This window comes from Streptomyces sp. NPDC047017 (assembly GCF_040644175.1).
Taxonomy (GTDB): Bacteria; Actinomycetota; Actinomycetes; order Streptomycetales; family Streptomycetaceae; genus Streptomyces.
This window is the reverse complement of the sequence record NZ_JBEYVW010000005.1, coordinates 169,840-262,844: the sequence shown is the minus strand read 5'-3', so window position 1 is coordinate 262,844 and position 93,005 is coordinate 169,840. Positions and strand designations below refer to the sequence as shown.

General features: G+C 73.6%; 86 protein-coding genes and 3 tRNA genes (1 of these 89 running past the window's edge). 34 read left to right on the top strand and 55 right to left on the bottom strand.

Annotated features, from left to right (window positions below; translation table 11 throughout):
• Positions 1–396: 396 nt before the first annotated feature.
• The 3 genes from ABZ858_RS11005 to ABZ858_RS10995 all read left to right on the top strand — a co-directional run bounded on the left by ABZ858_RS11005 (position 397) and on the right by ABZ858_RS10995 (position 4,258).
• Positions 397–1,479 (top strand): mechanosensitive ion channel family protein, encoded by a 1,083-nt coding sequence (locus tag ABZ858_RS11005; protein WP_361374981.1) that lies wholly within the window; start codon positions 397–399, stop codon positions 1,477–1,479.
• A 33-nt stretch (positions 1,480–1,512) separates the two neighbouring features.
• The gene (locus tag ABZ858_RS11000; RefSeq protein ID WP_361374979.1) at positions 1,513–1,911 is read left to right on the top strand and encodes a DUF4186 domain-containing protein; all 399 of its coding nucleotides are present in this window, start codon (positions 1,513–1,515) and stop codon (positions 1,909–1,911) included.
• Between the two features lie 127 nt (positions 1,912–2,038).
• On the top strand, positions 2,039–4,258 hold the full coding sequence (locus tag ABZ858_RS10995) for an NADP-dependent isocitrate dehydrogenase (protein ID WP_361374977.1): 2,220 nt from the start codon (positions 2,039–2,041) through the stop codon (positions 4,256–4,258).
• 129 nt (positions 4,259–4,387) lie between these two features.
• Here the strand turns inward: ABZ858_RS10995 and ABZ858_RS10990 are convergent, their stop codons facing one another.
• The gene (locus ABZ858_RS10990) at positions 4,388–4,729 is read right to left on the bottom strand and encodes a DUF5713 family protein (protein WP_361374975.1); all 342 of its coding nucleotides are present in this window, start codon (positions 4,727–4,729) and stop codon (positions 4,388–4,390) included.
• Positions 4,730–4,979: 250 nt separating this feature from the next.
• Here ABZ858_RS10990 and ABZ858_RS10985 point away from each other — a divergent pair, with 250 nt between their 5' ends.
• On the top strand, positions 4,980–5,729 hold the full coding sequence (locus ABZ858_RS10985) for an N-formylglutamate amidohydrolase (RefSeq protein ID WP_361374973.1): 750 nt from the start codon (positions 4,980–4,982) through the stop codon (positions 5,727–5,729).
• A gap of 58 nt (positions 5,730–5,787) precedes the next feature.
• Positions 5,788–7,068 carry a cytochrome P450 gene (locus ABZ858_RS10980; protein ID WP_361374971.1) on the top strand — a complete coding sequence of 427 codons (1,281 nt, stop codon included), beginning with the start codon at positions 5,788–5,790 and terminating at the stop codon, positions 7,066–7,068.
• Positions 7,069–7,095: 27 nt separating this feature from the next.
• On the opposite strand, the gene ABZ858_RS10975 is transcribed toward ABZ858_RS10980, so the two are convergent.
• From ABZ858_RS10975 to ABZ858_RS10965, 3 genes are read right to left on the bottom strand one after another with little or no spacing between them, the layout of a single operon-like run.
• Positions 7,096–7,596 carry a hypothetical protein gene (locus ABZ858_RS10975; RefSeq protein ID WP_361375329.1) on the bottom strand — a complete coding sequence of 167 codons (501 nt, stop codon included), beginning with the start codon at positions 7,594–7,596 and terminating at the stop codon, positions 7,096–7,098.
• Positions 7,596–8,231, bottom strand: a complete 636-nt coding sequence (locus ABZ858_RS10970) for a sigma-70 family RNA polymerase sigma factor (RefSeq protein WP_361374969.1) — start codon at positions 8,229–8,231, stop codon at positions 7,596–7,598. Before ABZ858_RS10970 ends, ABZ858_RS10975 begins: the two co-directional genes overlap by 1 nt.
• Positions 8,228–9,664 (bottom strand): S8/S53 family peptidase, encoded by a 1,437-nt coding sequence (locus tag ABZ858_RS10965; protein ID WP_361374967.1) that lies wholly within the window; start codon positions 9,662–9,664, stop codon positions 8,228–8,230. Before ABZ858_RS10965 ends, ABZ858_RS10970 begins: the two co-directional genes overlap by 4 nt.
• Before the next feature lie 172 nt (positions 9,665–9,836).
• Here ABZ858_RS10965 and ABZ858_RS10960 point away from each other — a divergent pair, with 172 nt between their 5' ends.
• Positions 9,837–12,401 carry a CHAT domain-containing protein gene (locus tag ABZ858_RS10960; RefSeq protein WP_361375327.1) on the top strand — a complete coding sequence of 855 codons (2,565 nt, stop codon included), beginning with the start codon at positions 9,837–9,839 and terminating at the stop codon, positions 12,399–12,401.
• 12 nt (positions 12,402–12,413) lie between these two features.
• Here ABZ858_RS10960 and ABZ858_RS10955 read toward each other — a convergent pair whose 3' ends face one another.
• The 11 genes from ABZ858_RS10955 to ABZ858_RS10905 all read right to left on the bottom strand — a co-directional run bounded on the left by ABZ858_RS10955 (position 12,414) and on the right by ABZ858_RS10905 (position 22,533).
• Entirely contained in the window at positions 12,414–13,553 is a 1,140-nt protein-coding gene (locus tag ABZ858_RS10955) for an LLM class flavin-dependent oxidoreductase (protein WP_361374965.1), read from the bottom strand.
• Positions 13,554–13,562: 9 nt separating this feature from the next.
• Positions 13,563–14,648 (bottom strand): LLM class flavin-dependent oxidoreductase, encoded by a 1,086-nt coding sequence (locus ABZ858_RS10950; protein WP_361374963.1) that lies wholly within the window; start codon positions 14,646–14,648, stop codon positions 13,563–13,565.
• A complete protein-coding gene (locus ABZ858_RS10945) occupies positions 14,645–16,018 on the bottom strand; it encodes an NtaA/DmoA family FMN-dependent monooxygenase (protein WP_361374961.1) in 1,374 nt (457 codons plus the stop codon). Before ABZ858_RS10945 ends, ABZ858_RS10950 begins: the two co-directional genes overlap by 4 nt.
• A 19-nt stretch (positions 16,019–16,037) precedes the next feature.
• Positions 16,038–17,249, bottom strand: a complete 1,212-nt coding sequence (locus ABZ858_RS10940; RefSeq protein ID WP_361374959.1) for an LLM class flavin-dependent oxidoreductase — start codon at positions 17,247–17,249, stop codon at positions 16,038–16,040.
• A 58-nt stretch (positions 17,250–17,307) separates the two neighbouring features.
• Positions 17,308–18,339, bottom strand: coding sequence for an ABC transporter substrate-binding protein (locus ABZ858_RS10935; protein WP_361374957.1), 1,032 nt, complete (start codon positions 18,337–18,339; stop codon positions 17,308–17,310).
• Positions 18,340–18,413: 74 nt separating this feature from the next.
• Positions 18,414–19,442 (bottom strand): amino acid ABC transporter permease, encoded by a 1,029-nt coding sequence (locus ABZ858_RS10930; RefSeq protein WP_361374955.1) that lies wholly within the window; start codon positions 19,440–19,442, stop codon positions 18,414–18,416.
• A 187-nt stretch (positions 19,443–19,629) separates the two neighbouring features.
• Positions 19,630–19,779, bottom strand: coding sequence for a hypothetical protein (locus ABZ858_RS10925; protein ID WP_361374953.1), 150 nt, complete (start codon positions 19,777–19,779; stop codon positions 19,630–19,632).
• 193 nt (positions 19,780–19,972) lie between these two features.
• A complete protein-coding gene (locus ABZ858_RS10920) occupies positions 19,973–20,869 on the bottom strand; it encodes a glutathione S-transferase C-terminal domain-containing protein (protein ID WP_361374951.1) in 897 nt (298 codons plus the stop codon).
• 233 nt (positions 20,870–21,102) lie between these two features.
• Positions 21,103–21,234 carry a putative leader peptide gene (locus tag ABZ858_RS10915; protein ID WP_361374949.1) on the bottom strand — a complete coding sequence of 44 codons (132 nt, stop codon included), beginning with the start codon at positions 21,232–21,234 and terminating at the stop codon, positions 21,103–21,105.
• 163 nt (positions 21,235–21,397) lie between these two features.
• Positions 21,398–22,078 (bottom strand): pyridoxamine 5'-phosphate oxidase family protein, encoded by a 681-nt coding sequence (locus ABZ858_RS10910; protein WP_361374947.1) that lies wholly within the window; start codon positions 22,076–22,078, stop codon positions 21,398–21,400.
• Between the two features lie 381 nt (positions 22,079–22,459).
• Positions 22,460–22,533, bottom strand: a tRNA-Pro gene (locus ABZ858_RS10905).
• A 210-nt stretch (positions 22,534–22,743) separates the two neighbouring features.
• Here ABZ858_RS10905 and ABZ858_RS10900 point away from each other — a divergent pair.
• Both ABZ858_RS10900 and ABZ858_RS10895 read left to right on the top strand, forming a co-directional pair.
• Positions 22,744–23,154: an SH3 domain-containing protein gene (locus ABZ858_RS10900; protein ID WP_361374945.1), complete on the top strand. Its 411-nt coding sequence runs from the start codon at positions 22,744–22,746 to the stop codon at positions 23,152–23,154.
• Between the two features lie 252 nt (positions 23,155–23,406).
• Complete coding sequence (locus ABZ858_RS10895) at positions 23,407–24,306, top strand: DUF2690 domain-containing protein (protein ID WP_361374943.1); 900 nt, start codon at positions 23,407–23,409, stop codon at positions 24,304–24,306.
• Between the two features lie 57 nt (positions 24,307–24,363).
• On the opposite strand, the gene ABZ858_RS10890 is transcribed toward ABZ858_RS10895, so the two are convergent.
• Entirely contained in the window at positions 24,364–24,876 is a 513-nt protein-coding gene (locus tag ABZ858_RS10890) for a hypothetical protein (protein WP_361374941.1), read from the bottom strand.
• Between the two features lie 213 nt (positions 24,877–25,089).
• On the opposite strand from ABZ858_RS10890, the gene ABZ858_RS10885 reads away from it, so the two are divergent.
• Entirely contained in the window at positions 25,090–25,443 is a 354-nt protein-coding gene (locus ABZ858_RS10885; protein WP_361374939.1) for a cupin domain-containing protein, read from the top strand.
• Between the two features lie 55 nt (positions 25,444–25,498).
• On the opposite strand, the gene ABZ858_RS10880 is transcribed toward ABZ858_RS10885, so the two are convergent.
• The 3 genes from ABZ858_RS10880 to ABZ858_RS10870 form a co-directional block, all read right to left on the bottom strand.
• Positions 25,499–26,776: a serine hydrolase domain-containing protein gene (locus tag ABZ858_RS10880; RefSeq protein ID WP_361374937.1), complete on the bottom strand. Its 1,278-nt coding sequence runs from the start codon at positions 26,774–26,776 to the stop codon at positions 25,499–25,501.
• Between the two features lie 189 nt (positions 26,777–26,965).
• On the bottom strand, positions 26,966–27,703 hold the full coding sequence (locus tag ABZ858_RS10875) for a GPP34 family phosphoprotein (protein ID WP_361374936.1): 738 nt from the start codon (positions 27,701–27,703) through the stop codon (positions 26,966–26,968).
• Positions 27,704–27,834: 131 nt separating this feature from the next.
• Entirely contained in the window at positions 27,835–28,767 is a 933-nt protein-coding gene (locus ABZ858_RS10870) for a sugar phosphate isomerase/epimerase (protein ID WP_361374934.1), read from the bottom strand.
• Between the two features lie 171 nt (positions 28,768–28,938).
• Here ABZ858_RS10870 and iolB point away from each other — a divergent pair, with 171 nt between their 5' ends.
• On the top strand, positions 28,939–29,838 hold the full coding sequence (iolB, locus tag ABZ858_RS10865) for a 5-deoxy-glucuronate isomerase (RefSeq protein WP_361374932.1): 900 nt from the start codon (positions 28,939–28,941) through the stop codon (positions 29,836–29,838).
• Positions 29,835–31,706, top strand: coding sequence for a 3D-(3,5/4)-trihydroxycyclohexane-1,2-dione acylhydrolase (decyclizing) (iolD, locus tag ABZ858_RS10860; RefSeq protein ID WP_361374930.1), 1,872 nt, complete (start codon positions 29,835–29,837; stop codon positions 31,704–31,706). The genes iolB and iolD overlap by 4 nt, the downstream gene beginning before the upstream one ends.
• 67 nt (positions 31,707–31,773) lie before the next feature.
• Here the strand turns inward: iolD and ABZ858_RS10855 are convergent, their stop codons facing one another.
• The gene (locus tag ABZ858_RS10855; RefSeq protein WP_361375325.1) at positions 31,774–33,102 is read right to left on the bottom strand and encodes an amidohydrolase family protein; all 1,329 of its coding nucleotides are present in this window, start codon (positions 33,100–33,102) and stop codon (positions 31,774–31,776) included.
• 717 nt (positions 33,103–33,819) lie between these two features.
• Here ABZ858_RS10855 and ABZ858_RS10850 point away from each other — a divergent pair.
• Both ABZ858_RS10850 and ABZ858_RS10845 read left to right on the top strand, forming a co-directional pair.
• The gene (locus ABZ858_RS10850) at positions 33,820–34,632 is read left to right on the top strand and encodes a GntR family transcriptional regulator (protein ID WP_361374928.1); all 813 of its coding nucleotides are present in this window, start codon (positions 33,820–33,822) and stop codon (positions 34,630–34,632) included.
• Positions 34,629–36,206, top strand: coding sequence for an MFS transporter (locus ABZ858_RS10845; protein ID WP_361374926.1), 1,578 nt, complete (start codon positions 34,629–34,631; stop codon positions 36,204–36,206). The genes ABZ858_RS10850 and ABZ858_RS10845 overlap by 4 nt, the downstream gene beginning before the upstream one ends.
• A gap of 179 nt (positions 36,207–36,385) precedes the next feature.
• On the opposite strand, the gene ABZ858_RS10840 is transcribed toward ABZ858_RS10845, so the two are convergent.
• From ABZ858_RS10840 to ABZ858_RS10820, 5 genes are all read right to left on the bottom strand, one after another.
• Positions 36,386–36,667 carry a hypothetical protein gene (locus ABZ858_RS10840; RefSeq protein WP_361374924.1) on the bottom strand — a complete coding sequence of 94 codons (282 nt, stop codon included), beginning with the start codon at positions 36,665–36,667 and terminating at the stop codon, positions 36,386–36,388.
• Between the two features lie 48 nt (positions 36,668–36,715).
• Positions 36,716–37,033, bottom strand: a complete 318-nt coding sequence (locus ABZ858_RS10835) for a hypothetical protein (protein WP_361374922.1) — start codon at positions 37,031–37,033, stop codon at positions 36,716–36,718.
• 143 nt (positions 37,034–37,176) lie between these two features.
• A complete protein-coding gene (locus ABZ858_RS10830; protein WP_361374920.1) occupies positions 37,177–37,479 on the bottom strand; it encodes an excalibur calcium-binding domain-containing protein in 303 nt (100 codons plus the stop codon).
• A gap of 88 nt (positions 37,480–37,567) precedes the next feature.
• A complete protein-coding gene (locus ABZ858_RS10825) occupies positions 37,568–39,145 on the bottom strand; it encodes a prepilin-type N-terminal cleavage/methylation domain-containing protein (protein ID WP_361374918.1) in 1,578 nt (525 codons plus the stop codon).
• A 68-nt stretch (positions 39,146–39,213) separates the two neighbouring features.
• Positions 39,214–39,858 carry a hypothetical protein gene (locus ABZ858_RS10820; RefSeq protein ID WP_361374916.1) on the bottom strand — a complete coding sequence of 215 codons (645 nt, stop codon included), beginning with the start codon at positions 39,856–39,858 and terminating at the stop codon, positions 39,214–39,216.
• A gap of 328 nt (positions 39,859–40,186) precedes the next feature.
• Between ABZ858_RS10820 and ABZ858_RS10815 the strand changes: the two genes are divergently transcribed.
• Positions 40,187–41,335 carry a hypothetical protein gene (locus ABZ858_RS10815; RefSeq protein ID WP_361374914.1) on the top strand — a complete coding sequence of 383 codons (1,149 nt, stop codon included), beginning with the start codon at positions 40,187–40,189 and terminating at the stop codon, positions 41,333–41,335.
• A gap of 169 nt (positions 41,336–41,504) precedes the next feature.
• Complete coding sequence (locus ABZ858_RS10810; RefSeq protein WP_361374912.1) at positions 41,505–43,496, top strand: FG-GAP-like repeat-containing protein; 1,992 nt, start codon at positions 41,505–41,507, stop codon at positions 43,494–43,496.
• Between the two features lie 187 nt (positions 43,497–43,683).
• Here ABZ858_RS10810 and ABZ858_RS10805 read toward each other — a convergent pair whose 3' ends face one another.
• From ABZ858_RS10805 to ABZ858_RS10795, 3 genes are all read right to left on the bottom strand, one after another.
• Complete coding sequence (locus ABZ858_RS10805) at positions 43,684–44,232, bottom strand: PadR family transcriptional regulator (protein ID WP_361374910.1); 549 nt, start codon at positions 44,230–44,232, stop codon at positions 43,684–43,686.
• 66 nt (positions 44,233–44,298) lie between these two features.
• The gene (locus ABZ858_RS10800) at positions 44,299–45,123 is read right to left on the bottom strand and encodes a prepilin peptidase (RefSeq protein ID WP_361374908.1); all 825 of its coding nucleotides are present in this window, start codon (positions 45,121–45,123) and stop codon (positions 44,299–44,301) included.
• A gap of 71 nt (positions 45,124–45,194) precedes the next feature.
• Positions 45,195–45,542 (bottom strand): prepilin-type N-terminal cleavage/methylation domain-containing protein, encoded by a 348-nt coding sequence (locus ABZ858_RS10795; protein ID WP_361374906.1) that lies wholly within the window; start codon positions 45,540–45,542, stop codon positions 45,195–45,197.
• A gap of 217 nt (positions 45,543–45,759) precedes the next feature.
• On the opposite strand from ABZ858_RS10795, the gene ABZ858_RS10790 reads away from it, so the two are divergent.
• The 6 genes from ABZ858_RS10790 to ABZ858_RS10765 all read left to right on the top strand — a co-directional run bounded on the left by ABZ858_RS10790 (position 45,760) and on the right by ABZ858_RS10765 (position 54,834).
• A complete protein-coding gene (locus ABZ858_RS10790; protein ID WP_361374904.1) occupies positions 45,760–47,625 on the top strand; it encodes a GspE/PulE family protein in 1,866 nt (621 codons plus the stop codon).
• Between the two features lie 76 nt (positions 47,626–47,701).
• Positions 47,702–48,913, top strand: coding sequence for a type II secretion system F family protein (locus ABZ858_RS10785; RefSeq protein WP_361374902.1), 1,212 nt, complete (start codon positions 47,702–47,704; stop codon positions 48,911–48,913).
• Entirely contained in the window at positions 48,910–49,353 is a 444-nt protein-coding gene (locus tag ABZ858_RS10780; RefSeq protein ID WP_361374900.1) for a type II secretion system protein, read from the top strand. The genes ABZ858_RS10785 and ABZ858_RS10780 overlap by 4 nt, the downstream gene beginning before the upstream one ends.
• The gene (locus tag ABZ858_RS10775) at positions 49,350–49,874 is read left to right on the top strand and encodes a prepilin-type N-terminal cleavage/methylation domain-containing protein (protein ID WP_361374898.1); all 525 of its coding nucleotides are present in this window, start codon (positions 49,350–49,352) and stop codon (positions 49,872–49,874) included. The genes ABZ858_RS10780 and ABZ858_RS10775 overlap by 4 nt, the downstream gene beginning before the upstream one ends.
• The gene (locus ABZ858_RS10770) at positions 49,871–53,698 is read left to right on the top strand and encodes a hypothetical protein (protein ID WP_361374896.1); all 3,828 of its coding nucleotides are present in this window, start codon (positions 49,871–49,873) and stop codon (positions 53,696–53,698) included. The genes ABZ858_RS10775 and ABZ858_RS10770 overlap by 4 nt, the downstream gene beginning before the upstream one ends.
• A complete protein-coding gene (locus tag ABZ858_RS10765; protein WP_361374894.1) occupies positions 53,695–54,834 on the top strand; it encodes a type IV pilus twitching motility protein PilT in 1,140 nt (379 codons plus the stop codon). Before ABZ858_RS10770 ends, ABZ858_RS10765 begins: the two co-directional genes overlap by 4 nt.
• Positions 54,835–54,925: 91 nt before the next feature.
• On the opposite strand, the gene ABZ858_RS10760 is transcribed toward ABZ858_RS10765, so the two are convergent.
• Positions 54,926–54,999, bottom strand: a tRNA-Pro gene (locus ABZ858_RS10760).
• 103 nt (positions 55,000–55,102) lie between these two features.
• Between ABZ858_RS10760 and ABZ858_RS10755 the strand changes: the two genes are divergently transcribed.
• Positions 55,103–55,663 carry a DUF309 domain-containing protein gene (locus ABZ858_RS10755; protein WP_361374892.1) on the top strand — a complete coding sequence of 187 codons (561 nt, stop codon included), beginning with the start codon at positions 55,103–55,105 and terminating at the stop codon, positions 55,661–55,663.
• Between the two features lie 77 nt (positions 55,664–55,740).
• Entirely contained in the window at positions 55,741–56,514 is a 774-nt protein-coding gene (gene cobF / locus ABZ858_RS10750; protein ID WP_361374890.1) for a precorrin-6A synthase (deacetylating), read from the top strand.
• Here the strand turns inward: cobF and ABZ858_RS10745 are convergent.
• On the bottom strand, positions 56,471–57,238 hold the full coding sequence (locus tag ABZ858_RS10745) for a polysaccharide deacetylase family protein (protein WP_361374888.1): 768 nt from the start codon (positions 57,236–57,238) through the stop codon (positions 56,471–56,473). The two genes, cobF and ABZ858_RS10745, sit on opposite strands and share 44 nt — an antisense overlap.
• Before the next feature lie 231 nt (positions 57,239–57,469).
• Complete coding sequence (locus ABZ858_RS10740) at positions 57,470–58,315, bottom strand: SDR family NAD(P)-dependent oxidoreductase (protein ID WP_361374886.1); 846 nt, start codon at positions 58,313–58,315, stop codon at positions 57,470–57,472.
• Positions 58,316–58,642: 327 nt separating this feature from the next.
• On the opposite strand from ABZ858_RS10740, the gene ABZ858_RS10735 reads away from it, so the two are divergent.
• Positions 58,643–59,707, top strand: coding sequence for a galactosyldiacylglycerol synthase (locus ABZ858_RS10735; protein ID WP_361375323.1), 1,065 nt, complete (start codon positions 58,643–58,645; stop codon positions 59,705–59,707).
• Positions 59,708–59,807: 100 nt separating this feature from the next.
• On the opposite strand, the gene ABZ858_RS10730 is transcribed toward ABZ858_RS10735, so the two are convergent.
• Together ABZ858_RS10730 and ABZ858_RS10725 are read right to left on the bottom strand one after the other, a co-directional pair.
• Complete coding sequence (locus ABZ858_RS10730; protein ID WP_361374884.1) at positions 59,808–60,263, bottom strand: RpiB/LacA/LacB family sugar-phosphate isomerase; 456 nt, start codon at positions 60,261–60,263, stop codon at positions 59,808–59,810.
• 38 nt (positions 60,264–60,301) lie between these two features.
• Positions 60,302–61,456: a serine/threonine-protein kinase gene (locus ABZ858_RS10725; protein ID WP_361374882.1), complete on the bottom strand. Its 1,155-nt coding sequence runs from the start codon at positions 61,454–61,456 to the stop codon at positions 60,302–60,304.
• 234 nt (positions 61,457–61,690) lie between these two features.
• Here ABZ858_RS10725 and ABZ858_RS10720 point away from each other — a divergent pair, with 234 nt between their 5' ends.
• Positions 61,691–61,864, top strand: coding sequence for a hypothetical protein (locus tag ABZ858_RS10720; protein WP_361374880.1), 174 nt, complete (start codon positions 61,691–61,693; stop codon positions 61,862–61,864).
• 97 nt (positions 61,865–61,961) lie between these two features.
• On the opposite strand, the gene ABZ858_RS10715 is transcribed toward ABZ858_RS10720, so the two are convergent.
• The 3 genes from ABZ858_RS10715 to ABZ858_RS10705 all read right to left on the bottom strand — a co-directional run bounded on the left by ABZ858_RS10715 (position 61,962) and on the right by ABZ858_RS10705 (position 65,683).
• Complete coding sequence (locus tag ABZ858_RS10715) at positions 61,962–62,744, bottom strand: sulfite exporter TauE/SafE family protein (RefSeq protein WP_361374878.1); 783 nt, start codon at positions 62,742–62,744, stop codon at positions 61,962–61,964.
• Positions 62,745–62,844: 100 nt separating this feature from the next.
• Positions 62,845–64,356 (bottom strand): long-chain fatty acid--CoA ligase, encoded by a 1,512-nt coding sequence (locus ABZ858_RS10710; RefSeq protein ID WP_361374876.1) that lies wholly within the window; start codon positions 64,354–64,356, stop codon positions 62,845–62,847.
• 133 nt (positions 64,357–64,489) lie between these two features.
• Positions 64,490–65,683, bottom strand: coding sequence for an acetyl-CoA C-acyltransferase (locus ABZ858_RS10705; RefSeq protein WP_361374875.1), 1,194 nt, complete (start codon positions 65,681–65,683; stop codon positions 64,490–64,492).
• Positions 65,684–65,798: 115 nt separating this feature from the next.
• On the opposite strand from ABZ858_RS10705, the gene ABZ858_RS10700 reads away from it, so the two are divergent.
• The 4 genes from ABZ858_RS10700 (at position 65,799) to ABZ858_RS10685 (ending at position 68,549) form a co-directional block, all read left to right on the top strand.
• Positions 65,799–66,761: an alpha/beta fold hydrolase gene (locus ABZ858_RS10700; RefSeq protein ID WP_361374873.1), complete on the top strand. Its 963-nt coding sequence runs from the start codon at positions 65,799–65,801 to the stop codon at positions 66,759–66,761.
• Between the two features lie 206 nt (positions 66,762–66,967).
• Entirely contained in the window at positions 66,968–67,450 is a 483-nt protein-coding gene (locus ABZ858_RS10695) for a DNA starvation/stationary phase protection protein (protein ID WP_361374871.1), read from the top strand.
• A gap of 110 nt (positions 67,451–67,560) precedes the next feature.
• On the top strand, positions 67,561–67,908 hold the full coding sequence (locus tag ABZ858_RS10690) for a DUF3140 domain-containing protein (RefSeq protein ID WP_361374869.1): 348 nt from the start codon (positions 67,561–67,563) through the stop codon (positions 67,906–67,908).
• On the top strand, positions 67,905–68,549 hold the full coding sequence (locus ABZ858_RS10685) for an endonuclease (protein ID WP_361374867.1): 645 nt from the start codon (positions 67,905–67,907) through the stop codon (positions 68,547–68,549). Before ABZ858_RS10690 ends, ABZ858_RS10685 begins: the two co-directional genes overlap by 4 nt.
• A gap of 93 nt (positions 68,550–68,642) precedes the next feature.
• Here the strand turns inward: ABZ858_RS10685 and ABZ858_RS10680 are convergent, their stop codons facing one another.
• On the bottom strand, positions 68,643–69,524 hold the full coding sequence (locus ABZ858_RS10680) for a Cof-type HAD-IIB family hydrolase (protein ID WP_361374865.1): 882 nt from the start codon (positions 69,522–69,524) through the stop codon (positions 68,643–68,645).
• A 229-nt stretch (positions 69,525–69,753) separates the two neighbouring features.
• Here ABZ858_RS10680 and ABZ858_RS10675 point away from each other — a divergent pair, with 229 nt between their 5' ends.
• From ABZ858_RS10675 to ABZ858_RS10665, 3 genes are read left to right on the top strand one after another with little or no spacing between them, the layout of a single operon-like run.
• Positions 69,754–71,232 carry a glutamine synthetase family protein gene (locus ABZ858_RS10675; RefSeq protein ID WP_361374863.1) on the top strand — a complete coding sequence of 493 codons (1,479 nt, stop codon included), beginning with the start codon at positions 69,754–69,756 and terminating at the stop codon, positions 71,230–71,232.
• Positions 71,232–72,413 (top strand): amidohydrolase family protein, encoded by a 1,182-nt coding sequence (locus tag ABZ858_RS10670; protein ID WP_361375322.1) that lies wholly within the window; start codon positions 71,232–71,234, stop codon positions 72,411–72,413. The genes ABZ858_RS10675 and ABZ858_RS10670 overlap by 1 nt, the downstream gene beginning before the upstream one ends.
• Before the next feature lie 16 nt (positions 72,414–72,429).
• A complete protein-coding gene (locus ABZ858_RS10665; RefSeq protein ID WP_361375320.1) occupies positions 72,430–72,957 on the top strand; it encodes an NUDIX hydrolase family protein in 528 nt (175 codons plus the stop codon).
• Between the two features lie 213 nt (positions 72,958–73,170).
• Here the strand turns inward: ABZ858_RS10665 and ABZ858_RS10660 are convergent, their stop codons facing one another.
• Together ABZ858_RS10660 and ABZ858_RS10655 are read right to left on the bottom strand one after the other, a co-directional pair.
• A complete protein-coding gene (locus ABZ858_RS10660) occupies positions 73,171–74,796 on the bottom strand; it encodes an amidohydrolase (RefSeq protein ID WP_361374861.1) in 1,626 nt (541 codons plus the stop codon).
• Between the two features lie 162 nt (positions 74,797–74,958).
• Positions 74,959–75,636 carry a TetR family transcriptional regulator C-terminal domain-containing protein gene (locus ABZ858_RS10655; RefSeq protein WP_361374859.1) on the bottom strand — a complete coding sequence of 226 codons (678 nt, stop codon included), beginning with the start codon at positions 75,634–75,636 and terminating at the stop codon, positions 74,959–74,961.
• Positions 75,637–75,700: 64 nt separating this feature from the next.
• On the opposite strand from ABZ858_RS10655, the gene ABZ858_RS10650 reads away from it, so the two are divergent.
• Complete coding sequence (locus ABZ858_RS10650) at positions 75,701–77,182, top strand: cytosine permease (RefSeq protein WP_361374857.1); 1,482 nt, start codon at positions 75,701–75,703, stop codon at positions 77,180–77,182.
• A gap of 82 nt (positions 77,183–77,264) precedes the next feature.
• On the opposite strand, the gene ABZ858_RS10645 is transcribed toward ABZ858_RS10650, so the two are convergent.
• The 5 genes from ABZ858_RS10645 to ABZ858_RS10625 all read right to left on the bottom strand — a co-directional run bounded on the left by ABZ858_RS10645 (position 77,265) and on the right by ABZ858_RS10625 (position 81,296).
• Positions 77,265–77,927 carry a response regulator transcription factor gene (locus tag ABZ858_RS10645; protein ID WP_361374855.1) on the bottom strand — a complete coding sequence of 221 codons (663 nt, stop codon included), beginning with the start codon at positions 77,925–77,927 and terminating at the stop codon, positions 77,265–77,267.
• Positions 77,924–79,273, bottom strand: coding sequence for a sensor histidine kinase (locus ABZ858_RS10640; protein WP_361374853.1), 1,350 nt, complete (start codon positions 79,271–79,273; stop codon positions 77,924–77,926). Before ABZ858_RS10640 ends, ABZ858_RS10645 begins: the two co-directional genes overlap by 4 nt.
• 218 nt (positions 79,274–79,491) lie before the next feature.
• Positions 79,492–79,992 (bottom strand): nucleoside deaminase, encoded by a 501-nt coding sequence (locus ABZ858_RS10635; RefSeq protein ID WP_361374851.1) that lies wholly within the window; start codon positions 79,990–79,992, stop codon positions 79,492–79,494.
• A gap of 104 nt (positions 79,993–80,096) precedes the next feature.
• Positions 80,097–80,567 (bottom strand): cyanase, encoded by a 471-nt coding sequence (gene cynS, locus ABZ858_RS10630; protein WP_361374849.1) that lies wholly within the window; start codon positions 80,565–80,567, stop codon positions 80,097–80,099.
• Between the two features lie 123 nt (positions 80,568–80,690).
• The gene (locus ABZ858_RS10625; protein WP_361374847.1) at positions 80,691–81,296 is read right to left on the bottom strand and encodes a carbonic anhydrase; all 606 of its coding nucleotides are present in this window, start codon (positions 81,294–81,296) and stop codon (positions 80,691–80,693) included.
• A gap of 146 nt (positions 81,297–81,442) precedes the next feature.
• On the opposite strand from ABZ858_RS10625, the gene cynR reads away from it, so the two are divergent.
• Complete coding sequence (gene cynR, locus ABZ858_RS10620; protein ID WP_361374845.1) at positions 81,443–82,411, top strand: transcriptional regulator CynR; 969 nt, start codon at positions 81,443–81,445, stop codon at positions 82,409–82,411.
• 125 nt (positions 82,412–82,536) lie between these two features.
• On the opposite strand, the gene ABZ858_RS10615 is transcribed toward cynR, so the two are convergent.
• The 11 genes from ABZ858_RS10615 to ABZ858_RS10565 form a co-directional block, all read right to left on the bottom strand.
• Positions 82,537–82,610, bottom strand: a tRNA-Pro gene (locus ABZ858_RS10615).
• Positions 82,611–82,740: 130 nt separating this feature from the next.
• Positions 82,741–84,102: an MFS transporter gene (locus ABZ858_RS10610; protein ID WP_361374843.1), complete on the bottom strand. Its 1,362-nt coding sequence runs from the start codon at positions 84,100–84,102 to the stop codon at positions 82,741–82,743.
• 539 nt (positions 84,103–84,641) lie between these two features.
• Positions 84,642–85,001: an MmcQ/YjbR family DNA-binding protein gene (locus ABZ858_RS10605; protein ID WP_361374841.1), complete on the bottom strand. Its 360-nt coding sequence runs from the start codon at positions 84,999–85,001 to the stop codon at positions 84,642–84,644.
• Between the two features lie 51 nt (positions 85,002–85,052).
• Positions 85,053–85,955 carry a LysR substrate-binding domain-containing protein gene (locus ABZ858_RS10600; protein WP_361374839.1) on the bottom strand — a complete coding sequence of 301 codons (903 nt, stop codon included), beginning with the start codon at positions 85,953–85,955 and terminating at the stop codon, positions 85,053–85,055.
• Between the two features lie 121 nt (positions 85,956–86,076).
• The gene (locus ABZ858_RS10595; protein ID WP_361374837.1) at positions 86,077–87,276 is read right to left on the bottom strand and encodes a glycine C-acetyltransferase; all 1,200 of its coding nucleotides are present in this window, start codon (positions 87,274–87,276) and stop codon (positions 86,077–86,079) included.
• A 43-nt stretch (positions 87,277–87,319) separates the two neighbouring features.
• On the bottom strand, positions 87,320–88,348 hold the full coding sequence (gene tdh / locus ABZ858_RS10590) for an L-threonine 3-dehydrogenase (RefSeq protein WP_361374835.1): 1,029 nt from the start codon (positions 88,346–88,348) through the stop codon (positions 87,320–87,322).
• Positions 88,349–88,539: 191 nt separating this feature from the next.
• Entirely contained in the window at positions 88,540–89,145 is a 606-nt protein-coding gene (locus ABZ858_RS10585; protein ID WP_361374833.1) for a GAF domain-containing protein, read from the bottom strand.
• 72 nt (positions 89,146–89,217) lie between these two features.
• Complete coding sequence (locus tag ABZ858_RS10580) at positions 89,218–89,874, bottom strand: ATP/GTP-binding protein (RefSeq protein WP_361374831.1); 657 nt, start codon at positions 89,872–89,874, stop codon at positions 89,218–89,220.
• Complete coding sequence (locus ABZ858_RS10575) at positions 89,852–90,229, bottom strand: DUF742 domain-containing protein (RefSeq protein ID WP_361374829.1); 378 nt, start codon at positions 90,227–90,229, stop codon at positions 89,852–89,854. Before ABZ858_RS10575 ends, ABZ858_RS10580 begins: the two co-directional genes overlap by 23 nt.
• Positions 90,226–90,660: a roadblock/LC7 domain-containing protein gene (locus tag ABZ858_RS10570; RefSeq protein ID WP_361374827.1), complete on the bottom strand. Its 435-nt coding sequence runs from the start codon at positions 90,658–90,660 to the stop codon at positions 90,226–90,228. The genes ABZ858_RS10575 and ABZ858_RS10570 overlap by 4 nt, the downstream gene beginning before the upstream one ends.
• Before the next feature lie 89 nt (positions 90,661–90,749).
• Positions 90,750–93,005, bottom strand: partial view of an ATP-binding protein gene (locus ABZ858_RS10565; RefSeq protein WP_361374825.1) — the 3' portion only. Its footprint extends 69 nt past the window's final position; 2,256 of the gene's 2,325 nt are visible here — the last part of the coding sequence; its start codon lies off the right edge, out of view; it ends in the stop codon at positions 90,750–90,752.

Sequence of the window (93,005 nt, the reverse complement as noted above, 5' to 3'; positions counted from 1 at the left end):
CCGGGCACGGCCGGTTGAGCCGGGCACGGGCGGGTGACTCGGAGCACGGGCGGGTGAGCCGGGCACAGCCAGGTGAGCCGGGCACGGCCGGTTGAGCCGGGCACGGGCGGGTGACTCGGAGCACGGGCGGGTGAGCCGGGCACAGCCAGGTGAGCCGGGCACGGCCGGTTGAGTCGTGGCTCGCCCCGGCCTGCCCCGGGCCGCCGCTCCCCGGCGCACGCGGTGCGAACTGCCGTACCGGATACGGCAGGATGAGCGATCGCGCCGCCCGCCCGTCCTCCGGAGCGGCCGGCGCGTTCGCACATCCCGGAATCGAGCAGGTGACATCGTGACGCAACTTCACATCGGGCCGCCGGCGGCCCCGCACGCCGCCGTCCGTCTTCCCGGAGGCGGCCGGTGAACCGCGCCATGACGCTGGACGATCTCATGCTGGCCGGGATCGCGCTGGTGGCGGGCCTGGCGGCGGCGTTCCTGTCGCGCACGGTGCTGCGCTGGCTGGCCAAGCACGCCAAGCGGACCAAGTGGAGCGGTGACGACGTCATCGTGGACGCGCTGCGCACGGTGGTGCCGTGGGCGGCCATCGCGGGCGGCGCGGCGGCCGGGGCCGCGGTGCTGCCGCTGACCCGGACCGTCCAGCACCATGTGAACCAGATCCTGACCGTGTGGCTGATCTTCGTGATCACCCTCTCCGCGGCCCGGGTGATCACCGGTCTGGTGCGGACGGTCACGCAGTCCCGTTCCGGGGTCGCCGGATCGGCCACGATCTTCGTCAACATCACCCGCATCCTGGTCCTGGCGATCGGCTTCCTGGTGGTCCTGCAGACCCTGGGCATCTCCATCGCGCCGCTGCTCACCGCCCTGGGCGTGGGCGGTCTCGCGGTCGCGCTGGCGCTGCAGGACACGCTCGCCAACCTCTTCGCCGGGGTGCACATCCTCGCCTCCAAGACCGTCCAGCCCGGCGACTGCATACGGCTGAGCAGCGGCGAGGAGGGCTATGTCGAGGACATCAACTGGCGCCAGACGACGGTCCGCCAGCTCTCCAACAACCTGGTCGTCATCCCCAACGGCCAGCTCGCCAAGACCAACATGACCAACTTCACCCGGCCCGAGCAGCGGCTGACGATCCTCGTGCAGGCGGGGGTGGGCTACGACAGCGATCTGGAGCACGTGGAGCGGGTGACGCTTGAGGTCGTCGCCGAGGTGATGCACGACACGGACGGCGCCCTGCCGGAACACGAGCCCGCCATCCGGTTCCACACCTTCGGCGACTCCCGGATCGGGTTCACGGTCATCCTGGGCGTCGGCGAGTTCAGCGACCAGTACCGGATCAAGCACGAGTTCATCAAGCGCCTGCACCGGCGCTACCGCGCGGAGGGCATCACCATCCCGGCACCCACCCGCTCGGTCACCCTCCAGCAGGACACGGTGGTGATCCCCCGGCCGCGCGACCGGGCCCCGGTGAACGACCGAAACAGCTGAAACACCCGAAACACCCCTATGCTCGGTCATGGCATGACCTACTCCCCCGATCCCCCAGCCCCCGACCCGGCCCCCCGGCCGCTCGACGCGCGCCTGGACGCGATCGGCCGGCACCCCTTCCGCGCCAAGTTCCACCTGCGTGGTCCGGACCGGGCGACCGCCGAGCTGCACGGGCCCGCCACCCTGCGGTGGCACGCCCGTGATCTGATCGCCAAGCGGCTGGCGCCCGCCGCGCCGTACAAGGACGGCAAGCAGACCCCTTACCGGGGCCATCCGGTCTTCGTCGCCCAGCACGCCACCGCGACCTGCTGCCGCACCTGCCTCCAGCGTGAGCACGGCATCCCGAAGGGCCGGGAGCTGAGCCGGGCGGAGCGCGCCTACGTGGTGGAGGTGATCTGCCGCTGGATCGAACGCGAGGTGGCGCACGGATGACGCGGGTGATCCACGACGGCCGGCGCGCGCCGCGCGGCGGGTTCCGGCACGGACCCCTGTCGAGCCGGGCCGGATCACGAGATATCTTGATGTCGAGCAATGTTGCAGACGTGGAGCGGAGCACCCGGTGACTGACTCGACCATCATCTACACACACACTGACGAGGCCCCGGCCCTGGCGACGTATTCCTTCCTGCCGGTGGTCCGGGCGTACGCCGCGCAGGCGGGTGTGGCTGTGGAGACCCGTGACATCTCGCTGGCCGGACGCATCATCGCGGTGTTCCCGGAGTACCTGGACGAGGACCGGCGGATCCCCGACGCGCTGTCCGAGCTGGGTGAGCTGGCCAAGACCCCCGAGGCCAACATCATCAAGCTGCCGAACATCTCGGCGTCCATCCCGCAGCTGAAGGCGGCCGTCGCCGAGCTGCAGGCCCAGGGCTACGCGCTGCCGGACTACCCGGACGACCCCAGGACCGACGAGGAGCGCGAGATCCGCGCCCGCTTCGACAAGATCAAGGGCTCCGCGGTGAACCCGGTGCTGCGCGAGGGCAACTCCGACCGCCGCGCCCCCGCCTCGGTCAAGAACTACGCCAAGTCCCACCCGCACCGCATGGGCGCCTGGACCTCCGAGTCCCGGACCAACGTGGCCACCATGGGCGTGGACGACTTCCGCTCCACCGAGAAGTCCGCCGTGATCGCCGAGGACGGCGCGCTGCGCATCGAGCTGGTCGGCGACGACGGCTCCACCACCGTGCTGCGCGAGTCCGTACCGGTCCTCAAGGACGAGGTCGTCGACGCCTCCGTGATGCACGTCGCGCCGCTGCGCGAGTTCCTCACGGCGCAGATCGCCCGCGCCAAGCAGGAGGGCGTCCTGTTCTCCGTGCACCTCAAGGCCACGATGATGAAGGTCTCCGACCCGATCGTCTTCGGCCACGTGGTGCGCGCCTTCTTCCCGAGGACGTTCGCGAAGTACGGTGAGACCCTCGCCGTGGCCGGCCTGACCCCGAACGACGGTCTGGGCGGCATCTACAAGGGCCTGGAGAGCCTGCCGGAGGGCGCCGAGATCAAGGCGTCCTTCGACGCCGAGCTGGCCGAGGGCCCGGAGCTGGCCATGGTCGACTCCGACAAGGGCATCACCAACCTGCACGTGCCCTCCGACGTGATCGTGGACGCCTCCATGCCGGCCATGATCCGCACCTCCGGTCACATGTGGGGCGCGGACGGCCAGGAGCACGACACCCTCGCGGTCCTCCCGGACTCCTCGTACGCCGGTGTCTACCAGGCCGTCATCGACGACTGCCGCGCCCACGGCGCCTACGACCCCGCCACCATGGGCTCGGTGCCCAACGTCGGCCTGATGGCGCAGAAGGCCGAGGAGTACGGCAGCCACGACAAGACCTTCGAGGTCCCGGTCACCGGCACGGTCCGCCTGGTCGACCAGGCCGGCCACGTCGTGATCGAGCAGACCGTCTCGGCCGGTGACATCTTCCGCGCCTGCCAGACCAAGGACGCCCCGGTCAAGGACTGGGTGAAGCTGGCCGTCACCCGCGCCCGCGCCACCGGCGACCCGGCCGTCTTCTGGCTGGACGAGACCCGCGCCCACGACGCCAACCTGATCGCCAAGGTGAAGCAGTACCTGGCGGAGCACGACACCGAGGGCCTGGACATCAAGGTCCTGTCCCCGGTGGAGGCCACCCAGCTGTCGGTGGAGCGCATCCGCCGCGGCGAGAACACCATCTCGGTCACCGGCAACGTGCTGCGCGACTACCTGACCGACCTGTTCCCGATCCTGGAGCTGGGCACCAGCGCCAAGATGCTGTCGGTGGTCCCGCTGATGGCGGGCGGCGGCCTGTTCGAGACGGGCGCCGGCGGCTCCGCGCCCAAGCACGTCCAGCAGCTGGTCAAGGAGAACTACCTGCGCTGGGACTCGCTGGGCGAGTTCTTCGCCCTGGTGCCGTCCCTGGAGCAGTACGCCGAGGCCACCGGCAACACCGGTGCCAAGGTCCTCGCCGACACCCTCGACCGGGCCACGGCGACCTTCCTCAACGAGGACAAGTCCCCGACCCGTCGCGTCGGCGGCATCGACAACCGCGGCAGCCACTTCTTCCTCTCCCTGTACTGGGCGCAGGAGCTGGCCCGGCAGACCGACGACGCCGACCTGGCCAAGGCGTTCGCGCCGCTCGCCGAGACGCTCGCCGGCAACGAGCAGAAGATCGTCGACGAGCTGAACGCCGTCCAGGGCAAGCCGGCCGACATCGGCGGCTACTACCAGCCCGACCCGGCCAAGGCCGCCGAGGTCATGCGCCCGTCGGCCACCTGGAACGACGCGCTGGCGTCGCTGAGCTGACCCGGCTGCCGTCCCGGACCCGCCGAGGGCCCGGAACGCCCCGGCTCCGCCCCGCCCGGCCCCGCGCCGGCCGGGGCGGAGCCGCCGTACCCGGAGCGGGCCGCGTCGGCCGTGGCCGTGCGGGTCCGTTCACCACTCCCGGGGGGCGATCAGCTCCTCCACGTCGGCGTCCTCGAAGCCGTAGGCCCGGGCCACGAACCAGAAGTCCTCGGCTATCTCCTCCCGGGCCACCGTCTCGATCTCGCTGCCGGCCGCCTCGAACGCGGACTCCAGGGCGTTGAACTCCTCGGTGGCCGCGTGGGTGAGGGCGTACAGCGCGGTCAGGTCCGCCGGGCGCTCGGCCTCGATGCGCTCGCACAGGCGCAGCAGGACCGCCCTGCCCAGGTCCACCACGTGGTCCGGGTAGTAGCCGTCCCGGTACAGGCCGGCCAGGAACGCGTGGTCGCGTACGCGCGCGTCGCCGATGGGCATGGTGCTCCTCCCCCGCTCCGCGGCTGGTGCGCGGAGATCCGTCGCCGTGACACATCGATTCCGTGTCATTCAGATCCGTGCCATCAAGATCCGTGTCACTCCGAAAGATCCGTGTCACTCCGATCCTGCCGTACACCACTGACAACACCCCCCGTCGCCCAGGAGGCAGCCCGTGCCCGGCGCCGTACCGCCCCTACCGTCTCCGTCCGTACCGTCGTTCGAGCTTCTGCCCGGTGATCCCGGGTCGCCGGTGATCCTGCATGTGCCGCACTCCGCGCGGGAGATACCGGCCGCCGTCCGGGCGGGCATCGTGCTGGACGACGTGGCGCTGGAGCGGGAGCTGGACCACATCACCGACGCGCACACCGCCCGGCTCGCCGAGCTGGCCGCCGGCCTCGCCGCCGTCGCGCCGTGGCGGTTCGTGAACCGGCTGTCGCGGCTCGTCGTGGACCCGGAGCGGTTCCCGGACGACCGGGAGGAGATGGCGGCCGTCGGGATGGGCGCGGTCTACACCCGCACCACGCACCGGGAGGTGCTGCGGCCCGCGGACGCCGATCCCGCGCCGCTGGTCGAACGCTGGTTCCACCCCTACGCCCGGGCCATGACCGAGGCCGTGGCCGGCCGGCTGGCCGCCACCGGCCGGGCCGTCGTCGTCGACGTGCACTCCTACCCCAGCGCCGCCCTGCCCTACGAACTGCACGGCGCAGGACCCCGGCCGCCGGTGTGCGTGGGCACGGACGCCTTCCACACGCCGCCCGGGGCGGCCCGGCTGGCCCGCGAGGCGTTCGCGCGCTGCGGGGAGACCGGGCTGGACAGCCCGTTCAGCGGCACCTACGTCCCGCTGGAGTTCTACGGCCGCGACACCCGGGTCACCGCCCTGATGGTGGAGATCCGCCGGGACACGTACATGAGCGAGCCCGGCGGACCCGCGGGCCCCGGCCTCGACCGGCTCGCCGAAGCGCTCGCCGCCCTCGTGGACGGCCTGACGGACCGGCCCTGACCCTCCGCCTGGAGCACTCCCGCGCGACAAGCGGGCCGGGCGCCGTGAGGGTTGATGTATGACGCAGGAGATCACCACACCCTCACCCGCCCGGATAACGCCGCCTGCTGCCGCCCGGGTCACACCACCGGCCGACGAGCAGCAGGCGCCCCCGCCCCCGGTACGGGACTGGCCCGCGCTCGACCTGGACGGCACCGAGTTCGACCCGGTCCTCACCGACCTGATGCGCGAAGGACCGATCACCCGCATCCGCCTGCCGCACGGCGCGGGCTGGGCCTGGCTGGCCACGCGCTACGACGACGTCAAGCTGGTCACCAACGACCCGCGGTTCTCCCGCGCGGAGGTGACCCGGCGGCAGGTGACCCGGCTGGCCCCGCACTTCAAGCCGCGTCCGGGCTCGCTGGCCTGGGCCGACCAGCCCGACCACAACCGGCTGCGCAAACCGGTCGCCGGGGCCTTCACGGTCGGCGCGATGAAGCGGCTGCGGCCCCGCGCGCAGGAGCTGCTCGACGAGCTGATGGACGCGGTGCTGGCCGAGGGGCCGCCCGCGGACCTCGTCGAACGGGTACTTGAGCCGTTCCCGATCGCGGTGGTCGCCGAGGTGATGGGCGTGCCGCCCGCCGAACGGGAGCAGGTGCACACCTGGACCCGGCAGATCATCTCCATGTGCGGCGGCGCCGAGGCCGCCGACCGTGCCAAGGAGGGCATGTACGGGTGGATCGCCGCCACCGTCCGGGCCCGCCGGGACAGCACCGGCGAGGACGTGCTGTCGCTGCTGGGCGCGGCCGTGGGCCGGGGCGAGATCAGCGAGGACGAGGCGGTGGGGCTGGCCGGGCCGCTGCAGATCGGCGGGGAGGCCGTCACCCACAACTGCGGCCAGATGCTGTACCTGCTGCTGACCCGGCCGGAGCTGATGGCGCGGACGCGCGAGCGGCCCGGGGCGCGCGGCGCGGTCCTGGACGAGCTGCTGCGGTACATACCGCACCGCAGCACCGTGGGCCTGGCCCGGATCGCCCTGGAGGACGTCGAGCTGCACGGCGTGCGCATCGCCGCCGGTGAGCCGGTCTACGTCTCCTACCTGGCCGCCAACCGCGACCCGGACGTCTTCCCGGACCCGGACGCCGTCGACCCCGACCGGGCGCCCCGGCCGCACCTGGCCTTCGGCAACGGCCCGCACTACTGCACGGGCGCGGTGCTGGCCCGGTTGCAGACGGAACTGCTGATCGACACGGTCCTGGACCGGCTGCCCGGGCTGCGGCTCGCGGTGGCGCCCGGCGAGGTCGCCTGGCGGCGCCGGACGATGATCCGCGGCCCGCAGAGCCTGCCGGTCACCTGGTGAGCGCGACCGCCGCCGCGGCGGGCGGTCTTACGTCCGCAGCCATTCGGTGACCACCAGCCGGCCGCCCGCGCGCAGCCGCAGCGCGAACGGGCCGGCGGGCGGCGCCTCGCCGGTGAAGCGGCCCAGGTCGTCGGCGGTGAGCGGGGCGCCGGGCCGCGGGCCGTGCAGCACCTCGATCCGGGCCGGCTGCGGCGGCATCACCTGGCCCAGCAGGCCGTCCCCGGAGACCTCCACGTCCACGGTCAGCTCGCCGGCCTGGAAGGTCAGCATCCGCGGTACGTCCGCGGCGCCGCGCACCGGGATGGCGTCCAGCAGCGAGTCGAAGGTCAGCTCGGCGATCCGGGCGTCCAGGTCGTGCAGGGCGTAGGCGTCGACGGCCAGTTGCCGCAGCGCGTCCGGGACCGGGTCCAGGACGGCGGCGGCCTGCCGCAGCTCCTCCTCCAGCAGCCGTTCGGCCGCCTCGTCGGCGGCGCCGTGCCCGCCGTCCCCGCCGTGGTCGTCGCCGAGGTCGTGGTCGCTGTCGTTCATCATGTCCCCCGTGCGTCGAGTCGTGCGCGCAGCCGCCGCAGACAGCGCTGGCGCAGAGGTCCGATACTGCCCACGGCGACGCCCAGCGCGGCGGACACCTCCTGGTAGCTGGGCGGCGGTGAGGCCATGAGCACGCGCAGCAGCCGGCGGCAGCGGTCGCCGAGCCGTTCGAACTCCTGCCACAGCCGGCGGACCCGCTCGCTCTGCGCGGCGGCCTCCTCGGCCTCCAGGAACGACTGTTCCGGTGTCTTCTCCTCGCTGACCCGGTCCAGGAGCTGCGGATCGTCCGTGACCGTCAGCCGGTTCAGGCTCCGCAGCGTGCGCAGGCATTCGTTGCGCGCGGTGCTGGCCAGCCAGCTGCCCGCCTTGTCGGGTTCCCGGATCCGGCCCAGGTGCTGGGCGAAGCGGAACCAGACGGTCTGGTACACCTCGTGCCCGTCGGCGTCCGACAGCCGGTGTGCGCGCACCACCGACCACACCAGCGGGCTGAGCCCCTCCACCAGCGCTTTCCAGGCCGCCGCGTCGCCGTCGACGGCGGACTGGACGAGCGTGCCGACCTCTGCACGGTCCACCGACTCACCCCTCGTGTACGGCCTGTCATCGTACGCCGTGGAGGGGATGGTTCCGCTCCTCATACCGAGGGAGCCAGTCGTACGACGGGTGCCGGACGCCAGGTGCGCGGGCGCAGCGCCGGTACGTGCGCCCCGCGCACCTCCGCGTACTCGGCGGCGGACGCGAGGAGTCCGCGCCGGGCCGCGCGCGGGTCGCGCTCCTGGTGGTCCGTCATGTGGGCGGCGACCATGGCGGCGGCCACCGGGGTGGCGAAGGAGGTCCCGCTCCAGTGCGCGTACCCCTCGAACATCACCTGGTCCGCCTTGCCCGCGCCGCTGTCCCGCTTCTCGCTCAGCACCCCGGTGTGGCGCGGGGACTGGCAGGTGCAGGCGTAGTGGAAGCCGAACCGGCAGGCGTCGTAGGTGGAGTGCTGGTAGACGTAGGGCACGGGCTTGTCGAAGCCGGTGAGGACGCTGGTGAGCCGCTCGCCGGGGGCGTACGCCTTCACCCAGTGGCCGTGGTTGCTGAAGCAGGCGCCGTGCTCCCCGTCGCCGCGCAGGGCGCCGACCGACAGCACGCAGTCGGCGTAGTCGGGCCGGTCGGCGTAGGCGGCGGGCCAGAACGGGGTGGCGCTGGCGTTGTTGCCGGCGGCGGCGACCAGCAGCGTGCCCCGCTCGCGCAGCGCGCGCATGAAGGCGTCCAGGCCGAGCAGTCCGTCGGTGCGGCCGTTGGAGGTGCCGGCGGAGAGGCTGATGATGTCGGGCCAGCCGTCCTGCTCGACGGCTTCGAAGAGCCGGTGCCCGAAGTCCGACTCCAGGACGGCGCCGGCGTCGTTGAGGGTGCCGCGCACGGTGATGTCGGTGTTGGGGGCGACGGCGGCGACGAGTCCGGCGATGAACGTGCCGTGGCCGACGTACTGCTGGAGTATGCCGTCCGCGTCGGTCTCCCGGGCCTGGCGGTCGCCCCGGACGTGGGCGAGCAGCGGGGCCAGGCCGTGGTCGTGCATGAGGCCGGTGTCGACGACGAGGACGCCGATCGCGGTGTCCTCGTCGTAGGGGGTGCGCGCGGGCGCCGGGTTGGGTCCTGCGGTGCGCGGGGCGGGCACCGGTTCGTCGCCTGGGCAGGCGTTGACCGCGATGGACACCACGTGGTTGCGGCTGACCAGCCGCCGTCCGGCGCGCTGTTCGTGGCCGCGCAGGGCGCGCAGGGCCTGGGCGACGGCGTGGTCCCCGGCGGGGTCGCCCTGCCCGGGGTCGCCGACCTGGATGCGGGTGACGCCGGTGCGGTTGGCCGGCGGGCCCGCCCGGCGCACCCGGTCGGCGGTCAGGTCGGGCGCCTCGGTGAAGTGGGTGCGCACGGTGTCCTCGACGAGCCGGGCCTCGTCGCCGTCGCGGGCGAGGACGACGCCCTTCTCGTAGAAGAACTCGGCGGAGTCGTCCGGGCCCATCGCCAGGGGGACATCGGGCATCGAGCGCTGGATCTGGGCGAACTGCTCGTGGAATCGCTGGGGTGCCATGGCGCGCCTGTCCTCCCGTCGGGACGATGGTCGTCAGTCAGAGCCGCGCGCGGCGCCGTTGATACAGCCGGGCGGCACCGGAGCCGGGGGACGCGGTTCCGGGGCCCCCTACGGTGCCACTACCATCCGGTGGGTGACAGCGGGAAGCGAATCGGTGCTCGACCTGCTGCCGATGGTCTTCGCCGACCCGGGCGAGGCGCTGGCGCGGGCCCGCGCGCTGCTGGACGCCGGTCCCCCGCCCTGGCACGCCTCGGTGGCGCATCAGGTGATCGGCATCTGGCAGCGGGACTTCGGTGATCTGCGGCTGGCCCTGCGGCATCTGCGGCGCGCCCGGGACCTGGCGGCGCGGGCGGACTCGGCCGAGCGGGAGGCCGACGTGCTGGCCACGCTCGGGGTGGCGCTGGTGCACGCGGGCCGTACCCGGCAGGGCCTGGCGGCCTTCGACCGGGGCGTGGCGCGCGGCAGCGGGCACACCCGGGCCCGGGTGCTGTACCGGCGGGCGTACGTGTGGTGGGTGCTGGGCCGGCACCGCGAGGCGCTGGAGGACGTACGCCGGGCGGTGCCGGTGCTGCGGCAGGCCGACGACGTGATCTGGACGGCGCGGGCGCTGACCCTGCGGGCCACCGTGCACCTGGCGCTGGGGGCGGTGGAGCGGGCGGACGCCGACTTCACGGCGGCCGAGGCGCTGTGGGACACCACGGGGCAGGAGCACGACAAGGCCGACGCGGTGGAGAGCCGGGGCCTGGCGGCGTACCGGCGGGGCGACATCCCGGCGGCGCTGCGGCTGCTCGACGAGGCGGAGGAGCGGTACGCGAAGCTGGGTACGCCGACGTTCATGCTGAGCATCCGGCGCTGCGAGGTGCTGATGGCGGCCGGGCTGGCCCCGGAGGCGCTGGCCGAGGCGGACGCGGCCAGCGCCGAACTCGACGGCCTGGGCGGGCAGTCGACGCGCAAGGCGGAACTGCTGCTGGTGGCGGCGCGGGCGGCGCGGCTGGCGGACGACCCGCACACGGCGATGGCGCGCGCGGCGGTGGCGGTGCGGCTGTTCGCCGGGCAGCGGCGCGCCTGGTGGGCGACGCATGCCCGGCTGGTGCTGATCGAGGCGCGGGCCGCCACCGGCCGGCGGTCGGGGCGGCTGGTCGCGGACGCCGCCGCGGTGGCCGGCCGGCTGGCCGCGTTCGGCTCCCCGGCGGCCCCGGAGGCGTCGCTGCTCGCGGGCCGGATCGCGCTCGCCCTGGGCCGCACCGCGGAGGCGGAACGGCATCTGGCGGTGGCCGCGCGCAGCCGGCACGGCGGGCCGCCGCTGGCCCGGATGACGGGCTGGGCCGCGCAGGCGCTGCGGGCGCGCGCGGCCGGTTCCGGCCGGGGTGTCCTGGAGGCGTGCCGGCGGGGGCTCGACGTGCTCGACGACCACCGGATGACGCTGGGCGCCGCGGAGCTGCGGGCCCGGGCCACCGCGCAGGGCGCCGAACTGGCCGCGCTGGCGCAGGCGGCGGCGCTCGCCTCGGGCGGGCCGCGGCGGCTGCTGGTGTGGAGCGAGCGGTGGCGGGCGACGGTGCTGTCCGCGCCGCCCACCCGGCCGCCCGCCGACCCGGCGCTGCTCTGCGGGCTGACCGCGTTCCGGGAGATCGCCGCCCGGGCCGAGGAGGCCCGCCAGGAGGGGCACCCGGTACCGGCCCTGGAGCGGGAGCAGCGGCGCCTGGAGCGGGAGATCCGGTCGCGCACCCTGCGGCTGCGGGGCCAAGCGCCGGGCGGCGGTGACCGGTTCGGGGCGGACCGGCTGCTGGCGCGGCTCGGCACCGACCGGCTGGTCGAACTGGCCGTCCTCGACGGGCGGGTGCAGGTGCTGCTGTGCGGCGAGGGCCGGGTGCGGCGCTTCGAGGCGGGGCGGCTCGCGGACGCGGTGACCGAGGCCGAGCATGTGCAGGCGGGGCTGCGGCGGCTGGCGCACCCGGGGGCGGCGGCCCGGCTGCCGCTGGTGGAGGCGGCGGGCCGGCGGCTGGAGGAGCTGCTGCTGGGTCCGGCCGCCCGGCAGCTCGGCTCCGGGCCGCTCGTGGTGGTGCCGCCGGGTTCGCTGCACCGGGTGCCGTGGGCGCTGCTGCCGTCGCTGCGGGAGCGGGTGGTGAGCGTGTCGCCGTCGGCGAGCAGCTGGCTGCGCGCCCGGGAGACCGAGCCGCCGCCCGAGAGCCGCCAGGTGCTGGTGCGCGGCCCGGGGCTGGCCACCGGCGGCGCGGAGGTGCCCGAGCTGGCCGGCCGGTACGCCGCGCCGACCGTGCTCGAGGACGGCGACGCGCATGTGGCGCGGGTGCTGCGGGAACTGGACGGTGCCGCGCTCGCGCACATCGCCGCGCACGGTACCTTCCGCGCCGACAGTCCCCTGTTCTCGTCGCTGACCATGGCCGACGGCCCGCTGATCGTGCACGACTTCGAACGCCTGGCCCGCAGCCCGTACCGGATCATCCTGTCCTGCTGCGACACCGCCCGGTTCGCCTCGGTGGGCGCCGACGAGCTGCTGGGCCTGGTGACGGCGCTGCTGCCGCTGGGCACGGCCGGGGTGGTGGCGTGCAGCGCGCCGGTCAACGACGAGGCGGTGGTGCCGCTGATGCTCGCCCTGCACAAGGGCCTGGGCGCCGGGCTGTCCCTGGCCGAGGCGCTGCGCGACGCCCGGGCCGCCGTACCGGGCGACGCGACGCATCAGGCGACGGGGTGGGCGTTCTCGGCGTTCGGCGCGGCCTGAGCCGCCTTCGCCTCACCCTGCCGATCTGCGCTGCCACTCCTGGGCCAGCAGCTCGTAGGACCGCACCCGCGCGGTGTGGTCGTGAGTGATGGTGGTGACGAGCAGTTCGTCGGCGCCGGTGGCGGCCCGGAGCTGTTCGAGCTGGTCGGCGACGCGTGCCGGGGAGCCCACGAACCGGGTGTCGACGCGGTCGCGGACCAGCTCGCGGTCCTCCTCGGTCCAGGTGTGCGCGCGGGCCTCGCCGGGCGTCGGGTAGGGGATGGCGCCCTCGGCGGTGCGGATGCCGCGGACCCACAGCCCGTAGCCGGTGGCGAGTTCCTCGGCGGTGGTGTCGTCTTCGGCGACGACGACGTCGGCGGAGACGGTGACGTACGGCTTGTCGAGGACGTCCGAGGGCTGGAAGTACGCCCGGTAGCCGTCCACCGCCTCCAGGACCGTGGCGGGGCTGACGTGGTAGTTCGCGGCGAAACGCAGGCCACGCTCACCGGCCGCCCGGGCGCTCGCCCCGCCGCTGCTGCCCAGGACCCACACGTCGAGGTCGGCGCCCTCGCCGGGCACGGCGTGCGCCTCGGCGCCCTCGGCGGAGCGGTAGGTGCCGGCCAGCAGGGCGAGGATGTCGTCGAGCTGTTCGGCGTAGTCCTGCGGTACGGCGCCCGGGAGCAGCAGCAGTTCGCGTTGCAGGGCGACGCGGGGCGAGCCGAGCAGCGACTCGAAGGAGAAGCGGGCCGGGATGAGCAGGCCGCCCGGGGCGCGGCCGTCGACGACCGGGGTGGCTGTCGGCAGGGGCGCGGCAGGTCCGGTGGGCGGGCGGCCGCCGGAGCGGCCGAGGCCCAGGTCGAGGCGGCCGGGGTGGAGGGCGTCGATCAGGCCGAACTCCTCCACGGTGGACAGCGCGGTGCGGTGGCCGAGCTGTACGGCGCCGGAGCCGAGCCGGATGGTGGAGGTGGCGGCGGCCGTCAGCGCCAGGACGACCGCCGGGGAGGTCCCGGCGACGCCCGGATTGAGGTGGTGCTCGGCGAACCAGTACCGGCGGTAGCCGAGCCGTTCGGCCCGCTGGGCCAGGTCGATGGAGTTGCGCAGGGCGTCGCCAGCCGTGGCCCCGGACGGGATCGGGACCAGATCGAGGATGCCGAGCGGGGTGGCGAAGGACACGGTGGCTCCTCAGTGGTGGGCGGGGGCGGACTCGGGCCGGGTGCGCACCGGGCCCCAGTCGAAGGGCGGGTCGGGGAGCGCGTCGCGCAGCGCGGGCGCGACCTCGCTCTGGAACAGTTCGAGGGAGCCGCGGTGCTGTGTGTCGGTGAGGCCGCTCGCGTCGGCCTGGACGTGCTGCACGGTGTGGCCGAATTGCTCGTGGTAGCGGTGCACCTTGTCGATCACCTGCTGGGGGCTGCCGATCAGCGCGGAGCTGCGTGCGGCGAAGTCCTCCAGCGTCTCGAAGACCACGGGCAGCCCGGCCTGCCGCTGGAAGGCGAGGCCGCTCTCGAACAGGGGCCGGTAGGCGGCCAGCGCCTCCTGCGAGGTGCGGGCGACGTACAGGCCCGCCGAGCCGGCGCCGACCGCGATGTCCGCCGGGTCGTGGCCGTGGTGCGCCCAGCGTTCCCGGTAGTACCGGATGAGTTCGGCGTACGGCTCGATCGGGTTGGTGACGTTGGCGGAGAACAGCGGGTCGCCGTAGCGGGCGGCCAGGTCGACGCTCTCCTTGCTGGTCGCGCTGCCGTGCCAGACCCGGACCGGCTGCTGGTAGGGGCGCGGCCACACCTCGGCGTCCTTGAGCGGGGGCCGGAAGCGAGTGTCGGCGGTCACCTTGTCCTGCCGCCACAGGGCGCGGAAGACCTCGTAGCCCTCGGCGTTGCGGTCCCACTGGTCCTCGGGGGTGACGTGGAACAGGTCGCGCTGGGCCGTGCCGTTGCCCTTGCCGATGATCAGGTCGAGCCGGCCGCCGGAGAGGTGGTCGAGGGTGGCGTAGTCCTCGTAGGCGCGGACCGGGTCGAGCAGGCTGAGGGTGGTGACGGCGGTGAACAGGCGGATGCGGCGGGTGAGCGCGGCGATGTGGCTGAGCACGACCGTCGGGGAGGAGGAGATGAACGGCCGCTCGTGCCGCTCCCCCACCCCGAAGCCGTCGAAGCCGAGTTCCTCGGCGAGCAGCGCGTTGCCGAGGACTTCGCGGAAGCGGTCCTGGGTGGACTTGAGTACGCCCGTGACCGGGTCCGGGCGGTGCACGATCAGGGTGATGGCGAGGAACTTCACGAGGCGGCCCGCTCCTGGCGTACGTCGTCGGGGTGGGCGAGGCCCAGGTGGTCGCGCAGGGTGGTGCCCTCGTAGTCGGTGCGGAAGACGCCCTGTTCCTGGAGGAGGGGGACGACCTGGTCGGCGAACGGGTCGAGGCCGCCGGGGGTGATGTGCGGGACGAGGATGAAGCCGTCGGAGGCGTCGGCCTGCACGAAGTCGTTGATGGTCCGCGCGACGGTGGCGGGGGTGCCGACGAAGGTCTGCCGGTTGCCGGTGTGGATGACCAGGTCGCGGATGGACCAGTGGTGCGCGGCGGCCAGCTCGCGCCATGCGCGGGCGGTGGCCAGCGGGTCGCGGTACATGCGGACCTGGGCGCGGCCGCGCGCCACATGGTGCTCGCTCGTGTCCGGGTCGATGTCGGGCAGCGGCCCTTCGGGGTCGTACGCGGACAGGTCCCGGTTCCAGACGAACTCCAGGTGCTTGATCGCGGTGGCGCCGCTGACCTGCCGGCGGCGCACCTCGCGGGCGAGTTCCTCGGCCTCGGCCTCGGTGTCGCCGAGCACGAAGGTGGCGGCGGGCAGGATGAGCAACTGGTCCTCGCGGCGGCCGTACTTGGCGAGGCGGCCCTTGACGTCCTGGTAGAAGTTCTGCCCCTCGGCCAGGGTCGCGTACCGGCTGAAGATGGCGTCGGCGCCGGCGGCGGCGAACTCGCGGCCCTCCTCGGAGTCGCCGGCCTGGAAGATCACCGGGCGGCCCTGCGGGGAGCGGGGCACGTTGAACCGGCCGTGGATGTCGAAGTGCTGCCCCTGGTGGACGAAGGCGCCGGCCTTGGCGTCCCGCAGGAAGGTGCCGGTGGCCTGGTCGGCGACGATCTCGTCGCCCTGCCAGGAGTCGAAGAGTTCGTGCGCGGTGGCCAGGAACTCCTTGGCGCGGGAGTAGCGCTCGTGCTGCGGCAGGAAGCCGCCGCGCCGGAAGTTCTCGCCGGTGAAGGCGTCCCAGGAGGTGACGACGTTCCACGCGGAGCGGCCCTCGGAGAGGTGGTCCAGGCTGGCGAACTGGCGGGCCACCTCGTAGGGCTCGTTGAAGGTGGAGTTGATGGTGCCGGTCAGGCCGAGGCGGTCGGTGACGGCGGCCAGCGCGGCGAGGACCGTGAAGGTGTCGGGGCGGCCGACGACGTCCAGGTCGTAGATCTTCCCGCCCTGTTCGCGCAGGCGCAGCCCCTCGGCGAGGAACAGGAAGTCGAACTTGGCGCGTTCGGCGGTCTGCGCGAAGTGCGCGAAGGACGCGAAGTCGATGTGGCTGCCGGCGGCCGGGTCGCTCCACACGGTGGTGTTGTTGACGCCCGGGAAGTGGGCGGCCAGATGGATCTGCTTCTGCGGCTTGCTCATGGTGTGCGGTCCCTCCGGCTCAGGCTGCGGCGTATCGGTTGGCGGGGCGGACCAGGCCCAGGAGTCCGCGCAGGGTGGTGGCCTCGTAGGCGCGCCGGAAGGCGTCGCGGCGCTGGAGTTCGGGGACCAGTTCCCGGGTGATGCGCGGCAGGTCGTGGCCGAGGACGGCCGGCCGCAGCCGGAACCCGGTCAGCCCCGCCTCCCTCAACTCCTGAATTAGATCGGCCAGTTGCCCGGCCGTCCCGGCGAAGACCCGGGCGTCGCCGGCGTACTCGGCTCCGTCGAGCGTGTCGAGGCGGTCCTTGCGGGCCGTGGCCCGCTCGGCGCTGTCGTCGAGCAGGACGAGGAGGTCGCCGAAGATGTGCAGCGGCTCGTCGGCGCGGCCGGCCGCCCGCTGTTCGGTACGGATCTCGGTGACGATCGCGCGGGCGTCGGCGGCGTCGCGCGGGGTGACGTAGCCGATGTCGGCCTGCCGGGCGACGAGCCGGTACGGGACCGTCTGGTGGGCGAGGGCGCTGACGACGGGCTGGCCCTGCGGCGGGCGCGGGGTGATGGAGGGGCCCTTGACGCTGAAGAACCGGCCCTCGAAGTCGATGTAGTGCAGCTTGTCGCGGTCGATGAACCGGCCGGTGGCCACGTCCCGGATCTCCGCGTCGTCCTCCCAGCTGTCCCACAGCCGCCGGACGACCTCGACGTGGTCGGCGGCCTCGTCGAACAGGTCGGAGATCCGCTCCTGCCCGGCCGGGCTGCGCAGGCTCTCCAGGGTGACCGGCGGGAAGGTGCGGCGGCCGAAGTGACCGGCCTCGTGCGGGCGCGGGGTGATCTGCACGCGCAGCCCGGCCCGGCCGCCGCTCACATGGTCGAGGGTGGCGATGGCCTTGGAGATGTGGAACGGCTCCGTGTGTGTGGCCACTACGGTCGGCACCAGACCTATGTGGCGGGTGACCGGGGCGACCCGGGACGCGGTCAGTACGGCGTCCAGCCGGCCGCGGATCTGGTCGGTGCGGTCGTCCGGCGCACCGAAGAGCGAGGACTGCGGGCCGAGGCCGTCCTCGAAGGTCACGAAGTCGAGCAGCCCGTGCTCGGCCTCGGTGACCAGATCGGCCCAGTAGCGGGCGGTGAACAGCTCGCGGGGCCGCGCCACCGGCTCGCGCCAGGAGGCGGGGTGCCAGCCGGTGCCGTCGAGGGCGACGGCGAGGTGGAGCGGGGAGGAGGGGGTGGTGGAGGGCATGAGGGGGGGGCACCTTCCTGGAGATCCTTGGGTGGGGTCCGTCTATCCGGTCTCTGGGTCAGGAGTTGTCGAGGGGCAGACCGGGCGGGTTGGTCCGCGCCTTGGTGACGGCCTCGTTGGAGAGGTTCCAGGCGGCCAGCCACTTGGCGTACTGCCCGTCCGCGATCAGGTGGTTGATGGCGTCGGTGAGCGGCTTGGCCAGTCCGCTGTCCTTCTTCGCCGTCGCCGCGATCAGCCCCTGCAAGGACTCCCCCGCACCGGAGAAGGTGCCCGCGTTGCGGGTGGCGCGGGGGGTGTTCGCCGTCTGCCGGACGTGGTAGGCGATGTTCGGGTTGGGGCCGAAGTAGGCGTCGATCTTGCCGCTCGACAGGGCCAGGTAGGTGCTGTTGAGGTCCTGGTAGTACTTGACGGTGAGCTGCTTGCCCTCCTTGGCGAGCCGGGCCTTCCACTCCAGGAGCAGCTTCTCCTGGTTGGTGCCGGAGCCGACGGCCACGGTCTTGCCCGCGAGGCTCCGGTAGTCGCCTCCGAAGTTCCAGGTGCTCTTCCCCGCCGCCTCGAAGGCGAGGTTGTCCTGCCGGTAGGAGGCGAACTCGTACTTCTTCTTGCGTTCCTCGGTGTCGGTGACGTTGGAGAAGGCCACGTCGACCTTGCCGCTGTCGATGCCGACGAACATGTTCTCCCAGGTGGAGTTCTTCACCTCGGGCTTGAGGCCGAGCACCGCGGCGACCAGCCGGGCGAGGTCGGGCTCGGAGCCGGTGAGGGTCTTCTGGTCGCTGCCCACGTACGACAGCGGCGGGAAGCCCGAGGGCAGCGCGCCGACGCCCACGACGAGGGTGCCTCTCTTGCGTACGGCGGCGGGCAGTTCGGCGTTGAGGGACTTGACCTCGGGCACGTCGAGGGTGGTCTGCCGGGCGGCGCCGTTGGACAGCCGCCCCACGGTGATCCTGCCGGAGGCGTCGCCGCCGGCGGAGGTGGCCGCCTCGCTGTCACCACCGCACCCGGCGAGGGTGGCGGCGAGGGAGAGGGCGGCGGCGCCCGCAGCGAGGGAGCGGTGGAGCCGGCGGGACGGGCGGTGGCGGAGGGTGGGCATGGCTGTCCTTGTCGGGTGTGGGACGGGAGGGACGGCGTGCAGGAAAGCGGGGGGTGAGGCGGGGGGTGAGGCGGTCAGGCCGAGGCCGTCGGGCGACGGCTCCCGGCCGTGTCCGTCTCCGCGCGGAAGCGGGCCCGTACGGCGGCCGGCCCGGCGCGCAGCCGCTGGAGCGGGGTCGGCGGCAGCGTGCGCGCGGTGCCCCGGGCGTAGTACCGCTCGACGTAGAACTGGAGGACGGAGACGACGCTGGTCAGGATCAGGTACCAGACGGTGACCACCAGCAGCAGCGGCACGATGTCGCCGGGGTAGGTGGAGCCCAGGGTCTGCGCGGAGCCGAACAGGTCGAGGAGCGAGACGTAGAAGACCAGGGAGGTGGCCTTGACGAGGCCGATGAGCTGGTTGACGTAGTTCGGGATGACGGAGCGCAGCGCCTGCGGCAGGATGATCCGCCGGAACTGGTGGAGCCGGGGCAGGCCGAGGGCGGCGGCGGCCTCGTGCTGGCCCTGGTCGACGGAGAGGATGCCGCCGCGGACGACCTCGGCCGCGTAGGCCGCCTCGTTGAGGCTGAGTCCGACGACGGCGACGGTCATGTCGGTGGCGAGCCGGGACTCGTCGAAGCGGAAGAACGCCGGGCCGAAGGGGACGCCGATGCTGAGCGTCTGGTACAGGGCGGAGAAGTTGTAGAGGAAGATCAGCACCACGATCAGCGGCACGGACCGCAGCGCCCATACGTACGTCCAGCTCACCCCGCGCAGGACGGGGCTGCGGGAGAGCCGGGCCAGGGCGAGGACGATGCCGCCGACCAGGCCCAGCACGGCGCTGAACGCGGTCACTTCGAGGGTGACGAGGAGGCCGTCGAGGATGGTCGGCCGCAGGAACCAGTAGCCGAAACGGCCCCACTGGTAGAAGGGGTTGGTCGCCAGGCCGTGGACGAACTGGGCGAGCAGCACGAGGACGACGGCGGTGGCGATCCAGCGGCCCGGGTGGCGCAGGGGCTGCACGCGCTCGGCGGCGACGGGCGTGACAGAGGTGACAGAGGTGGCAGGGGTGGCGGCCTGCGGTGTCCCGGCGAGGGACACGGCGGCACCGGGGGGTTCACTCATGGTGGGCTCCGGCGGAGTCTGACACCCCGGACCGCGCGCCGGCGCGCGCGGTAGCGCCCGCTGCGGGCGGCGGTCGGGGCCGCGGTGCGGGGCGCGGCGCGCGGCCACGTACGGGATCAGGGGCGGGCGGACGACGGACCACCGCGGCAGCGGTGTCCGTCACGGAAGCGGAGGCTGCGGGAAGTCGTCAGCCCCGGCGGCGGGCACGGCCCGGCGCGGTACACAGCGCGCTGCTGACACGGAGCAGGTCGACGGCGCGGTCGGCGACGAGGCGCTGCGCGGAGAGCGGTACGCAGCTCTGGGGGCGGCGGGCCGCCGTCCGGGGAGCTGCGTGCATGTCCGTCACCTGTCGCTGTAGGGGCTCTCGCGTCCGGGGAAGTGCCGTCCGGCCCGGCCGGGGGCGCGGGCTTCGGGGTGCGCGGTGCGAGGATGCCCGTGACCGTTCTGGCCCGTAAGTAAGTCAGTTGTCCGTTCGAAAGTCAACGCCGGTCCACCAGCTGGTACGGCCGCCGGGACGGCCGCTCGGGCGGTCAGGGCCGGCGGCCCTCGCGGGTGCCCTCGGTGTGGGCGGCCCAGTCGAGGATCTGGACGGCCGCGCCGGCGGCCTCCAGGCCCTGGCACCGGGCGTGGTGACGGCGGGCGATGCCGTCGAGGTCGAGGTGGGCGCCGAAGGCGGGGTGCGCGGCGAGGCGGCGGGCGTGGGCCCACAGGGCGGGGTGACCGGCGACGCGGTGCACGGCGCGGGCGTCGAGGTGGTGCCGGTGCACGGTGTCGAGCTGCACGAGACCGACCCACAAGGTCACGTCGGCACCGGTCAGCTGATCACCCGTCACATACCTTCGACCGGCGAGCCGCTGCTCCAGCGCGTCCAGCGCGCCGAACAGCACCTCCAGCGCCTCGGCACGCGGGGCCGGGTCGCCGTCCGCCTGCCCGGCCCGCTGGGCGGCCTCCTCGACGCCCCACAGGCACAGCCGCTCGACCTCCTCGCTCTCCGCCTCGGCCGCGCACGGGTACAGCGCGGCGCGCCCGTCGCCGAAGTGCCGGTCCAGGTCGCGCATGATGTCGGGGGCGTGGGTGCTGACGATCCGCCCGGACCAGTCGTCACTGAGCACCGGCCCGAGCGCCGGCCCGCGATAGCGATGGGCACTCGCCTCGTACAGCGGCCGCAGCACCGGGTGACCCTCCCCCGGGCCCTCCGGAACGGCGGGCAGCGAGGTCACCGGACAGGTGTCCCCGATCCCGAGCAGGCTGTGGGTGACGGCGATGGCCAGTCCCCGCGGACACGCGGTGGACAGGTGGAGGCGGTAGCGGCCGGGCACGGCGTAGTGACCACTGCGCGCGTCCCGTCCGATCCGGCCCCGGAAGGCGGGGGCGGGGCCCGAGGTGGGACGGGTGGTCGCGCGGGCGGTCTGCGGTGTGACGGACATGAATCTCCCCGGGTACGGGCAGGCGCGGACGCACGCGCTGCGGAGGCGGTGACGAGCGAGCGGTGGGGCGGGGGACGGTGACCGCCGGGACCGCACGGCCCGTGCCGCGTGCCACGCGTGGGCGGCAGTACGGGCCGTGCGGCCTACGGGTGGGCGGCCGACGGGTGCACGGGCGGCGCCGAGCGGGCTCCCGGCGCGCGGCGGAGGCCCCGGGAACGCTCCGCGCGCCCGGCTCAGTCCTGCGGGCTGATGGCGCTGCAGACGCGCAGCAGGTCGATGTGACGGCGGGACGTCAGCAGGATCAGCAGCGGCGCCGGCCGGGACGTACGGCTCGCACGGCCGGTCACCGACTCAGGACGCCTCATGATCCCTATTCCCTACCTGTTCACTAGGATTCCTTTAGGAGTGTCCGGCCCACCGGTTCCACAGTCAAGGGGGCGTACGCCGGAACGCACGCCGGGTTCTCACATCACTGGGCGGCCGGAGCAGGCGGCCGGTCGAGGTGCGGGCAGGGCGGGCTGACGTGGTTCAGTTCGCCGGGGTGCCGACCCGCTTCGTCAGGTGGGCGGGGGGCTCGATGCCCTCGGGCAGCACCGGGTCCGCCTCCAGGGCGCCCCATGTGGCGTGCAGCGGAAGGACACCGGCCCACAGGCCGAGCCCGGCGTCCGCGCTGTCGCCGTCGTCCGGGGCGCCGGTACGGATCTTGACGGACGCCTCGTCCAGGGAGAGCGCGAGCAGAGCGGTCGCGGCGAGTTCCTTGCGGCTCGGGCGGCGGGCGTAGTCCCACTGGCCCGGGGTGGCGTGCTCGGTCAGGCAGCGCAGCCCGGCGAGCTTCTCCTCGGGGTCCGTGACCAGGCGGGGGGTGCCGTAGACCATGGCGCTGCGGTAGTTGACGCCGTGCTCGAACACCGAGCGGGCCAGGACGAGTCCGTCGACGTGGGTGACCGTGACGCAGACCGCGGCGTCGGGCGACCCGACCAGGCTGCGGCTGGCGACCGAGCCGTGGAAGTACAGGGTGCTCCCGTCGGAGCCGTAGACGGTCGGTACCACCATCAGCGTTCCTTCGACGGCGACACCGAGATGGCAGATGAAGCCCGCGCCGAGGATCGCGTCGAGCTGGTCGCGGTCCAGGCTGCCCTGTTCCCGCAGGCGGCGGTGGCGGGTGCGCTCGGTGACCGTCAACGGGCGTTCCGGGGCGGCGGAGTCCATGGGTGCCTTCTCTCTGAGTGCGGCCGGGTCATGGTCCTGCGGCGGGAAGGGACAGTGAGGGATGGTACGGGGCGGAGGGCCTGCACCGGGTGGCTCTACAAGGCGGTCGGCGCGGAGACGCTCGCGCAGATCCACGACGAGTTGTACCGCCGCACCCTCTCCGGGAGCCGGCCCGACGCCGTACTGCGCGGCCCGCGACCGCCGTACGGTCCGGACGGGTCCTGGACGACGGCCGGTGCGAACCGACCGCTGCCGCACGCGGAACGTCACCCGCACCTACCGGGACGCACCGGCCGCCCGGCCGATCACGGTCCCCGGAAACCATCGGGGGCCGGTCTCGGATCGCTCCGAAACCGGCCCCTGAGCTGCGACTGTCTCCAGTCGGGACGACAGGATTTGAACCTGCGACCCCTTGACCCCCAGTCAAGTGCGCTACCAAGCTGCGCCACGTCCCGTCGCGTTCGGGCGGTGGTCCGCGGGAACGCGCAGGTGAACACTACCGTACGGGGGCGGGTGGGCTCGGCCGGCGAGCCCGGTGGCGGTCTCCGGGGACGTCCCCGGCGTCCCCGGGACGCGGGGACGGCATCCGGGACGGGCGGCCTGGAAACGCTGGGCGACAGGTGATCACGCCATGTGGTCACAGGAACGACAGCCCGGAGGTTTCCATGATCCGACGGACCCTCACCGGCGGCCTGCTGGCCACGGTCGCGATGCTCGCGCTCGTGCCCACGGCCGCCGACGCCGCCCCGGCCGCCCCCGCCTCGCGCACCGCAGCGGTGGCGGTCGCACCGCACCTGCGTCCCACCGACGCCGTCAACCTCTCCCCCACGTACAACCGTTCGTACTACACCCTCGGCCGGGTGACCACGAGCCGGTCCTCCCTGAACGTCCGTTCCGGCCCCGGCACCGGCTACCGGGTGACCGGCTCCCTGCGCGCGGGGCAGCTGGTGGCACTCAGCTGCCGCACCCAGGGGTCCCGGGTGCACGGCACGCGCCAGTGGTACCGGCTCACGCGCGCACGCGGCTACGTCTCGGCGCACTACGCGCGGGTGCGCGGCGCCCTCCCCTGGTGCTGACGCGGCACCGGCATCCGCTCCCTCCCGTCCGTACGCGATGACGGACCCGGCCCGCCGCGGGAACACGCGTTCCCGCGGCGGGTCCGCCGTGTCCCCGGCCGGGTCCGGTTCGCCCCCACCCCTTTCTCCTGCTTCGCGCATTCCTCGCATTCCTCACACCTGCCGGATGTGTGGCGACGCCCCCGAGCCGGGAAACCATCCCGGCATCCGGGGTGAAACACCCAAAGCGGGAATGGAGTCGGGAGCAGCATCATGCGCCAGTCCCAAGAAGCGGCACCGTCCCCCGGGCCGCTGGCGGCGACCCTGCGCGAGCTGAGGGACCGTACCGGCCTGAGCCTGGCGGCGCTGGCCACGCGTACTCCGTACAGCAAATCCGCCTGGCACCGCTATCTGAGCGGGGTCAAGCATCCGCCCCGTTCCGCCGTGGAGGCGCTGGCCCGGCTCGCGGACGCCGACCCCGCGCCGGCGCTGGCGCTCTGGAAGGCCGCGGAGGACGGCCCGCCGGTCGCCCCCGAGCCGTGCGAGCCCGCCGGTGCACCCGTAGCAGGGACGGCCGCCGGCACGCCCGCCCCGACCGCCGCCAGCACGCCCGACGGTGCGCTCAGCGATGCCCCCGGTGAGCGGCGGCGGCGACGGCTGCCGCTGCTGTCCGCGCTCACGTTGCTGACCGCGGCCGCCGCGGTGGTCACGGCCGCCGTCGCCACCTCCTCGCGCGCCACCTCACCGGTCACCCGGGCGACGACGGCCTCCGCGCGGTGCCACGGCCGTACCTGCCAGGGCGAGTTGCCCGGTGCCTCGGCCTGCGCCGGGGACGCGCGGACCGAGAGCGCGGTGCGGGACGCGATGTACACGGTGCGGCTGCGCTGGTCACCGTCCTGCCGGACCGCCTGGTCCCAGGTACGGGTGCGGGTACGCGGCGCGGTGGCCCGGGAGATCTCCGTACGGACCGGCGAGGACGTCCTGTCCGCCACCTACTCCGCCGCCGACACCACGGCCGACACCAGTCCGATGCTGGCCGCCGCCTCCCCGCGCGGCGTGGAGGCGTGCGCCGAGGTGAACGGGGAGGTGGCGTGCACCGGCCTGGACGCGGACATGGAGACGGGCACGGACGGGGAAGCGGAAACGGAGGCGAATGTGAACCGGGCTCCCTGACGGCGGGGCCGGTGGGGCTGCCAGGGCAGGGCAAGGGAACGCCCGACGCCGCCCCGGCTACTTGATGATCGCGTTGGCGATCACCACGATCAGCCCGAACAGGGCGTCCACCAGCCCCGTGGCCAGCGCGATCGCCCATCTGCGTTCCGCCTGCCGGGCCGAGAGCAGGCCGAGCACGAACAGCAGGGCGATGTTGAAGACGAACGCCGGGTACTCCACCCCGTCCGCCGACCACCAGCCCCAGCCCGCCCCCGCCATGATCAGCACGGTGGGCAGCATGGCCACGACCAGGGGCCACTCCGCCGCCAGCGCGCGCAGCGCCTGCCCGCGGCGGTGCGGCCCGCGCTCGGCGATGTAGTGAGAGTAGCCGTGCGCCAGCGCCGAGGCGAACGCGGTCACCAGGAGCCAGGCGGCGTCGTAGCGGCGGTCCGCCGGTGCGTCGTGCCCCTTCTGCGCGAGCGCCGCGACCATCGCGCAGGCCACCACCGCGCCGTAGACCCCGCCGAAGAGCAACTGGGAGCGGGCATCGTGCGCGTGCCGCCCGGGGGCGGCCGTCGCGGGGTCCGCCATGGGCTGCTCGCTTCCCGGGCGTAGGGAGACGGTCCCCTCAACGATCACCCGAGCCGGCCGGCCCCGCCACTTCACCACCCCGCCACCCGGTCGCTTTCCTGCTCGCCGCTCCCCGCCTCACCTCCGCGTCGCGACGAAGTGTCCGTCCGTGCGGGGCGATCCCCCACACTCTGTCCACGCCGTACGGTCCCGCGCCCCGGCTAGGGTCCTGGCATGACCCACAGTTTCGCTCTCCACGTTCCCGGCGTCCCCGACTCCGAGCTGGTCCCCGAGCCGCTCGACCCGGGGCAGATCGTCTCCGGGACGCCCGAGGTGACCGGGAAGGTGGTCTGGGAGTCGGCGGACGGCCGGCAGGTCCGCGGGATCTGGCAGATCACCCCCGGGGTGGTCACCGACACGGAGGCGGACGAGCTGTTCGTGGTGGTCAGCGGCTCGGCGACCATCGAGGTGGAGGGCGGTCCCACCCTGCGCGTCGGCCCCGGGGACATGGCCGTCCTGCGCGAGGGCGACCGTACGACGTGGACGGTCCACGAGACGCTGCGCAAGGTGTACGCGATCAACGTCTGACAGGCGATCGACCTCTGATACGCGATCGACCTCTGGCCCGCTCCCCCTGCGGCGCTCACCGCGTGGCGGGCCGCGTCCCGAGGTCGAAGACATGCCCCGGCGTGACCACCTCGGTGACGGCCTGGCCGAACAGCGTGCTCGGCTCGGCGCCCCGGTGGCTGATGTCGGTGTTGAGCAGGACGACGAGGGTGGCGCGGGCGGCGGGCAGGTAGAGGGTGAGGGACTCGTAGCCCGGCAGGGAGCCGTTGTGGCCGATCCAGCCGTGCACGTCGAAGACGCCGAGGCCGTAGCCGACGCCGGGGACCGGGGTCGACGGTGTGGTGAGCCGCTGCTTCTGCGTGGCGGGGCTGATCAGGTCGCGGCCGTCGGGCAGGACGCCGGTGGCGACGGTGCGGGCCCATACGCGCAGGTCGTCGAGGTTCGAGATCATCGCGCCGGCCGCCCAGCCCCAGGAGGGGTTCCAGTCGGCCGTCGTCGCGACCGCGCCGCTCGCGGTCTGGTTCGTGTAGCCCTGCGCGTGCGGCTGCGGGAACCGCGCCCCGGACGGGAAGAGGGTGTGGTGCAGTCCCGCCGGGTCCAGTACCTCGGTGCGCAGGTAGTCCGCCAGGGACCGGCCGCTGACCTTCTCGATCACCAGTCCGAGCAGGATGAGGTTGGTGTTGCTGTAGTCGAACTTCCGGCCCGGCGGGAACAGCGCGGGGTGCCGGAAGGCGTACCCGAGCAGTTCACGCGGGGCGAAGGGACGCCGGGGGTCGGCGGTGAGCGCCTTGACGAAGCCGTCGTCCGCCGAGTAGTTGAACAGCCCGCTGCGCATGCCGGCCAGCTCCCGCAGGGTGATCCGGTCCCCGCCCGGCACGCCGTCGACGTACTTGGAGACGGGGTCGTCCAGGCCCAGTCGGTGCCGGTCGGCCAGGCGCAGCAGGGCCGTCACGGTGAACGTCTTGGTCTCGCTGCCGATGCGCGTGTACAGGTCGGCGGACATCTTCCGGCCGGTGCTCCGGTCGGCCACGCCGAAGGACTTCACGTACCGGCCCTGGCCGGGCGTCCACAGCCCCACGATCACGCCCGGCACGTTCGCCTCCCGCAGGACGCTCCGGACGGCCCGGTCGAGCCGCGCGGTGACGGCGGGGGTCAGGGTGCGGACGCCGGAGGAGGACGGTGGGGGCGAGGAGGGGGACGGGGACGGTGGTGCGGCGGTGGTGAGGGCGCGGGGGGCGGCGACGGCGAGGGGCGCGGCGCGGGCGCTCGCTCCGGTGAGCGGGGCGACGAGCATCCCGGCGGCGGTCGCCGCGACGGCGCTTCTGCGCAGGCCGCGGGTACACGCGTGTGTCATGGGCCGGCTCCCGGCGCGTGCGGACGGGGAGGGTCGACGCGGTGGCGTCCGGTACCGCCGGCTCCCCCGGCCCGGCGCCCACCGGCTGCCACGCCCCGACGCCCTCAGCATAGGAGCGCTCCCGCCGCGCCGCCCGCCGGGACCGCGCAGCCTGCCGAACGCCTGCCCGGACGCCGCCGCGTGACCGGGTCACGCCCCTCGCCAGACGTTCGCGAAGGCCGCTTCCTCGATGGCGCGCCGCTGCCGTACGGCCTCCAGCTCCATCACCGCGTCGTGCACGGCGGCGAGCACGGTGAGGACCGCGTCGTCGGTGGCGGCGGGCTCGGCCGGGGTGATCTCGTCGCGGATGCCGACGGCCGCGGCCAGCGCGAGCAGCACCGGTTCGTCGGCCGCCCAGCGGTAGGCCGCCCGCCGCCGTGCCTCGGTGTCGCCGAGCACGGTGCGTCCGCCGCGGAACGGCAGCCAGCGGTTGCGCTGCCGGTCGCGCTGCCACGAGACCTGCCCCTCCTGTGCCAGCGCGGTCAGGTAGGTGGACGCCAGGCCGCGCCCGCGCCGCCAGAGCCAGTCCTCCAGGGACTCGTAGGGCGCCTCGCGCAGCAGCGAGGCGGCGGCCTCCTCCAGCAGGGGGTCCGGTTCCCCGGCATCCGGGGCCCTGGGGTCCGGGTCCTTGGGATCCGGGTCCCTGGGGTCCGGGTCCTTGGGATCCGGGTCCCTGGGGTCCGGCCGGTTGACAGGCTCCGGGCGGGCGGCGGACCCGGACCGGGCCGCGGGCCGGATGCGCTCGGTGGCGTCCAGGCCGATCACCCCGCCCCGCAGCAGGTCGTACGCCTCCGCCCCGGCCAGCGCCAGCGACAGGTCGCCGCGTTCCAGGGGCCGTACCGGGATCATGTCCAGGGCGACGATCATCAGGTCACGCGGTGTGCTCATGAGGCTCCCCGTCTTCCCCGTGCAAGGGCGTGTCCGGCACCGCGCCGCCGGACGACCGGCGCGGGACAGGACGCTCGGGCTCTCGGCTCGCCGTACCAGGCCGACTGTAGCGCGGCGGGACGCGGCCGGCGTCAGGCGCCGCAGGACCGCAGGAAGCTGCGGGTGCGTACGGCGATGGGCAGCGGCTTGTCCGGGGCGCACGGGTACATGTCCTGTTCGACGATCGCGAACAGGTCGACACCGAGCTTCTGCGCGGCCACCAGCACGGGTTCCAGTGCGGGCACCCCGGACGGAGGTTCGCACATCACGCCGCGCCGCACCGCGGGACCGAACGGCACCCCGCCCGCCACCACCTCGGCGAGGATCTCCGGGTCCACCTGCTTGAGGTGCAGATAGCCGATGCGCTCGCCGTAGGTCTCGATCAGCCGGACGCTGTCGCCGCCGCAGTAGGCGTAGTGCCCCGTGTCCAGGCACAGGCCGACCAGATCGGCGTCGGTGGCGTCCAGGAAGCGTTCGACGTGCGTACGGGTGTCGATGTGGGTGTCGGCGTGCGGGTGGACGACGATGTCGAGGCCGTACGTCTCCTTGACCCGGCGGCCGAGCCGTTCCATGCCCTGGGTCAGGTGCGCCCACTGCCCGGTGGTCAGCTCCGGCGGTTCCAGGATCTCGGCGGTCCGGTCGTCCCGCCAGAAGGAAGGGATGACGACGAGATGCCGGGCGCCCGTCGCCCGGGTGAGGGCGGCGACTCGGCCGACGTGCTCCCAGGTGGCCTCCCACACCGAGGGGCCGCGGTGCAGGGCGGTGAAGACCGTGCCCGCCGAGACGTTCAGGCCGCGCCGGGCCAGCTCGTCGGTGAGCCGGGCCGGGTCGGTCGGCAGATAGCCGTAGGGGCCCAGTTCGATCCAGGGGTAGCCGGCCTCGGCCACCTCGTCCAGGAAGCGGTCCCAGGGGACCTGGCCCGGATCGTCGGCGAACCAGACGCCCCACGAGTCGGGGGCCGAGCCGACGCGGATGCGGTCGAGGGCGGGAACGGGAACGGGGTCGGTGACGGAGGCGGGGGCCATGTCGGTGGTTCCCTTCGGAAGAGGCCGGTACGGACAGCTCGTGCTCGAAGGTACCCGGGCACGGCGGGCCGCAGTGGGGTGGACGCGGGCGGGACGGGCATGGTGGCGGTAGCGGCAGCGGTGGCGCACTCACCGCCCCGCGCACCCGCCATGGCAAGGAGACAGCACCCGATGACCAGTCCGTACCACCTCCCCGCGGGCCGGGCCGCCGCCGGCCCCTACGCCGTGTCCGTCACCCCCGAGTCCGCCGGCTGGGGCCACTGCGGCCTGCGCGTCCTGGAGCTGCCGCCGGGCGGCTCGCACACCTTCGGCACCGGGGACAGCGAGTGGATCGTGCTGCCGCTCGGCGGCGGCTGCACGGTCGCCTGCGCCGACGACTCCGGCCGCGACACGTTCGAACTCACCGGCCGGGAAAGCGTGTTCAGCGGGGTGAGCGACTTCGCGTACCTGCCCCGGGACGCCCGTGCGACCGTGTCCTCGGCCGGCGGCGGACGGTTCGCGCTCACCGGCGCCCGCTGCACCCGCCGCCTGCCCGCCCGGTACGTCCCCGCCCACGCCGTCCCGGTGGAGCTGCGCGGCACCGGAAGCTGCTCGCGCCAGGTGAACAACTTCGCCGCGGCGGGGGTCTTCGACTGCGACCGGCTGATCGCCGTGGAGGTGCTCACGCCCGGCGGCAACTGGTCCTCCTTCCCGCCGCACAAGCACGACGAGCACCGGCCGGGCGAGGAGTCGGTCCTGGAGGAGATCTACTACTTCGAGTTCGCCGCCCACGAGGGCGTCCCGGGCCTCGGGTACCAGCGGGTCTCCCCGTCCGGGCCCGGCCGGGACACGGACGTGCTGGCGGAGGTGCGCGACGGTGACGTGGTGCTGATCCCGGACGGCTGGCACGGCCCGTCGACGGCCGTGCCCGGCCACGCTATGTACTACCTCAACGTCATGGCGGGTCCGGACCCCGAACGCGCCTGGCTGATCCGCGACCACCCCGACCACGCCTGGGTCCGCGGCACCTGGCCCGCACAGCCCGTGGACCCCCGCCTCCCCCTCTACACCGCGCCGGAGCCGCCCCGATGAGCACCGCCACCCACCGCCTGACCGTCGCCCAGGCCCTCGTGCGTTTCCTGTCCGTCCAGTACACCGAGCGGGACGGCGCACGGCACCGGCTCATCGCCGGCACCTGGGGCGTCTTCGGCCACGGCAATGTGGCGGGCGTCGGCCAGGCCCTGGTCGAGTACGCGGACGTGATGCCGTACCACCAGGGCCGCAACGAGCAGGCGATGGTGCACGCGGCGGTCGGCTACGCCCGTCAGCGCGGCCGGCTGTCCACGCAGGCGGTGACGACGTCCATCGGCCCCGGCGCCACCAACCTCGTCACCGGCGCGGCGCTCGCCACGGTCAACCGCCTGCCGGTGCTCCTGCTCCCCGGCGACTGCTTCGCCACGCACGCCGCCGATCCGCTCCTCCAGCAGCTGGAGCACCCGGCGCAGGCGGACGTGTCGGTCAACGACACCCTCCGCCCGGTCTCCCGCTACTTCGCCCGCGTCGCCCGCCCCGAGGCGCTGATCCCCGCCGCGCTGCACGCGATGCGCGTACTGACCGACCCGGCCGAGACCGGCGCGGTGACGCTCGCGCTGCCGCAGGACGTGCAGGCGGAGGCCTTCGACTGGCCGGCGGAGTTCTTCACCGAACGGGTGTGGCGGGTACGGCGGCCCGCCCCCGACCCGGCCGAACTCGCGGACGCGGTACGGCGGATCAGGTCCGCCGCCCGGCCCCTGATCGTCGCCGGCGGCGGGGTGCACCACAGCGCGGCCGAGGACGCGCTCAAGGCGCTGGCCGACGCCACCGGCATCCCGGTCGCCTCCACCCAGGCGGGCAAGGGCTCGCTGCGCCACGACCACCCGGCCGACATGGGCGGCGTCGGGCACACCGGCACGGCGGCCGCCGACGACCTCGCCCGCACCGCGGACCTGGTGATCGGCGTCGGCACCCGCTATACCGACTTCACCACCGCCTCCGGCACCCTCTTCCAGCACCCGGACGTCCGTTTCGTCAACCTCGACATCTCCTCCTTCGACGCCCACAAGCTGGCGGCCACGCCCTTGGTCTGCGACGCGCGCACCGGCCTCACGGCCCTGGCCGAGGCGCTGGCCGGACACCGCGTCGACCCGGGGTACGCGGCCGAGTACCGGGCCGGGAAGGAGCGTTGGGACCGGGTGGCCGAGGCCGCGCTGCGGGCCCCCGACGACAGCGCCGTACCCACCCAGACACAGGTGCTGGGCGCGCTGGACGAGGTGGTCGGCGACGAGGACGTGGTGATCAACGCGGCCGGTTCGCTCCCGGGCGACCTGCACAAACTGTGGCGGGCCCGCTCGCCGCGCCAGTACCACGTGGAGTACGGCTACTCCTGCATGGGGTACGAGATCCCGGCCGCCATCGGTGTCCAGCAGGCCGCGCCCGGCACACCGGTGTGGGCGCTGGTCGGTGACGGCACCTATCTGATGATGCCGACGGAGATCGTCACGGCCGTCCAGGAGGACCTGCCGATCACCCTCGTCCTGGTCCAGAACCACGGGTACGCCTCCATCGGCGGCCTGTCGGAGGCGGTGGGCGCCGAACGCCTCGGCACCGCCTACCGCCGGCGCGCCGCCGACGGGTCCCTCACCGGCGCCCCGCTGCCCGTGGACCTCGCCGCCAACGCGGGCAGCCTCGGCATGGACGTACTGCGGGCCGGGACCGTCGGTGAACTGCGCGCGGCCCTGCGCACGGCCCGCGCCGCCGACCGGCCGACCTGCGTGTACGTCGAGACGGACCCGGCGGCGACGGCGCCCCCGGCCCAGGCGTGGTGGGACGTGCCCGTGGCCGAGGTGGCCGGCCGCGAGGCCGCCGTCACGGCCCGCGCCCGCTACGACGAGGAGTCCGCGGCCCGCCGCCGCCACCTCTGAAGGGGCGGCTCGGGGCGGGTCCAGGGCAGGGTTCACGGACGGGTTCACGGACGGGTTCGCGTCGGGTTCAGGACGGGGAGCGGCGTGCGGCGGCGCGGGGGCCGTCCGGGTCGGGGTCGACCCGGTGGATGCCGGCGCGCCGGACGACCCGCGGTCCCGCCTCGGCGGCCTGCCGGATCAGGGCGGCGGCGTCCCAGTCGGTCGGCCGGCCCTGCCACAGCCGCAGGCGGCCGTCCACGACGACGGCGGTGATCTGGTCGCGGCCGGCCAGCCGGACCAGCTCCCACGACAGGTCGTAGGAGGGGGTGAGTTCGGGGACCGCGAGGTCCACCACGAGGAAGTCGGCGGCCTTGCCCACGGCGATCTCGCCGGTGACCCGGCCGAGGCCGAGCGCGTCGGCGCTGAGCGCGGTGGCGTGGGTGAGCCAGAGCCGCCCCGCGCCGCAGGAGGAGTCCCCGGACGGCAGTCCGTAGGCCAGCCGCTGGGCGCTCTCGGCGGCGTCGACGAGGCGGAAGCCGTCACCGCGGGTGCCGTCGGTGCCGGTGCCGAAGCGGATGCCCAGGGCCGCGAACATCAGGGCGTGCGCGACCGCGTTGCCCTTCCAGGCACTGGCCACCGGGTTGTAGCTGACGGCGGCTCCGGTGTCGGCGAGCATGCGCATCTCGTCCGGGGTGAGCAGAGTGGCGTGCGCGCCGAGCGTGTGCGGGCCGAGGGCGCCGATGTGGTGCAGATGGGCCACGGGCCGGCGGCCGACGCTCTGCAGGGAGCGTTCCACGGCGGCCAGGTGCTCGTTGACGTGGATCTGGAAGACCGCGCCGGCCTCCGCGCACAGGTCGGCGGTGTGCTTGAGCACGGCGTCGGTGGCGTTCTCGGGCAGCGGGACGGCCAGCGAGGGGTGGACCAGCCGGGAGCCGTGGAAGCGTTCCAGGTGCTCCTTTCCGCCCTTGCCGTCGGAGACGACCTTCGACAGCACACAGCGCAGCCCGGCCTCCTCGGTGGCCTTCGCGAGCACGCCGACGTCGACGGGCGCGCGGGTGCCCGCGTCGGCGACGGTGGTGAAGCCGCCGCGCAGCGCCTCCAGCGCGGCGAGCTTGGCCGACAGATGGGCGGTCTCCTCGTCGAGGGCGTGTTCCAGCGGCTCCCAGACAGCCTTGAAGATCTCCGAGGGCTGCCCGAACGCCTGCGCCTTGCCGAAGCTCTGCGTCAGGTGATGGTGGGCGTCGACGAAGCCCGGCATCAGCAGGTGTCCCGTCAGCCGCACCCGGTGGGCGTCGCGATGAGCGGCGGTGAGCGCGGCGGCCGGACCCACGGCCCGGAAGACACCGTTCTGGACGAGCACCGCCCGGTCCCGCACGGGTCCTTCGGGCAGCAGGACCACGTCCGGTACGAGCAGCAGCCTGCGGTCACGGAAGTCGTCGGGGCCGAAGGGGTCGTGGGATGCGGCGGGCGCGGTGGTGGCGGGGGCGGCGGTGGGCGGGACGACCGGCGGGGCGGGTGCGGCGGAGGCCGGGGCGGTGGCGGCGTCGAGCAGGCCGCCCACGCCGAGCAGCCCGGCGCCGACGACGAATCCGCGGCGGGCTACGTGGTGGGGAGCCGGGGCGCTACCGCCGTCGTCCTTCGTGGGCCGGGCGCCGGGCTCTGTCTGGCCGGGGTCTGTCTGGCCGCGGCCTGCCTGGGGCGGAGTGCCGCTGCTCGCGGAACCGGGCGGGCACTCGGGGTTCCGGTCGGAGTTCCGGTCGGGTCCGGAGCCGGGGTCAGAGCCGGGTTCCGGGTCCGGGTCCGGGTCCTGCCATGCCGTACGCGCCACCGCATGCTCCTTCACGTTCGCACGGGAGGGCCCGGCCGGAGGGAGCGGCCGGGCGGGGAGCGCCGACCCTAGGAGATCTCCGAGAAGCGGAACAAGCCTTTCGACGAACGGAATCGCCGCCGGATCACCGGTGGGTGGCGCAACGGACCGCCCGTCCGCCCTGCGTCCCACGTCATCGACGTCGGCGCAGGTCATCCCAGGTGGCGTAACCTGCGTGAAACATTCCGTCCGTACGTTGGCGCCCCTCCACGGATGCGGCGGCCGCCGTGTCCACCGGTCGGAGCATGGAGGGACGGAGGTGCTGTCATGGCGGCCTCACCGGCCCGGTCCGGCGACCACCGCCCGGACCGCCGCAGGCGGGCGGACCAGGCCCGCCAGGTGGCGGAGGTGCTGCGCCGGCAGATCGCCTCCGGCGCGTTCCCCTCGGGCACGCTCCCGGACGAGCGGCTGCTGATCACCGACTTCGCCGTCTCCCGCAACACTGTCCGCGAGGCACTGGGCCTGCTGCGCGACGAGGGGGTCGTGGAGCGCCGCCAGGGTGTGGGCACGGTGATCGTGCGGCGTCCGCTGGAACACACGTTGCAGCGGCTGACCGGCCTCGCGGAGACCCTGGAGCCGCACGGCCCGGTCACCAACCGGGTACGGGCGGCAGGTCCGGTCCGGCCGCCGGGCGAGGTGGCGCGCAGGCTCGGTGTGCCGGAGGGCGGGCAGGTGGTGTACATCGAGCGGGTACGGCTGCTGGACGGCGTGCCGCTCTCGCTCGACCTGACGTATCTCGTCGCGGACATCGGTGAGCCGCTGCTGGGCGCGGACCTGGCGGGCCGGGACCTGTTCGGGCTCATCGAGGAGTCCACCGGCGGCCGGCTGGGCTCGGCGAGCGTCACCGTGCACGCGGTGAGCGGCGACGCGCACACCTGCGGCCTGCTGGAAGTCCCGGCCGGCTCGGCCCTGTTCGCCATCGAGCGGCTGACCCGGCTGCCGGACGGGCGTCCGGTGGACCTGGAGTACCTGCGCGTACGCGGCGACCGGCTCGCGTTCCACGCCGAGTTGGTACGCGGCCCGGCGCGTCCGCCGGACCCGGAGGACGCGCACGGCACGCGACCGGGGGACGACCGATGAGCGGCCCCCGGCCCACCAAGCCGCCCCGCGCTGCCACCGGCACCGGCACCGGCACGGGATCGCTCCCCCACCCCCAAAGCCAAGGCGCCCCCGGCCCCCTCACGGTCGCGGTGATGTGTTGGTGCGTCACCCTCGTCATCGGCATGGTCTCCGCGGTCAACCTGGCCATCCCCTCCCTCTCGCGCAGCGCGCTGCGCCCCTCGGCCGAGTCGGTGCTGTGGGTGGTCGACGGCTATGTCGTGGTCTTCGCGTGTCTGCTCGTGCCCGGTGGCGCGCTGGCCGACCGGCTCGGCCGCAGGCGGGTCCTGGCCGCCGGGATGGGCCTGTTCACCGCCGGGTGCGCGCTGTGCGGCGCGGCACCGGTGATCGGCGTGGTGATCGCCGGCCGTGTGCTGAGCGGCGTCGGCGCGGCGGCGGTGCTGCCGACGACGCTGGCGCTCATGGTCGGTGGCGCGCCGCCCGGCCGCAGGCCGCGCCTGGTGGCGGTGTGGGCGTCGATGACGGGCATGGCCGCCGTGCTGGGCAACGTGGGCGGCGGCGCGGCTCTCCAGACGGGCTCGTGGCGGACGCTGTTCTGGTGCGTGGTGCCGCTCTCGCTGCTGGCCCTGGTCCTGGTGCTGCTGCTCGCCCCGGCCCCGCCGCGCTACGAGCGCCCGGTGTCCGCGGTGTCCGCCGCCCTGCTCACGGCCGGTTTCCTGGCGCTGCTGTCGAGCGTGGTCTCCGGCCCGCAGGCGGGCTGGACCGGTGCGCGGGTGCTGGGCGGGTTCGGTGCGGCGGCGCTGCTGCTGGCCTGCTGGACGGTGGGGGAACTGCGCCGCGAGCACCCGGTGCTGGACCCGCGGCTGTTCACCGTGCCGATGGTGCGGGCGGGCGCGGTGGGCCTGGCGCTGGTGTTCGTGGGGATGTTCGGGCTGTTCTACGTCAACGGGCAGTACCTGCAGTACGTCAAGGGGTACTCGCCGCTGGGGGCGGGGGTGCGGCTGCTGCCGATGGCGGCGGCCCTGCTGGTGGCGCCGCGCTGCGCGGCCGGCCTGGAACGGCTGCTGGGGCCGCGGGGCACCCTCGCGTGCGGGCTGGGCGTACTGGCCGCCGGACTGGCCACGGTCTCCTTCGTCACTCCCATCACGCCTTACACGTGGTACGCGCTCGGGGCCACCCTGACGGCGGCGGGCTGCGGGGTGTCGACGCCGCTGCTGTCGCACGGCATGATGTCCGCGCTGCCCGCGCACCGGGCCGGGGTGGGCTCGGGCCTGCAGAGCCTGGCCCGCGAACTGGGCAGCGCCCTGGGTGTGGCGATCTCCGGCAGCGTGGTGACCGGCGTGTTCACCGCCGCCCTGCCCACGCCCTTGCGCGGCCCGGGCGCCCCGACCACCGTCCCGGCCGCCGAACAGCGCCTGACCGCCCTGGGCGAGGCCACCCCGGCCCTGCGCCAGGCCGTCGTCACCGACTTCACCGCCTCCGTCGACACGGCCCTGCGCGTGCTGGCCGTGCTGGTGGTCGTGGTCGGCGGCCTGGTCGTGCTCTGGTTCCCGTCCGGCACGCGCCCCTCGCGGCCCGGCCGGCCCCAGGCCTGAACCCGAGTTGAATTCGCGCCGCCCGGACGCGCCGCCACGAGGAAACGGCCCACCGGTAGGACCGGCGGGCCGTCCCCGCGAAGCGAATACCGCAACCACCGGACATTACCGGCAGGGAATTGACATTCACGTGCATCAGGAATTCAGGGCCATGAATTCCGGAACAGGATCTCAGTTACTCATTTACCGAGTTCCGTTTCGACATAACCGGTGATGGCCGACGTCTGATTCGCGGAACACGTCACGGTGGACCACCCCGAAGTGCGCCACGGGCCGGTTATCTCCCGGGTCGTTCCCGCATTGTTGATGCAGTGCACGAGCACCCGGTAGCGCCGGACGGTCCCGAGATCGGCGCACGAGGTCCTCGCGGTGTACGAGTCCACCTTCTGCGGCGAGCAGGAGACCGCCGCGGCCGAGCCGGCGGTCACCATCGGCAGCAGGGCCCCCGCCAGCACCGCCACGCCGACGCCTATCGCATGTGCCTTTCGCAGCATGTCGGACAGCCCCCGTCAGCTCGCGACCTGGAAGTCACCCGAGATCACCTTGGAGCCGCAGTCGACCTCCGAGGTGTCGGGCATGCCCGTGCCCTTCCAGGGACCGTACTTCACGAAGACCCCGGTGTTGTTGCCCTTCAGGCACGTCGCCTTGGCGCGGTATCCGACGTTCGCCTGCAGCCCGCGGCAGGTCACCACGACCCTGGTTCCCTGAACGTCGACGACGCAGGAAACCTGCGGCGTGGCACTGGCCGACGGAGCCGTCACGACCGCCCCGCCGAGCGCCAGCATTACCCCGGCACCCGCAACGGCAATTCTGCGACGCATCATCATGTGCACTCCCCCATGCGTTGTTTGTGCGACCGGGGCAACACTAAGAGCGCATGATCCAGTGCGTCAATAGATTGGCCCAGACCAACAATTGCTTACCCTGCACCAAAATCACCCCCTCCGGGCACATCGGACCACCACGGGTGCTACGGCGACGGCTTGATCGGCTCGTTGATCGGCGCACCGTCCTTGTCGGTCAGGAAGTCGCGGTGGACCGGCTTCTTGTCCCTCGGCCCGGGGAGGTGCGGGCACGCGATGCCGTCGCCGTCCCGGTCGAGTCCGTTCGGGTCGAGTGCGTCCGCGCGCAGCACCGCTTGTGCGTCGGCCTGGGACGTGAACGCGTCGCAGTCGACCACATGCCCCTTGCGCACATACGGAGCGACGTCGAACGTGTGCTTCGAAGACCCATGGTCGCCGCCGCACGCGGTCAGTGTGATCGCGGCGATCACACCGACCGCCGCGAGGGAGACACGACGACCTGGTCGCAGTCGGTGATCCGGGCGCTTGTGGAGGGTGCGTGGCTGGTCTGGCATGGTCCTAGGCCGATCCTGTCCGGAACACCGCGACCGTCCCGTTACCCGGATCGACCGCGTACACCTTCCCCGTGGTGTTGTTCGTGGCCAATGCGCTGAACTGGCGGGACGTGCCGAGCGGGGCTTGCGTCAGCAGCGTGCCGCCGTCGACGATCCCGACGCCGCCCGGCGCACCGAGAGCCGATTGTGCGACGAAGATCCTGTTGAAGTTCTTCAGCATGGTGATCTTGTGCGCGGGGTTCCCGATGGGATCCGACGGTGTGCAGACTGACACCTGCCCCGTGACCGTCGTCCCGACGATCCGGTCGATGCGGCCCCCCCTGCCGTCACAGCTCGCTCCACCGATCAAGTAGACGTAAACCGCCCCTGCCGCCGAGTTGTAGACCGCGGCGAAGGCCCCGTAGGGGGTTCCCGGCAGGTCGTTGATCTCTGTCGAACTGCCGTCGCTGGGGTTGATGACGATCGTCGTCGCGACGGCTTTCCACGAGCCCGAAGAACCCGTCGAGTTCGGAACGCACCTCCTGGCAAGGAGGTAGACGAGGTTGCGGCCCGGATCGACGGCGATGCTGCCACGAACAGAGTTCACCAGAAGGACGCCCCCGGCGCTGGCGGTGCAGCTTGTTGACTTCGTCGGGAAGTCCGCTACGACCCTGGCGTCGTGGGTCTGCGACGAGATGGCGAAGAGACCGATGCTTCCGGCGGGGCTCGTGCCGCCGGCACCCGCCTTTGCGAGGTACACCGCGTGGTGCACGGAGTCGAAGGAGAAGTCCATGCCGGTGTCTGCGCCCACGACTCCCGGAGCGGGCAGCGGGATCGGCGTCGCCGACGTGCTGCCGGCCGCGATGTAGGCGACCGCCGAGCTGCCTGCGCTGCCGCCGCCGACGTAGACGTCGCCGTTCTCGGGGGAGACCGCCAGGCCGGCGACGGTCGTCGAATAGCCGTTGACGTGGGTCACTTGATTGCCGTGGGCCGTGTCGATGACCGCGACGCCGCCGGTACCCCCGACATAGACCCGCCCGGTTCCGGGATCGACCGCGATGCGGGTCGGGCTCGACACAGCGCTGGAAACGTCGATCGGATCACCGATCGGGGTGTCGGTCCTGCCGTCGATCACGGTCACGTCGTTGCTGACGCTGGCCACGACGTACACGCGGTTGGCCTTCTCGTCGACCGCGAGGTCGCTCGGACTCGTGCCCGTCGGGATCGCGTCCGCTGCGCGCTCCGTCGGTGTGGAGGTGTCATGCAGCGTGAACGACGACTTCTCGCCCCGACCGCACTTGTTCTCCTCGCCGACCTCCACCACGTTGTAGACCGGTTCACCGGACAGCAGCCCGTCGGCTTTCAGATCATCGGCTGTCCCGTAGTGTCCGTGCCGCGCGCAATAGGACTCTTCCGCCGTTCGCAGCGTAGCCGCGTCCGCGGCGATCGCGTTCTTGCGGCCCTTGTCGCCGATGCCCCGGACGGAGAACACCACGATGGCGGCGAGGACGCCGAGGATCACGATGACCACGAGCAACTCGATGAGCGTGAAGCCGTCCTGGCGTCTGGCCCGCAAGGAGAACAGGCGATGGTCCGATGTCATGGCAGTCGGGGCTTCCTTCGATCGATGGGTCACGTCCAGCCCGAACGCACGCGCGAGCCCTTGCCGCGTCACGATGTTCCCCGTCGTACGGGCTTGACGTCCTTGGGTCCCGGCAGATCCGGGCACGCGATGCCGTTCCCATCGTCGTCAAGGTGATTCGGGTCGGCCGGCGCGAAGCGCAGGACGGCCTGCGCGTCCGCCTGGCTGGCGAAGTCCGGGCAGTCGTAGGCGTCATTGCCGTAGCGCAGGAAGTAGCGAGCGTCGAAGGCCCGCTTCGGCTGCGGGCAGAGCGCGCTGCGCGTGTCGCCAGGACCGCACCTGACGTGCTGTGCGATGCCGGTGACCGGTTTGGTGTCGCGCGGTCCCGGCAGTCCACGGCACGCGACGCCACCTCCGTCGTCGAGGTGATTCGGATCGCCGGGGTTGGCCCGCAGCACCGCCTGGGCATCCGCCTGACTGGCGAAATTGCCGCACTCGAAGGCGTTGCCGTGGACGGCGTATTCCTTCGCGTCGAACACCTTGCTGTGGGGGCAGAGCGCGGTGCGCTGGGTGCCCGGCGTGCACCACTGGGGATCGGACTTCCGGGCCGAGGTGGCCGCGTCCGGTCCACCGCGCACAAGCGCCACAACGACCAGCGCCACCGCGGCCACCGCGACAACCAGCCCACCCCACCTGGTCGCGCGCGAGCGCGCCAGTCTGCTCAACAGTGCCATCACATGCCTCTGCCCATCGTGCCGCCAGCCCCTTTCGCTGCGGGCTGGATGCGTGCATTACATCCACACCGAGCATGGTTGTCAATCATTGACTACTGCGTTGCCTGGTGAGCACCATCTAGGCGTGTGAGGCACCGTCGTGCCGGGAAACCACGCAGATGCCCAGGAGTTCTCGGTATCTGCCTGCTCCCACCAGCGAGGTGCCCGTGCGGCAGCCGCCGCCAACCGGATCGACGAGGAGTAGCAGATGCAACGAAGGTCCAGACGCGCCCGGAGCGCTTCGAACTCCGGCCGCACCGCGATGCACCGGATACGGAACGCGTTCGCGGTGGGCGCCCTCGCGACGGCGCTGATCACCGCCATGGCACCGGGAGCGTTCGCCACGACGAATTCGCAGGTCGGCATCGCGAACAACATGTATCCAGCGACGAAGGACATGAAAGGCACGATCGCGTCGCTCGAGTCGTTCACGGCGTTCACGGCGAATGCCGCATCGCAGGTCGGCGGGTTCTGGAACAAGCCGGCGATCGATACGTCGACGATGCGGGGGATCACGTCCGGCAGCCTGCGTCAGCAGCTGAAGAGCGCCGGCCCCTACACCACGTGCGATCCGTCTTCGTCGAACAACTGCGTCAACGGGCCGTTGCACATCGACGCGTTCCTGTCGGCGGACGAAACCAACGTGGACGCGGTCATCCCGACCTCGGACGGTGGGACGTGCACGGCGAGCGGGAGCGTCGAGTGCAACGGCGACAGCAACAGCAAGCACGCTGTGGCGATCGGGCACCTGGCGATCTACAGCTGCAGCGGCAGCTGGGCGGGCTCGACTCACGGTGACGACCCGTCCAACGCCGGGACTCCGCCCCTGGCGTTCGGCGCGGACGCCAACGGCAGCGGTAACGGCAAGGCGCAGTCGCCCCGGTGCGACGCTTCGCCGATCTCCGGCGGCGCGCCCACGACGATAGCGGGCGTGGTGAGCTGGCTCGCGACGAGTGGGCACCGGATCGCGGTCGCCGACCCGGCTTCCGCGCCGTTCGGTGCGGCGTCCAAGCAGGCGCTGACCCAGAACGGGTTCTCGTGGGTCGCCAGCGGGGCGGGTCAGAACGTGTTCACCGGCAGCGCGTGCGACAGCGCGGGTACGGCGTGCAAGGTGCGCCTGGAGTCAGGGATCAGCCAGGTGCGGGGCGCGGTGACGGCGAACGCCGGCGGGAACACCCAGCTGGGTCTGGTCGCGAAGTCGAACATCATGCACGTGAGCTGGACGTCGAGTTCGCTGAACGGCACCACGGGCAATGATCCCAACACGTGGACCGACGTCGATCCGAGCGCGTACTCCGGCTATGGAGACATCGAGCAGTACGGCGTCGCCCTGAAGGGCGGCAACACCGGCGCGGCCGCCGCCTGGGGCGACCTGTTCAACAACAAGTGGGACTTCAACACCACCATCCAGTCGACCCTCGCCGCCTACGGCTACTAGGCGATCCGGAGCATGGGGCAACGGACCGTCGGCCGGGCGCGGACATCGCCCGCCGGCGGTCCCGGCTCGCCGATCCTCGCCGGCGTTTTTTCCCCCCGCCGACCGGCGCCAGGACCGCGAAATGCGTCATCACCTCTTGTTCATCAGGCCCTGAGGAGGGGCCTCACCCATGAGCAGATCACCACGCCGGCACCTCACGCCGGACGGCCGCCGCTCAGTCGCGGTCACGCGCGGTCGCTCCCGCCGGGTTCCGACGCTCATCGTCGCGGTGGCGACCGTCGTGATGGCCGCCGGCCCGGCCTCCGCGGCCGTCGCCGACACGACCGGCTTCGGTACCGCGGTGAACCTCGACGACAACGGCCGCGGCAGCTCCGCCGTCGCGATCGGCGATCTCAACGGCGACGGGAAACCGGACCTCGTGACGGCGATCCGCGCCGAGGGCCTGGGCGTGTTCCTCGGCTCGGGCGGCGGCGGCTTCGGCGCTGTGACGAAGTACGCGGCGCCGCGCACCATGTCGAGCGTCTTTCTCGGCTCGGCAGTGGTCCGCGACGTCAACGGCGACGGCCACATGGACGTCATCAGCGAGGACGCGCGCGGCAACGTCGCCCTGGTCTGGCTCGGCGACGGATCCGGCGCTCTCGGTGCCGGAGCGGCGGTGCGACTCAACCCGACGCCCGGGTGCGACACCTCGGGTGACAACCCGTGTGTCGCACGCTTCCCGACCGATGTCGCCGTGGGCGACTTCGACGAGGACGGCAAGCCGGATCTGGCGACGTCCGACGCGAACACGAACAACGTCTCGGTGGTGCTGGGCCACGGCGACGGCACGTTCGGCGCGGCGACGCAGTTCTCACTGGGCGGCGGTACCGGTCCGCAGGGCATCGCGGCCGCCGATCTCAACGGCGACGGCCATCTGGATCTCATCACGTCGAACTCGTCGTCCGGCACGCTCTCCGTGCTGCCGGGCGACGGACACGGGGGTTTCGGCACGGCGTCGAGCGTCCCGGCCGGGGTGACACTGCCGTCCAGGCTCAAGCTCGCCGACGTCAATCAGGACGGCGAGCCGGACGCCGTCGTCGTGGCGCCCGGCTCGCCGGGGCGCGTCGCTGTCCTGCTCGGCGACGGCGCGGGCGGGTTCGGCACCGCGAGCGTCCTGACGGCGGGGACGAACCTCAGCTCCGCGTCGGTGGCCGACCTGAACGGCGACGGCCACGCCGACCTGGTCGTCTCCAGCGCCGATTCGGACCAGGTCATGGTGCTCGAGGGCGACGGCACCGGCGCGTTCGGCAGCCCGCTCGCCTTCGGACTGGGCGGCGGTCGCAACCCGCAGGCCACCGCGGTGGCCGACCTCGACGGCGACGGGCGTCCCGATGTCGTGACGGCCAACAGCAACAGCTCGGCGACGTTCGTCAATGACGCGTCGGTGCTGCTCAACACGACGAACCGGCCGCCGACGGCCGCGAACGAGTCGTACAGCCACATCGGAGCGGACACCCCGCTCGTCGTCGGCGCCCCTGGTGTCCTCGGCAACGATACGGATGCCGACCACAACACGCTGACGGCGTCGGTCGTGACCGGGCCGGCGCACGGCACCTTCGCGCTCAGCCCGGACGGCTCGTTCAGCTACCGGCCCACCGGCGCCTACGTCGGCAGCGACAGCTTCACCTACAAGGCGAACGACGGCACGGACGACTCGAACGTCGCGACCGTGACGATCAGCGTCTCACCCGGCTGTCACGGTCTCGCCGCCACGATCATCGGCAACGGGGTCGTGAACGGCACGAGCCGCGCCGACGTGATCGTGACCGGCAACGGGAACGACAGTGTCAGCGGCAATGGCGGCAACGACACGATCTGCACGTTCGGTGGCAATGACGCCGTGTCGGCCGGCAGCGGCGACGACTACATCGACGGCGGTGACGGCAACGACGCCATCAGCGGCGGTGACGGCGCCGACGTCGTCCAGGGCGGGGCCGGCGATGACGCGCTCTCCGGTGGCGCCGGCAAGGACACCGTGGTCGGTGGCGCCGGCAGCGACACCCTCGCCGGTGGTAGCGGCACGGACGTCTGCGCCGGCGACGCCAACGGCGGTCCGACGCTCCCGGGCACGGATGCGATCGCGGCCGGCGGCTCCTGCGAGACCGTCGTCGAGGTGCCGTAGCCGACGAGCCGTTCCCGGCGGCTGCCGCTGAGACGCTGACATGCGTCGCGGGCCCGGCGATCGCGATGCTGCGATCGCCGGGCCCCTCTCGTCGGCACACGCGCCTCGTCGAGCACTGTCCACGGGCACCGGGTGTGGCGCTGGACGCGCAGGTGAGGCAGAAGGAGAGGACGACACGAGCGTGACGTCAGCCGGTCTTGACCGCCGGCCGCGTCGAGTCGACGTCGACGGCGTCGAGAAACCGGCGCGCGGCACGGACGTGTTCCAGCCGCCAAGCGTAGATCGCGCGGGTGAGGTGGTCGCCGGCGTGCTCCTTGGCGCGCAGCGACTCCTCGATCTCGTCTATGACGACCCGTTGACGCTCCACCAGGCGAGCCGGGCTGGTGTTGCGACGCCGCAGCAGCAGGAGCTTGCTCGTGAGTTCGGCGCGGACGTCGAACAGGTGGGTCACGGGCTCGCTGAGCCACCGGCTGACCATCGTCTTCGCCGAGCGGGTGGCGGCGTAGATCATGCGCTGCGGTCCGCGATCGCTCTCCTCGGCGCCGACCGGCGTGATCAGTCCGCGCTCGACCAGCCGCGTGATCGACCGGTAGACCATGGGGCGCGAGATGTACCAGAACTCACCGATCTCCCCGCCCTCCGCGGTGAGGGCCGCGACGGCGAAGCCGTGGCTGGGTCGCTCGGCCACGAGTGCGAGCACAATCCACTCGGCCAGTGGCAGATCAGGTCGCTCCATGGCCGCCAGGGTACTTCATGGTAACTAGGCGGGGATCGTCGGTGTGGCTTGGTCCGGCCCGGGTGGTCATGACCGGTGGCGGACCATGGAGAGCGGCGCATCCGTCGCGTACGGGTCACTCACGCTCTCGTACCAGTGGATGACAGGAGCGCCGACGAGGAGGGCGGCGATGGCGCCGGCGGCGAGGAACACACCGAAGGGCAGGCGGGTCTGGCGGGTCGCTCGCCCCGCCGCCATGAGCGCGATGCCCACCAGCAGCCCGGCGACGCTGCCGGCCAGCAGCGCGAGGACGAGGTACCACGGGCCGAGCCAGCCCAGCCCGGTGCCGAGCAGGCCGGCCAGGCGCACGTCACCGAATCCCAGCCAGGCCGGCCGCACCCAGTGCAGGGCGAAGAAGACAGCGAACGCGCCCACTGCGCATGCCGCGGTCACGCCGAGCCGATGCCACTGGCCGGTGGCCGCCGCGGCCGCGAGCAGACAGGCGGCGGTGAGCCCGAGAGTCGGGTAGATCAGCCGTCGGGGGAGCAGGAACTGTTCGGCGTCGCAGGCGGCCAGCGCCAGCAGCCCCGCGGTGAAGACCAGCTCGGCCGGCAGCACTTCCGACCTGCCGAAGCGCAGTGCCTCGGCCACGAACAGGATCGCGGTGAGCGCTTCGACGAGCGGGTAGCGCGCGGGGATGGGCACCCGGCAGGCGCGGCAGCGCCGGCCCAGCAGGAGCCAGGACACGACGGGGATGTTGTCCCGGGCCGCGATCGGCGTGGCGCATCGCGGGCAGGCGGAGCGGGGCCGCACGACCGAGCGGCCGGCCGGCACCCGGGAGACGGCGACATTGAGGAACGACCCCACCGCGAGCCCCAGCAGACCGATGATCACGACAAGTGTGGCTGGCATGGACGCAGTGGAGCCTTACGGTGCGTAGTGGTTCGGGCCGACGGCGATTCCGGTGAGGACTCCGCCCCGGATCAGGTGCAGGGGTTCGGCTGGCCGTTCGCGAGTTTGTCCACCGGCTTGATGTCGTACGTGGCACCGTTCGCATTGACGTCGTACCAGGTGGAAGCGGTGGACAGGAACCCGCCGTCCACCAGTTGCTTCATGCTGCCGTACTGGCCGCGGTTGTCACTGGCGAAGTACGCCTCCTCCGCGGTCTGAATCGTCGACTTGTCGGTCTTGCACGCCGCGCCCTGGCCCTTGTCGTTGATGCCACGGACGGAGAAGACGACGATGGCGGCCAGGACGCCGAGGATCACGATGACCACGAGCAGCTCGATCAGCGTGAAGCCGGCCTCCGGGGTCTCACTCCGTGCGCGCATTCGCCGGTGCAACGTGCCTTGCAGGTAAGTGAACATCTTTCTCCATCTACAGCGAGTGGCACACAAGCGAAGTCACGTGTTAGTAACTGCTTGATTAATCAGCCATAGACTACGTAGCCGAGCGGCGGTCTCACAAGAGGGTGACCGCACGGTGGGCTCCTGTAGTATGCCGCTGACTAATCAGCTACTGACAGAACTGCTGGAAGGGGTGGGTTCCTTGGCGAATCGCCGGCTTCTCCGGCGCCGCGCGGCGACGACAAGTCCTGCGGGCCAGGACGGCACCCCGCTCGACGGGGCACACGACCCGGCGCCGCCCCCGGTCCCGGTCCCGGTGGGCGAACCCGTCCCGGCGGGCGAACCGGACCGGGACGCGACGTCCGGCACGGCGCAGTCGTCACCCGCAGGGCGGCAACGGCCGCTTCTGGGGGACCTGCTGGTACAGCGCGGGCTGCTCACCCCGGCGCAGGTGGACGAGACGCTCCTGCAGCAGTCGGCGTCGGGCAAGCGACTCGGCGCCCTGCTGGTCGAACTCGGCATGGTCGACGAACGGTCACTGATCGAGGCACTGTCGGTCCAACTCGGCGTCCCGGTCGCCGACCTGCGCCAGAGCGAACCTGATCCCGAGGCGGCCGCCCGGGTGCCGGAGGCGCTGGCCCGCTCGCTGGGCGTCGTCGCGGTGCGGCGGGCCGAGGGCACGCTGCTGATCGCTGCGGGCGACCCGGGTGACCCGCGCGTGCTCGACGAGGTCGGCCGGGCCGTCGCACCGGACCGGGTGCGGGTGGCGATCGCGGCTCCCTCGGACATCCGGCGCTCGATCGACAGCACCTACCGGGCGCTGGCCGGCGTCAGCAGCCTGGTCGAGGCCTTCGAGGCGACCGAGACCGGCCGCGACGCCGCCTCCGGGGCCAGGGTGGTGAGCGAGGACGCGCCGGTCGTGCGGCTGGTCAACCTCATGCTGACCCAGGGCCTGCGCGACCGGGCCTCGGACATCCACATCGAACCGCACGCCGACCGGGTCCGGGTCCGGTACCGCATCGACGGCGCGCTGCACGACGTACTGAGCCTGCCGGAGAACATGGGCCCGGCTCTGGTCAGCCGGATCAAGATCATGGCCAACATGAACATCGTCGACCGGCGGCGCCCGCAGGACGGGCAGATCGCCACCGAGATCGACGGCAGGTCGGTCGACATCCGGGTCGCCACCAGCCCCACCATCTGGGGCGAGAAAGCGGTGCTGCGGCTGCTCGACAGCAACCGCACACTGTTCCGCCTGGCCGAGCTGGGCATGCCCGCCGCGACCTACGAACGGTTCTCGTCCCTGCTGCGCTCCCCCTACGGCATGGTCGCGTGCGGCGGGCCGACCGGCAGCGGCAAGACGACCACCCTGTACGCCACGCTCGGCGAGCTGAACCAGAGCGAGCGCAACATCACCACCATCGAAGACCCGGTGGAGTACGTGTTCCCCTCGATCAACCAGATCCAGATCAACGACCAGGCGGGCATCTCGTTCGCGACCGGGCTGCGCTCGATCCTCCGGCAGGACCCCGATGTGATCCTGGTCGGCGAGATCCGGGACGCCGAGACGGCGCGGATCGCGGTCGAGTCCGCTCTCACCGGCCACTTCGTCCTGTCGTCCATCCACGCCGCCGACGCCTGCTCCGCGCTGCACCGGTTCGTCGACATGGGCATCGAGCCGTTCCTGATCACCTCCACGGTCGCCGGGGTGGTCAGCCAGCGACTGGTGCGGCGGATCTGCGACCAGTGCCGCGAGCCCTACCGGCCGGGCGTGGACGAACTGGCCTTCTTCGCCGAGGCGGGAGGGTCGACCGGCACCGGGTTCTGGCAGGGCCGGGGCTGCAACTTCTGTTCCCGGACCGGCTACCAGGAGCGGATCGGCGTCTTCGAGCTGCTGGTGATGAGCGACGCGGTCAAGCGGCTGCTCGTCGAGAAAGCGCCGGTCGACAGCCTGCGCAAGGCCGCCCGCGAGCAGCGCATGGACAGCCTCCTGGACGGAGGCGTCCGCCTGGTGGAGGAGGGGGTCACGACCATCGCCGAGATCATGTCCAGCGTGTACGTGGTCTAGGGCCCGCCTCGCTGGACACCGCAGGCAAACACCGACGACGCGAACCCCTGACACCGGAAACCAGGAGGGCACCGGCATGGCCACCTTCAAGTACGTCGCGGTCGGCCCGGACGGGAAGCAGGCCACCGGCGTGCTCAAGGGCTCCAGTGTCGACGGCGTGACCGACAGCCTGGCCCGGCAGGGCTACGACGTGCGGTCGGTCAAGGCCGCGGGCCGCAACCTGCTGCAGCTCGAACTCACCGCGGAGAAGGTCGATCTGGTCGAGCTGAGCAACTTCTCCCGCCAGATGGCCGCCTTCATCAAGGCCGGAGTGCCCATCCTGGACGCCCTGGAGATCATCCGCGCCGAGACCAAGGACAAGAAGCTGGGCAAGATGCTCATCGACGTCATGGACTCGCTGCGCTTCGGTGAAAGCTTCGCCGTCGCGATGGCCGCCCACACCAAGGCACTCCCGCCGTTCTACGTCTCCGTCCTCCGCTCGGCCGAGGCGACCGGTGAACTCGACGTGGTGATGGCCCAGTTGGCCCGCTACATCGAGCGCGACGTCGAGGGCCGGCGCAGTATCCGCTCCGCCCTGACCTATCCGATCCTGGTGATGGGGCTCGCCGTCGCCGTCATCCTCGTCCTCGTCATCTTCGTACTGCCCCGTTTCAAGGTGTTCTTCGCGTCCTTCCACGCGGAACTGCCGCTGCCGACCCGGATCCTGCTGGGCATCACCGACTTCGTCACGGCCTGGTACCCGGTCATCCTCGGAGTGCTCGTCGCGCTCGGCGCGGCACTGATCGCCGGTTTGCGGACCGAGCGGGGACGGGTGCTGCGCGACCGCTTCCTGCTGGCGACGCCGGTGGTCGGTGACGTGGTCCGCTTCATGGTCATCGAACGGTTCTGCCGCATCCTGACCTCGATGATCAAGGCCGGTGTGCCCCTCCCGGAGGCGCTCAGCCTGGCCGGCTCGGGCGCCGACAACCTGGTGTACGAACGGTCCATCGGGACGGCCCAGCTGGAGATGCTCGAAGGGGGCGGCATCTCCCGGCCGATCGCCCGCACCAAACTGTTCCCCGGGGCGGTCACCCAGATGATGCGCGTGGGAGAAGAGACCGGGACCCTCGACGACCAGTTGGAGAACGTGTCGGAGTTCTACGAGAAGGAACTGCAGCACAAACTCAAGCGGCTGACCAGTCTGTTCGAGCCCACCGTGGTGATCATGGTCGGGATCGTCGTGGGGTTCGTGGCCGTCGCCCTCATCTCGGCGATCTACGGCGTCTACAGCCAGGTCAACGTCCAATGACCGGCCTGCCACACCGCCGGCCACGCCGCCCGCGCCGCCGCGGCGAAGAGGGCGAGACCCTGATCGAGGCTCTGGTCACCGTGGTGCTCATGGGCATCGCCTTCGTGACCATTCTCGGGGGCATCGGCACCGCGATCATCAGCTCGGTCACGCAGCAGAAGGTGACCACCGCCGACTCGGTCATCCGCAGCGCCGCCGAGAAGGTCGTCAGCGACCGGTACGTGTCCTGCGCCCGCGGTTACGAGACCCCGACGCCACCCGCCGGGTACAGCGTGACCGTCGAGATCGAGTACTGGGACGGGGTGGGCGCGTTCGGCCGGCCCTGCCCGGCGGCCGACACCGGAGTGCAGAAGGTGACGCTCACCGTGCGCTCGACCGGCCCGCACCCCGTCCGGGACGCGACACTCGAGGTGGTCAAGCGGGAGTCGATGCTGTCATGACGACGCAACGGCCGACCAGGCGCTCGGAGTCGGGATTCACCCTGACCGAGTTGCTGGTCACGATCGTCATCCTGGCTATCGTCGGGACACTGCTGACCAAGGCGGTCATCCTCGGGCTGCGGTTCACCGCGGGCACCGGGAAACGGGTGGCCGCCACCAGCACGCTGGGCACGCTCCACCGCTACTTCTACGGCGACGTGCAGAGCGCGGACAGCGTCACGACCGGCCCCGCGTGCGGCGTCACCGGCGTGATCGTCCACCTGAGCCGGCCCGGCACCGACATCGTCTACACCTACGACCGGCCGACCGGCGCCCTGAACCGGGTGAAGTGCACCGACAAAGGCGTCGTCACCACGTTGCTGGGCCGGTTCGACAACGCCACATCGACCCGTCCGGTGACTCTGAGCTGCGGTGCCGAGACCTCGTGCACCTCGCCCATGGAGGTAACGCTGACCGTGCAGAGCGACCCCGCCGCGCCCCCGACGGCCCTCATCGCCGTCCGACGAGCGAGTTCGTCATGACGGGCCGCCTGAAGCCGCGCCGCCGGCGCGACGACGAACAGGGCGCGACACTGATCCTCGCGCTGGCCTTCGTCGTCGTCTTCACCCTGGTCACCGTTTCGCTCCTGTCCTTCGCCGGCACGGGACTGAAAGCCGCGAGCGTGTACGTCGACCAGGGCAAGCGGGCCTACAGCGCGGACGGTGCCACGCAGCTCGCGATCAAGAACTTCTCGCAGGGCAACCCGTGCGCCGACTACACCGCCCCGCCGATCAACGGCCGGCAGATGATCGTCCACTGCGACCCCCTCAACACCTCTCCCGCGACCACGCGCGCGACCCAGCCGCAGGACGCGCTGCGCAGCCTGGGGCGGGCGACGGGAGACGGCATCGACGTGACCACGCGCGGGCTGCGCGTGCAGGGCAGCGTGTTCTCCCACTCGGACATCACCACCGGCGCCGGCGCCTCGATGGTGGTGTCGGGCGACGTGTCCGCCGTCGGCGACTGCTCCGGTGCCGTGTCGCAGACCCCACTGCCCCCGACCCAGGCGCCGTACGCGCACGACTGCGCCGACGACACCCCGTCGGCTCCCGCCGACGAGGTCGTGGGCGCCGACCCGGACTACACCCCGCCCGCCACGGCCGTCCCGGCCCGGCAGAGCGTGCCCGCGTGCCCCGGCCCCGGTTCCTGGCTGGTGCGGTTGCGGCCCGGCTACTACGACGACGCCCGCGCGCTGACCCGCCTCACCGGCGGCGACTGCCACCACGTCGTGGTGTGGCTGCAACCGGGTGTCTACTACTTCGACTTCACCTTCAGCGGCGGCAGCGCGGTCTGGACGGTCGACGACCCCACGGTCAGCGTGGTCGGCGGCACACAGGAAGGCTGGGATCCCGGAGCCGCCACCCGTCCGGCCGTCCCGGACCCGGGCGGCTGCGACAGAACGCGGCCCGAAGGCGTCGAAGTCATGATGGGCGGCGGCAGCCGGTTCCAGGTCGACCGCGGACACGCCGAACTGTGCGCCCCGGTGACCCCGGACGCGCAGCAGGTGGCGGTGTACGGGGTCCAGCCGCCGAAGCCGTCCCACACGCTGAAGCCGACAGCGGTGGTCACGAACACCGGCTTCACCAACCCGGTCCACGCCCTGACCAGTGGCGAACGGCCCACCCTGCCCGGATGTGCGCAGCCCACGGGCACCGCGAGCTGCACGGCCGACGCCGTCCTCGACCCGACGAAACGCCGGTCGGCGTCGATACAACTCGCCGGCTTCACCCCGCGGGTGCCGCCCGGCTCGGTCATCACCGCCGCGACACTGCGTGTCAGGCACGAGGACGACGGTGATCTGACCGCCCCCGGCGCGGTGAAGGTCACCACCGCCGTCGGCGCGGACACCTGCCGCGCCGACGCCCTGCCCCGGCACACGGCGCTCGCCACGGACCCCCCGATCGACCTGCTGGGCGCGTGCGGGCTCACCGACCCGGCTCGGCTCACCGGCCTGACAGTGACCTACGCCGCCACCCTGGACACCGACGGCACCACCGCCACGGAACGCCTGGACGGCATCTGGCTGGAAGTCGCCTACCGCACGCCGACCACGTTCAAGCCGACCGCCGTGACCGCGTCGACCGGGTTCACCGCCACCGGCACCGATCCCGGCAACGCCCTGGAGATCGGCGAACAGCCGACACCGCTGGTGGCCGGCGCCCAACTGACCACGGCGGCCCCGTCCGCGTCCCTCACCCTGGCCGGGTTCGGCCAACCGCCCCTGCCGCCGGGGTCGACGATCGACTCCGCGGTGCTGCGGGTGGCCCATCAGGAGACCGGCGACGCGGCGGCGCCCGGAATCGACGTCACCCCCGCGGGCGGCGGCAGCAGGTGTACCGAGCTGCCGCTCACCGCGCGGGCGGCCCTGGGCGACGACCGGGTCGACCTGAAGGCATGCGGCATCACCGACCCCGTACAGCTGACCGGCCTGACCGCGACCTACACCGCCGGACTGGGCGAGGGCGGCACCGCGGGCACCGATTCCCTGGACGGCATCTGGCTCGACATCGTCTACGACCCGCCGCCGCCCCGGCCGGCGACGAGCGCGAAGTCGACGACGTTCACTTCCGCGGCCGACGCCGAGGCGATCGACGGCGCCCACACGGCCCACGCCGCACTCGACGCGACGACCACACCGACCGCCACCATCGACCTCGGCGGTTACGACACCCCCACGGTGGCGCCCGGCTCGGTCCTGGACGGGGCCCTGCTGCACATCGCGCATCGCGACGATCCGGGCGCGGCCGGAGGATCACCGCCGACGGCCGCGGTCACCCTGACCGGGCCCGGCCTCCCCCGCTCCTGCACCACCTCGCAGAAGCTCGCCGCGCACCAGGACGCCCTGGCCACCGACACCCTGGACCTGATCGCCACCTGCGGGCTGACCGACCCCGCCCAGCTGACCGGCCTGGTCGTGACCTATACCGCCACCCTCGGCGCCGGCAGCACCTCCGCCACCGATCAGCTCGACGGCGTCACCCTGGAACTGACCTACCGGCCCCCGGTCCCGGTACGGCCCACCAAGGCGATCAGCACCGCGACGCCCACCACCGCGGCGTTCCTCGACCCCGGGAACGCGCAGGCGATCGACACCACCACCTCGGCCGTGACGCTCACCACGGCCACTGCGTCGGCGTCGATCCGGCTCGGTACCTTCGCGATGCTGCCCCTGCCGGTGGGGGCGGTGATCGACAAGGTCGTACTGCGCGTGGCGCACCAGGACGACGACACCACCCCGGCACCGCCCCCGTCGACCGGGCCACCCACGGCAGCGCTGACCGTCTCCGGCACCGGTACCGCCTGCGACGCGCGGCACGCCCTGACCGCCCATGAAGGGGCACTCGGTGTCGACGTGGTCGACCTCGGCGCCTGCGGGGTCACGAAGGACGACCAGTTGTCCAAGCTCGCTGTCGACTACGCGGCGAGGCTGGGCACGGGCAGTACCGGCGCCGCCGACCAGCTCGACGGCGTCGAACTCGACATCGTGTTCCGGGCCCCGTCCATCCGGGCCCTGTCCGGCTGCCTCACCGCGGGCAGCCGTTGCGCGGTGCTGAAGTCGACCGACGACGCCGACACGGCCACCGATCACAGCCGCCTGGTGATCAATGGCACCGTCTACGCCCCGACCGCCGCTGTCGACCTGTCGATGAGCCAGGTCAGCACGCAGGTCGTCACCCGCGGCGTCATCGCCCGGACCATCGGTCTCGGCATCAGCCCGGCCACCGGATACCTCCGCCCGGTGATCGGCATCCCACCGGAGCCGGTGCTGTTCACGACCTACCCGGCCGTGATCGCGAAACCGGCGTCGGTCACCGCGATCACCCGGTTCACGCCCCCGGCTCCCGGCGCGCCCGTAGACATCACGGACGCCACCGTCCCCGGCGGTGGCCAGGCGTCCCTCACACTCGGCGGCTACGCCCCGCCGGCACCGGCCACGACCGGACCACTCGACCACGCCGTCCTGCGGGTGGCGCACCAGGACGACGGCGACGTGGAGTCGGTGAAGCTGTCGGTGGACTTCACCGGCAGCGCCTGCACCGGCGTCGACCACTCATTGGACGTACCGGTCCATCTCGGTTCGAGCGGTCCGGTGACCGATCAGGTCGACCTGGCACCGTGCGGCCTGACCAGGGCCTCCCAGGTGGCCGGGCTGACCGTGACCTACACCGTGACCGCCGGGCGCGGCGGCGCGACCGAGCACCTCGGCGGCACCCGGATCGATCTGCTGTCCGGCCCGCTCGTCCAGGCCGCCGTCTCCTTCGACGGCCACACCGGCACCGTCGAGCAGTGGACGGTCCTGCCATGAGCCAGTACGCCATCTTGGAGGCCACCGTGCCCGGACCGAGTTCCGCGATCATCGATCACCTGCTCGGTGAGCTGTGGGAGCGGGGCGGCAGCGACCTGCTGATCACCGCCGGATCGGCGCCGTTCCTCCGCGTCGACGGCGCCCTGCGACCGGTCGAGGGGGCCGCGCTGACCGAGCCGGAGGCCGATCGCCTGGTGACCGGGGTGCTGGGCGAGGAACTCACGGAACGGTTCCGCCGGGAGAAGCAGGTCGATTTCGCGTTCAGCTGGGGAGAGAGAGCCCGGTTGCGCGGGAACGCCTTCGTGCAGCGCGGCGCGTCGGCGCTGGCGCTGCGGATCATCCCGTTCGACGTGCCGTCGACCGGGCAGCTCGGGCTCCCCCCGGTGGTCATCGGGTGGGCGGGCATGCCGCGCGGGTTCGTGCTGGTCACCGGGCCGACCGGGTCGGGGAAGTCGACCAGTCTGGCGGCGCTCCTCGACCACGTCAACACGCATCGGTCGGTGCACATCCTCACCATCGAGGACCCGATCGAGTACCTGCACCGGCACAAGCGCTCGGCGGTCAGCCAGCGCGAGGTCGGCACCGACACCGACTCGTTCCCCGCCGCGCTGCGCTCGGCCCTGCGCGAGGATCCGGACGTCCTGCTCCTCGGCGAGATGCGCGACCCGGAGAGCATCTCCGCGGCCCTGACCATCGCCGAGACCGGGCACCTGGTGTTCGCCACCCTGCACACCAACGACACGTCGCAGACGCTGGACCGCATCGTCGACGTGTTCCCGGCCGAGCAACAGCCGCAGATCCGGCTGCAATTGGCGCACACCCTGGTCGGCATCCTCAACCAGACGCTCATCCCCCGGACCGGCGGGGGCCGGGTGGCCGCCTTCGAGGTGATGGTAGGCACCTCGGCGATCCGCAACCTGATCCGCGAGGGCAAGACCCGCCAGATCCGCAACATGATCTCGACCGGCCACCGCGACGGCATGCAGACCCTGGAGACCAGCATCAACGCCCTCGTCGCGACAGGCACCATCGCCCACGAGCAGGCCGTACAGCACACGGCCCACCCGGAGGACATCCAGCGGCCCCACGCCCCGGCCGGATCGCCACAACCCGCTGCCCCCGGTCGAGGACACTGATCCCCAACTGGTTCCCAACTAGTCCCCGAGAACGGCCGAGGGCCGGTTTCAGATTTCTCTGAAACCGGCCCTGACCTGCGACTCTCACGAGTCGGGACGACAGGATTTGAACCTGCGACCCCTTGACCCCCAGTCAAGTGCGCTACCAAGCTGCGCCACGTCCCGATGCGCTCACGTGCGGTGACCCGCGTGATCGCGTGAAGGCCACTTTACCGTACGCCGGGGACCGCTCCGAAGGGGGCGCGGGGTGGAGGGGGAGAATCGGCGTATGAGCAGCACATCCTCCGCAGGGCCGGCCGGGGCGCGGGACCGGGACAGTGAGGGGCGGGCGCGCAACGCCCGGCCCCGGGACGGGCTGGGGCGCCCCCTGCCGTACGGGGCCGACGGCGTGCCCCGGCAGCCGGAGGGCGTGGTGCGCGCGCCCGAGGAGACGGTGACCGAGGCGCAGACGCTGCTGGACGCGGGGCGGCCGTTCCACGCGCACGAGGTGTTCGAGGACGCCTGGAAGTCGGGGCCCGAGGCGGAACGGGGCCTGTGGCGCGGGCTCGCGCAAATGGCGGTGGGGCTCACGCACGCCGTGCGCGGCAACGTCACCGGCGGCGCCCGGCTGCTGCGGCGCGGGGCGGGCACGGTGCGCGAGTGGGTGGCCGAGAGCGGGGTGCGGGAGCCGCACGGCCTGGACACGGCCGGTCTCGTCGTCTGGGCGCGGGAGCTGGCGGACGTGGTGGAGGCAGGGCAGGCGGCAGAGACAGAGACAACAGAGACAGAGACCGAGGCGCAGGGTGTGGATGCTGTGGCTCGGGCGCCTCGGTTGCGTGGGCGGGGGTAGCCGGTCCGGGCCGGCGGATCGTGCCGGGGCCGGCGCTCGGTGGTCGCGTTGTCAGTGCCGTGCGGCAGACTCGGGGTGTGCGAGAGATTCGAGTCATCGGTATCGGTGCGGGCGACCCCGAGCAGCTCACCCTGCAGGCGGTCAGGGCGCTGCGCGGCACGGACGTGTTCTTCGTGCTGGACAAGGGCGAGGTGAAGTCGGACCTGACGCGGTTGCGCCGGGACCTGCTGCGCACGCATGTGCCGGAGGGGACGTACCGCGTGGTGGAGGCCCGCGACCCGGAGCGGAACCGGACGGTCGGCGGGGCCGGTTACGCGCCCGCCGTCGGCGACTGGCGCAGCGCCCGCGCGGAGATCTACGAGCGGCTGATCGCCGAGGAACTGGGCGAGGACGACAGCGGCGCGTTCCTGGTGTGGGGCGATCCGGCGCTGTACGACAGCACGCTGGGGATCCTCGAAGAGGTGCTGGAGCGGGGCGCGGTGGACTTCGCGTACGACGTCGTGCCCGGCATCAGCAGTGTCTCCACCCTGGCGGCCCGGCACCGCACGGGGCTGAACCGGATCGCCCGGCCGGTGCAGATCACCACGGGACGGCGGCTCGCCGAGGGGCTTCCGGACGGTGTGGACGACGTGGTGGTGATGCTCGACGCCCAGCAGACCTTCCGGCAGTACGCCGATCAGGACATCGACATCTACTGGGGCGCCTACCTCGGCACTCCGGACGAGATCCTCGCCTCCGGCCCGATCGCCGAGGCCGCGCCGCGCATCGAGCGGCTGCGGGCCGAGGCCCGCGAGCGCAAGGGCTGGATCATGGACACGTATCTGCTGCGCCGCAGGCCGAGGGAGGAGTAGGGACCGGGGGCGGGGTCGGTGCGGGGCGGCGGCGTGGGGGGCCGCCGTGCCGGGCCGTGCCCACGCCGTGCTCGGCCAGGGGGCCCACCTGCCATCCGGTGTCCCGGCAGGCGGTGACCAGGCCGGGCAGGGCGCCGAGGGCCGCGCGCCAGCAGCCGGGGGCGCAGGCGTGGTCGGAGTCGTGCAGGAGGATCGTGCCGCCGCCGCGCAGGTCCCCGGCCACCGTCGCGTGCACGGAGGCCGGAGTGGCGTCCGCCGTCCAGTCCTCGCCCCAGGCGGTCCACAGCACCGGACGCAGTCCCAGGCGCCGGGCGGCGGCCCAGCGGCCGGCCACGAGGATGCCGTAGGGCGGGCGGTACCAGAGCGGACGGCGGCCCGTCGCCGCGTGCACGGTGCGCAGGGCCCGTCCGGTCTCCGCCAGGTCCCGGGCGGGGGCGGGCAGCCAGGGGCGGCTGTGGGTCCAGCCGTGGATGCCGAGTTCGTGTCCGCGGGTGGCGATCTCGCGGGTGAGGTCCGGGAAACGGGCGGCCCGCTCGCCCAGGACGAAGAAGGTGGCGCGCGCGCCGAGCCGGTCCAGTTCGTCCAGGAAGAACGGGGTGGTCGCGGGGTCGGGGCCGTCGTCGAAGGTGAGCGCGACGTGGTCGGGGCGGCCGATCCCGGCCAGGCCCGGCAGGCACACGGAGCGCAGGCGCGGCAGCCAGGTGGCCGCCGGGACGATGTGCACGGCCGCCGCCGTGGCCGCCGCAGCAGTGACGGCCGCGGCGGCGGTCGCGGCGGCGGTCGCGGTGGGAAAGGGCGCTGGGGCCGTAGCGGTGCCCCGGCCCGTTCCGCCGGGGTCCCGTCCGCCTGGCAGGGGCCCTCCTCCCCCGGCCCTCACCCGTTCCGCCCGTACCCGGGCCGTTCCCCACCGCACTCCCGCCCCCTCACGCGCCCTCACCCGACCCCTCATGCGCCCTCACCCGAACCGTGCGGCCAAGCGCCGGTACAGGCCGGGTGCGGTGCCCCGGATGCGGCCGGGCAGGCGGGTCCAGCCGGGGACGTACACCTCGTCGCGGCCGCGCGCGACCGCGTCCCAGACCGCGTCGGCGACCCGGTCCGCCGGTACGGGCCTGGGCCGGGAGCGCCGGTACGGGGCGCCGCGCCGTTCGAAGAAGGGGGTGTCCACCACGCCGGGCACCACGTGGCTGATCCCGACGCCGGTGCCGCGCAGTTCGTAGCGCACGGCGTCGGCGAAGGCGGCGAGCGCGGCCTTCGCGGCGGAGTAGACCGCCTCGTCACGGACGCCGACCGTGCCGGCCAGGGAGCCGATGATGACCACGCGGCCGGTGCCCTCGCGGACCATGTGCGGCAGCAGCAGCCGGACCAGGCGCAGCGTGGCGATGACGTTGACGTCGAACACCTCGTCGATGGCGCGCTGCGGCATGGTGCTGAACGGGCCGGCCCAGCCGATGCCCGCGCCGGCCACCAGGAGGTCCACCCGGCCGACGCTGCCGAGCGCGAACTCGGCCAGGCGCTCGGCGCCGGGCCCGGACAGGTCCGCCGGATAGGTGAGGGCCGAGGTGCCCCGGGCCACGTCCGCCAGCCGGGTGCGGTCCCGGCCGTTGAGCACCAGCCGCCAGCCGCCCTCGGCGGCGAGCCGCCGGGCGACGGCCGCGCCGATCCCCGAGGAGGCGCCGGTCACCAGGGCTCCCCCGCCGGGCCGCGTGCCGTGGTCGCGGGACCGGCGCGCGTGGTGCGGCGTGGCCGGGGCGTCGACGGCGGTCCCGGGGCCGGACCGTACGCGGGAAGGGGCTTGGGACATCGGGCGCACCTCTGCATCGACGGGTCGACAGGTCGACGGGGCCCTGGGCCGCCGGTGCGGCCTCGGGCGGTCGGGTGACGGCCTTGCCGGGGGGTGAAGTATCCCGGGGGCCGGGTCCGAAACACGGGACGACGGGGGTGGACGGGTCCGGGTGGGGCCGTCCGTTTGACTGCGCTGGGTGAGGGTTACTCACTTCCAGTGTCGTCCGAAATGCCCGTACCGCCACCGCTGCCCGTCGCCCGGGGGCCTCTAGCCGACCCCGCGCCCGCCCGTGGTGACGGCTTCCCGCTGCCCGGGGCGCGGCGGTTGCTGATCGTCAGCGCGAGCATGGGGTCGGGGCATGACACGGTGGCCGCCGAGCTGGCCCGCCGGGCCCGCGCCGCCGGTCAGGAGGCGTACGTCGTCGATGTGCTGTCCCTGCTGCCGTACGGACTGGGGGCCTGGCTGCGCGGTTTCTACCAGACGGCCGTCCGGCACTGCCCGTGGGTGTACGCCGGTATCTACGACCTCTTCCTGCGGCCCGGCCCGCGTCCGCGTCCCGGCGGTACGCCGCTGGCGCGGCTGGCGAGCGGGCGGCTGACGGCCCTGGTGCGGCATACGCGCGCCGATGTGGTGGTGCCCGTCTTCCATCTGGCCGCCCAGCTCACCGGGCATCTGCGGGCCCGTGGCGCGCTGGCGGTGCCCAGTGCGGTGGTGGTCGTGGACTTCGCCGTGCACCGGCAGTGGCTGCATCCGGGCAACGATCTGCACCTGTGCGTGTCGGAGGAGGCCGCCCGGGCGGTGCGTGCGGGGCTGGGCCGGCCGGCCGAGGCGACCGGTCCCGTGGTGGACCCCGTGTTCGTGGACGAGGGGCCGGGGGCGGCCGGGTGGCGGCGGCGGTTCGAGCGGCTGGGGGCCGGGCGGCCGGCCGTGCTGGTCTCCGCGGGTGCCTGGGGCGCCGGGGCGCGGCTGGCCGGTACGGCGCGACTGCTCGCCGCGCGCGGTTTCCTGCCGGTGGTGCTGTGCGGACACAACGAGCGGCTGCGCCGGGAGCTGTCGGAGCTGCCGGGTGTCCTGGTCCCGGACTGGGTGACGGACATGCCGGATCTGCTGCACGCGTGTGCCGCGCTGGTGGACAACGCGGCCGGGCAGACCGCCGTCCAGGCGCTCGCCGCGGGGCTCCCGGTGGTCGGGTACCGGCCGCTGCCCGGGCACGGGGCGGAGGGGGTGCGCCGGATGGCGGCGCTCGGGGTGTCCGACCACGCGCCGGACCCGGCCGGGCTGCTGCGCTCCCTGGCCCGCCTCACCGCGCCGGGCCCCGAGCGTGAGCGGCGGATCGCGGCCGGGCGTGCGCTGTTCCGCGCGGACGCGCTGGAGGCGGTCGTACGGGCGTCGGCGGCGCCGCGACCCTAGCTGTCAGACGTCAGCGTCGGACATCGGACATCGGACATCAGACGTCAGACGACAGACGACAGACGACAGACGACAGACGTCAGCTATCAGCTGTCCGATATCAGCTGTCGCCGGAGGCCGTCTCCAGCCGGGACACCCGGGCGATGTTCTCCCGGTCCTCGGCGTCCGCGCCGGGTGCCGCGGCGAACCAGGCGTCAAGGATCTCGGTCAGCAGCGGCTCGGAGGTCAGCCGCAGGCCGAGAGCCAGCACGTTGGCATCGTTCCAGCGGCGCGCGCCGTCCGCCGTGTAGGCGTCGGTGCACAGGGCCGCCCGTACGCCCGGCACCTTGTTCGCGGCGATGGAGGCGCCGGTGCCGGTCCAGCAGCACACGACCGCCTGGTCGGCGCGGCCCTCGGCGACGTCCCGGGCCGCCGCCGCGGAGCAGGCGGCCCACTGGGGGTCGTCGCCGGGGCGCAGGGCGCCGTGGGCGGTCACCTCGTGCCCGCGCTCGCGGAGCCGGGCGACCAGGGCGCGTGCGACGGGTTCGTCCATGTCGGAGGAGACGGAGATCCGCATGCCCGGGAGATTACCCGGGCAGTCGGGCAGCCGGGCGGCTAGAACAGGGTCATGCCGAGCAGGAGCGCGCAGACGAACAGGGCCGCTCCGCCCACGACGGCGATGACGCGGGAGTGGCGGCGCGGTGAGGTGCGCAGGCCGGGGCGGCGCGCGGGCACCCGGTGGACGGTGGTGTTCCAGCCGGTGTCCAGGGCGCCGGCCGGGACGTCGGCGGCCGGGTCGTAGGACCCGCGCGGGGTGTGCTGATGGTGGGTGGGCGGGGTGGACCGGTACGGGTCGTGGTCGTGGCGGTCGGGCGGAGCGGACCGGTACGGGTCGTGGCCGAGGCCCGGCAGCTCCGGTGGCAGTGGTTCCGGCGTGCCGAGCCAGGCGCCGCTGCGGAACCAGTCCGCCGCGTCCCGAGCCGTGGGCCGCTCCTCGGGGCGCTTGGCCAGCATGCTCAGCAGGTACGCCTCGAAGGCGGGCGGCAGCGCGGCGCCGCGCTGGTGCGGCGGTACGGGCGGGGCGTCCACGTGCTGGTACAGCAGGGCGGTGGCGGTCTCCGACTCGAACGGCGGACGGCCCACGGCGAGCTGGTAGAGCACGCAGCCCAGCGAGTACATGTCGGAGGCCGAGGACGCCGGGGTGCCGATGGCGCGTTCGGGGGCCAGGTAGAGGCCGGTGCCGACGATCTGGCCGGTCGTGGTGAGGCCGGCGGAGGGGTCGTCGACGAAGCGGGCGATGCCGAAGTCACCGATGCGGACCGTGCCGTCCCGGTCGCTGAGCAGGTTGCCGGGCTTGATGTCGCGGTGCACGATGCCCTGCGCGTGCGCGGCGGCCAGGCCCTCGGCCGACTGCTGTGCCACCTGGGCCAGCCGGTCCGGGGCGAGCGGGCCGGCGGTCAGCTCGCCGGCGAGGCTGTCGCCCTCGACGAGTTCCATCACGAGGAAGCAGCGCTGCTCCCAGGTGCCGAAGTCGAGCGTGCCCACGACATGCGGGTGGTTGAGCCGCGCGGAGGTCTGCGCCTCCAGCCGGAAGCGGGCCTCGGCGGAGGCGTCGGCCACGTCGTTCAGCAGCAGCTTGACCGCGACCGGCCGGCCGAGCACCTCGTCCTGGGCGCGCCAGACCTCACCCATCCCGCCCCGCCCGATGACCGCGTGGAGCCGGTACCGATTGGCCACCAGCACCTGCAGACCGCCCTCGATCCCCGACATCCCGGAATTCCCCTCCCCGCAGCCCCGCGAGGGGCAACCGGCCCATCCTAACGATCACTTGGCGGACCGCCGACCGCTGGTGCGTCCGCGGTACGGCTCATGAACCGTACTTTTCATGACGTACTGAATCCTTACGAGTGAAAAGCCCACAGTCGGTCTTCGTACCAATATGTAGAACTGATCATGTATGTCATCGTCTGCCCTACCCGCACATCCGGGAGAGGGAGGACGACCTTGGACCCACTGACCTGGCTGCTCATCCCGCTGGCGACCGCGATCATGGCGGCTCTCTGGAGCTGCTGTACGGGGCGGCAGCGGCGCGCCGACGTCCTGACCGACGTCCAGCGCTACGACCGGCTCAGAGAGGCGCTGGCCCGCGCGACGGCCGCCTCCAGCCCCTGCGGCTAGGGCCCGGCACGCCACCGGCAGCACCTGCCACACCAGCAGCACCTGCCACACCAGCAGCACCTGTCACACGGCAACACCCGTCACACAGCAGCACCCGTCACACCAGCAACAGCTGCACGCCGCCCGCGACCGTCGCCGCGATCACCAGCTGCTCGAACAGCCGCTGGTTGATCCGGTGCACGGCCCACTTGCCCAGCAGGGCGCCGGGCACGACGAACACCGCGAGCGCCGCGTCGAGCAGCAGGGAGCGGCCGTCGATCAGGCCGAGCCCCACACTGAACGGCACCTTGGAGACGTTGACGATGAGGAAGAAGAACGCCGACGTCCCGAGGAAGCCGAGCTTGCGGAAGCCCGCCGACAGCAGGTACAGCGACATCACCGGGCCGCCCGCGTTGGCGACCATGGTGGTGAAGCCGCCGAGGACGCCGTAGGAACGGGCCTTGAGGCGGCCCGAGCGGGTGGTGATCTCGTCCGGTTCGTCCGGTTCCACCGCCCGCTCGGCCGTCCGGCGCCGTGCCAGCGTGACGGCCGCCATCAGCAGCAGGATCGCGCCGATCGAGATCCGTACGATCCCGTCGTCGGCCCACATCAGGAACAGGGTGCCGACGACCACCCCCGCCGCGACCGCCGGGAACAGCCGCCACAGGGTGGGCCAGTGGGCGTGCCGCCGGTAGGTGAGGACGGCGATCACGTCCCCGGTGATCAGCAGCGGCAGCAGGAGACCGGTGGAGGCGCGGGCGGGCAGGACGGCCGCGAAGATCGCCAGGCTGACCGTGTTGGCGCCGCTGACGGCGGTCTTGGAGAAGCCGACGAGCAGGGCCGCGCAGGCGAGCGCGGCGAAGGCCCAGCCGGACAGGTGCCAGAGAGTCATCGTGTTCATGCCGAGACCGATGGTATGTCCGGACAACCTGCGGCCGTAAGGACCGTCTCACCGGACGGTCCGGTTCCCCGGCTCCGCGCCGGCTCCGCGCCTCCTGCCGTCAGGCGTACCGGGACCGCAGTTCCCGCTTGAGCACCTTCATGCTCGGCCCGAGGGGCAGCGCGTCCGTGAACTCCACGCGGCGCGGGTACTTGTGGCGGCCCAGGTGCTCCTTGGACCACTCGGTCACGGCGGCCGCGTCCGGCTCGGTCCCGGGGGCCGGTACGACCACGGCGCACACCTCCTCGCCGTGCAGCTCGTCCGGGAGGCCGATGACGGCGACCTGGGCGACGGCGGGGTGGCGCAGCAGCACCTCCTCGACCTCGCGCGGGTAGACGTTGTAGCCGCCGCGGATGATGACGTCCTTCTTGCGGTCGACGATCCGCAGGTAGCCGTCCTCGTCCTTGGTGCCCAGGTCGCCGGTGCGGAACCAGCCGTCGACCAGGGCCTCGGCGGTGGCCTCGGGGCGGCCGAGGTAGCCGGAGAAGACGTTGTGGCCGCGTACGACGACCTCGCCCAGCTCGCCCGGGGGCAGCAGTTCGACGCGGTCCTCGGTCTCGGCGCGGGCGATCTCCACGTCCACGCCCCACAGCGGGTGGCCGATGGTGCCGGGCTTCGCGCCGAACACGGGCTGGTTGACGGCGGCGGCCGGGGAGGTCTCCGAGAGCCCGTACCCCTCGTAGATCTTCGCGCCGAACGCGGTCTCGAACCGTTCCAGCACGGCGACCGGCAGCGAGGCGCCGCCGGAGATGCACACGCGCAGGTCGGGCAGCACGTCGGCGTCGGCCGCGGCGGCGGCGGCGGCCAGCGACACGAACATGGTCGGCACGCCGTGGAAGGTGTTCACACCCTCCTTGACCATCAGCTCGATCGCGCGGGCCGCGTCGAAGCGCGGCAGCAGCACGAGGGTGGCCCCGGCCCGCCAGGTGGAGTTCATGGAGACCGTCTGGCCGAAGGCGTGGAAGAGGGGCAGCGCGCCGAGGGCGATGTCGTCGGGGCGGATGTCGTTGGCGTCGAAGGCGTTGACGGTCGCGTTCATCACCAGGTTGAAGTGGCTGAGCACGGCGCCCTTGGGGACGCCGGTGGTGCCGCTGGTGTAGAAGACGACGGCCGGGTCGTCGGCGGCGCGGGTGACGTAGGACGGCAGCGGCTCGGCGGCGGCCGCCAGGCCGTCGAGTTCGGCGCCCAGCGTGACCACCCGGACGCCGGACGCGGCGGCCGCCGCGGCGCCCGTCTCCGCCTGCGCCGGGTGGCACAGCAGCAGGGTGGCGCCGCTGTCCCGCAGCACGTGCTCGACCTCCGCCGCCGACAGCAGCAGGTGCACGGGGACGACGACCGCGCCGGCCGCGGCGACGGCGTAGTACGCCTGCGGGAACTCGGCGGTGTTGGGTGCCATCAGCGCGACCCGGTCCCCCGGCCGGACGCCGAGTCCGGTGAGCGCCCCGGCCTGCGCGAGGGAGCGCTGCCACACCTGGGCGAAGGTGAGCCGCAGGTCGCCTTCGACGAGGGCGGTCTTCTGGGGGCGGCGCCGGGCGTTCTCGGCGAGGACGGCGGCGACGGAGAGGGTTGCCATGGAGGGGTGCTCCCTTGTGTTGCGACGTTCTGCGGCTCTGGCCGGACCCTGCGGAGCCGGCCCCTGGGCCGGGCCGTTCGGTCCCTGGGGCCGGTTGCGCCCGGCCCCCCCCTAGGACTGGCCCGTCCGGTCCCTAGGACTGGTCCCGTTCGACCAGTACGGCGCTGCCCTGGCCCACGCCGACGCACATCGTGGCGAGGCCGCGGGCCGCGCCGGTGCGGTTCATGCGGTGCAGCAGGGTGGTGAGGATGCGGGCGCCGGAGCAGCCGAGCGGGTGGCCGAGGGCGATGGCGCCGCCGGTCGGGTTGACCAGTTCCTCGTCGATGCCGAGCTGGTCGACGCAGGCGAGGGCCTGGGCGGCGAACGCCTCGTTGAACTCGGCCTCCTGGAGGTCTCCGATCTCCCATCCGGCGCGGGCCAGCACCTTGCGGGTGGCGGGGACGGGGCCGATGCCCATCACGTCGGGGTGGACGCCCGCGGAGGCTCCGGCGACGTACCGGCCCAGGGACGTGAGGCCCAGCTCGCGCAGGGCCTCCTCGCTGACCAGCAGGAGGCCCGCGGCGCCGTCGTTCATCGGAGAGGCGTTGCCCGCGGTGACCGTGCCGCCGGCCCGGAAGACGGGCTTGAGGCGGGCCAGCTTGTCGTAGGAGGTGTCCTCGCGGACGCACTCGTCGCGGTCGACGACCGTGCCGTCGGGGCGCTTGACGGGCAGGAGTTCGGCGTCGAAGTGGCCGTCCTCGCGGGCCCGGGCGGCCAGCCGGTGGCTGCGCAGCGCGAACTCGTCCTGCCGCTCGCGGGCGATGCCGTACCGCGCGGCCACCTCCTCCGCCGTCTCCCCCATGGCCAGCAGGCCGTGCAGCTCCTTCATCTCCGGGTTGACCAGGCGCCAGCCGAGCCGGGTGTCGTACGTCTCCATGCGGTGCGGCAGCGCCTCGTCGGGGCGGGGCAGGACGAAGGGGGCGCGGCTCATCGACTCGGAGCCGCCGGCGAGCACGATGTCGGCCTCGCCCGCGGCGATGGTGCGGGCGGCGGCGGTGACGGCCTCCAGGCCGGAGGCGCACAGCCGGTTCACGGTGGCGCCGGGCACGGAGTCGGGCAGCCCGGCGAGCAGGGCGGCCATGCGGGCGACGTTGCGGTTGTCCTCGCCTGCCTGGTTGGCGGCGCCCCAGTAGACGTCGTCGATACGCGCCGGGTCGAGCGCGGGCACCTCGGCGACCAGGGCGCGGATGACGGCCGCGGCGAGGTCGTCGGGGCGCATCGAGGACAGTGCTCCGCGCAGCTTGCCGATCGGGGTGCGGCGGGCGGCCGCGAAGTGGACGGGGCGCACGGCAGGTCTCCTCGGACGCGGGCCATTAATTAGCACTGCTAGTTTTGGACTATAGACCTCGGACCGGCCCCCTGGGAAGATCCTCCGCGGCCCCGCCGACGCCGCTGGAGGAGACATGGGCGACACCCGCGAGCACGCCCTCACCGGAACCCGCGGCACCCTGGCCGTCCGCGAATGGCCGCACCCCCGGCCGCGCCGGATCGTCCTGCTGGTGCACGGGTACGGCGAGCACGCCGGGCGGTACGACGAGGTGGCCGGCGTGCTCCGGGCGCACGGCGCCGCCGTGTACGCCCCCGATCATCTGGGCCACGGGAGGTCGGCCGGCGAACGCGTGGTCGTCGAGGACTTCGAGGACGTGGTGAGCGACGTGCACACGGTGGCCGGCCTCGCCCGGGCCGCGCACCCGGGGCTCCCTCTGGTGGTGGCCGGCCACTCCATGGGCGGCCTGATCGCGGCCCGCTTCGCGCAACGCCACCGCGACGAGGCGGCCGCGCTCGTGCTGTCCGGGCCGGTCATCGGCGCCTGGGAGCTGCCCGGCCGGCTGCTCGCCCTGGACGAGATCCCCGGCACGCCGGTCAGCCCGGCCGCGCTCTCCCGGGACCCCTCGGTCGGCGCGGCGTACGCGGCGGACCCGCTGGTGTGGCACGGGCCGATGAAGCGGCCGACGCTGGAGGCGTTCGCGCGGACGCTGCGGGCGGTCGACGAGGGCGGGGACGTCGGTGACCTGCCGGTCCTGTGGCTGCACGGGGAGGACGACCGGCTGGTGCCGCTCACCGGCAGCCGGGTCGGCGTGGCACGGCTCACCGGCGGCGGAGAAGAAGCGACGGAGGGCGGGGAAGAAGCGACGGAGGGCGGGCAGGGAACGACGGGGGGCGGGCAGAAAGACGCCGGGGCAGGAAGGGGAGACGCCGGGAACGGCCGAGGAGACGCCGGTGGCGTGCCCGGCCGTGCCGGGCGGCGCGGTGGGCTGACCGTGCGCATTTACCCCGGGGCCCGGCACGAGGTGTTCCTGGAGACGAACCGGGCCGAGGTGTTCGCGGATGTGACGGCTTTCCTGGACCGGGTCCTGCCCGGCTGACCGGCGTCCCGCGAACACCCCGCAGGCGTTCCGACCGTGCCGCCGCACGTCGGCCGGGGTACGGCCGGTACGGCCCCCGCCGGACCGGCGGCCCGGGCGGGGACCGTACCGGCCGCCCGCCCGGCGGCTGTCCCCGTTTGCGGTGGCATGCCGGGGGCACCCGCTCCGTACGCCACGGAAGACGACTCCTCAAGGAGAGACACCGCATGACTGTCGTGAAGAGCACGATTCCCGACTCCGCCCGCCAGGTGACCGGGGAGGCGCTGCAGAGCACCCTCGTGGATCTTCTCGGACTCTCGCTGATCGGGAAGCAGGCGCACTGGAACATCGTCGGGCCGCGTTTCCGCTCCATCCACCTCCAGCTCGACGAAGTCGTGGCGTCCGCGCGCGACTTCGCGGACACGGTCGCGGAGCGCGCGGCGGCGCTCGGCATCTCGCCGGACGGCCGGCCGGAGACCATCGCCTCCGCGTTCACGCTGCCCAGCCCGAAGGACGGCTGGGTGCGCGACTCCGACGTGGTCCAGGTGATGGTGGAGTCCCTGGAGGCGGCCATCGTCCGGCTGCGCGAGCGCATCGCGGCGACCGACAAGCCGGACCCGGTCACCCAGGACCTGCTGATCACGATCACCGCCGAGCTGGAGAAGCAGCGCTGGATGTTCGCCGCCGAGAACGTGTCCCGCGAGGGCTGACGCACGGAACAACGTCAACGGGGGCATACGAGACGTAGACGTATTAGTAGACGTACCAGTCGCACGAGACGTACGAGACGCACGCACGAGACCGACGAAAGGCGCCTCCGATGGCCGACTCCCGCGTCGACGACACGCTGTGGGAGGACTTCCACCGCGTGGTGAACATGACGTCGCAGGAACTCGCGGGCTGGCTGCGGGTCCGGGACTCCGGTGAGCTGACCGAGCCGCTGCCCGACGCGGCGGGCCCGGCGCTCGGCCGGCACGTCCTCGCGATCCTGCAGAAGCGCCGCACCGACCTGACCGACACCGACGTGACGGCGATGCGCGAGGTGATCGGCCGTGTCACCTCGCAGGCGGACGTGGAGAACGAACCCGAGCCGGAGCAGGCCGGTGACTCCGGCCGCAGGCACCGGCTGATGACCCTCGGCCACGACCCGCTCAAGGCGGCCCGGTGAGCGGCGGCTCCGACCGGGCCCGCGTGGTGCGGGAGCTGGTCGAGGAGCACGGCGAGACGTTCGCCGCGGAGGCCGGCATCACGCTGAAGGACACCCCGCAGCCGCTGTACCGGCTGCTGGTCCTCGCCGTGCTGCTCAGCGCCCGCATCCGCGGCTCGGTCGCCGTCGCCGCCGCCCGGGAGCTGTCCGAGGCCGGGCTGCGCGACCCGCGTGCCATGTCCGACGCGACCTGGCAGCAACGGGTGGACGCGCTCGGCCGCGGCGGCTACCGGCGCTACGACGAGCGCACCTCCACACAGCTCGGGGAGGGAGCGGCACTCGTGACCGAACGCTGGGGCGGTGATCTGCGCCGCCTGCGCCGGGAGGCCGACGGTGACGTCTCCCGGCTGCGTGACCTGCTCCAGGAGGTGCCCGGCCTGGGTCCGGCCGGTGCGGACATCTTCCTGCGCGAGGTGCAGGGCGTGTGGACCGAGTACGCCCCCTACCTGGACGCCAAGGCGCTGTCCGGCGCGGAACGTCTCGGCCTGCCCGAGGACCCCGGCCGGCTCACCGAACTGGCCGGCGGCACGGACCCGGCCGTCCTCGCGGCGGCGCTCGTCCGTGCGGCACTCGACAAGAAGGTGGCCGACTCGGTCGGCTGACCCCGCCCTGACCCGGCCCACTCCACCATGGCCCCCGCCCGCCCGGCGTACGTGACACCGGGCGGGCGGCGTGCGCCGGTGGGGCGGGGCGGGTCAGGCGTGCGCCGGCGGCAGGTGCAGCAGCCGGGCGATGGTGCGCAGGACGCCGTTGTCGTTGTTGGAGGGGGCCAGGTGGCGGGCCCGGCGGACGACCTCGGGGTGGGCGTTGGCCATGGCGAACGACCACTCGGCCGCGTCCAGCATCTCCAGGTCGTTGAGGTAGTCACCGAACACCAGGGTCTGCGCGGCGGTGATGCCCAGGTCCCGCTGGAGCCGGCGCAGGGCGGCCCCCTTGTTGGCGGTGCGGTTCATGACGTCGACCCAGTGCTCGCCGGAGACGACGACCTGATGGGTGGCGGCGAACGGCGCCAGGGCCGGGGCGACGGTCCGCTCGGCGGCCCCGAAGCCGAAGACGGCCACCTTGATGACCTCGTCGTCCACGGCGGTCGCGTCCGCCACGACCCGGTGCCGTACGTAGTACTTGCGGACCTCGGAGAGGAACCCCTCGTCGCCCCGCTCGACGTAGGCGGACCGCTTGCCGCAGACCACGGCGCCCACGTCCGCGCCACCGTCCGCCAGCTCCCGCACGGCCCGGACGAGACGGGCCGCTACGGGCGGCTCCAGCGGGTCGGAGCTGAGTTCCACGCCGTCCCGGACCACGTAGGTGCCGTTCTCCGCGATGAACACCATGCCTTCGTCCGCTCCCGCGAACTGCTCGGCGAGGGTCGCGTACTGGCGGCCGCTGGCCGGGCTGAAGAGCACACCGCGGCGGCGCAGCTCGGCCAGGGTGCGCCACAGGCCCTCCGGGAACCGCTTGGCGTCGTCGAGGAGCGTGCCGTCCATGTCGGTGACGACGAGCCGTATGCCGGCCGGCCCGCGAGGGGCCTCGGCGGCGGTCGCGGCGGCGGTGAGCAGGGGCGATGAGGTGCTGGACATGTCCGTATTCCTGGGTGGGTCCGCGGGGCGCGCCGGGGCGGGTGGTGCGGCGGCGGTGCGGAGGCGGCTCCGCACCGGCTTTCGAGACAAACATGCCCCCCACCCTTCGGGCAAACGTGCGACGCCTGGGGGGCGCTGGCGCCCGGCACCGGGTCGTCCGTTTCCCAGGACACCGTGATCACCGCGCGGCACAATGGCGAGGGCGCCGGCGCCCCGAGGAGGAGAATGTATGACCACCCTCGCCGATCCCGTTCCGGGCGGTCGTCCGGGCGACGTCGAACGGGCCGCCGCGCTCGCCGGGGAGCTGGCCGGGCGGGGTGTGCACGGCGTCGTCCTCGCCTATGTGGACACCGCGGGCATCGGCCGGGTCAAGACGGTGCCGGTGGCCCGGCTCGCCGCCGCGGCGGCCTGGGGAGTGGGCATGTCCCCGGTGTTCGACACCTTCCTGGCCGACGACTCGATCGTCACCACCGAGGTGCTCGGCTCCCCGGACGGCGATCTGCGGCTCTACCCGGACCTCGGCCGGCTGACCGTGCTGGCCGCGCAGCCCGGCTGGGCCTGGGCGCCGGTCGACCGTGTCACCCAGGAGGGCGAACCACACCCGGGGTGTGCCCGCACCTTCCTGCGCCGGATCGTCGCGGACGCCGGGCGGCGGCACGGGATCACGTTCCGGGCGGCGGTGGAGATCGAGTGGGTCCTCGGCCGGGACACGGCCCCGGAGGGCGCGTTCGAACCGGCGACGACCGGTCCGGCGTACGGTGCCGTGCGCCAGGTGGAGCTGAGCGACTACTGCGCCGAGCTGCTGGCGGCGCTCGCGGCCCAGGGCGTGGACGTCGAGCAGGTCCATCCCGAGTACGCGGCCGGGCAGTTCGAGGTGTCGGTGGGCGCGCTGGACCCGGTGGCCGCGGCGGACCGGAGCGTGCTGGTGCGGCAGACCGTGCGGGCCGTGGCCCGGCGGCACGGGCTGCGGGTCTCCTTCGCGCCCGCCGTCCTCGCCGAGGGCGTCGGCAACGGCGGGCACGTCCATCTGTCCGCCTGGCGCGACGGCACCAATCTGCACGCGGGCGGCGAGGGCCGGTACGGCATGACGGCCGCGGCCGAGTCCTTCGTGGCCGGTCTGCTGGCCCGGCTGCCCGCGCTGACGGCGGTGACCGCGCCGAGCCCGGCCAGCTATCTGCGGCTCCGGCCCTCGCAGTGGGCGGGCGTGTACACCGCCTGGGGGCGGGAGACCCGCGAGGCGGCGGTGCGGATCGTCACCGGGATGCGCGGGGCGCGCGAGCGGGCCGCCAACCTGGAGGTCAAGCCGGTCGACCTGGCCGCCAACCCGTATCTGGCGCTCGGCTGCCTGATCGCCGCCGGCCTGGACGGCATGACGGCCTCGGCGCCCTTGCCCGAGGAGATCACCGGCGATCCCGCCCGGCTCGTCGATACGAAGACGGAGACGGAGACGACGACGGAGGCAGATGCGGAAACGGATGCGGAAGCAGAAGCAGAAGCAGAAGCAGAGGGGGCGGCGGCCCGGGGCGTACGGCGGCTGCCGGTGTCCCTGACCGAGGCCGTCGCCGCCTTCCGCCGGGACGAGCTGCTGCGCGCCGCTCTCGGCCCGGTACTGGCGGACGCGGTGACCGCGGTGCGCGAGGGGGAGGTCGCGGCCGTCGCCGGGCTGGACGACGAACAGGTGGCGGCGGCCTACCGGTGGCGGTACTGATGGCCGCGCCCGCCGGCCTGGGACCGGTCCACGAGGAACTCGCCGCGCTGCCGCTGATCGACCACCACTGCCACGGCGTGGTCACCGCCGGCCTGGACCCGACCGGACTCGCATCGCTGCTCACCGAGGGCGAGGTGTGGCCCGGCAGCGGGATCTCACCCTTCGACAGCCCGGTCGGCGTGGCCGTGCGCCGGTACTGCGCGCCCCTGCTGGACCTGCCGCGCCACGCACCCGCCGACCGGTACGCGGCCCGGCGGGCGGAGCTGGGCGCGGCCGAGGTGAACCGGCGCTTCCTGGCCGCCGCGGGCACCGCCGTCTTCTGCGTCGACACCGGCTACGCGCCCGTACGCCTCACCACGCCGGCCGAGCTGGCCGGAGCGGCGGGCGGCGGCGCGGTGGCGTACGAGGTGGTCCGGCTGGAGGGTGTCGCGGAGGCCGTGGCGGCGCGGGGCGTCGAGGCGGGCGAGTACGGCGCCGCCGTCCGGGCGGCCGCACGGGAGGCCGCGGGCGCGCCGGGCGTGGTGGCGGTGAAGTCGGTGGCCGCCTACCGCACCGGTTTCGGCCTGGACCCGGCCCGGCCCACGGACGCCGAGGTCACCCGGGCGGCGGCCGGGCACCTGGCCCGGCCGGGCGGCCGCCTGGAGGACCCGGTGCTGGTACGGCACCTGCTGTGGACGGCCGTCGACCTCGGGCTGCCGCTCCAGCTGCACACCGGGTTCGGGGACAACGACATCCGGCTGCACCGCGCCGATCCGGCGCTGCTGACCGACTGGCTGCACCGGACGGCCGGCACGATCCCGGTCATGCTGCTGCACTGCTGGCCCTACCAGCGGCAGGCCGCCCATCTCGCGGCCGTCTTCGAGCAGGTGTACCTCGACGTCGGCCTGGCCCTGCACCACGTGGGTCCCGTCCGGGCCGGCGCGGTGCTGGCCGAGGCCCTGGAGATCACCCCGTTCCGCAAACTGCTCTACAGCTCGGACGCGTTCGGCCTGCCCGAGTTCCACCACCTCGGCGCGGTGGCCTTCCGGCGGGGACTGGCCGGGCTGCTCCAGGAACGGGTGGACGCCGACGAGCTGAGCCTCGCGGACGCGCAGCGGATCGCCCACTGGACGGGGCGGGACAACGCCCGCCGGATCTACGGGCTCACCGACCTCCCCCATCAGGAACCACTGAAAGTATGATCAAACAATGTCTGACATGACCGAGATCACGCCCGGTTGGCTGACCACCGACGAACTGGAGTCGGCCCGCGCCCGCATGCCGATCCTCTACGTGGAGGCGGTGCCGGTACGCGTCGACGACAGCGGCGAGGTGACCAGCATCGGCCTGCTGCTGCGCATCGGACCGGACGGCACGGTCAGCCGGACCCTGGTCTCCGGCCGGGTGCTGCACCACGAGCGGGTGCGCGACGCGCTGCTGCGGCACCTGGAGAAGGACCTCGGGCCGGTGGCGCTGCCCCGGGTGCCCGCCTCGCTCCAGCCGTTCACCGTGGCGGAGTACTTCCCGACGGCCGGTGTCACGCCGTACCACGACCCGCGCCAGCACGCCGTCTCGCTCGCCTACATCGTGCCGGTCACCGGCGACTGCCGGCCCCGGCAGGACGCCCTGGACCTGGTGTGGTTCACCCCGCAGGAGGCGACGTCGGCCGCGGTGCAGGGCGAGATGCCGGGCGGGCACGGGGTGCTGCTGAGGCAGGCGCTCGCCCACGTCGGCCACGTGAGCTGAGGCCGGCCGTCCGGGACCACGCCGACCCCTCGTCGGTGACGGGGGGCGGCCTGTCCGGGACGGCGCGCCCCGCCGACGACGCCGGGCGGGCTGCCCGGGACGGCGCGCCCCGCCGACGACGCCGGGCGGGCTGCCCGGGACCGGACGGACGGTCACAGGTGCGCCGACGACGACGCCGCACGGTCGGAGATGCGCCGCTGACCTGCCGGACGGTCAGAGGTGTGCCGCGCGGTGGGTCGGGCGGCCGTCCGTCACCGTCAGGACGACCGGGAGGTCCGCCAGGCCGGTGTCGGCGACGTCGAGCGGGTTGTCCGCGAGGACGGTGAGGTCCGCGCGGTGGCCGACGGCGAGCCGGCCGGCCTCGCGCTCCTCCCCCGCGGTCCACGCCGGGTTGACGGTGATGCCCTGGAGCGCCTGGAGCGGCGTCAGTGCCTGCTCGGGGCCGTGCGGGGGCCGCGAGAGGTCGCCGGGGCGGCGGTGGCGGGCGCCCGCCATGACGCCCAGCGGCGGGTACGGCGCGATGGGCCAGTCGGAACCGAGGACGACCCGCGCGCCCGCCTCCCACAGATCGCGGCAGCGGAACGCGCGCGAGGCCCGCTCCTCACCGAGGCGGCGGGACCAGTTGTCGGTGTGGTCGGCGCGGGTGTACTCGCAGCAGTGGGTGGGCTGCATGGACGCGGTGACGCCGAGCCGGGCGAAACGCGGCACGGTGTCGTCGGGCACGGTCTCGATGTGCTCCACCCGGTGGCGTACCGGCGCCCCGCCCCGGGCCTGGGCCTGCGCCTTCTCGACCGAGTCCAGGACGTGGCGGACCGCGGCGTCCCCGATGGCGTGGGTGGCCGTCGGCACGCCCGCCCGGTGCAGCTCGCCCACCACCCGGCGGTACCGGTCGGGGTCGGGCCAGAAGGCGTGGGTGGACTCGCCGTGGCAGTCGGGGCGTTCCAGCCAGGCGGTGCCGTTGTCGATGGTGCCGTCCATGAACATCTTCACTCCGGCCACCCGCCACAGCCTGCCGCCGGTGCCCTGCACCCGGATCAGCTCCGCCACCGCGTCGGCGTCGGCGCCCGGCTGACACCAGGGGGCGACCCGCAGCCGCAGCGGCAGCGCGTCCTCGGCCTCCAAGGCGGCGAGGACGGCGAGGCTCGCGCCGTTGGCGTCCATGGCGTGGCCGCCGGTCAGGCCGGTGGCGGCCATCTCGCGCAGCACCTCGGCGGTGCGTGCCCGCACCTCGGCCTCGGTGGGCCGGGGCGCCGCGGCCTCGACGAGTTCGCAGGCGGCGTCCTCCAGCAGCAGGCCGGTGGGGCGTCCGGCGCCGTCGCAGACGATCTCGGCGGCCTGCTCGAACCGCCGCGGCCCGTCGATGCCCGCGTGTTCCAGCGCCCGGGCGCTCGCCAGCACGGAGTGGCCGTCGAACAGGTCGATCAGGGCGGGCACGCCGTCCAGGACCGGGCCGACCGAGGCGGCGGCGACGGGCGCGTCACCGAAGCAGTTCGGGTCCAGGCCCCAGCCGCGCAGCCAGGCACCCGCCGGGAGCGCCGCGGCCCGCTCGGCGAGCGCCGCGCGCACGGCCGCCAGGTCCCGGCAGCCGGAGAGGTCGACGCCCCGGGTGCGTTCGGCGCCGGAGACCGGGTGCAGATGGCCGTCGGTGAAGCCCGCGGTGACCACCGCGCCCTTCAAGTCGATCACCGTGGTGGCCGCTCCGGCCAGTGACCGGATCTCCCGGTCGTCCCCGAGGCGGGTGATGCGGCCGCCGCCCGCGGCAAGGGCGGTGTACGGCAGGAGCGCGCCCGTGCCCGGGTCGAGCAGCCGGGCGGAGAGCAGGACGAGATCGGAGGCCACGGGTCGCTCCTTCGGAACGGACGGACGGACGGTGCTGGTGTGCGGTGGGTGGGCTGAGGGGGCTGGTGGTCGTGGTGCTGGTGGGATTGGTGCGTCGATGCGCAGACCGCATGCGCCACCCCAGCGGACGGGAGGACCGCGAGAGCCCCCGAGAGGTAAGCCTCACGCTCCCTCGGACGGCTCGGACGGCTGTGACTGCTCCGACGACTCGGCGAGCCCGGCGAGTGTGCCCGCGGCCAGGTCCAGTGCCCGTTCCGCGACGGCGGCGGCCAGGCCGGTCACCGCCGCGGAACGGTCGGCGGTGACCGTGTTGGCGTGGGCGCCGAGGCCGTCGAGGACGACGAGGATCTGGACGGCCGCGGCCGGCACGTCCCGCGTACGGAACTCACCGGCGGCGACGCCCTGCCGGACGAGTTCCTCCAGGCGCCCGCGCCAAGCGGCCTCCTGCTCGACGACCCGCTCGCGCAGCACGGGCCGGTAGCGGCTGAGGTGGCGGGCGTTGATCCACAGCCGGCTGATCCGGTCGTAGGCGTCCCCGACCGTACGATGGAGGAACAGCGCCAGGTGCCGGGCGGGAGTGCCCTCGGGCCGCTCGGGCGGGATGAGGGTGTCGAGTTCGCCCGTCGCGGCGCTGCCGAAGGCTTCCGCCACCAGATCGTCCGCCGCCGGGAAGTAGTGGCTGACCAGCCCCGGGCGGACGCCCAGTTCCTCACCGATCCGACGCAGGGTGATGCACTCCAGACCCTCGGCCAGAGCGATCGCCGCCGCCGCGTCGACGATCTCCGCTCGTCGGGTGGCCGGGTCTTTGCGAACTCGTGTGCGGCCGACGCTTGACGACATGTGCCGGATGCTATTGAGTGTGCGACCAATAAGCAAGCGGCCACCAGCACCCGGAGGGACAACGGTGTCCACCAGCCCCGACCCGAACCCGGACCCCGACGCCTGCCCCGGCGCACCACCATCGCCGCCACCACCGCCGCCGCCACCGTCCCCGGACCGCTCCACCCGGGTCGAGGCGCACGGCATCGACCACATCCCCGGCTCCGAACGCCGGGGCCGCCCCCGGGAGTTGTTCTCGGTGTGGGCGGCGGCGAACGTGAACTACCTGAGCCTGGTGGTCGGCGGCGCGCTGGTCCTGACGGGCCTGAGCCTGTGGCAGGCGCTGGCCGTGATCGTGATGGGCAACGCCTTCTGGGTGCTGACCGGCGTCCTGTCCGTCTCCGGCCCGGCGGCGGGCACGCCGAGCGAAGTGATCACACGGGCCATGTACGGAGTCCGCGGCAACCGGGTGAACAACGCGGTCACCGGCTGGACGATCTCCGTCTGCTACTTCGCGCTGAACCTGGCCGCCGCCGCGACGGCGGCCTTCTCCCTGGCCGGCGAGGCCGGCTTGCCGGTGAACACGGGTGTCAAGGTGGCCGTCGTGGTCGCCATCGCCGCGCTGACGCTCACCATCAGCGTCTTCGGCCACGCGCTGATCATGAGGCTGTACCTGCCGATCACCCTGGCCCTCACCGCCGCCTTCCTCGGCGTCGCCATCGCCGTGGTCCGGCACGCCGACTTCTCCCACGTCCCCGACCGGCCGCTGACCGGGACCGGACTGTGGGCGGCCGTCCTCGGCGGGATCACCCTCGTCGCGTCGGGCCCGCTGTCGTACACCACCAGCGCGGACTTCTCCCGCTACCTGCCCCGTACGACGTCCGCGAAGGCGATCGTCGGCTGGACCGCCCTGGGCGGCTTCCTGCCGGGCACCGTCGTCTGCTCGCTGGGCGCGGTCGCCGCGACCGCGGTCGACATGGACGACCCGCAGAGCGCGCTGCGGACGATCCTGCCGGCCTGGTTCGACCCCGTCTTCCTGCTCGCGCTGATCCTCGGCACGATCGCCGTCAACGCGCTGACCGCGTACAGCGCGGGCCTGGCGCTGCAGGCCGTCGGCATCCGCATCCGGCGCTCCCTGAGCGTGCTCGTCGACGGCGCCGTCTCCGTCGCGCTGACCCTGTACGCGCTGCTGGTGTCGAACTTCCTCGACACCGTGAACAACGTCCTCCAGCTGACCGTCGCGCTGCTCGGCCCCAGCATGGCCGTCTACGCCACCGACATCCTGCTGCGCCGCAACCGCTACGACGGCCCCGCCCTGATGGACGAGTCCCCCGGCAGCGCCTTCTGGTACACCGGCGGCGTCAACTGGGCGGGCGCGGTCGCGGTCCTCGGCGGCACCGCGGCGGCCACCCTGTGCGTCGACACCCTCTATTTCACCGGGCCGGTCGCCCACGCCCTGGGCGGACTGGATCTGGCCCTGCCGGTGGGCCTCGTGGTGGCCGCCCTCCTGTACGCGGTCCTGCACGCGGCCCTGATGCGGAAGGCCGGTCCGGCCCGGGTGCGGTGAGTCGGTGAGTCGGTGTGGTGAGTCGGTGAGTCGGTGTGGTGAGTCGGTGAGTCCCCCGGCCGGTCCGTTCTGGTGGGGCCGGTCAGGGCAGCAGGCGCTGTTCCTTGGCGACGGCCACGGCGCCGGCGCGGGTGTCGACGCCGAGCTTGTCGTAGACGCGCCCCAGATGCGTCTTGACCGTGGCCTCGCTCAGGAAGAGGGCCTTGGCGATGTCCCGGTTGGTCAGTCCGCGGGCGAGCTGGCCGAGGATGTCGCGCTCGCGGTCGGTGAGGCCGGGGCGCGGGCTGCGCATCCGGGCCATGACCCGGTGGGCGACGGACGCGGACAGGGCGGTGCGTCCCGCGGCGGCGCTGTGGACGGCCGTGAACAGTTCCTCGGGGCGTTCGGCCTTGAGCAGGTAGCCGGTGGCCCCGGCCGCGATGGCGCGGGTGACGTCGGCGTCGGTGTCGTACGTGGTGAGGACCAGGACGTGGACCGAGCCGCCGGAGGCCGCCGTGATCAGGCGGGTGGCCTCCACCCCGTCCATTCCGTCGCCGAGCTGGAGGTCCATGAGGACCACGTCGGGGGCGTGCTTCGCGGCGAGCGCCACGGCCTCGGCGCCGCTGTCCGCCTCTCCCACCACCTCGATGCCGGCGGCGCTGCCGAGCAGGGCGCGCAGCCCGGCGCGGACCACGGCGTGGTCGTCGCAGAGCACGAGCCGGACGGGGGCCGGCGGCACGGGCCCGGTCGGTGCGGCACGGGTCATGGCGCGGGGACCTCCGCGGTGGCGGGCGGCAGCGGTACGGCGGCGGAGACGACGGTGCCGTCGCCGGGCGCGGATTCGACGGTGAGGGTGCCGCCCAGCCGGCCGGCCCTGGCGCGGATCGCGGGCAGGCCGTGGCCGCGGACCCCGGCGGCCCGCGCGGGCAGGGCGGCGGGGTCGAGGCCGCGGCCGTCGTCGGCGATGTCCAGCCGGACCTGATCGTCCAGGTAGGTGAGGGTGAGGGCGGCCCGGGTGGCACCGGAGTGCTCCCGGACGTTGGCCAGGGCGCCCTGGGCGATGCGCAGCAGCGCGGACCGTACCCGGTCCGGCAGGCCGTGCGGCCCGGGGGCGCCGTCGACCACGCAGGTCACGGTGGTGTCGGCGGTGCTCTCGCGGGCGGCCAGGTCCCGCAGGGCGGCTTCCAGGCCGCCGCCTCCGGCGAGGTCGGCGGGCGCCAGGTCGTGCACGAAGCGGCGGGCCTCGGCGAGGCCGCGCTCGGCGATCGACGCGGCGGTGCGGACATGGGTCCTGGCCTGCCCCGGGTCGCTCTCCCACACCCGGTCGGCGGCCTGGAGCAGCATCCGCTGGCTGGACAGGCTCTGGGCGAGGGTGTCGTGGATCTCCATGGACAGCCGCTGCCGTTCGGCGAGGGTGCCCTCGCGGCGCTCGGTCGCGGCCAGTTCCCGGCGGGTGCGCACCAGATCGCGGATGAGGGCGGCCTGGCGGCCGGCCTGCCGGTCCATGTGGGTGAAGACCGCGGTCGCCAGCGCGGCGACGGCCGGCGGGCCGACCAGCACGTCCACGTCGAGGCGGTCGGCCAGCCGCAGTTGCGCGACGACCACGAAGACGGTGAAGAACGCCACCAGCGCGTACGCGGCGCGCGGCGGCAGGGTGCGCAGCGCGGTGTAGAAGAGGGGTACCGCGCACCAGGCGAAGCTGGGCGCCAGGCCGACCAGTACGGCCCAGACCGCGACCACCGCGCCGAGCCACAGCAGTCCGGCGCGTGACGGCCGGGCGGCCGACGCCCCGGGGTCCTCGGGGGCGGCGGGCGCCGGACCCGTCCCGGTGCCGCCGGCCGCGGCCACCGCGGTACGGCGGCCGATGACGTACAGCAGGGCCAGGACGCCGGCGAGCGCCAGCACGGCGGGCACCTGCGGCCGGCCGGCGTGCCGGTCGACATAGCGTACGAGGGCGGAGCCCAGCAGCAGGAGGAACGCCAGGTGGATGACGAACGCCAGCCTGCGGGCCTCGCGACCGGCGGACGCGGAGCCGACGACGGACTCGGAGCCGGCTGACTCGGAGCCGGCTGACTCGGGGCCGCCGGGGACGGGCCGGCTTCTGGACGGCATGGGCTGCTGCTCCTCCTGGCCGGGACGTACGGACATGGCCGCGCCTCGGGCCTTCGGTGGTACTCGGTGACGCTCGGTGGTGCTCGGTGACGGGCTCGGCGGTCGCGAGGGCGGGGGCGGCTGGGGCGGGCACTGTCATTGTCACCCGGGTGGCGGGCGGTGGGGTCAGCCGTTCGGATGACCCCACCGCCCGTTGCCGCGGGGTACGGCCCGGGGTCTCAGACCGCGGTGGGGGCGTCGGCCGCGCGGCGTTCGCCGCCGTTGTGCTCCTGCCAGAGCCGGTAGACCTCGACGGCGGCGTCCCGGGGCTCGTGCCGCATCGGGAGCCGGCGCTCGTCCCAGTCCTTGGCGAACTCGCCGTAGAAGGTGTCCAGTTCGAAATACTTGCGGTCGTCCACGTAGTGCGGCTCGTAGGCGTCGCGGGTGGTGAGGAAGACGACCTCGTCGGGCGAGCAGTAGTACAGCGCGCCCAGGCACATGGGGCAGGGGTGGGCGAGGACGTAGATCGTGGTGCCGACGAGGTGCTCGGTGCCCAGCTCGGTGCAGGCCGCGCGGATGGCGAGGATCTCGGCGTGCGCGGTGGGGTCGGAGGTCTGGGCGACCTTGTTGGCGCTCTCCGCGAGGACCTCGGCGTCCTTGACGATGACGGTCGCGAACGGGCGGCCGCCCTCGGTGACGTTGCGGCGGGCGAGGTCGATGGTGCGCTGTGCGAAGTCCATCACGGGGTCCTTCGGTCGGGGCGGGGGCCCGGGGGCGGGGGTGCGGGGTGACGGCCGGGGCGGACGGGAGGGTCCGCCCCGGAGCGTCGGTGCGAACGAGCCGGTCAGAACGGCTTGGTGGGCAGGTACTTGCCGTCCAGGGTGATCACGGCACGCTCGCCGCCCTCGGGGTCGGCGACCTTCTTGACGTCCAGCCGGAAGTTGATCGCGGAGATGATCCCGTCCCCGAACTGCTCGTGGACCAGCGCCTTGAGCGTGGTGCCGTACACCTGGAGCATCTCGTAGAAGCGGTAGATGGTCGGGTCGGTGGGGACGGTGCCGGGGATGGAGCCGCGGGTCGGGATCGTCTGCAGGAGCGCCACCGCGTCGGCGTCCAGGTCCAGCAGCTCACCGACGGCCCGCGCGGCCTGCTCGGGCAGCGCGTGCTGGCCGAGCAGGGCGGCGGTGGTGAAGGCGGGCGACAGGCCGGACGCGTCCGCGATCTGCTGCCAGGTGAGGTCCTTGCGGGTCTTGGCCTCGACGGCGGCGATGGCGACGGCCTGACGGGCCGCGGGGTCGAACTGGGCGTGCACCATGAGGGTGTTCCTTCCTGTTTCCAAGGGTGGGGGGAGACCCGTCCCGGCGCGACGCGACGGAACGGAAGCGTGAGGGTGTGGGGGGTTTGGGGTGCTGTGTGCGCGGGTGGGGCGCGGTGGGGGTCAGGCCGCGGGGGCCGTGGTCCGGGCGCCGGCGGGGGCGATCGTCTCGACGGTCTCGACGCCGCCGGTGGCGATGTCGTAGACCCAGCCGCGCAGGGTGAGGGCGCCTTCGGCCAGGGCGCGGGCGACCGGGGGGTGGGTGGCCAGGTTGGCCAGCTGGGCCAGGACGTTCTGGCGGACCAGGGCGGGGACGTCCCCGGGTACGGCGGTACGGGCGCGGGAGGCGTCCGCGTGCCGCAGCCACTGGGCGAGGGCGGGCGCGCCGCTGAGGTCGTGGTGCTCGGCCAGGGCCGTCATGGCGCCGCAGCCGGAGTGTCCGCACACGACGACGTCGCTGACACCGAGGACGGCGACGGCGTACTCGATGGCCGCCGTGACCGCGTCGGCGCCCGGGGCGTGGGCGGGAACGAGGTTGCCCGCGGTGCGGACCACGAACAGCTCGCCCGGTTCGCTGGCGGTGATCAGCTCGGGGACGACCCGGGCGTCGGAGCAGCCGATGAACAGCGTGTGCGGTGCGTGGTGCGCGGCGAGGTGGGCGAACAGGTCCGCCTTGGCGGGGTGGACGTCCCGCTGGAATCGCGTGACGCCCTCGGCGAGGTCGCGCATGGGTGATCACTCCTTTCGGTGGGTTCCGGGCCGGTAGGGCTCGTCGGGCTCGATGGATCCACCATGCATGAGCTGCACCTATAGAGTCCAAGACGTAGTACTCATGCCTGCCATTGCTCTCATCTATACGGCGCTACAGTGGCCCCATGGCTCTGGAACTGCGACATCTGCGCTACCTGCTCGCCGTGGCCGAGCACGGCAGCTTCACCCGCGCCGCCGAAGAGCTGCGCATTTCCCAGCCGACCCTGTCCCAGCAGGTCAGGCAGTTGGAGCGGACCGTGGGGGTGCAGCTCCTCGACCGCACGGGACGCAGTGTGCGGCTCACCGACGCGGGCGAGACGTACGCGTACCACGCCCGCCGGGCGCTGCGGGACCTGGAGGCCGGGCGGCGGGCCGTCGAGGACGTCCGGGACCTCTCCCGCGGCCAGCTGCGCCTGGCGGTGACACCGACGTTCACCGCCTATCTGGTGGGCCCCCTGGTGGCCGAGCTGTACGGCAGGCACCCCGGCATCACCCTGGACGTCCAGGAGATGGCCCAGGACCGCATCGAGTCGGCGCTGCTCGCCGACGACCTCGACCTCGGGATCGCCTTCGCCGGCCCCCATCTGCCGGGCATCGCCGCCACGACGCTGTTCACGGAGAACCTGAGCCTCGTCACGGGCGCCCACGGCCAGGACGAGGAACACGACGGCACTGCGCAGACCGGCCACCCCGGTCCGCTGCCGATCCAGGACCTGTCAGAGCGTCAGCTCGCGCTGCTCAGCGGGGACTTCGCCACCCGCGTGCACATCGACGCCCACTTCGCCGCGCACCGGGTGCACCCGAGGATCGCGGTGGAGGCCAACTCCATCCAGGCCCTGGTGGAGATCGTCCGGCGCACCCCGGTCGCCACCGTGCTCCCCGACGCCATCACCGACGACCATCCGCACCTCACCCCGGTCCCCCTCGAACCGCCGCTGCCGGCCCGTACCGTCACCCTGCTGCGGCGCGCCGGCGGCTACCGGAGCGCCGCCGCCCACGCCTTCACCCGCCTCACCCACGAGGTGGTGCGCGCCCGCGGCTACACCGGGGCCGGGGACCGGCCCGCTCAGGACGTGGAGGCGCAGTCGCCGTAGAAGCCGCGGCCCGTCGTGACGCCGCCGAGGCGACCGGGTCGGACGGCGGCCGTTTGCCCCGGGACGCACGGAAGGCCGCTCTCCCGCGTTGCGAGAGAACGGCCTGCGACCTGCGAAGAGCAGAGTCGGGACGACAGGATTTGAACCTGCGACCCCTTGACCCCCAGTCAAGTGCGCTACCAAGCTGCGCCACGTCCCGTTGCCCGTCTGACCTGGGGTTTCCCCGGGCCGAACGCGCATGAGAACAATACCGCACTCGGGTCGGTGGTCGCGCACCCCTTTCCCGATGACCGGCCATCCGGTCCCGGCCGGGCGCCGTGGCGCCGCCGTCAGGGCCGCGCGGGGCGTGTCCGCGGGCCATGGGGGCCGTGGAGGCCGTGGGCGTCGGCGCGGACGAGGTCGCGGATCGCGGGTACGGCGAGCAGCGCGGCCGGCACCACGAGGCTGATCGCCGCGGAGACGAGGAGTACGTGGTCCGCGCCCAGTGCCGAGGCGGCCGGTCCGGCGAGTGCCTGGCCGACCGGCATCATGGCGAGGGAGCCCGCCACGTCGTAGGCGTGGATGCGGTTGAGAACGTCCGAGGGGACCTGGGTCTGGACGCTGGTCGCCCACATCACGCCCCAGAAGGACATGCCGGCCCCGGCGACGGCGGCCCCCGCCGCCATGGCCCCCACGCCGAGCCCGGCCCCGACGGCCGCCGGGAACCAGACGAAGGCGAAGAGGGCGACCGCGCCGGCCCGCAGCATCCGGCGGGGCCGCAGCCGCAGCGCCAGGAACCCGCCGACGACGGTGCCCGCGCCCAGCGCGGAGTTGATCAGGCCGTACGCGCGCGGGCCGTGCTGCCGCACCACCTCGGTGGCCACCAGCGGAACGGTCGGACCCCAGACGGCGATCATGTAGAGGCACCAGACGGCGATGACCCCCCACAGCCAGGACCGGGCCCTGAACTCCCGCCATCCGTCGACCAGATCGGACGTGAAGGTGCCCGCTCCGTGCCCGGCGACCGGGTTCGCGCCGGGTGGCGGCGGGGGCAGTCTGAGCAGCAGCAGGCACAGGGCGCTGGTCGCGTAGGTGGCGGCGTGGGCGGCGAAGACCCCGCCGGGCGAGGCGAGACCGACGAGGAGACCGGCGACCGCCGGGCCGGCGAGCTGCGCGGTGGACTCGGCGACGCGTATCGCGCCGTTGGCGGCCTGGATGTCGGCGGCCAGCCTGGGCACCGTGCTGGCCACGCCGGGCTGGAAGACCGCGCCGGCCACGCCGTTGGCCAGGCCGATCACGCAGATCTCCCACAGGACCACGTGGCCTGTGAAGAAGAGGACCGCGGCCAGGGACTGGGTGCCCAGGCGCACCAGATCCGCGCCGATCATCAGCTTGCGGGTGCTGAACCGGTCGGCGATGACACCGCCGAAGACCACCAGTCCGGCGAAGGCTGCGGCCGTGGAGGCCATGGCGAGGCCGACCGCGCCCGCGCCGTACCCGTGCTGGAGCAGGCCCGCGGCGAGCGCCACGGGCAGCATGGTGTCACCGAGGCGGGCGACGGCCCGTGCGGCGAAGAACAGCGCGAAGTCCCGTGACCAGACGGGCCGTTCCCGCGCACCGGTTCGGTCCCCGGCCGGGAACCCGAAGCGGGACGGGCCGTCCGGCCGTCCGGCGCCCACGCCCGGTGGCACGGCCTCCCGCCCGGCAGCCACGCCCGGCGGTACAGCCTCCCGCCCGGCGCCCACGCCCGGTGGCACGGTCTCCCGCCCGGAGGCTCCGCCCGGTGGCACGGCCTCCCCTCCGGTGGCTCCGCCCAGCAACATGGCCTCCCGTCCGGAGAATCCGTCCGGCGGTACGGCCTCCCGCCCGGCGCCCACGCCCGGTGGCACGGCCTCCCGCCCGGCAGCCATGCCCGGCGGTACAGCCTCCCGCCCGGCGCCCACGCCCGGCGGTACAGCCTCCCGCCCGGCAGCCACGCCCGGTGGCACGGTCTCCCGTCCGGCAGCCCCGTCCGGCGGTACGGCCTCGTGCGCCGTCCCCGCCTCACCCGGCGACGACGGCGATGACGTACCGGTCATCCCCTGTGACGCTCCCCTCCCGGCCGATCCCCGCCCCCGCTCCCGCCCCTGCCTGTCCCCCGTGTCCAGGCGGCGTCCGGGCCGGGCCCCCGCCCGTCCTCGTGCCGCCCCTGTTCCTCCGGATCATGCCACGGCCCGCTGACAACGCCCGAGGCGATTTCCCCCGGGGGGATTCAGCGCGCGCCGGGCAGGCCCAGCCCCGGGTGGGCGTCGAGGAGTCGGGGCGGGGCCGCCTGCCGCCAGGAGTCGGCGAGGATGTCGCTCAGTTCGGCCTCGTCCTCCAGCGCGGCCAGCCGGACCCGCACCCAGGCGAACTGGGCCTCGTGGCCGGCGATCCAGAACTTCCCGGGCTCGGCCATGACCAGTTCGGCGCGCTCCTCCTTGGGGCAGCGCACGGCGAGGGAGGTCTCGTCCTCGGGCAGCGTGGCGAACATCTTCCCCGCGACCCGGAACGTGGGCATGTTCCAGGCGGTCTTCTCCGCCGTGTCGGGCAGGGACAGGGCGATACGGCGTACGTCTTCGGCATCCGGCATGCCCGGCACGCTAACCGCTGCCACTGACAGCGGCACCGTCCCGCAGGCGCGTCACGGATGTGCCGCCTCGCCCAGCGCGTCCAGCACCGGGCGGATCAGCGGGTGCCCCTCGGCGCCCCGGCGCACGGCGGCGAACACCCGGCGTGTGGGTGCCGCACCGTCCACCGGGCGCACCACCACGCCGGTGAGGTCCATGCCGCGCAGCGCCGAGCGCGGCACCAGGGCCACGCCGGCGTCGGCCGAGGCGAGGGCCACGACCGCGCGGAAGTCATCGGATGAGTGTTCGAGGCGCGGCTGGAATCCGGCGTGTTCGCAGGCCAGGACCACCACGTCATGGCAGGGGTTGCCGGGGTACGGGCCGATCCAGGCGTCCTTGGCCAGTTCGGCGAGCGGGACCTCGGGGGCGGCCGCCATCCGGTGGGCGACCGGCACGACCGCGTCGAAGGGCTCGGCGTACAGCGGGAGGTGGGTGAGGCGGGGGTCGTCGGCGGACGGCGCGCCCCGGTACTCCACGGCGACCGCCACATCGAGCTGCCGGTCCAGCACCATCGGCAGGCTCGCGTCGCCCTCGGCGTCCCGGACGCGGATGCGGATGCCGGGCGCGGTGCGGGCCAGGCGGGCCACCGCCGGGGCGACCACGTCGGCGATGCCGGTGGCGAAGGAGGCGACGGTGACCGTGCCGGCCTCGCCCGAGCCGTAGGCCGCCAGCTCGGCCTCCGCCCGCTCCAGCTGGGCGAGGACCGCGTTGGTGTGGCTGAGCAGGATCTCACCGGCCGGGGTCAGCCGTACGCCCTTGGCGCCGCGCTCCACCAGCCGGTGGCCGGTCTCCTGCTCCAGGGCGGTCAGCTGCTGGGAGACCGCCGAGGGCGTGAGGTAGAGCGCGGCGGCAGCCGCCGTCACCGTACGGTGGTCGGCCACCGCCCGGAGGATGTGCAGCCGCCGCGCCTCGATCATGCCCCGATTATCGCAAGCCCACCGGCCGGCGGTCACCGTTCACCGGACATCGGCCACCGGACTCCGGACGCCCGCCCGGATCGGCCGATCCCAGGTCGGCCGACCGCGCAGCCGGAAGCCGTCAGCCCGCCAGCTCCGCGCGGGCCGCGACGAACGCGTCCACCGCGCGGTTCACGTCGGCGGTGGAGTGCGCGGCGGACAGCTGCACGCGGATGCGGGCCTGCCCCTGCGGCACCACCGGGTAGGAGAAGCCGATCACGTACACGCCCCGCTCCAGGAGCAGTTCCGCCATCCGGCCGGCCTCGGCCGCGTCGCCGATCATCACGGGTGCGATGGCGTGGTCGCCGGGCAGGACGTCGAAGCCCTCCTCGGTCATCCGCGACCGGAACAGCGCGGTGTTCTCGCGCAGCCGGACCCGCAGGTCGTCGGCCGACTCCAGCAGGTCGATGACCTTCAGGGAGGCCGCCGCGATCACCGGGGCGAGGGTGTTGGAGAACAGGTACGGCCGGGAGCGCTGGCGCAGCAGGGCGACGATCTCGGCGCGGGCGGCGACGTAGCCGCCGGAGGCGCCGCCGAGCGCCTTGCCGAGGGTGCCGGTGATGATGTCGACGCGGTCCATGACGCCGTGCAGTTCGGGGGTGCCGCGCCCGCCGGGGCCGACGAAGCCGACGGCGTGCGAGTCGTCGACCATGACCATCGCGTCGTAGCGGTCGGCGAGGTCGCAGATCTCCCGCAGCGGGGCGACGTAGCCGTCCATGGAGAAGACGCCGTCGGTGACGACCAGCTTGCGGCGCGCGCCGCCCTCGTCGGCCTCCTTGAGCTGGCGTTCCAGGTCGGCCATGTCGCGGTTGGCGTAGCGGAAGCGGCGGGCCTTGGACAGACGGATGCCGTCGATGATGGAGGCGTGGTTGAGGGCGTCGGAGATCACCGCGTCCTCCGCGCCGAGCAGCGTCTCGAAGACACCGCCGTTGGCGTCGAAGCAGGAGGAGTAGAGGATCGTGTCCTCCTGGCCGAGGAACGCCGACAGCCGGGCCTCCAGCTCCTTGTGCACCTCCTGGGTGCCGCAGATGAAGCGCACGGAGGCCATGCCGTAGCCCCAGCGGTCCAGGGCGGCGTGGGCGGCGGCGACGACCTCGGGGTGGTCGGCCAGGCCCAGGTAGTTGTTGGCGCAGAAGTTGAGCACCTCGCCGGGCCGGCCGCCGGCGGTGACGGCGACGGTCGCGGACTGCGGGGTGCCGATGACCCGCTCGGGCTTGTGCAGTCCGGCGGCGCGGATCTCGTCGAGGGTGGCGCGCAGGTCGTCGCGCACGGAGTCGAACATCGGGGCTCCTTGGAGGTGCTGGCGGGGCGGGACGGGGCGGGGGTCAGACGGTCCAGTCGAGGATGATCTTGCCGCCCCTGCCGCTCGCGGCGTCGGCGAAGGCCGCCTCGTAGTCGCCGTACGCGTACCGGCCGGTGATCACCGGGGCGAGGTCGAGGCCACCCTCCAGCAGCACCGACATCGCGTACCAGGTCTCGAACATCTCCCGGCCGTAGATGCCCTTGACGGTGATCATGGAGGTGACGATCCGGGCCCAGTCGACCGCGAACTCCTCGGCGGGCAGGCCGAGCATGGCGATCCGGCCGCCGTGCGTCATGTTGGCGATCATGTCGCGCATCGCCTCGGGGCGGCCGGACATCTCCAGGCCGATGTCGAAGCCCTCGCGCAGGCCGAGCGAGCGCTGTCCCTCGGCGATCGAGGACTCGGCCACGTTGAGGGCGAGGCTGACCCCTATCTTGCGGGCCAGCTCCAGCCGGTCCTCGCTCACGTCGGTGATCACGACGTTGCGCGCCCCCGCGTGCCGGGCGACCGCCGCCGCCATCAGGCCGATCGGTCCGGCGCCGGTGATCAGCACGTCCTCACCGACCAGCGGGAAGGACAGCGCGGTGTGCACGGCGTTGCCGAACGGGTCGAAGATCGCGGCCACGTCGAGGTCGACGGGGACGCGGTGCACCCACACGTTGCTCGCGGGCAGGGCGACGTACTCGGCGAACGCGCCGTCGCGGCCCACGCCCAGGCCGATGGTGGCGCGGCACAGGTGGCGGCGTCCGGCCAGGCAGTTGCGGCACTTGCCGCACACCAGATGGCCCTCGCCGCTGACCCGGTCGCCGGCCGCGATGTCGGTGACGTCACGGCCGGTGGCGACGACCTCGCCGACGAACTCGTGGCCGACCACGAGCGGGGTGCGGATCGCCTGCTGCGCCCAGCCGTCCCAGGCCCGGATGTGCAGATCGGTGCCGCAGATACCGGTCCGCAGGACCTTGATCAGGACGTCCCCGGGCCCGACGGCGGGCTCGGGCACGTCCGCGAGCCACAGCCCGGGCTCCGCCTTCTCCTTGACCAGCGCCTTCAACGCTACGGCTCCTGTGGGTCGGGCCCGGGCCGTCCTCCGGGCACGCCGAAGGGACCCCGAGCCGGGTGAGGGGTGGAATCACCAGGCAATCTGCCGTACGCCGGCACCCTGGGTCCATCGAGGATTTCTTAACCGCGGCCACAGCTTTCCTTCACGCCTCTCCCGGCGCGCCGGTCCCAGGGTTCCCCCGTTCACAGCAGCAGGCCCGCCGCGCCCCGCCGCTCCAGGCGCCGGGCGAGGTCCGCCGCCGCCGACTTGATGGTGTCCAGTCCCTCCCGGCCCCAGGGCCGCGGCTCGACGTCCACGACGCAGACCGTGCCCAGCACCATCCCCGTACCGTCCACCAGCGGGGCGCCGAGGTAGGAGCGGATGCCGAACTCGTCGACCACCGCGTTGCCCGCGAACCGCGGGTAGTCGCGCACGTCCTCCAGCACCAGGGCCTTGCGCCGCACCACCACGTGGGGGCAGAAGCCGTGGTCGCGGGCGAGGCGGCGGCCCAGTTCGGGGCGGGGGCCGTCACCGCCGCCGGGGCGCGGCGGGGCGGGCGTGTCCACGTCCAGGACGTCACGGGCGGGCCGGTGCAGGCCGGCGAAGAACTGCCCTCGCTCGTCGAGGAAGTTGACCATCGCGTACGGCGCCCGGGTGCGCTCGGCGAGCCGGTCCGCGTAGGCGTCGAGGGCGGGCTCGGGATGCTCCCCGAGACCGAGCCCGCGCAGCCGCAGGGTACGGGCGGGGGCCTCCCGGTCCTCGGGGGTGAGCAGCAGGCGACCGGCCGGGCGGGGCGGGTCGTAGGCCATCACCGGGCTCCGGCGGCACTGTGGGCGGATGTCATGGACGGCTCCGTGGCGGGTTCTGACGGGGCGGGTGCGTCACAGGTGCGCGCCGTGGCCGGGCGCGGGGGCGGGGGCGTGGGCGATCAGGTGCCGTACGAGGGTCAGCAGGGTCTGCACGCCCGAGCTGGAGATGCGCGCGTCGCAGCGCACGACCGGGACGCGCGGATCGAGGTCGAGGGCGGTGCGCACTTCCTCGGGGGCGTAGCGGTGGGCGCCGTCGAACTCGTTGACGCCGATGATGAAGGCCAGGCCCCGCTGCTCGAAGAAGTCGACGGCGGCGAAGCACTCCTCCAGGCGGCGGGTGTCGGCGAGGATGACCGCGCCGAGCGCGCCCTCCGACAGCTCGTCCCACATGAACCAGAACCGCTCCTGTCCGGGCGTGCCGAACAGGTACAGCACGTGCCGCGGGTCGAGGGTGATGCGGCCGAAGTCCATCGCCACGGTCGTCTCGACCTTGTTCTCGATGCCGTCGAGGCTGTCCGTGTCGGCGCCGGCCGTGGTGAGCAGCTCCTCGGTGCTGAGCGGCGCGATCTCGCTGACGGCGCCGACGAAGGTCGTCTTGCCGACGCCGAACCCGCCCGCCACCAGGATCTTGAGCGCGGTGGGGAAGGGGTCGCAGCGGCCGTCGTGTCCGGCGGCGCCGACGGGGCCGTCCGGCCCTGCGGCGTAGTCAGAGCTGTCGTCGTAGTCCATCGAGCACTGCCTCCAGAAGGGCCCGGTCGGTGGGGTGGTGTTGGGTGACGGGGGGCTTGGTGGTCAGCGCCCCGCAGTCGACGAGGTCGGACAGCAGCACCTTGGCCACCGCCGCGGGCAGCCTCAGCTGCGCGGCGACCTCGGCGACCGAGACCGGGGCGTGGCACAGGGCGAGTGCCTGCCCGTGTTCGGGGCCGAGGTAGCCCAGCGGGGTCACGCCGGTCGCCATCACCTGCGACATGAGGTCGAGCGCGACGCTGGGCCGGGTACGGCCGTTGCTGACCGTGAAGGGGCGCACCAGCCGGCCGGCCGCGTCGTCGAGCCAGGGCCCGTCGCCGGCCGTCGCGGCGCTCAAGGCCGCAGCGCCGGGGGTTCGGCGCTGTGCTGCCGGGGGGCGGTGACCAGATAGGGGCGGACGCTCTTGACCAGCATCGCCATCTCGTAGCCGAGCACCGCCGCGTCGGCCTCGCGGCCGGCGAGTACGGCGAGGCAGGTGCCGGAGCCGGCGGTGGCGACGAACAGCAGGGTCGAGTCGAGTTCGACGACGACCTGCCGGACCTCGCCGCCGTCGCCGAAGCGGACGCCGGCGCTGCGGCCGAGGGAGTACAGGCCGGAGGCCAGGGCGGCCATGTGGTCGGCGCTGTCGTGGTCGAGGCCGTGCACGGACTTCACCAGCCCGTCGCAGGACAGCAGGACCGCGCTGGTGGTGTGCGGCACGCGCTGCACGAGGCCGCTCATCAGCCAGTCGAGGTCGGAAGCGTGGCTGGTGGGCGCATCGCTCGCCATGGTGGATCGACTCCTTGGGGTACGAAGGTCTGCGGGAGCGCTGGGGGTGGGGGTGAGGTCGGGGGTGGGGGTGAGGGTGGTCGGGGCGGTCATCCGGTGGGCGCGCTGTCGTCGTGCCGGGCGGTGCGGCCGGGTGCGGAGCCGTCGCCGGGCGCGCCGAGGGCGCCGAGGGGGTCGGTGCGGGGGGCCGGGCCGTCGTCGGAGGTGATCGTGTCCGGCAGGAACGTCTCCCGTCGCGGCTGGGTCTCGGCGAGTCCCATGCCGCGCTGGAAGGCCGCCAGCAGCCCGGGATCGTGCCCGGTGACGAACTCGCTGTCCTGGCGGGGGGCCGGGCCGTCGCGCAGTTGGGGCGCGATGTGCTGCTGGGCGCGGCGCCGGGGCAGGAGGGGGCGCTCCATGGTGCCGCGCACCACACCGGCGCGCGGGACGGGCACGGCTCCCTCGTTCGCGGCCACGGCGGCCCGGTCGCCGGCCCGGATGCCGGGCACCGCCTCCGCCGGGTTGGCCCGCCCTTCCCGGTCACCGCGCCGGGGCAGGGGCGCGGGGCCCTCGTCGGCGGCGGCGCGGGTGAGGGGGCCGGGGTGTCCCGCGGGGCGTACGTCGCCGGGCGCGCCGGCCGTCTCGGACGGCTCTCCGGCCGCGTGCGGGCCGGCCGCCGGAAGACCGTCCGGCGCGCTGGCCGCGCCGCCCGGGGGGAGCGCGTGCCGACGCGGGTGCGGGACGGGCGGGGCGGTGTCGTCCCCGTGACTGTGGGCGGGTGACTCACCGTCAGGCGGGCCGGGCGGGCCGGGGACCATGGGTGGGGTGATACGGGCGGAGGGTTCGTACGCCGCCCCGGAGGGCGCCGTGGGCGGGGCGGGGCGGACGGAGGGGCCGTACGCCTCGGAGGGCGCCGCGGACGACCCGAAGGGCGTGGACGGCCCGGAGGCCGCGTAAGACCCGGAGGACGCGTACGGTCCGGTCGGCTCGGGGGCACCTGCGAGGCCGGGGGTCCCGTACGGCCCGGAGGCCACGGAGGTTTCGGCGGCGCCGGAGGCACCGGCGGCACGGGCGGCACCGGCGGCACGGGCGGTACCGGTGGCACCCGGGGACCCGGGCGCCCGGGACTCCCCGGAGGCCCCCGGCGCCCCGGTCACCCCCGGAGCCCCCGCCCCCACCGCGTACGCCGTCCCCGTCCCCGCCCCCGAGGAGGAGCCGGCCTCCCCCGTCCCCGCACCCAGGAGCGCCTGCGGCACCACGAGGACGGCCTGGACGCCGCCGTAGATGTTGGTCTGGAGGCGGACGGTGATGCCGTGCCGGCGGGCGAGCTGGGAGACGACGTACAGGCCGATGCGGCCGTCCGCGAGCAGGCTGGCGACGTTGACCTGGTCGGGGTCGGCGAGCAGCGCGTTCATGCGGACCTGCTCGCCGACCGGCATGCCGAGGCCGCGGTCCTCCACCTCCACGGCGAGCCCGGCGGTGACGAGGCTGGCGCGCAGCAGGACCTGGGTGTGCGGGGCGGAGAACACCGTGGCGTTCTCGACGAGTTCGGCCAGCAGGTGGATGACGTCCGCGACGGCGTGGCCGCGCAGCCGCCCGTCGGCCGGCGGAACGAGCCGGACCCGCGAGTACTGCTCGACCTCAGCGATCGCGGACCGCAGCACCTCGGTCATGGGGACGGGGCTGCTCCACTGGCGGCGGGAGACGGCGCCGCCGAGGACGGCGAGGTTCTCGGCGTGCCGGCGGATGCGGGTGGCGAGGTGGTCGACGTGGAAGAGGCCCTTGAGCAGGTCGGGGTCCTCGATCTCGTTCTCCAGCTCGTCGAGCAGGGAGATCTCCCGGTGCACCAGGGACTGCAGGCGCCGGGCGAGGTTGACGAAGACCTCCAGCTTCTGTTCGCTGCCCGTCTGGCTGGAGAGCCGGGTGGCCTCGACGACCGCGGTGACCGCGCCGTCGTGGGCACGGGCGAGGTCGGCGGCGAGCAGTTCGAACTCGTCGGCGTCGGCCGGCGGCCCGCCGCGCGGCCCCCGCCGCGGCGGCACCTCGCCGTGCCGCAGCGCCGCCACGAGCGTGCGCAGTTCGGCCTCGCGGTGCGCGGTGCCGCGGCGCAGGGCGTCCACGCGTTCGTGCACGGACCGGGCGGCGCGCCCGGCGGCGACGGCGGCGGTCGCGATGCCCGCGAGGGTCACCGCCAGCGCCCCGGCGAGCACCGCCCACAGGGCGAGCCCGGGGCGCGCGCCGGTGGAGCGCACGGTGAAGAGCACGGCCGCGCCCCCGCTCAGCGCCACCGCGAGGGGCGGCAGCACCGCGAGGCGCAGCAGTTGGGGCCGTATGTGGGTCTCGGGCAGCGAGGGAGCGGTGCGGGC

Bases quoted from the DNA above. Each gene is read 5' to 3' on its own strand.
- ABZ858_RS10850 (WP_361374928.1), top strand. From the start codon at position 33,820: ATGGCGGCCTCACCGGCCCGGTCCGGCGACCACCGCCCGGACCGCCGC.
- ABZ858_RS10805 (WP_361374910.1), bottom strand. From the start codon at position 44,232: ATGGAGCGACCTGATCTGCCACTGGCCGAGTGGATTGTGCTCGCACTC.
- ABZ858_RS10845 (WP_361374926.1), top strand. From the start codon at position 34,629: ATGAGCGGCCCCCGGCCCACCAAGCCGCCCCGCGCTGCCACCGGCACC.
- iolB (WP_361374932.1), top strand. From the start codon at position 28,939: ATGACCAGTCCGTACCACCTCCCCGCGGGCCGGGCCGCCGCCGGCCCC.
- cynR (WP_361374845.1), top strand. From the start codon at position 81,443: ATGGCTCTGGAACTGCGACATCTGCGCTACCTGCTCGCCGTGGCCGAG.
- ABZ858_RS10820 (WP_361374916.1), bottom strand. From the start codon at position 39,858: ATGGCACTGTTGAGCAGACTGGCGCGCTCGCGCGCGACCAGGTGGGGT.
- ABZ858_RS10775 (WP_361374898.1), top strand. From the start codon at position 49,350: ATGACGACGCAACGGCCGACCAGGCGCTCGGAGTCGGGATTCACCCTG.
- ABZ858_RS10755 (WP_361374892.1), top strand. From the start codon at position 55,103: ATGAGCAGCACATCCTCCGCAGGGCCGGCCGGGGCGCGGGACCGGGAC.
- ABZ858_RS10570 (WP_361374827.1), bottom strand. From the start codon at position 90,660: ATGGCGAGCGATGCGCCCACCAGCCACGCTTCCGACCTCGACTGGCTG.
- ABZ858_RS10915 (WP_361374949.1), bottom strand. From the start codon at position 21,234: ATGAGGCGTCCTGAGTCGGTGACCGGCCGTGCGAGCCGTACGTCCCGG.
- ABZ858_RS10595 (WP_361374837.1), bottom strand. From the start codon at position 87,276: ATGTTCGACTCCGTGCGCGACGACCTGCGCGCCACCCTCGACGAGATC.
- iolD (WP_361374930.1), top strand. From the start codon at position 29,835: ATGAGCACCGCCACCCACCGCCTGACCGTCGCCCAGGCCCTCGTGCGT.
- ABZ858_RS10895 (WP_361374943.1), top strand. From the start codon at position 23,407: ATGCGCCAGTCCCAAGAAGCGGCACCGTCCCCCGGGCCGCTGGCGGCG.
- ABZ858_RS10655 (WP_361374859.1), bottom strand. From the start codon at position 75,636: ATGTCGTCAAGCGTCGGCCGCACACGAGTTCGCAAAGACCCGGCCACC.
- ABZ858_RS10835 (WP_361374922.1), bottom strand. From the start codon at position 37,033: ATGATGATGCGTCGCAGAATTGCCGTTGCGGGTGCCGGGGTAATGCTG.
- ABZ858_RS10600 (WP_361374839.1), bottom strand. From the start codon at position 85,955: ATGATCGAGGCGCGGCGGCTGCACATCCTCCGGGCGGTGGCCGACCAC.
- ABZ858_RS10665 (WP_361375320.1), top strand. From the start codon at position 72,430: ATGACCGAGATCACGCCCGGTTGGCTGACCACCGACGAACTGGAGTCG.
- ABZ858_RS10810 (WP_361374912.1), top strand. From the start codon at position 41,505: ATGAGCAGATCACCACGCCGGCACCTCACGCCGGACGGCCGCCGCTCA.
- ABZ858_RS10965 (WP_361374967.1), bottom strand. From the start codon at position 9,664: ATGGCACCCCAGCGATTCCACGAGCAGTTCGCCCAGATCCAGCGCTCG.
- ABZ858_RS10885 (WP_361374939.1), top strand. From the start codon at position 25,090: ATGACCCACAGTTTCGCTCTCCACGTTCCCGGCGTCCCCGACTCCGAG.
- ABZ858_RS10740 (WP_361374886.1), bottom strand. From the start codon at position 58,315: ATGTCCCAAGCCCCTTCCCGCGTACGGTCCGGCCCCGGGACCGCCGTC.
- ABZ858_RS10920 (WP_361374951.1), bottom strand. From the start codon at position 20,869: ATGTCCGTCACACCGCAGACCGCCCGCGCGACCACCCGTCCCACCTCG.
- ABZ858_RS10900 (WP_361374945.1), top strand. From the start codon at position 22,744: ATGATCCGACGGACCCTCACCGGCGGCCTGCTGGCCACGGTCGCGATG.
- ABZ858_RS10875 (WP_361374936.1), bottom strand. From the start codon at position 27,703: ATGAGCACACCGCGTGACCTGATGATCGTCGCCCTGGACATGATCCCG.
- ABZ858_RS10970 (WP_361374969.1), bottom strand. From the start codon at position 8,231: ATGAGGAGCGGAACCATCCCCTCCACGGCGTACGATGACAGGCCGTAC.
- ABZ858_RS10780 (WP_361374900.1), top strand. From the start codon at position 48,910: ATGACCGGCCTGCCACACCGCCGGCCACGCCGCCCGCGCCGCCGCGGC.
- ABZ858_RS10890 (WP_361374941.1), bottom strand. From the start codon at position 24,876: ATGGCGGACCCCGCGACGGCCGCCCCCGGGCGGCACGCGCACGATGCC.
- ABZ858_RS10960 (WP_361375327.1), top strand. From the start codon at position 9,837: ATGGTCTTCGCCGACCCGGGCGAGGCGCTGGCGCGGGCCCGCGCGCTG.
- ABZ858_RS10880 (WP_361374937.1), bottom strand. From the start codon at position 26,776: ATGACACACGCGTGTACCCGCGGCCTGCGCAGAAGCGCCGTCGCGGCG.
- ABZ858_RS10945 (WP_361374961.1), bottom strand. From the start codon at position 16,018: ATGAGCAAGCCGCAGAAGCAGATCCATCTGGCCGCCCACTTCCCGGGC.
- ABZ858_RS10640 (WP_361374853.1), bottom strand. From the start codon at position 79,273: ATGCCGTCCAGAAGCCGGCCCGTCCCCGGCGGCCCCGAGTCAGCCGGC.
- ABZ858_RS10735 (WP_361375323.1), top strand. From the start codon at position 58,643: ATGGGGTCGGGGCATGACACGGTGGCCGCCGAGCTGGCCCGCCGGGCC.
- ABZ858_RS10975 (WP_361375329.1), bottom strand. From the start codon at position 7,596: ATGAACGACAGCGACCACGACCTCGGCGACGACCACGGCGGGGACGGC.
- ABZ858_RS10700 (WP_361374873.1), top strand. From the start codon at position 65,799: ATGGGCGACACCCGCGAGCACGCCCTCACCGGAACCCGCGGCACCCTG.
- ABZ858_RS10940 (WP_361374959.1), bottom strand. From the start codon at position 17,249: ATGCCCTCCACCACCCCCTCCTCCCCGCTCCACCTCGCCGTCGCCCTC.
- ABZ858_RS10925 (WP_361374953.1), bottom strand. From the start codon at position 19,779: ATGCACGCAGCTCCCCGGACGGCGGCCCGCCGCCCCCAGAGCTGCGTA.
- ABZ858_RS10990 (WP_361374975.1), bottom strand. From the start codon at position 4,729: ATGCCCATCGGCGACGCGCGCGTACGCGACCACGCGTTCCTGGCCGGC.
- ABZ858_RS11000 (WP_361374979.1), top strand. From the start codon at position 1,513: ATGACCTACTCCCCCGATCCCCCAGCCCCCGACCCGGCCCCCCGGCCG.
- ABZ858_RS10715 (WP_361374878.1), bottom strand. From the start codon at position 62,744: ATGAACACGATGACTCTCTGGCACCTGTCCGGCTGGGCCTTCGCCGCG.
- ABZ858_RS10605 (WP_361374841.1), bottom strand. From the start codon at position 85,001: ATGCCGGATGCCGAAGACGTACGCCGTATCGCCCTGTCCCTGCCCGAC.
- ABZ858_RS10670 (WP_361375322.1), top strand. From the start codon at position 71,232: ATGGCCGCGCCCGCCGGCCTGGGACCGGTCCACGAGGAACTCGCCGCG.
- ABZ858_RS10645 (WP_361374855.1), bottom strand. From the start codon at position 77,927: ATGACCCGTGCCGCACCGACCGGGCCCGTGCCGCCGGCCCCCGTCCGG.
- ABZ858_RS10675 (WP_361374863.1), top strand. From the start codon at position 69,754: ATGACCACCCTCGCCGATCCCGTTCCGGGCGGTCGTCCGGGCGACGTC.
- ABZ858_RS10825 (WP_361374918.1), bottom strand. From the start codon at position 39,145: ATGACATCGGACCATCGCCTGTTCTCCTTGCGGGCCAGACGCCAGGAC.
- ABZ858_RS10585 (WP_361374833.1), bottom strand. From the start codon at position 89,145: ATGGCCTACGACCCGCCCCGCCCGGCCGGTCGCCTGCTGCTCACCCCC.
- ABZ858_RS10680 (WP_361374865.1), bottom strand. From the start codon at position 69,524: ATGTCCAGCACCTCATCGCCCCTGCTCACCGCCGCCGCGACCGCCGCC.
- ABZ858_RS10690 (WP_361374869.1), top strand. From the start codon at position 67,561: ATGGCCGACTCCCGCGTCGACGACACGCTGTGGGAGGACTTCCACCGC.
- ABZ858_RS10730 (WP_361374884.1), bottom strand. From the start codon at position 60,263: ATGCGGATCTCCGTCTCCTCCGACATGGACGAACCCGTCGCACGCGCC.
- ABZ858_RS10800 (WP_361374908.1), bottom strand. From the start codon at position 45,123: ATGCCAGCCACACTTGTCGTGATCATCGGTCTGCTGGGGCTCGCGGTG.
- ABZ858_RS10635 (WP_361374851.1), bottom strand. From the start codon at position 79,992: ATGGACTTCGCACAGCGCACCATCGACCTCGCCCGCCGCAACGTCACC.
- ABZ858_RS10580 (WP_361374831.1), bottom strand. From the start codon at position 89,874: ATGGACTACGACGACAGCTCTGACTACGCCGCAGGGCCGGACGGCCCC.
- ABZ858_RS10870 (WP_361374934.1), bottom strand. From the start codon at position 28,767: ATGGCCCCCGCCTCCGTCACCGACCCCGTTCCCGTTCCCGCCCTCGAC.
- ABZ858_RS10980 (WP_361374971.1), top strand. From the start codon at position 5,788: ATGACGCAGGAGATCACCACACCCTCACCCGCCCGGATAACGCCGCCT.
- ABZ858_RS10910 (WP_361374947.1), bottom strand. From the start codon at position 22,078: ATGGACTCCGCCGCCCCGGAACGCCCGTTGACGGTCACCGAGCGCACC.
- ABZ858_RS10785 (WP_361374902.1), top strand. From the start codon at position 47,702: ATGGCCACCTTCAAGTACGTCGCGGTCGGCCCGGACGGGAAGCAGGCC.
- ABZ858_RS10725 (WP_361374882.1), bottom strand. From the start codon at position 61,456: ATGTCGGGGATCGAGGGCGGTCTGCAGGTGCTGGTGGCCAATCGGTAC.
- ABZ858_RS10795 (WP_361374906.1), bottom strand. From the start codon at position 45,542: ATGCGCGCACGGAGTGAGACCCCGGAGGCCGGCTTCACGCTGATCGAG.
- ABZ858_RS10695 (WP_361374871.1), top strand. From the start codon at position 66,968: ATGACTGTCGTGAAGAGCACGATTCCCGACTCCGCCCGCCAGGTGACC.
- ABZ858_RS10935 (WP_361374957.1), bottom strand. From the start codon at position 18,339: ATGCCCACCCTCCGCCACCGCCCGTCCCGCCGGCTCCACCGCTCCCTC.
- ABZ858_RS10625 (WP_361374847.1), bottom strand. From the start codon at position 81,296: ATGCGCGACCTCGCCGAGGGCGTCACGCGATTCCAGCGGGACGTCCAC.
- cynS (WP_361374849.1), bottom strand. From the start codon at position 80,567: ATGGTGCACGCCCAGTTCGACCCCGCGGCCCGTCAGGCCGTCGCCATC.
- ABZ858_RS10770 (WP_361374896.1), top strand. From the start codon at position 49,871: ATGACGGGCCGCCTGAAGCCGCGCCGCCGGCGCGACGACGAACAGGGC.
- ABZ858_RS10765 (WP_361374894.1), top strand. From the start codon at position 53,695: ATGAGCCAGTACGCCATCTTGGAGGCCACCGTGCCCGGACCGAGTTCC.
- ABZ858_RS10930 (WP_361374955.1), bottom strand. From the start codon at position 19,442: ATGAGTGAACCCCCCGGTGCCGCCGTGTCCCTCGCCGGGACACCGCAG.
- ABZ858_RS10710 (WP_361374876.1), bottom strand. From the start codon at position 64,356: ATGGCAACCCTCTCCGTCGCCGCCGTCCTCGCCGAGAACGCCCGGCGC.